Origin of the sequence: Chryseobacterium sp. VAUSW3, assembly GCF_002205795.1 — a bacterium.
GTDB lineage: Bacteria > Bacteroidota > Bacteroidia > Flavobacteriales > Weeksellaceae > Kaistella > Kaistella yananensis.
In genome coordinates this window covers 634,268-748,831 of record NZ_NIUY01000001.1, presented here as the reverse complement: position 1 = coordinate 748,831, position 114,564 = coordinate 634,268, and the positions used below count along the sequence as shown (strand labels likewise).

General features: G+C 39.4%; 117 protein-coding genes and 1 tRNA gene (1 of these 118 running past the window's edge). 56 read left to right on the top strand and 62 right to left on the bottom strand.

Going from position 1 to position 114,564, the window contains the following annotated elements:
* On the top strand, nt 1-461 hold the 3' portion of the coding sequence (gene sufD / locus CDW55_RS03365) for a Fe-S cluster assembly protein SufD (RefSeq protein WP_088468299.1). Its footprint begins 847 nt before the window's first position; only the last 461 of its 1,308 coding nucleotides appear in the window; its start codon lies beyond the left edge, outside the window; the stop codon is at nt 459-461.
* A 172-nt stretch (nt 462-633) separates the two neighbouring features.
* On the top strand, nt 634-1,146 hold the full coding sequence (locus tag CDW55_RS03360) for a hypothetical protein (RefSeq protein WP_088468298.1): 513 nt from the start codon (nt 634-636) through the stop codon (nt 1,144-1,146).
* 11 nt (nt 1,147-1,157) lie between these two features.
* Here the strand turns inward: CDW55_RS03360 and CDW55_RS03355 are convergent, their stop codons facing one another.
* The 9 genes from CDW55_RS03355 to CDW55_RS03315 all read right to left on the bottom strand — a co-directional run bounded on the left by CDW55_RS03355 (nt 1,158) and on the right by CDW55_RS03315 (nt 11,495).
* Nucleotides 1,158-1,667, bottom strand: a complete 510-nt coding sequence (locus tag CDW55_RS03355; RefSeq protein ID WP_088468297.1) for a tetratricopeptide repeat protein — start codon at nt 1,665-1,667, stop codon at nt 1,158-1,160.
* Complete coding sequence (gene prfH / locus CDW55_RS03350; protein WP_088468296.1) at nt 1,654-2,352, bottom strand: peptide chain release factor H; 699 nt, start codon at nt 2,350-2,352, stop codon at nt 1,654-1,656. The genes CDW55_RS03355 and prfH overlap by 14 nt, the downstream gene beginning before the upstream one ends.
* Nucleotides 2,353-2,447: 95 nt before the next feature.
* Nucleotides 2,448-3,839, bottom strand: coding sequence for an RtcB family protein (locus CDW55_RS03345; protein ID WP_088468295.1), 1,392 nt, complete (start codon nt 3,837-3,839; stop codon nt 2,448-2,450).
* 492 nt (nt 3,840-4,331) lie between these two features.
* Nucleotides 4,332-6,449: a methylmalonyl-CoA mutase gene (scpA, locus tag CDW55_RS03340; RefSeq protein ID WP_088468693.1), complete on the bottom strand. Its 2,118-nt coding sequence runs from the start codon at nt 6,447-6,449 to the stop codon at nt 4,332-4,334.
* Between the two features lie 117 nt (nt 6,450-6,566).
* Nucleotides 6,567-6,857, bottom strand: coding sequence for a hypothetical protein (locus CDW55_RS03335; protein ID WP_088468294.1), 291 nt, complete (start codon nt 6,855-6,857; stop codon nt 6,567-6,569).
* Between the two features lie 49 nt (nt 6,858-6,906).
* The gene (prfA, locus tag CDW55_RS03330) at nt 6,907-7,992 is read right to left on the bottom strand and encodes a peptide chain release factor 1 (protein ID WP_088468293.1); all 1,086 of its coding nucleotides are present in this window, start codon (nt 7,990-7,992) and stop codon (nt 6,907-6,909) included.
* A 283-nt stretch (nt 7,993-8,275) separates the two neighbouring features.
* Complete coding sequence (locus tag CDW55_RS03325) at nt 8,276-8,560, bottom strand: hypothetical protein (RefSeq protein ID WP_179285908.1); 285 nt, start codon at nt 8,558-8,560, stop codon at nt 8,276-8,278.
* Nucleotides 8,561-8,654: 94 nt separating this feature from the next.
* A complete protein-coding gene (locus tag CDW55_RS03320) occupies nt 8,655-10,262 on the bottom strand; it encodes a fumarate hydratase (protein ID WP_088468291.1) in 1,608 nt (535 codons plus the stop codon).
* Nucleotides 10,263-10,418: 156 nt separating this feature from the next.
* The gene (locus tag CDW55_RS03315; protein WP_088468290.1) at nt 10,419-11,495 is read right to left on the bottom strand and encodes a helix-turn-helix transcriptional regulator; all 1,077 of its coding nucleotides are present in this window, start codon (nt 11,493-11,495) and stop codon (nt 10,419-10,421) included.
* Nucleotides 11,496-11,616: 121 nt separating this feature from the next.
* Between CDW55_RS03315 and fumC the strand changes: the two genes are divergently transcribed.
* Complete coding sequence (gene fumC / locus CDW55_RS03310) at nt 11,617-13,011, top strand: class II fumarate hydratase (protein ID WP_088468289.1); 1,395 nt, start codon at nt 11,617-11,619, stop codon at nt 13,009-13,011.
* Nucleotides 13,012-13,064: 53 nt separating this feature from the next.
* Here fumC and CDW55_RS03305 read toward each other — a convergent pair whose 3' ends face one another.
* From CDW55_RS03305 to CDW55_RS03270, 8 genes are all read right to left on the bottom strand, one after another.
* Nucleotides 13,065-13,775 carry an ABC transporter ATP-binding protein gene (locus CDW55_RS03305; protein WP_088468288.1) on the bottom strand — a complete coding sequence of 237 codons (711 nt, stop codon included), beginning with the start codon at nt 13,773-13,775 and terminating at the stop codon, nt 13,065-13,067.
* Between the two features lie 14 nt (nt 13,776-13,789).
* The gene (locus CDW55_RS03300) at nt 13,790-15,262 is read right to left on the bottom strand and encodes a DUF5687 family protein (protein WP_088468287.1); all 1,473 of its coding nucleotides are present in this window, start codon (nt 15,260-15,262) and stop codon (nt 13,790-13,792) included.
* 107 nt (nt 15,263-15,369) lie between these two features.
* Nucleotides 15,370-17,019 (bottom strand): DNA repair protein RecN, encoded by a 1,650-nt coding sequence (locus CDW55_RS03295; protein ID WP_088468286.1) that lies wholly within the window; start codon nt 17,017-17,019, stop codon nt 15,370-15,372.
* 113 nt (nt 17,020-17,132) lie between these two features.
* Nucleotides 17,133-18,038, bottom strand: coding sequence for a DUF4835 family protein (locus tag CDW55_RS03290; protein WP_088468285.1), 906 nt, complete (start codon nt 18,036-18,038; stop codon nt 17,133-17,135).
* 37 nt (nt 18,039-18,075) lie between these two features.
* Nucleotides 18,076-19,281, bottom strand: coding sequence for a bifunctional phosphopantothenoylcysteine decarboxylase/phosphopantothenate--cysteine ligase CoaBC (gene coaBC / locus CDW55_RS03285; protein ID WP_088468284.1), 1,206 nt, complete (start codon nt 19,279-19,281; stop codon nt 18,076-18,078).
* Between the two features lie 144 nt (nt 19,282-19,425).
* Complete coding sequence (locus tag CDW55_RS03280) at nt 19,426-19,749, bottom strand: DNA-directed RNA polymerase subunit omega (RefSeq protein ID WP_088468283.1); 324 nt, start codon at nt 19,747-19,749, stop codon at nt 19,426-19,428.
* 41 nt (nt 19,750-19,790) lie between these two features.
* On the bottom strand, nt 19,791-20,765 hold the full coding sequence (gene bamD / locus CDW55_RS03275) for an outer membrane protein assembly factor BamD (RefSeq protein WP_088468282.1): 975 nt from the start codon (nt 20,763-20,765) through the stop codon (nt 19,791-19,793).
* A gap of 147 nt (nt 20,766-20,912) precedes the next feature.
* Entirely contained in the window at nt 20,913-21,539 is a 627-nt protein-coding gene (locus CDW55_RS03270; protein WP_088468281.1) for a TetR/AcrR family transcriptional regulator, read from the bottom strand.
* A gap of 88 nt (nt 21,540-21,627) precedes the next feature.
* On the opposite strand from CDW55_RS03270, the gene CDW55_RS03265 reads away from it, so the two are divergent.
* The 4 genes from CDW55_RS03265 (at nt 21,628) to CDW55_RS03250 (ending at nt 24,074) form a co-directional block, all read left to right on the top strand.
* Nucleotides 21,628-22,257, top strand: a complete 630-nt coding sequence (locus CDW55_RS03265) for a TatD family hydrolase (RefSeq protein WP_088468280.1) — start codon at nt 21,628-21,630, stop codon at nt 22,255-22,257.
* Nucleotides 22,258-22,259: 2 nt separating this feature from the next.
* Nucleotides 22,260-22,991, top strand: a complete 732-nt coding sequence (locus tag CDW55_RS03260) for a ThiF family adenylyltransferase (RefSeq protein ID WP_088468279.1) — start codon at nt 22,260-22,262, stop codon at nt 22,989-22,991.
* Nucleotides 22,984-23,364: a ribonuclease P protein component gene (gene rnpA / locus CDW55_RS03255; protein WP_088468278.1), complete on the top strand. Its 381-nt coding sequence runs from the start codon at nt 22,984-22,986 to the stop codon at nt 23,362-23,364. The genes CDW55_RS03260 and rnpA overlap by 8 nt, the downstream gene beginning before the upstream one ends.
* A 62-nt stretch (nt 23,365-23,426) precedes the next feature.
* Nucleotides 23,427-24,074: a DUF4126 domain-containing protein gene (locus tag CDW55_RS03250; protein WP_088468277.1), complete on the top strand. Its 648-nt coding sequence runs from the start codon at nt 23,427-23,429 to the stop codon at nt 24,072-24,074.
* Nucleotides 24,075-24,082: 8 nt separating this feature from the next.
* Here the strand turns inward: CDW55_RS03250 and CDW55_RS03245 are convergent, their stop codons facing one another.
* From CDW55_RS03245 to CDW55_RS03195, 11 genes are all read right to left on the bottom strand, one after another.
* On the bottom strand, nt 24,083-24,451 hold the full coding sequence (locus CDW55_RS03245) for a sulfite exporter TauE/SafE family protein (protein ID WP_228399596.1): 369 nt from the start codon (nt 24,449-24,451) through the stop codon (nt 24,083-24,085).
* 16 nt (nt 24,452-24,467) lie between these two features.
* Complete coding sequence (locus tag CDW55_RS03240; RefSeq protein ID WP_088468275.1) at nt 24,468-26,210, bottom strand: hypothetical protein; 1,743 nt, start codon at nt 26,208-26,210, stop codon at nt 24,468-24,470.
* Nucleotides 26,210-26,734 (bottom strand): LptE family protein, encoded by a 525-nt coding sequence (locus CDW55_RS03235; RefSeq protein ID WP_088468692.1) that lies wholly within the window; start codon nt 26,732-26,734, stop codon nt 26,210-26,212. The genes CDW55_RS03240 and CDW55_RS03235 overlap by 1 nt, the downstream gene beginning before the upstream one ends.
* 20 nt (nt 26,735-26,754) lie before the next feature.
* Nucleotides 26,755-28,038: a sigma-54 interaction domain-containing protein gene (locus CDW55_RS03230; RefSeq protein WP_088468274.1), complete on the bottom strand. Its 1,284-nt coding sequence runs from the start codon at nt 28,036-28,038 to the stop codon at nt 26,755-26,757.
* A 52-nt stretch (nt 28,039-28,090) separates the two neighbouring features.
* Complete coding sequence (gene miaB, locus CDW55_RS03225; protein WP_088468691.1) at nt 28,091-29,539, bottom strand: tRNA (N6-isopentenyl adenosine(37)-C2)-methylthiotransferase MiaB; 1,449 nt, start codon at nt 29,537-29,539, stop codon at nt 28,091-28,093.
* Nucleotides 29,540-29,645: 106 nt separating this feature from the next.
* Nucleotides 29,646-30,368 (bottom strand): energy transducer TonB, encoded by a 723-nt coding sequence (locus tag CDW55_RS03220; protein WP_088468273.1) that lies wholly within the window; start codon nt 30,366-30,368, stop codon nt 29,646-29,648.
* A gap of 59 nt (nt 30,369-30,427) precedes the next feature.
* Nucleotides 30,428-31,150: an energy transducer TonB gene (locus tag CDW55_RS03215; protein ID WP_088468272.1), complete on the bottom strand. Its 723-nt coding sequence runs from the start codon at nt 31,148-31,150 to the stop codon at nt 30,428-30,430.
* A gap of 60 nt (nt 31,151-31,210) precedes the next feature.
* Nucleotides 31,211-31,693: a hypothetical protein gene (locus CDW55_RS03210; protein WP_088468271.1), complete on the bottom strand. Its 483-nt coding sequence runs from the start codon at nt 31,691-31,693 to the stop codon at nt 31,211-31,213.
* Between the two features lie 62 nt (nt 31,694-31,755).
* Complete coding sequence (lysA, locus tag CDW55_RS03205) at nt 31,756-32,955, bottom strand: diaminopimelate decarboxylase (protein ID WP_088468270.1); 1,200 nt, start codon at nt 32,953-32,955, stop codon at nt 31,756-31,758.
* A gap of 121 nt (nt 32,956-33,076) precedes the next feature.
* On the bottom strand, nt 33,077-34,300 hold the full coding sequence (locus CDW55_RS03200; RefSeq protein ID WP_088468690.1) for a PolC-type DNA polymerase III: 1,224 nt from the start codon (nt 34,298-34,300) through the stop codon (nt 33,077-33,079).
* Between the two features lie 51 nt (nt 34,301-34,351).
* Nucleotides 34,352-35,878, bottom strand: a complete 1,527-nt coding sequence (locus tag CDW55_RS03195) for a helicase HerA-like domain-containing protein (RefSeq protein WP_088468269.1) — start codon at nt 35,876-35,878, stop codon at nt 34,352-34,354.
* A gap of 135 nt (nt 35,879-36,013) precedes the next feature.
* Between CDW55_RS03195 and CDW55_RS03190 the strand changes: the two genes are divergently transcribed.
* The 9 genes from CDW55_RS03190 (at nt 36,014) to CDW55_RS03150 (ending at nt 43,398) form a co-directional block, all read left to right on the top strand.
* Nucleotides 36,014-36,376, top strand: coding sequence for a hypothetical protein (locus CDW55_RS03190; RefSeq protein ID WP_088468268.1), 363 nt, complete (start codon nt 36,014-36,016; stop codon nt 36,374-36,376).
* A gap of 98 nt (nt 36,377-36,474) precedes the next feature.
* Entirely contained in the window at nt 36,475-37,332 is an 858-nt protein-coding gene (locus tag CDW55_RS03185; protein WP_088468267.1) for a hypothetical protein, read from the top strand.
* Nucleotides 37,333-37,460: 128 nt separating this feature from the next.
* A complete protein-coding gene (locus tag CDW55_RS03180) occupies nt 37,461-39,449 on the top strand; it encodes a TonB-dependent receptor plug domain-containing protein (protein ID WP_088468266.1) in 1,989 nt (662 codons plus the stop codon).
* Between the two features lie 84 nt (nt 39,450-39,533).
* Nucleotides 39,534-39,977, top strand: coding sequence for a hypothetical protein (locus tag CDW55_RS03175; RefSeq protein ID WP_088468689.1), 444 nt, complete (start codon nt 39,534-39,536; stop codon nt 39,975-39,977).
* Nucleotides 39,978-40,054: 77 nt separating this feature from the next.
* Nucleotides 40,055-40,855: a sulfite exporter TauE/SafE family protein gene (locus CDW55_RS03170; RefSeq protein ID WP_088468265.1), complete on the top strand. Its 801-nt coding sequence runs from the start codon at nt 40,055-40,057 to the stop codon at nt 40,853-40,855.
* 2 nt (nt 40,856-40,857) lie between these two features.
* Nucleotides 40,858-41,217 (top strand): hypothetical protein, encoded by a 360-nt coding sequence (locus CDW55_RS03165; protein ID WP_088468264.1) that lies wholly within the window; start codon nt 40,858-40,860, stop codon nt 41,215-41,217.
* Nucleotides 41,218-41,308: 91 nt separating this feature from the next.
* Nucleotides 41,309-42,715 carry an MBL fold metallo-hydrolase gene (locus CDW55_RS03160; RefSeq protein ID WP_088468263.1) on the top strand — a complete coding sequence of 469 codons (1,407 nt, stop codon included), beginning with the start codon at nt 41,309-41,311 and terminating at the stop codon, nt 42,713-42,715.
* 21 nt (nt 42,716-42,736) lie between these two features.
* On the top strand, nt 42,737-43,042 hold the full coding sequence (locus CDW55_RS03155) for a rhodanese-like domain-containing protein (RefSeq protein WP_088468262.1): 306 nt from the start codon (nt 42,737-42,739) through the stop codon (nt 43,040-43,042).
* A gap of 50 nt (nt 43,043-43,092) precedes the next feature.
* A complete protein-coding gene (locus CDW55_RS03150) occupies nt 43,093-43,398 on the top strand; it encodes a thioredoxin family protein (RefSeq protein ID WP_088468261.1) in 306 nt (101 codons plus the stop codon).
* A gap of 4 nt (nt 43,399-43,402) precedes the next feature.
* Here CDW55_RS03150 and CDW55_RS03145 read toward each other — a convergent pair whose 3' ends face one another.
* Nucleotides 43,403-44,164, bottom strand: coding sequence for an amidohydrolase (locus CDW55_RS03145; RefSeq protein ID WP_088468260.1), 762 nt, complete (start codon nt 44,162-44,164; stop codon nt 43,403-43,405).
* Between the two features lie 124 nt (nt 44,165-44,288).
* Between CDW55_RS03145 and CDW55_RS03140 the strand changes: the two genes are divergently transcribed.
* From CDW55_RS03140 to CDW55_RS03130, 3 genes are all read left to right on the top strand, one after another.
* The gene (locus tag CDW55_RS03140) at nt 44,289-44,729 is read left to right on the top strand and encodes a DUF6646 family protein (RefSeq protein WP_088468688.1); all 441 of its coding nucleotides are present in this window, start codon (nt 44,289-44,291) and stop codon (nt 44,727-44,729) included.
* A gap of 112 nt (nt 44,730-44,841) precedes the next feature.
* Nucleotides 44,842-46,179, top strand: a complete 1,338-nt coding sequence (rseP, locus tag CDW55_RS03135) for an RIP metalloprotease RseP (protein ID WP_088468259.1) — start codon at nt 44,842-44,844, stop codon at nt 46,177-46,179.
* A 77-nt stretch (nt 46,180-46,256) separates the two neighbouring features.
* A tRNA-Asn gene (locus tag CDW55_RS03130) sits at nt 46,257-46,330 on the top strand.
* A 103-nt stretch (nt 46,331-46,433) separates the two neighbouring features.
* Here CDW55_RS03130 and pepT read toward each other — a convergent pair.
* Nucleotides 46,434-47,693, bottom strand: coding sequence for a peptidase T (gene pepT, locus CDW55_RS03125; RefSeq protein ID WP_088468258.1), 1,260 nt, complete (start codon nt 47,691-47,693; stop codon nt 46,434-46,436).
* 140 nt (nt 47,694-47,833) lie between these two features.
* On the opposite strand from pepT, the gene CDW55_RS03120 reads away from it, so the two are divergent.
* From CDW55_RS03120 to CDW55_RS03110, 3 genes are all read left to right on the top strand, one after another.
* Nucleotides 47,834-48,682, top strand: coding sequence for a hydroxymethylglutaryl-CoA lyase (locus tag CDW55_RS03120; RefSeq protein WP_088468257.1), 849 nt, complete (start codon nt 47,834-47,836; stop codon nt 48,680-48,682).
* 9 nt (nt 48,683-48,691) lie between these two features.
* Entirely contained in the window at nt 48,692-49,105 is a 414-nt protein-coding gene (locus tag CDW55_RS03115; protein ID WP_088468256.1) for an OsmC family protein, read from the top strand.
* Between the two features lie 119 nt (nt 49,106-49,224).
* Nucleotides 49,225-49,629, top strand: a complete 405-nt coding sequence (locus CDW55_RS03110) for an OsmC family protein (RefSeq protein ID WP_088468255.1) — start codon at nt 49,225-49,227, stop codon at nt 49,627-49,629.
* A gap of 39 nt (nt 49,630-49,668) precedes the next feature.
* Here CDW55_RS03110 and CDW55_RS03105 read toward each other — a convergent pair whose 3' ends face one another.
* Genes CDW55_RS03105 through CDW55_RS03090 form a run of 4 tightly spaced genes read right to left on the bottom strand, consistent with a single transcriptional unit; the run spans nt 49,669 to nt 51,444 of the window.
* The gene (locus tag CDW55_RS03105) at nt 49,669-49,995 is read right to left on the bottom strand and encodes an SUF system Fe-S cluster assembly protein (RefSeq protein ID WP_088468254.1); all 327 of its coding nucleotides are present in this window, start codon (nt 49,993-49,995) and stop codon (nt 49,669-49,671) included.
* 57 nt (nt 49,996-50,052) lie between these two features.
* Nucleotides 50,053-50,751 carry a 3'-5' exonuclease gene (locus tag CDW55_RS03100; protein ID WP_088468687.1) on the bottom strand — a complete coding sequence of 233 codons (699 nt, stop codon included), beginning with the start codon at nt 50,749-50,751 and terminating at the stop codon, nt 50,053-50,055.
* A gap of 38 nt (nt 50,752-50,789) precedes the next feature.
* The gene (locus tag CDW55_RS03095) at nt 50,790-51,134 is read right to left on the bottom strand and encodes a tRNA-binding protein (protein WP_088468253.1); all 345 of its coding nucleotides are present in this window, start codon (nt 51,132-51,134) and stop codon (nt 50,790-50,792) included.
* A 1-nt stretch (nt 51,135) separates the two neighbouring features.
* Nucleotides 51,136-51,444, bottom strand: coding sequence for a cytochrome C (locus CDW55_RS03090; protein WP_088468252.1), 309 nt, complete (start codon nt 51,442-51,444; stop codon nt 51,136-51,138).
* Between the two features lie 137 nt (nt 51,445-51,581).
* Between CDW55_RS03090 and meaB the strand changes: the two genes are divergently transcribed.
* Nucleotides 51,582-52,565 carry a methylmalonyl Co-A mutase-associated GTPase MeaB gene (gene meaB / locus CDW55_RS03085; protein WP_088468251.1) on the top strand — a complete coding sequence of 328 codons (984 nt, stop codon included), beginning with the start codon at nt 51,582-51,584 and terminating at the stop codon, nt 52,563-52,565.
* Here the strand turns inward: meaB and CDW55_RS03080 are convergent, their stop codons facing one another.
* Nucleotides 52,566-53,099, bottom strand: coding sequence for a DUF4251 domain-containing protein (locus tag CDW55_RS03080; protein ID WP_088468250.1), 534 nt, complete (start codon nt 53,097-53,099; stop codon nt 52,566-52,568). It lies immediately after the preceding gene.
* Between the two features lie 105 nt (nt 53,100-53,204).
* Between CDW55_RS03080 and CDW55_RS03075 the strand changes: the two genes are divergently transcribed.
* Both CDW55_RS03075 and CDW55_RS03070 read left to right on the top strand, forming a co-directional pair.
* Nucleotides 53,205-54,011 (top strand): M48 family metallopeptidase, encoded by an 807-nt coding sequence (locus CDW55_RS03075; protein WP_088468249.1) that lies wholly within the window; start codon nt 53,205-53,207, stop codon nt 54,009-54,011.
* A gap of 70 nt (nt 54,012-54,081) precedes the next feature.
* A complete protein-coding gene (locus CDW55_RS03070; protein WP_088468248.1) occupies nt 54,082-54,399 on the top strand; it encodes a DUF1049 domain-containing protein in 318 nt (105 codons plus the stop codon).
* A gap of 33 nt (nt 54,400-54,432) precedes the next feature.
* Here the strand turns inward: CDW55_RS03070 and CDW55_RS03065 are convergent, their stop codons facing one another.
* The 8 genes from CDW55_RS03065 to lon all read right to left on the bottom strand — a co-directional run bounded on the left by CDW55_RS03065 (nt 54,433) and on the right by lon (nt 63,740).
* The gene (locus CDW55_RS03065; protein WP_088468247.1) at nt 54,433-55,056 is read right to left on the bottom strand and encodes an outer membrane beta-barrel protein; all 624 of its coding nucleotides are present in this window, start codon (nt 55,054-55,056) and stop codon (nt 54,433-54,435) included.
* Nucleotides 55,043-55,852 (bottom strand): ABC transporter ATP-binding protein, encoded by an 810-nt coding sequence (locus CDW55_RS03060; RefSeq protein WP_088468246.1) that lies wholly within the window; start codon nt 55,850-55,852, stop codon nt 55,043-55,045. Before CDW55_RS03060 ends, CDW55_RS03065 begins: the two co-directional genes overlap by 14 nt.
* Nucleotides 55,852-56,604: an MlaE family ABC transporter permease gene (locus CDW55_RS03055; protein WP_088468245.1), complete on the bottom strand. Its 753-nt coding sequence runs from the start codon at nt 56,602-56,604 to the stop codon at nt 55,852-55,854. The genes CDW55_RS03060 and CDW55_RS03055 overlap by 1 nt, the downstream gene beginning before the upstream one ends.
* Before the next feature lie 36 nt (nt 56,605-56,640).
* Entirely contained in the window at nt 56,641-57,993 is a 1,353-nt protein-coding gene (locus CDW55_RS03050) for an exopolysaccharide biosynthesis polyprenyl glycosylphosphotransferase (protein ID WP_088468244.1), read from the bottom strand.
* Nucleotides 57,994-58,029: 36 nt separating this feature from the next.
* Nucleotides 58,030-58,662 (bottom strand): 7-carboxy-7-deazaguanine synthase QueE, encoded by a 633-nt coding sequence (locus tag CDW55_RS03045; RefSeq protein ID WP_088468243.1) that lies wholly within the window; start codon nt 58,660-58,662, stop codon nt 58,030-58,032.
* Entirely contained in the window at nt 58,655-59,539 is an 885-nt protein-coding gene (locus CDW55_RS03040) for a bifunctional 5,10-methylenetetrahydrofolate dehydrogenase/5,10-methenyltetrahydrofolate cyclohydrolase (protein ID WP_088468242.1), read from the bottom strand. The genes CDW55_RS03045 and CDW55_RS03040 overlap by 8 nt, the downstream gene beginning before the upstream one ends.
* Before the next feature lie 24 nt (nt 59,540-59,563).
* Complete coding sequence (gene pgi / locus CDW55_RS03035) at nt 59,564-61,204, bottom strand: glucose-6-phosphate isomerase (protein ID WP_088468241.1); 1,641 nt, start codon at nt 61,202-61,204, stop codon at nt 59,564-59,566.
* A gap of 130 nt (nt 61,205-61,334) precedes the next feature.
* Nucleotides 61,335-63,740 carry an endopeptidase La gene (lon, locus tag CDW55_RS03030; RefSeq protein ID WP_088468240.1) on the bottom strand — a complete coding sequence of 802 codons (2,406 nt, stop codon included), beginning with the start codon at nt 63,738-63,740 and terminating at the stop codon, nt 61,335-61,337.
* A 236-nt stretch (nt 63,741-63,976) separates the two neighbouring features.
* On the opposite strand from lon, the gene CDW55_RS03025 reads away from it, so the two are divergent.
* The 5 genes from CDW55_RS03025 to CDW55_RS03005 all read left to right on the top strand — a co-directional run bounded on the left by CDW55_RS03025 (nt 63,977) and on the right by CDW55_RS03005 (nt 69,982).
* Nucleotides 63,977-66,127: a peptidylprolyl isomerase gene (locus tag CDW55_RS03025; protein WP_088468239.1), complete on the top strand. Its 2,151-nt coding sequence runs from the start codon at nt 63,977-63,979 to the stop codon at nt 66,125-66,127.
* 121 nt (nt 66,128-66,248) lie between these two features.
* Entirely contained in the window at nt 66,249-67,205 is a 957-nt protein-coding gene (locus CDW55_RS03020; protein ID WP_088468238.1) for an MlaD family protein, read from the top strand.
* A 14-nt stretch (nt 67,206-67,219) separates the two neighbouring features.
* Nucleotides 67,220-68,548: a 4Fe-4S dicluster domain-containing protein gene (locus CDW55_RS03015; protein ID WP_088468237.1), complete on the top strand. Its 1,329-nt coding sequence runs from the start codon at nt 67,220-67,222 to the stop codon at nt 68,546-68,548.
* Between the two features lie 83 nt (nt 68,549-68,631).
* Nucleotides 68,632-69,417 (top strand): (Fe-S)-binding protein, encoded by a 786-nt coding sequence (locus CDW55_RS03010; RefSeq protein ID WP_088468236.1) that lies wholly within the window; start codon nt 68,632-68,634, stop codon nt 69,415-69,417.
* Between the two features lie 73 nt (nt 69,418-69,490).
* Complete coding sequence (locus CDW55_RS03005) at nt 69,491-69,982, top strand: hypothetical protein (RefSeq protein WP_088468235.1); 492 nt, start codon at nt 69,491-69,493, stop codon at nt 69,980-69,982.
* A 69-nt stretch (nt 69,983-70,051) separates the two neighbouring features.
* On the opposite strand, the gene CDW55_RS03000 is transcribed toward CDW55_RS03005, so the two are convergent.
* Nucleotides 70,052-72,328 (bottom strand): aconitate hydratase, encoded by a 2,277-nt coding sequence (locus CDW55_RS03000; RefSeq protein WP_088468234.1) that lies wholly within the window; start codon nt 72,326-72,328, stop codon nt 70,052-70,054.
* Between the two features lie 768 nt (nt 72,329-73,096).
* On the opposite strand from CDW55_RS03000, the gene CDW55_RS02990 reads away from it, so the two are divergent.
* The 11 genes from CDW55_RS02990 (at nt 73,097) to CDW55_RS02940 (ending at nt 84,004) form a co-directional block, all read left to right on the top strand.
* A complete protein-coding gene (locus tag CDW55_RS02990; protein ID WP_143332915.1) occupies nt 73,097-73,807 on the top strand; it encodes a hypothetical protein in 711 nt (236 codons plus the stop codon).
* Nucleotides 73,808-74,056: 249 nt separating this feature from the next.
* Nucleotides 74,057-74,320 carry a DUF2752 domain-containing protein gene (locus CDW55_RS02985; RefSeq protein WP_228399595.1) on the top strand — a complete coding sequence of 88 codons (264 nt, stop codon included), beginning with the start codon at nt 74,057-74,059 and terminating at the stop codon, nt 74,318-74,320.
* A 38-nt stretch (nt 74,321-74,358) separates the two neighbouring features.
* Nucleotides 74,359-75,102, top strand: coding sequence for a WG repeat-containing protein (locus CDW55_RS02980; RefSeq protein WP_088468230.1), 744 nt, complete (start codon nt 74,359-74,361; stop codon nt 75,100-75,102).
* Between the two features lie 170 nt (nt 75,103-75,272).
* On the top strand, nt 75,273-77,384 hold the full coding sequence (locus tag CDW55_RS02975) for a TonB-dependent receptor (protein ID WP_088468229.1): 2,112 nt from the start codon (nt 75,273-75,275) through the stop codon (nt 77,382-77,384).
* Nucleotides 77,385-77,486: 102 nt separating this feature from the next.
* Nucleotides 77,487-78,173: a T9SS type A sorting domain-containing protein gene (locus CDW55_RS02970; protein WP_088468228.1), complete on the top strand. Its 687-nt coding sequence runs from the start codon at nt 77,487-77,489 to the stop codon at nt 78,171-78,173.
* A 91-nt stretch (nt 78,174-78,264) separates the two neighbouring features.
* Nucleotides 78,265-79,056, top strand: coding sequence for a hypothetical protein (locus CDW55_RS02965; RefSeq protein WP_088468227.1), 792 nt, complete (start codon nt 78,265-78,267; stop codon nt 79,054-79,056).
* The gene (locus CDW55_RS02960; protein ID WP_088468226.1) at nt 79,023-79,538 is read left to right on the top strand and encodes an acyl-CoA thioesterase; all 516 of its coding nucleotides are present in this window, start codon (nt 79,023-79,025) and stop codon (nt 79,536-79,538) included. The genes CDW55_RS02965 and CDW55_RS02960 overlap by 34 nt, the downstream gene beginning before the upstream one ends.
* Before the next feature lie 3 nt (nt 79,539-79,541).
* Nucleotides 79,542-80,471 carry a 2-hydroxyacid dehydrogenase gene (locus CDW55_RS02955; protein WP_088468686.1) on the top strand — a complete coding sequence of 310 codons (930 nt, stop codon included), beginning with the start codon at nt 79,542-79,544 and terminating at the stop codon, nt 80,469-80,471.
* 87 nt (nt 80,472-80,558) lie between these two features.
* Nucleotides 80,559-81,830, top strand: a complete 1,272-nt coding sequence (locus CDW55_RS02950; protein WP_088468225.1) for a serine hydrolase domain-containing protein — start codon at nt 80,559-80,561, stop codon at nt 81,828-81,830.
* Nucleotides 81,831-81,858: 28 nt separating this feature from the next.
* Nucleotides 81,859-83,559, top strand: coding sequence for an Ig-like domain-containing domain (locus tag CDW55_RS02945; protein WP_088468224.1), 1,701 nt, complete (start codon nt 81,859-81,861; stop codon nt 83,557-83,559).
* A complete protein-coding gene (locus CDW55_RS02940; RefSeq protein ID WP_088468223.1) occupies nt 83,546-84,004 on the top strand; it encodes a heme-binding domain-containing protein in 459 nt (152 codons plus the stop codon). The genes CDW55_RS02945 and CDW55_RS02940 overlap by 14 nt, the downstream gene beginning before the upstream one ends.
* Here CDW55_RS02940 and CDW55_RS02935 read toward each other — a convergent pair whose 3' ends face one another.
* From CDW55_RS02935 to CDW55_RS02925, 3 genes are all read right to left on the bottom strand, one after another.
* On the bottom strand, nt 84,005-84,334 hold the full coding sequence (locus tag CDW55_RS02935) for a hypothetical protein (protein WP_088468222.1): 330 nt from the start codon (nt 84,332-84,334) through the stop codon (nt 84,005-84,007). It abuts the gene before it with no gap.
* Entirely contained in the window at nt 84,334-85,149 is an 816-nt protein-coding gene (panB, locus tag CDW55_RS02930) for a 3-methyl-2-oxobutanoate hydroxymethyltransferase (protein WP_088468221.1), read from the bottom strand. Before panB ends, CDW55_RS02935 begins: the two co-directional genes overlap by 1 nt.
* A 75-nt stretch (nt 85,150-85,224) precedes the next feature.
* Nucleotides 85,225-85,938, bottom strand: coding sequence for a Crp/Fnr family transcriptional regulator (locus CDW55_RS02925; protein ID WP_088468220.1), 714 nt, complete (start codon nt 85,936-85,938; stop codon nt 85,225-85,227).
* 91 nt (nt 85,939-86,029) lie between these two features.
* On the opposite strand from CDW55_RS02925, the gene CDW55_RS02920 reads away from it, so the two are divergent.
* The 10 genes from CDW55_RS02920 (at nt 86,030) to CDW55_RS02875 (ending at nt 96,501) form a co-directional block, all read left to right on the top strand.
* Nucleotides 86,030-88,417 carry a heavy metal translocating P-type ATPase gene (locus CDW55_RS02920; RefSeq protein ID WP_088468219.1) on the top strand — a complete coding sequence of 796 codons (2,388 nt, stop codon included), beginning with the start codon at nt 86,030-86,032 and terminating at the stop codon, nt 88,415-88,417.
* 171 nt (nt 88,418-88,588) lie between these two features.
* Nucleotides 88,589-88,804, top strand: coding sequence for a cbb3-type cytochrome oxidase assembly protein CcoS (gene ccoS / locus CDW55_RS02915; RefSeq protein WP_088468218.1), 216 nt, complete (start codon nt 88,589-88,591; stop codon nt 88,802-88,804).
* A gap of 5 nt (nt 88,805-88,809) precedes the next feature.
* Entirely contained in the window at nt 88,810-91,089 is a 2,280-nt protein-coding gene (gene ccoN, locus CDW55_RS02910; protein ID WP_088468217.1) for a cytochrome-c oxidase, cbb3-type subunit I, read from the top strand.
* Between the two features lie 23 nt (nt 91,090-91,112).
* A complete protein-coding gene (locus CDW55_RS02905) occupies nt 91,113-91,304 on the top strand; it encodes a cbb3-type cytochrome oxidase subunit 3 (protein ID WP_088468216.1) in 192 nt (63 codons plus the stop codon).
* A gap of 18 nt (nt 91,305-91,322) precedes the next feature.
* A complete protein-coding gene (locus tag CDW55_RS02900) occupies nt 91,323-92,201 on the top strand; it encodes a c-type cytochrome (protein WP_088468215.1) in 879 nt (292 codons plus the stop codon).
* A 100-nt stretch (nt 92,202-92,301) separates the two neighbouring features.
* Nucleotides 92,302-93,750 (top strand): cytochrome c oxidase accessory protein CcoG, encoded by a 1,449-nt coding sequence (gene ccoG, locus CDW55_RS02895; RefSeq protein ID WP_088468214.1) that lies wholly within the window; start codon nt 92,302-92,304, stop codon nt 93,748-93,750.
* Between the two features lie 2 nt (nt 93,751-93,752).
* On the top strand, nt 93,753-94,208 hold the full coding sequence (locus tag CDW55_RS02890; RefSeq protein ID WP_088468213.1) for a FixH family protein: 456 nt from the start codon (nt 93,753-93,755) through the stop codon (nt 94,206-94,208).
* Nucleotides 94,199-94,942, top strand: coding sequence for a sulfite exporter TauE/SafE family protein (locus CDW55_RS02885; protein WP_088468212.1), 744 nt, complete (start codon nt 94,199-94,201; stop codon nt 94,940-94,942). The genes CDW55_RS02890 and CDW55_RS02885 overlap by 10 nt, the downstream gene beginning before the upstream one ends.
* A 30-nt stretch (nt 94,943-94,972) precedes the next feature.
* Complete coding sequence (locus CDW55_RS02880; RefSeq protein ID WP_088468211.1) at nt 94,973-95,602, top strand: hypothetical protein; 630 nt, start codon at nt 94,973-94,975, stop codon at nt 95,600-95,602.
* A gap of 107 nt (nt 95,603-95,709) precedes the next feature.
* On the top strand, nt 95,710-96,501 hold the full coding sequence (locus CDW55_RS02875; RefSeq protein ID WP_088468210.1) for a hypothetical protein: 792 nt from the start codon (nt 95,710-95,712) through the stop codon (nt 96,499-96,501).
* A 49-nt stretch (nt 96,502-96,550) separates the two neighbouring features.
* Here CDW55_RS02875 and serS read toward each other — a convergent pair whose 3' ends face one another.
* From serS to CDW55_RS02820, 11 genes are all read right to left on the bottom strand, one after another.
* Nucleotides 96,551-97,819: a serine--tRNA ligase gene (gene serS, locus CDW55_RS02870; protein WP_088468209.1), complete on the bottom strand. Its 1,269-nt coding sequence runs from the start codon at nt 97,817-97,819 to the stop codon at nt 96,551-96,553.
* An 88-nt stretch (nt 97,820-97,907) separates the two neighbouring features.
* Nucleotides 97,908-98,405, bottom strand: coding sequence for a hypothetical protein (locus CDW55_RS02865; RefSeq protein ID WP_088468208.1), 498 nt, complete (start codon nt 98,403-98,405; stop codon nt 97,908-97,910).
* Nucleotides 98,406-98,420: 15 nt separating this feature from the next.
* Nucleotides 98,421-99,668, bottom strand: a complete 1,248-nt coding sequence (locus tag CDW55_RS02860) for an oligosaccharide flippase family protein (protein WP_179285900.1) — start codon at nt 99,666-99,668, stop codon at nt 98,421-98,423.
* A gap of 2 nt (nt 99,669-99,670) precedes the next feature.
* Nucleotides 99,671-101,317, bottom strand: a complete 1,647-nt coding sequence (locus CDW55_RS02855; protein WP_088468206.1) for an asparagine synthase-related protein — start codon at nt 101,315-101,317, stop codon at nt 99,671-99,673.
* Nucleotides 101,318-101,392: 75 nt separating this feature from the next.
* Nucleotides 101,393-102,514, bottom strand: coding sequence for a glycosyltransferase (locus tag CDW55_RS02850; RefSeq protein ID WP_088468205.1), 1,122 nt, complete (start codon nt 102,512-102,514; stop codon nt 101,393-101,395).
* A gap of 65 nt (nt 102,515-102,579) precedes the next feature.
* The gene (locus CDW55_RS02845) at nt 102,580-103,284 is read right to left on the bottom strand and encodes an RluA family pseudouridine synthase (protein WP_088468204.1); all 705 of its coding nucleotides are present in this window, start codon (nt 103,282-103,284) and stop codon (nt 102,580-102,582) included.
* A 49-nt stretch (nt 103,285-103,333) separates the two neighbouring features.
* The gene (locus CDW55_RS02840; protein WP_088468203.1) at nt 103,334-103,846 is read right to left on the bottom strand and encodes an NUDIX hydrolase; all 513 of its coding nucleotides are present in this window, start codon (nt 103,844-103,846) and stop codon (nt 103,334-103,336) included.
* Nucleotides 103,847-104,752, bottom strand: coding sequence for a site-specific tyrosine recombinase XerD (gene xerD, locus CDW55_RS02835; RefSeq protein ID WP_088468202.1), 906 nt, complete (start codon nt 104,750-104,752; stop codon nt 103,847-103,849).
* 13 nt (nt 104,753-104,765) lie between these two features.
* Nucleotides 104,766-105,191 (bottom strand): deoxycytidylate deaminase, encoded by a 426-nt coding sequence (locus tag CDW55_RS02830; RefSeq protein ID WP_088468201.1) that lies wholly within the window; start codon nt 105,189-105,191, stop codon nt 104,766-104,768.
* A gap of 29 nt (nt 105,192-105,220) precedes the next feature.
* Nucleotides 105,221-105,988 (bottom strand): enoyl-CoA hydratase/isomerase family protein, encoded by a 768-nt coding sequence (locus CDW55_RS02825; protein WP_088468200.1) that lies wholly within the window; start codon nt 105,986-105,988, stop codon nt 105,221-105,223.
* A gap of 82 nt (nt 105,989-106,070) precedes the next feature.
* Entirely contained in the window at nt 106,071-107,567 is a 1,497-nt protein-coding gene (locus tag CDW55_RS02820) for a catalase (RefSeq protein ID WP_088468199.1), read from the bottom strand.
* A gap of 109 nt (nt 107,568-107,676) precedes the next feature.
* Here CDW55_RS02820 and CDW55_RS02815 point away from each other — a divergent pair, with 109 nt between their 5' ends.
* The 5 genes from CDW55_RS02815 (at nt 107,677) to CDW55_RS02795 (ending at nt 112,336) form a co-directional block, all read left to right on the top strand.
* Entirely contained in the window at nt 107,677-108,624 is a 948-nt protein-coding gene (locus CDW55_RS02815; protein WP_088468198.1) for a LysR substrate-binding domain-containing protein, read from the top strand.
* A gap of 189 nt (nt 108,625-108,813) precedes the next feature.
* Nucleotides 108,814-110,094, top strand: coding sequence for a methionine adenosyltransferase (metK, locus tag CDW55_RS02810; protein ID WP_088468197.1), 1,281 nt, complete (start codon nt 108,814-108,816; stop codon nt 110,092-110,094).
* 84 nt (nt 110,095-110,178) lie between these two features.
* Entirely contained in the window at nt 110,179-110,670 is a 492-nt protein-coding gene (locus CDW55_RS02805) for a hypothetical protein (protein WP_088468196.1), read from the top strand.
* 172 nt (nt 110,671-110,842) lie between these two features.
* The gene (locus CDW55_RS02800) at nt 110,843-111,433 is read left to right on the top strand and encodes a sigma-70 family RNA polymerase sigma factor (protein ID WP_088468195.1); all 591 of its coding nucleotides are present in this window, start codon (nt 110,843-110,845) and stop codon (nt 111,431-111,433) included.
* 207 nt (nt 111,434-111,640) lie between these two features.
* Complete coding sequence (locus tag CDW55_RS02795) at nt 111,641-112,336, top strand: YjjG family noncanonical pyrimidine nucleotidase (RefSeq protein WP_088468194.1); 696 nt, start codon at nt 111,641-111,643, stop codon at nt 112,334-112,336.
* 53 nt (nt 112,337-112,389) lie between these two features.
* Here CDW55_RS02795 and trpS read toward each other — a convergent pair whose 3' ends face one another.
* The 4 genes from trpS to CDW55_RS02775 all read right to left on the bottom strand — a co-directional run bounded on the left by trpS (nt 112,390) and on the right by CDW55_RS02775 (nt 114,558).
* Complete coding sequence (gene trpS / locus CDW55_RS02790) at nt 112,390-113,358, bottom strand: tryptophan--tRNA ligase (protein ID WP_088468193.1); 969 nt, start codon at nt 113,356-113,358, stop codon at nt 112,390-112,392.
* A gap of 113 nt (nt 113,359-113,471) precedes the next feature.
* Nucleotides 113,472-114,113 carry a lipoprotein signal peptidase gene (locus CDW55_RS02785; protein WP_088468192.1) on the bottom strand — a complete coding sequence of 214 codons (642 nt, stop codon included), beginning with the start codon at nt 114,111-114,113 and terminating at the stop codon, nt 113,472-113,474.
* On the bottom strand, nt 114,113-114,310 hold the full coding sequence (locus tag CDW55_RS02780) for a DUF2683 family protein (protein WP_088468191.1): 198 nt from the start codon (nt 114,308-114,310) through the stop codon (nt 114,113-114,115). Before CDW55_RS02780 ends, CDW55_RS02785 begins: the two co-directional genes overlap by 1 nt.
* Before the next feature lie 8 nt (nt 114,311-114,318).
* Nucleotides 114,319-114,558, bottom strand: a complete 240-nt coding sequence (locus CDW55_RS02775) for a DUF6576 domain-containing protein (protein WP_088468190.1) — start codon at nt 114,556-114,558, stop codon at nt 114,319-114,321.
* Between the last annotated feature and the right edge of the window lie 6 nt (nt 114,559-114,564).

Here is a 114,564-nt window from a genome sequence, read left to right as displayed (position 1 = left end):
GAATTACGATTATCGGAGGCGAGCAGACGGTAGATCATCACACCGCCGTTCACCACAAAAAACCGAACTGCGAGAGTTACCAGAATTACAAAGGAATTTACAAAGATAAATCTCATGGTGTTTTCAACGGGAAGGTGTTTGTAGATAAAATTGCACAGAAAACCAATGCCTATCAGCAGAACAACAATATTTTGCTCAACGAAGGTGCCATGATTGATACCAAACCGCAGCTTGAAATTTTTGCTGATGATGTGAAGTGTTCGCACGGCTGTACCGTTGGTCAGCTCAATGAAGATGCGCTTTTCTACCTGCGTGCCCGCGGAATTTCGAAAAAAGAAGCCCAGGCTTTACTGTTATATGCTTTTGCAAATGATGCGATGCAGAATATTGATATTGAGCCGCTTAAGGTGAAAATTTCGAAACTGCTCGCCGAGAAGCTAGAAGTGGATATCGAATTCTAAAAAATTAAAACGTGTTTCTGACACGTTTTTTTTATTATTTTTAGGGCGGACAATTCGCGCTCTCCGCTCATACTCCTCAGTCGGCGGCTCCACTTCGTTCCGCCGCATCCTTGTGGGGTAACCGCTGCGATCACGGCCGCAGAGTCGGTTTCCAAACAAAACCAGTAATCAAATGAATTTAGAAAATATTACGGATCATCTTAAAGCTTACAAACAGCACGACCAGATTATCGATGCGGCCAATTTCGTCATCAGCAGCTTCGGTTTGGAACATGAAAACTTTGCAGGTTTCGGTTTCCGGCCCGAACTGGAACCCAACAAAATGCTTCTAACGGCAGAAGGCGAAATCGGCGGAATGCAGATGGTGATGATTCCTAGAAACCTCTTCGATTTCGACTTGAACTTAGTAGTTAACATGCTGGCTCACGAAATGCTGCACGTCCGGCAGAAAGATCCCCAAACATTGGTCGAGGATAAGAATGAGCGCGAGTTTCAGGCGTATTACGAAATGCTTTTTCATAAAATTTTCCCGCAAGTTCCTGAAGTGTCGGATTTTCACAAGAAATTCTTTGGTGAAAAAGCGTTGGAATATTACAGAAGAATGGGAGAGCATTCGGAATTGCAGCAAAAATATGTACAAGAAAAACTGGAGATTGAAGAGTTAATTTCCTCAGTCACTCAATAAAAAAAGGAGACTTATTTCGTCTCCTTCACTTTTTTAGATTTCTTCGGCATTTTTGATTTTATGAATTTCTTTCGCTCTTTCACTGATTCCAAACTTTGTGAATTGAAGCAATATTTTTCCGTTTCTTTCAAAAAATGTAATGCATTTGTGAAACTTCCTCTCATCTCGGAAAGTAAGGCTCTGTAATACAAGATCGAGTACTTATCAATTCCTTTTATTTTTAAAGAATAATTAATGAGTTTTTCTGCTTCCTGAAAATCTTCATTATCTAGAAGACATTTAATGTAATATTTTGGAGTATTTAAATTGGTCACATCGCATTGCATCGCTTCTTCAAAATAGAGTTTTGCTTTTTCATAATCCAGAAGCATTTCGCTGTAGATTCTTCCCATCAGACAAAGCGAATCCGCGTCTTCCGGGTCGTAGGAAAGCGCATAATTCAAGGCTTCCAGGCAATCCGGCAAGCTGTACGGATAATTATCCAACGCTTCGAAGTAATATTTGTTTTTAGTTAAGTTCATTTCTGTAATTTTTTAATTCGTTTTTCAGGCGATTTCTATCTTTTTTGAAAGATCTGTCCTGATGATTCTTTTTAAAATCGGTTCCGGAAAATGTCCGAATCGGATTTCCTCTCTGAACATTTAAATGATTGTTCCACGTTTCCTGCACTCTCCTTTCCAACTGCTGAATATGAAGTGCCATTACTTTTTCTTTCAATCGGATAACAGAAAGCTTCTTATTCTCCAATTGTGAACGGGAATCCTGCACGAAAACGCTTTGTCCGGTTTTCAGATCCGTTGCCCGAACTGCAGTTTCCACTTTATTCACGTTTTGTCCGCCACTTCCCTGGCTTCTCGCGGTTTGAAACTGAATTTGTTTTTCACTAAATTCAGTTTTCTCCAAACCTTCGAGTTCAAAAATTCCGATAAACCAATTGCTTCGTTTATGTAGTTTTCTGAAAGTGCTTTTGCCAACCCAAAGAATGCTTCCGATCCAGGTTTCCAAAAACCCGTTCACTTCTTTTCCTTTTAAAAGTAAGGTTGCGGATTTCAACGTCAGGTTTTCATCGCCATTTTCACGGTGAATGATCTCGTAATCGATTTTATTATTTTTTGCTTCCTCAAGAAAGACCTTCAGAACTTTGGCAACTACCCACTGACATTCCAAAGGTCCTCTTCCCGAGGTTATTTGTATTATTTTGTCCATTGTTTTTAATTTATTAACTGTTATTCCGACGAAGGAGGAATCACAACTGAATTTTTGAGATTCTTCACTTCGTTCAGAATGACAAACTGTAAAGTTTACTTATCCATTCTCACAATTCGGGGTTGAAAAGTTCCCAGAATATCGACCAGTTCGCTTTGCGCATTCATCACTTCATTGATGTCTTTGTAAGCCAGCGGTGCTTCTTCCGCATTTCCGCCTATTAAGGTGACATTTTTAAGTTTTAATTCTTTTTTAATGTCATTTTGGCTGAAACGGTTTCTGCATTCTCCTCTAGAAAAAGCCCGTCCTGCGCCGTGCGAAGCTGAGTTCAGAGAATCCGGATTTCCTTTTCCACGAACGATAAATCCTTTTGCTGTCATCGAACCGGGAATCATTCCCAACTCATTTTCGTTGGCGGGAGTTGCACCTTTTCTGTGAACAATCACTTCTTTTCCGTTATGGATTTCTTTCCACGCGAAATTGTGATGGTTTTCGATTCTGGCTCTCACTCTTCCACCAACTGCTTTTACCAATCTTCTGTGAATATCGTCGTGGCAGGCCGATGCGTAATCTCCCGCGAGATTCATCGCTGTCCAGTATTCTATTCCAAGATGCGTGTTCAAATCCAGCCAGGCGAAGTTTTGCGCTTCTTTTGGCAACGGACACTGATCTGTCGCTACTCTTGAATAATACTGGGCGATTTCGGCTCCCAAGCCACGGGAACCGCTGTGTGAAAGAATTCCGAGGTATTTTCCTTTTGGAAGATTGATTTGTTCGTTCTCTTCCGTAATCTCCACTTCTCCAAATTCCACAAAGTGGTTTCCGCCGCCGGAACTTCCCATTTGCTTGATGGCTTTTCCTTTTAATCTTCTCAAAACCGGAATTAAATTAAACGTATCTCTTTCGAAAATTTCGTGATCGACATGAGATTTGTGCGTTTCGTACATTCCGAATTTGGTGTGTTCGGCAAGCGCTTTTTCGTATTTGTCTCTTGCTCCGTCGAGATATGAAATCGGGGTATCCAAAATACTGAGCGACATTCTGCAGCCAATATCCATGCCGACTCCGTAAGGAATTACCGCATTTTCAACCGCCAAAACTCCACCGATTGGAAGTCCGTAACCGCTGTGAGCATCGGGCATTAAAGCACCTTGCGTTGCAATTGGTAGTTTCAAAGCAGTGTACAATTGGTTTTTTGCTTCATCCGAAATGTTATTTCCGAAAATTTGGAAAGTTGCTCTATTGGTGTTGAGCATTCTTTTTTCTGTTTTCTTTGATGAAAGCAAAGCTTCTGCGATTTGTCCGAATGTTAAATCTTTCTCGAAGTTATCCGGATTCTGCTGGATTTCTTTTAATAAAGATTTCACGTGGTGAATATTTTTGGTTGCGAAGTTTCTTTTCATAACTTCTAAAGCGATGTTAACGCTCTGATTATTTGGATAACCTAATTTTAGTATATCTTTTCCTTTAAGTTTTAAATTTCCCATCTTTTTAGATTTTAGATAATAGATGTGAGATGTTAGACACTCTCGCATCAAATATTTGTACCAACTAGATTTTTTGTTGATTGTTTTTTTTGTCAAAGTTTTCAATTTTCTGACAAAGTTTGTTTGGAGTTGTAATCCTTAGCCCCGATTGCAGTGGAAATCCTTTTTTTTGCGTAGGCTTGAAAAAAGCGAGGGCAAAAAAAGATTGCAACGGAAAGCGGGATTAAGCTCCTGATAAAAATCTGATTTCGGGGAAAGTTATTTTGAGTTTGAAATATTGCGCAATAAAAAACCCGAAATCTTACGACTTCGGGTTTTGATATTTCATTATACTGTTGTTCTAAGAATGTACCAAACCGCGAAGCCCTGCCTTTGCAAAAGGCAATCCTACTGATGAATGTTGATTAAATTTGAACATTGCTTCGTTGTTTTTTTGTTGGTTGAACTTGATTTTCAGGTGCAAATATAGAATAAATTCTGGAACTGCGAATTTTAGCTTAACATTTTCTCCAAAATTTCACAAGCCGATTTGGGTAAATTGGTTCCCGGACCGAAAATATGATCGGCTCCGTTTTGGTAAAGGAATTCATAATCCTGTTGCGGAATTACTCCACCAACAACGATGGTAATATCATCTGCACCGAGTTTTTTCAATTCTTCCACTACTTGCGGAACGAGCGTTTTATGTCCGGCAGCCAAAGAAGAAACTCCCAAAATGTGAATATCGTTTTCCACTGCCTGTCTGGCAACTTCTTCCGGTGTCTGGAATAAAGGTGCAACATCCACATCAAATCCCATGTCCGCGAAAGCGGTAGCAACAACCTTTGCACCGCGGTCGTGGCCGTCCTGACCCATTTTCACGACCATGATTCTTGGTCTTCTGCCTTCCTCATCCTCAAATTTCTGTGCTAAGGAAATGGCTTTTTCAAAATATTCGTTTTTGCTGGCATTCATGGCGTAAACTCCCTGTATGGTTCTGATATTGGCTTTGTATCTTCCGAAACTTTCTTCCATCGCATCGCTCATTTCACCTAAAGTTACTCTTCTTCTTGCGGCTTCGATGCAGATTTCAAGAAGATTTCCGTTTCCTGTTCTGGCGGCTTCTTTAAGTTTGATGATAATTTCTGAAACATGTTCAGCATCCCTGGTTGTTTTTATCTGTTGGAGTCTTTCGATCTGTTTTCTCCGAACTTCAGAATTATCGATATCCAGAATCTCGAGTTCCATCTGTTTTTGGGTGGATTTAAATGAATTTACACCAATGATAAATTCTTCTCCGCTGTCGATCTTTGCCTGTTTTTTGGCTGCGGCTTCTTCAATTCGCATTTTCGGAATTCCTGCTTCGATGGCTTTGGTCATTCCGCCTTCTTTTTCCACTTCATTAATGAATTTCATTGCCTCATCAATCATTTGCTGCGTCAGGCTTTCCACCAAATGGCTTCCACCCATGGGATCTACAACATCGCAAATTCCGCTTTCCTGCTGAAGAATGATTTGGGTGTTTCTTGCGATTTTCGCGGAATAATCAGTGGGCAAAGCGATAGCTTCATCAAGGGCATTCGTATGCAAAGACTGGGTTCCTCCCAAAGCAGATGACAAGGCTTCAATGGCGGTTCTGGTGATATTGTTGAATGGTTCCTGTTCAGTTAAGCTCCAACCAGACGTTTGTGAATGCGTTCTTAAAGCTAAAGATTTCTGATTTTGTGGGTTGAACTGGGTTAAAAGATTTGCCCAAATATATCTTGCAGCGCGCATTTTTGCGATCTCCATGAAATGGTTCATGCCGATGGCCCAGAAAAATGATAATCTCGGCGCGAAATCGTCGATTTTCATGCCTGCTTTAATTCCTGTTCTCACGTATTCTAAACCGTCGGCTAAAGTATAGGCCATTTCCAGAACCGGTGTAGCGCCGGCCTCCTGCATATGATAGCCTGAAATGGAAATCGAATTGAACTTCGGAATATGTTTAGAAGTATATTCAAAAATATCTGCGATAATTTTCATGGAAGGTGTTGGCGGATAAATGTAGGTATTCCGAACCATGAATTCTTTCAGGATATCATTCTGAATCGTTCCTGAAAGTTTTTCCTGAGCAACACCCTGCTCTTCGGCTGCAACAATATAAAATGCCAGGATTGGAAGCACCGCACCATTCATCGTCATCGAGACTGAAATTTCATCCAAAGGAATTTCGTTGAAAAGAATCTTCATATCTTCCACAGAATCAATGGCTACACCGGCTTTCCCGACATCGCCAACCACTCTTGGGTGGTCGGAATCATACCCACGGTGCGTTGCCAAATCGAACGCAACCGACAATCCTTTTTGTCCGGCAGCAAGATTTCTTCTGTAAAAAGCATTGGATTCTTCAGCGGTTGAAAATCCCGCATACTGCCTGATCGTCCAGGGTTTCTGAACATACATTGTGGAGTATGGACCTCTCAAAAAAGGCGCAATTCCCGCAGAATATCCTTTTTCAGTTAACTGTTCCGAATCTTTTTCGGTGTAGGAAGATTTCATTTCCAGACCGTCTTTTTCAAAAAAATAAGGCAGTTTATTATTGGAATTTGTATTGAAGTCCGGAGTTTGATTTTTAATCGGGTGGCGCATTCTCATTGAATTTACAGATGGGTAAAGTTAAGAATTTTTCATCGAAAGTTTTTTGAATCTGTCACTAAACAAAAAACTCACGGAAAGACCGTGAGTTTAATTTTTTTTACAGGAGGTTTATTTGGTGATATCTCCGTCGCCATCAGTAGCATCTTTTGCAGCATCTTTTACTGCGTTAGCGCCGTCTTTTACGGCATCTCCAGTCGCCTTCGCTGCACCTTCAACTGCGCTTGCAGCTGAATCAGTAACCGGCATTGCATCGTCATCTACAATAACTGCAGCAGAGTCACCAACGATTACTGCTGAGGAATCTACAGTGGTAGCATCAGAAACTGTAGCTTCTGTTTTTTTACATGATACTAAAGCGATTGTGGCGAAAACGCCTGCTAACAAAATTGATTTTTTCATATGATAATATTTTAAGTGTGCGCTAATATATAAAAAATCAGTTTACTGCTTAATAATTTTCTTCCTCGCCTTTCATTTTTTCGGCGTTCTCGGCCATAATTACAGCATCGATCATTTCCTGCAGGTCGCCGTTCATATAAGCATCCAGATTGTACATTGACTTATTGATTCTGTGATCGGTTACTCTTCCTTGCGGATAATTGTACGTTTTAATTTTCGCAGAACGGTCTCCCGTGGAAACCATCGTTTTTCTCTGGGCCGCAATATCGCCCTGTACCTTCTGAAGTTCGATATCGTAGAGTTTTGTGCGGAGCATTTCCATCGCCAATTCGCGGTTAGCCAGCTGCGAACGCGCCTGCTGACAAACCACGACCAAACCTGAAGGCTTATGCGTAAGCTGTACCTTAGTTTCAACTTTATTTACGTTTTGTCCGCCGGCTCCACCAGAACGCGATGTCTGCATTTCGATGTCTGCAGGATTCAGTTCGAAATCCACTTCTTCTGCTTCCGGAAGTACGGCTACTGTGATGGCAGAAGTATGAACTCTCCCCTGAGACTCGGTTTCGGGAACGCGCTGAACACGGTGAACACCGGATTCGAATTTCATGATTCCGTAAACGCCGTCGCCTTCTACCTTCAGAATGAGTTCTTTATATCCTTTAGAAGCTTCGCTGGAATCGGTTATTTCGTGTTTCCAGCCTTTTGTTTTAAAATACATCGCATAAGCTCTGTACACGTCTTCTACAAATATCGCTGCTTCGTCGCCACCGGTTCCTGCCCGTAATTCGATGATGACGTTTTTATCATCTGCGGGATCTTTTGGAATCAGAAGAACTTTCAGCTGTTCTTCAAGACCGGGAATTCTCTGAATGGCTTCATTTTTTTCTATTTTGGCCATTTCTACAAATTCTTTATCTGATCCGTCGGCAATAATTTCGTCGGATTCCTCAATGGTATTCAAAGTCTGTTTGTACTGATCGAAAACCGCCACGATTTTTCCGAGGTCGCTGTATTCTTTGTTCAGCGAGGAGTATTTTTTCTGGTCGGAAATTACATCGGGCTGAATAATGAGGTCGGCAACTTCATTATAACGCTGTTTAATGGCTTCGAGTTTTGGGATAAGAGACTTTGACATTTGTAGAAATTTGTGGGTGCAAAGATAGGAAAAAAGCAGAAAACAATATTTCTTACCTTAGAACAACCATCCTGTTTTATAGCCCGGATTGAAACGGCATCCTTTTGCGGAGGGCGGCGGAGCAAAAGATAGAGTGGAAAGCCGGTATCTGTATGTAAAGAAAAACGTAAAGCGTTGCTCCCAAAAAAAATCAGTCTCTAAAAAATTAGAAACTGACTGTATATATGATTTTGCTTTGTGACTGCTTTTCCCGGAAATTAAAGTGGGAGAGCAGTGACATCAACTAGTGATGACCGTGGCTGTCGTGGCTGTGTAAAAACGGCCCGTGACCTTTTGGGTTGCTGTAAACCAGTTCTACACCTTCCTGCTCTGTAAGCGTTTTTCTTCTGATGTCTTCAGGATCGAAAGGTTTGGTTTTACCGAAATATTCCATTAATCCGGAAGTTAACCAAATCGGGATTACATAACCGAAAAACATAAAGATACACCAGAAACCGATAAGGAACATGATTAGGAAATATACGGTCCAAAGGAACTGGTAGAACGGGAAAAATGCTGATAACATCATCATTGGAATAGATTTTAGGCAAAAGTAGGATAATTTTTGTTTTCAGACAAAAGATTTCCGGTGATTTTTCGCTATTTAAAATGATTAAAAAATATTAATGCGCGATGGATTCGAAGAAATCGTTCCCTTTATCATCGGAGATGATGAATGCCGGGAAATTTTCGATTTCGATTTTACGTACGGCTTCCATTCCAAGTTCTTCAAAATCAACAACCTCTACGGACTTGATGTTTTCTTTGGCTAAAATTGCCGCAGGTCCACCTATAGAGCCGAGGTAAAAACCGCCATATTTTGCGCAGGCGTTGGTGACATCCTTGCTTCGGTTTCCTTTCGCGAGCATAATCATACTTCCGCCGTACGACTGGAATTCGTCTACATAAACGTCCATTCTGCCGGCAGTTGTAGGTCCAAAACTTCCGGAAGCCATTCCGTCCGGCGTTTTTGCGGGACCGGCGTAATAAATTGGATGGTTTTTGAAATATTCGGGCATTGGTTTTCCGCTGTCGAGAAGTTCTTTAATCTTTGCGTGTGCGATATCGCGCGCTACGATTAAAGTTCCGTTCAGACTTAAGCGGGTTTTAATCGGATATTTGGAAAGTTCTTCCAGAATATCCGGCATTGGCTGATTCAGGTCGATAGAAACTGCTTCTTCCAAATGCGGAGGAATTTCCGGCAGGTATTTTTTTGGATTGGTCTCTAACTGCTCGAGGAAAATTCCTTCACGGTTGATCAAACCTTTAATGTTTCTGTCGGCAGAACAGGAAACACCCATTCCCACAGGACAGGAAGCTGCGTGACGCGGCAAACGGATTACCCGAACATCGTGTGTGAGATATTTACCGCCAAATTGGGCTCCTATGGAGGATTCCTGGCAGATTTGCTGAACTCTTTTCTCCCATTCCAGATCACGGAACGCCTGTCCGCCCATGTTTCCTTCGGTGGGAAGGTGATCGTAATATCCGGCGCTGGCTTTTTTCACGGCTGCTAAATTGGCTTCCGCGGAAGTTCCGCCAATAACGAGCGCGAGGTGATAAGGCGGGCAAGCTGCAGTTCCCAAATCCATAATTCTTTCGCGAATGAAAGCTTCAAGTGAGGCATCATTCAAGAGGGATTTTGTTTTTTGGTAGAGGAAGGTTTTGTTTGCAGAGCCACCACCTTTCGCGAGGAAAAGAAATTTGTATTCTTCGCCTTTTGTAGCATAAATATCAATCTGTGCCGGGAGGTTCGAGCCGGAATTTTTCTCCTCAAACATCGTTAAAGGCACGATCTGCGAATATCTGAGATTGCGGGTTTGGTAGGTATTATAAATTCCTCTGGAAATCCATTCAGCATCATTTGCTCCAGTGTATACGTTTTCGCCCTTTTTAGCAACGCAAATTGCTGTTCCGGTATCCTGGCAGGAAGGAAGCGCGCCTTCCACTGCAACTGCAGCGTTCTGCAGGAGATTATAAGCTACGAAACGGTCGTTGTCGGTCGCTTCCGGATCATCTATAATATTACGGAGTTTCTGAAGATGCGAAGGCCGAAGCATGAAAGACACATCTGCCAAAGCCTGTTCTGCAAGAAGTTCCAGTGCACGGGGATCTATGGTTAAGATTTCTCTGCCGCCGAGGTATTCTACTTTTAAATATTCTGAACTGAGTTTTCTGTATTGGGTGTCGTCTTTAAGAATAGGAAAGGGATCCTGATAGTGAAATTCCATATTTAATTTTTACGCTGCAAAAATAATGAAATTAAAGGGATATTAAAGAAAAGGCGGGAAGGACTTTTGTCACAAAAAAAAGGCAAAGGAAGTATTACTTCGTATGCCTTTTTCATCATTTGTGATTTGATGCTTCAAAGATAAACCTTGATTATGTCAATTTTTGTCAAGCGCTTCAGTATTCATAAAAGAATTATTTGAAGAAAGCGGCATATCGGATTCGTAATTATCTAATATCTCGAGGTATTTTTCTTTCACGAGGCTTTGCAGGATTTGCGGTTTGATCACTCTGGCGTTACTCATCCACTGGAAAATCCAGCCTACCAGTTCGCGGTTAATACCGCAGCGCAGAGTCATAACATAATTTCCGTTGCTGAGTTTTGAAAAATTCTGCGAATGGTGCCAAAAATGATGTTTAACAAATTCGCCAGTGAGTTCAGAAAATTCTATTTCGATATCGTAAATTTCATTGTTCATATTATCGGTAATCCCAAACCGGTTATCCATTTCGCGGCGCAGGGCGGCTAAAAGATCCCGGTTATCAAACATATTGTTGGTAAGGGAATATTTTTTAAGCTGATTCAGAGCGATTGCCAGGATTTTATTCTTCCCTTTTACAACTCCGGAAAGGTGAATAACGCCCCGGTGATAAAGGATCTGCAGCGGGAGGAAGTCTATCGGGTAAGCGACGGTCTGTGGAATACAAGTGTAATCGTAACCAACTTCTACAAGTCTCATTTCCCGTTTATTCTGAATGCTCCATATGGCATCATTCAGGATCTTCTGGTAGCCGTCTAAGGAAAGAAGGTCATAGAAATAACTGTTAGATATCTGCCTGTCGGCGAAAATCGAAAAGTCTTCGAAATTACTCTTGCTATAACTTTTATAGAATAGATTTTCGATACGGACGAAGGTTTCTTTGCGGGATTTTACCAATGGCAGTGGCATGAGGTTTTTGAAAAGCAGATAGCTTTGAATGTCGAACCCATTAAGCTTAGCTGAACTTTCATCATATTCAATCTTCCAGGTTTTTTTGTTTTTTTCACCCTCTGTAATGATGAGTTTTTCATTGTGCTGCACAATATCTTCAAGTTCGTCCAGATAACGGTATAATGTTCTTTCAGAGATATTGAGGTCGTGAGACTTAGCCCACTGCTTAATAACTTCGATGTTTACAGGACCTCGTTTCAGGCGATTGTAAATCCTCAGCAAATTTTTAGATTTCTTTGACATAAATTTTCTTCTTCTTACCAAATTTAGTTAATAAAATGTATAATCTGTAATTAATCTCTTAATTTTTAATTCTGCATCAAATAGGAAAATTGTAACTTTAATTTTTAAAAATTTACTTGCGATGAATTACAGAACAGAATATGATACGATGGGCGAAGTGCAGGTTCCTGCTGATAAATTCTGGGGTGCACAAACCGAACGTTCCAGAAACAACTTCAAAATAGGACCGGAGGCAAGCATGCCTCACGAAATTATTGAGGCTTTTGCCGTCCTCAAGAAAGCTGCAGCATATGCTAACGCAGAATTAGGTGTGCTTTCCGCTGATAAAAGGGATCAAATTGCCCAGGTTTGCGATGAAATCCTGGAGGGGAAATTAAACGACCAGTTTCCTTTGGTTATTTGGCAAACGGGCTCAGGAACCCAAAGCAATATGAATATGAATGAAGTGATTTCCAATAAAGCACACGTAAACAATGGCGGAATTTTGGGAGCGAAATCTGAAATCCACCCGAACGACGATGTCAACAAATCGCAGAGCTCAAACGATACATATCCCACAGCGATGCATATTGCTGCTTATAAGAAAGTGGTAGAGCATACACTGCCGGCTGTTGAAAAACTCAGAAATACACTCCAGGAAAAAGCCGAAGCTTTCAAAAATATTGTGAAAATCGGGCGAACACATCTGATGGACGCAACACCCTTAACCCTCGGGCAGGAATTTTCTGGATATGTTGCCCAAATCGATTATGCGATGAAAGCCATTGCCAATACTTTAGATCATCTGCAGGAAATCGCTCTGGGCGGAACAGCGGTGGGAACGGGCCTTAATACCCCGAAAGGTTACGACGTTTTGGTGGCAAAATATATTTCAGAATTTACCGGACTGCCTTTTGTTACGGCACCCAATAAGTTTGAAGCGCTTGCTGCCCATGATGCAATTGTCGAAAGTCACGGTGCTTTGAAGCAGCTGGCTGTTTCTCTCTACAAAATCGCACAGGATATCCGTTTTCTGGCTTCGGGGCCGCGTTCCGGTATCGGGGAAATTTTAATTCCTGAAAACGAACCCGGATCATCCATCATGCCCGGAAAAGTAAATCCTACACAAAATGAAGCAATGACGATGGTTTGCGCACAGGTTTTGGGGAACGACACCACCATTTCATTTGCAGGAACGCAGGGAAATTATGAACTGAATGTTTTCAAACCGGTAATTGCCTATAATTTTCTGCAGTCTGCACAGCTTTTAGGCGATGCCTGTATTTCTTTTAATGATCACTGCGCAATAGGTATTGAAGCTAACGAGCCTAGAATTAAAGAGCTCGTAGATAAATCGTTAATGTTGGTAACCGCTCTGAACACTCATATAGGTTACGAAAATGCCGCGAAAATTGCAAAAACTGCCCATAAAAACGGAACCACTTTAAAGGAAGAAGCAGTTAATCTGGGACTTTTAACCGCCGAACAATTTGATGAATGGGTAAAACCGGAAGATATGGTCGGAGGTTTAGCATAATTCAACTTATCGTAAATTAAAAATCCCCGGAAATTTTCCGGGGATTTTGTTTATTAATCTACAGAGACGGAACTGGCGAAAAAATCTTCGAGTTCGCGCAAGGTTTCGGGATTTGTTCTGATGTCTTTCACGAGTTCCCCTTTGTTTAAGACAACAATTCGGTCGCTCACTTCGGTAGTATGAGCAAGGTCGTGACTGGAAATAAGAAAAGTAACTGACTCATTCTGAGACCATGTTCTGATGAGTTTTTTAAGCTTTATCTGTGTAGAGGGATCCAGATTTGCAAATGGTTCATCGAGAATAATGATTGCCGGAGTGCCGATAAGCGCTCCAACAATTCCTACTTTTTTTTGGTTGCCTTTCGATAGGTCTCGTACATATTTTTTAGCATTCAGAATTTCATCGTTGAAGAAATCGTCAAACTGTTTCAGGAACTCATTAACCGTCGTCTTATCCTGCCCGCGTAGCTCGCCGATAAAATAAAAATACTCTTCGGGCGTCAGATAACCAATTAGAAATGATTCATCAATAAAGGCGGAAACTTTATTTTTCCAGTTTTCGTTTTCATTTACTTTATCACCGCCAATTTCAACAAAGCCGGATGATGGCTCTATTAAATCCAGCAAAAGCGAAAAAAGAGTAGTTTTACCGGCGCCGTTATTCCCCACCAATCCAAAACTTTCGCCTTTAGGGATTTGGAGAGATTCAATATGAAGAACTTTTTTGCTGCCGTAAATTTTAGAAATATTTTGAATGTTTATCATGTTTATAGCTTAAATTATGCTGTTTTTTTAAATGCTTCTATTGTTGAATATTTTTCGGATCTGTAAATTTTCACGATATAATCGAAAATTTTATCACGCAGTAAAAATCCGATAAGACCTAAAGCTCCCAGACTTGCAACCGCAATTTCGATTCCCGCGAAAAATTTCACGAGTGCAAAAACGCCCATTGGCAGTACCATTTGCGGAATCATTATCAGCATTACTTTCATGTTAAAGTTATTTCCTCCGCCGCCAAATGATTTGGAGCTGGAATTGAGGTCAATAGGTTTTTTGTTAAATGCTCCAGCCAAAAGAGTGAGGTAAGAGTTCACCCCAAGATTATAAAGTCCGGCGGCAAAAATAGTAAGATAAAATTCCCAGCTGATGAGCAGGTAACCCAGCGCCAAAACCATAGAAACAGCGGTAGCGAGCACCACGAGCGCCCATTTCGCTTTCAGATAGTCTTTATAGGGAACTTTCTGCGTCATCATCAGCGGATAATAGGAGCTGTCCCAGGAGGGTACTCTTTGGCCAAACATGAGCATAAAACCACCGGTCACAAAGATTCCGAGAAAGACCCGCATAAAATCTGTAGCATAAGCTTTGCCTGAAAAATATAGAAGTCCGTAGAATAAAAACATAATTCCCGCAAACAACGCAGACTTTGCAGCTTTGCTTCTTTTCAGAAGTCGGATATCATTATTGATGAAAGTGCCAAGTGTTCCGAAACGGTTAAGGAAATCGATATTTTCGGTTTTACCTACTGCCTGTTCAAGTTCCAGTCCTTTGTCGAGATAAAAGTTGCTGTAAATATTGCGGTAAGCCCAGTATCCGGCAGCAGCGGCTAGCAATACAGGAATCAAAAAGGCACCAGGAAATTCATAAAAAGCTTTAAAAATTTTTTCGGAAAAAGAAGAAAGATGAACGTAGCCGTAATATTCCAGAAAACCGAAAATAATCATTATCGCCGCTACAGTATAAAGAACCAGATTCTGTTTGTTCAATACAATATTTACGAAATTACTGAAATAGAACACTGCCATTATCCCTGTGAGGAACATTAAAACCCCCGGGATAGAATAACTTCCGTGGAAAATAAGCAAACCGCAAAACGGCAACAGAAAAAGCAGATAACCCCAATTAAAAAAATTAAAAATAATTTTCAGGATGGTATAGTTCACCAGTTTTTTCTTGGTGATATTTTGCGTGAGAAATGGTTTGATGTTTTGCGTTGGCATTTGCTGAATAAAATACCTTAGAACCAAATCCAGTGCTGCATAGTAAAGGAAATACCGAGAAAAAAGTGCTATAGGATCAGTCTTTAACTCTTCGACTGAAATAAAATAAAGACCCACCGCCATCATAACAAAAGTAAAACTCATTCCGGCATACGCGAAAGCCATCAGGATTTTCATGGCAAGCTGTGCCCCGAATTGTGGATTCCTGATAAAACTCTTGAATTCTAACTTCAGTAATTTTGTATACATTTCATGGTTTTAAACATTAGTTAAGAACCAACAAGATTTGTTACAAAATAGATGAGATTAAAGCCCTTTTATTATGTTAAGAGATTTGTTTTGAAGCAGAAAAATGATTATTTCATCAATTCCTGCGCTTGAGAAATGGCAGCATCTGTAATTTTACTGCCGGAAAGAAGTTGCGCAATTTCCTGAAGCTTCTCCTCCTCGCTAAGCGGAATAATGTTGGAGCGCGTTCTACCTGAAATGTCTTCTTTAATAACTTTATAGTTATTGTTTCCTTTTGCCGCAACCTGTGCGAGATGGGTAATTACGATAAGCTGCATGTTCGTTGACATTTCCTTCATTACATTTCCCATTTCTTCCGCTACTTTCCCGGAAACTCCTGTGTCGATTTCATCGAGGATTAAGGTCGGCAGTTCCGCATTTTCAGCGATCAGTTTTTTAATAGAAAGCATAACCCGGGAGCGTTCACCACCGGAAATTGCGGACTGTATAGGCTTTAAAGGAAAACCCGAATTCGCCTGAAATAAGATCTGTATACTTTCTTTCCCGAAACTGTTATAGTTAATACCGTCCTTCAGTTCTGCCATAATTTTTGCTTTTTCAAGACCCAATTGTTTCAGTAGAGATTCAATTTTATTGGTGAAATCTGGGATGTGCTTTTTACGGTTTGCCGACAAATCCGCGGCCATTTTTGCGAGACGGATTTCCGAATCCTTCTTCTTCTTTTCGAGTTCGATAATTAAATTTTCAAGATCGGCAAAACCGCTTTGTTCATTTAAAAGTTGATCGCGAATTTCAATTAATTCCGGAATGCCGTGTACGCCGTGTTTCAGAAGCAGTGCGTTTACGGTATTTAAAGTTTGGTTCAGTGTGAGAAGCATTTCCGGACTGGTTTCCATCTTTTCGGCAGCGTCCTGAAGTTCAAAAATGATGTCTTTAAATTCAATAAAATTTTCCTGAAGTCTTTGGTTCAGTAACGTGAATTCGTGTGAAAGATCGGCTACTTTCCCCAGTTTGCCTTTGATCTCGGTCATCGAATCGAGAACGCCGATTTCTTCTGCATCAAGTTTTGCAAAAATTTGTGAAAGATTATCGGTAATTGCTTCAGCGTTTTCCTGTTTTTTTACCTGATTCTGAAGTTCTTCCAGGTCCAGGTCATCCAGATTTATATTCTGAAGTTCTTCCAGAAGAAAGTTTTTGTAATCGCTTTCTTTATTGCTTTCCTCCAACTGATTTTTAAAATTATCCAGTTCCTTCAGCACTTTTTTGTATTCTGAAAACTCCGTTTGGTATTTTAAAATCAGGATTTTATTTTTCGAAAGACCGTCGATGATCTGGAACTGGTATTCTTCATCGAAAAGGTTTGAAGTCTCAAACTGCGAATGAATATCAATGAGTTTTTTTGACAGCATTTTCAGTAAATCCAATGTTACAGGAACATCGTTTACAAAAGCTCTGGATTTTCCGTTGGGAAGAATTTCGCGGCGGATGACGGTTTGATGTTCAAAATCCAAATCGTTTTCCTCAAAAAAAAACTGAAGATTATCGTTGATGGCAAATTCAGCTTCTACAATACTTTTAGTTTCCGAATTCTGTATGGATTTCGCGTCTGCTCTTTCGCCCAAAATTAAACGCAAAGCTCCCAGAATAATCGATTTTCCTGCACCGGTTTCACCCGTAATTACCTGCAAACCTTTGTTTAAAGTAATTTCGAGGGTATCGATAAGAGCAAAATTCTGGATGAAAATTCTTGAAAGCATGTTTTAAATGGCGAATTACAATGTTTTTTGGAAACTCAATTAAACGCAAATTTAATGTTTTGCTTTTTAAGTCGGAAATTAAATGATTGTCAATAATTTCCCCGTCATCCGGTTTATTTCCACTTATTCCACTTGCTGTCGATATCTTTTGGTGAAAGCGTAACGAATAATGACTTTAGGTCGGCCATATTAATATTTGTATTGCTTCCGTTACTGAAAATATCAAAGATTTCCTGTTTTTTTGTGTCGATAAAAATATTGATAGGATAATTCATCTGAAAATTATTTTCATAAGTTTTCAGCTGCATCAGCGCATCAGCAATGATTTTTTTTCCGGAAGTCTGGTCCTGTTTTCCCAGATTATCCAAACCGGCGCGGTGATAGGTGTAATAAATGTTGCGCAGCGTATTTTGCTCCGGTTTCATGATGTTGTCGATCAGTGCGGCTCTGGTTCTGGTTCCTTCAATTAGCGACCATCCGGCAAAATTCTGATTCTGACTATTGTTGGAGATTTTCTGCGCTTTTTCAAACCACGGCTGGCCGCCACGCACCTTGAAGCTGTCGCCGTCGTACCCTAAAATCGTGTACACATAAAAACTTACCACATCGATTAAGTTTTTCCCGGAAAACTGTCTTTCGTTAAAAACAAGATTTTCATTCTCCGTATAATCGAAACCGAAATTGGTGTCATTAATATTGACTAAAGGAGTTTCGTAAGTCGTGTTGAAAACCGGGCGAACGGCCTGTACCACAATACTTCCTTTGAAATTGCTGCTTCCCGCGCGTTCGGTAATTACAATCGCAAAATTACATTTTATCTTTTCGAAGTTCTGAAGTTTTTTCCCTGTCCAACTCGTGTTGTTGATGAAATCGCGAAGATTTTTTTCTAAAGTTTTGTACACCTGATTGTTGCTGCCACCCAGTTGCTGCGCATTTACCTGAACGGTAGCCAGAAGTTCCTGAGAAAAACTGTAATTAAAACTGAAAATAAGGATGAATATGGTAAAAAGTTTCTTCATGTTGGTGATAAAAGTTGAAAACGGAAATTTAGTTATATTATTTCAGAATTTCCTGTTCTACGACATTTAAAATATCTTTTGCTACTTCATTTTTAGCTTTCAGAGCAAATTCCTTTCTGTCGTTTTCAGTGAAAATCTTGATTTTATTGGTGTCATTTTTAAATCCGGCGCCTTCATCACGAAGCGAATTCAGAACAATCATGTCGAGATTTTTTTTCTGGAGTTTTCCCAACGCATTTTCTTCCTCGTTTTGGGTTTCGAGCGCAAAACCGACTAAAAACTGTTTCGATTTTCTTTCGCCCATTGTTTTAAGGATGTCAGGATTTTTAACGAGTTCAATCGTTAAAGAATCATCATTTTTCTTGATTTTTTCGCTGGCGATTTCCTTTGGAGCGTAATCGGCTACCGCAGCACTTGCGATGGCAATGTCCGAAATTTCATAGTATTTAAAAACTTCATTAAACATTTCTTTCGCGGAGGTTACGCGGTGAATTTCGATATTAGGATGAGAAATACCCAAAGAGCTAGGTCCTGAAATCAAAATTACTTTTGCGCCGCGTCTTGCCGCTTCTTCCGCCAAAGAAAATCCCATTTTGCCTGAAGAATGATTTCCAATAAAACGTACAGGATCGATGGATTCATAAGTGGGGCCCGCCGTAATGAGCACTGTTTTCCCTTCTAAGCTTTTCGAAATTGTATTTGAAGTAAAAAAATCTTCAATGGTTTTAGAGATTTTTTCCGGTTCGGCCATTCTTCCCTGCCCAACCAGTCCGCTCGCCAGTTCACCCGTTTCAGCAGGAATAATGATGTGCCCGAAATCTTCAGCCAATTCTAAATTCTGTTTGGTTGAGGGATGTTCATACATGTCGAGATCCATAGCCGGCGCGATCATCACCGGACATTTTGCTGACATATAGGTTGCGATCACCAAATTATTGCAAATACCATGAACCATTTTAGCCAAAGTATTGGTGGTGCAGGGCGCAATTAAAATTAAGTCTGCCCAAAGTGCAAATTCCACGTGATTGTTCCAGGTACCGTTTTCTGAATAGAAATCTGAAAAAACCGGTTTCTTAGAAAGTGTGGAAAGCGTGAGTTTAGAAACGAAATTTTCCGCTGAGGGTGTCATCAAAACCTGCAGTTCCGCTCCCTTTTTTACAAGGTCGCGAATGAGGTAATTGATTTTGTATGCGGCAATTCCGCCGGTAACACAGATGAGGATTTTTTTTTCCTGAATTGCCATTTCGAGTGTTTTAAAGTCGAACGAATTTACTTAAATTTTTAGATATACCATTTCTAAAGGTTCAGTATAAGTTTTGCAAAAAAGAAAATCGCAGAAGCAGTAGTGCTTGTGCGATTTTTTTATATTGTCTGTAAAACGCTGCGATTAGTTTCTTTCGTCCGTATTTCTGAAATAAATTTCATCATCAAGCCATTCCTGGATTGCGATAGAAGTAGGTTTCGGAAGTTTTTCGTAGTGTTTTGAGATTTCGATCTGTTCTCTGTTTTCGAATACTTCTTCCAGAGTAGAATTATGAACAGCGAATTCATCTAATTTATTATGAAGTTCTGAGCGGATTTCAGCATTAATCTGCTCTGCTCTTTTCCCCATAATTACAATGGCTTCGTAGATAGAACCCACTTTTTCTTCAATTTTATCTTTGTCGTAAGTTATAGTACTTAATTCGGCTTTAGAATCTTTAACGCTCATTTTCAGTGAATTATTTTATTTAGAGTCTGCAAATATACAGCTTATTTTTGAATATTGAAAGTTGCTGCAGGAGCAGGGGTATTAAGCGCCGCGCTGTCTCTTTTGATCTGTCTGGCTTTCTTCTCGGCTTCTCTCTGGTCTTTTTCCAGGTTCAGTCTGGCTTCTTCCTCTTTCTGTTTATCCTGAAGTTCCTTTTTTCTAAGTTCTACTTTCTTCTCCAATTCCAGGAAGCTCTCTTTTTCTTTCTGAAGTTTAGCTCTTAGATCAACTGCGGTTTTCGCATTTTCGGTGTTCGGCATATCGCGTTCTACCTGTTTTGTGAAGGCCAAAGCATTTTCAATACGGTCTTTTTTGAGATCATAAACTGAATTTACAGCAAGTTCGTATTTCGAGTTTAAAATGTATTCGTAGATTTTCGGAGCCAGTTTAGTACTTGGGAAATCATTCAGAACATTTTCAAAAGCGACATTCGCTGCTTTATAATCTGCCATTTTATAGTACTGTCTGGCGTTTTCGTAAGCCTTGAATTCCAGTTTATAACTCAACTCATCGATGAGTTCGTTAATGTTTTTAGATTTCTCTGTATTCGGATAATTGTTCAGGAAGTTCTGGAGTTCATTAATTGCCAGTTCAGTACTCGTCTGATCAAGATTATAATCCATTGATCCTTCGTAATAACAAAGTGCCGACATGTAAGCCGCGTCTTCAGCGCGTGGATCCTGCGGGAAAGTCACCGAGAAATTTTTGAATTGGTGGCCTGCGAGTTTGTAATTTTTATCGTAGTAGTTGGCGTAGGCTGAGTTGTAAACAACATTTGGCGCATCGTCGGTACCGGCAACAAGGTTCGAAAGTCTTTCGTAAAGCGCAAGCGCGTCAGTCCATTTTTTCTTTTCGAAGTTCTCGTTGGCAACTTTCAGGATATAATCTTTGTCTGCGCTTTTCATCGCCATTTCCTGCTGTTTGTTACAGGCCGATAAAGCAAAAAAAGCAAGCAGTACTATCAAATATTTTTTCATAAATCTATTAAAGCGAAAATGATGGATTTTCATCTTCTGCGGTTCAGTCTGCAAAAATATAATTTTTTTATCAATAGATTTTTTTTTATGATAATTTAACTAATAATTTATCTGCATTTGATGTTTTACTACAAAATTGCGGTGAAATCAGTACGCGTTATAACCCAAAACGGAAAAAACAGTCACCAAAAGATTAGCCAGGACTTTCTGTTCAGCATCACGCAGATAATTTTCTTCTTTTCCTGCGACATATAATTCGTAGAAATTTTTGTTTCTGATGACGAAAAGCGATGAGCCCAAAATCAAGGTCAGAATATCTTCAGGTTTTGGTGCGTGGTGAAATACACCCGAAGCCACTCCTTTTTTTATAACATCATCAAGTTTCGACGTAAAAGTGGTGTAAAATTCGAGTAAATCATCTTTAAGATGCTCGGTATGGCGAAGTTCCTGGGTCACAAAACCATGGAAATAATTGAATTTAAAAAGCTGGTTCACTACATATTTCACCAGTTCTTTCATCTGCATTTCGGGTTTACCGTCTTTAATAACTTCCGCAAATTCGGCAAAACTCTCTCTGGTTTTCATCACGCGGTATCGGTAGAGATACGACATCATTTTCTCCTTCGAGCCAAAATAGTAAGAAATCATGGCTACGTTAATATTCGCCTGAGAAGAAATATCGCGGATCGAGGTTCCTTCAAATCCTTTTTTGGCGATTAATTTTTCGGCAACATCCAAAATATGAATCTGCTTTTCGGTAAATTTCTTCTTCATTTTTGTTATTTTACGTAAAGTTAAGAAATTATAAAGAATTTCAAACGAATGTTTAATGTTTTAAGGCCTTTTTTTAATAATTTTGAAGATGGGTTTTTTCGATTTCCATCACCACGATGCAGGTAAAAATTTGGGGATTTATAATTTGAAATTCAATGAAATTCCGCCAGAAAATTACTTTTCTGCGGGCATTCATCCTGATGCTGTTGCTGATGATTTTGAAGAAAAGTTAAATTGGTTGCTGAAGATTTCTGCCCATAAAAACTGTGTAGCAATCGGCGAGTGCGGACTTGATGGATTAATTGATGTTGACGAAAAACTTCAGCAAAAAGCTTTTTTAGCCCAGATCGAGATCGCCAATTCGCTTCAGAAACCTTTAATTATTCACTGTGTGAAAAGATTTTCGCAACTTCTTCAGTTCCGAAAAATGGCTAAAGTTCCCATGATTGTCCACGGTTTCAATAAAAGGAAAACGATTGGTGACGATCTCCTGAAAAATGGTTTCTGTTTAAGTTTTGGAAAATCAGTTTTGTATAATGTAAATTTGCAGGATTTTTTAAAAGACTTTCCGACTGAAGAATTATTTCTGGAAACTGATTCTTCAGATTTTGAAATCAAGGAGCTCTATCAAAAAGTTGCAGACCTCAAAAAGATCAGTTTAGAAGATTTAACACAGAAAATCAAAGAAAATCTCAAAAATTTACAAATTCCGATATAAAAATGCAGAAAAAATGGCTGGAGCGAACAGAGCTTCTTATCAAAGAACAGGGAATTAAAAAACTTCAGAACGCCAATCTCCTCGTGGTAGGTTTGGGTGGGGTAGGTTCTTTCGCTGCTGAATTTCTGGCACGTTCGGGAATCGGTAAAATGACCATAGTTGACGGTGACACTGTAGATATTACGAATATTAACCGTCAGCTGCCCGCGCTTCATTCAACTGTTGGGAAATCTAAAGTTGAGGTGGTTTCAGAAAGACTTCTCGATATTAATCCTGAACTTCAGCTGACTAAAATCAACGAATTCCTGAATCCAGAAAGAATGGAGGAGGTGATTGGCAGTGAAAAATTCGACTATATTCTCGACTGTATCGACAGTGTGACGCCAAAACTTGCACTTATCATCACCGCGAAACGAAAAAAAATAAAAATTGTTAGCTGTATGGGAGCTGGCGGAAAAATGGATCCTTCGAAGGTTATGGTTCGCGATATCAGCAAAACTTATAATTGTTTTTTGGCAAAAAATGTTCGCAAACGCCTGAAAAAAGAACAGATAAACAAAGGAATCCGCTGTGTTTTCTCCAACGAAATTCAGAATGAAGAAAGTTTGAAAATGACCGACGGCGCGAATTTTAAAAGGTCTTTTTACGGAACAAGCAGCTTTATGCCCGCAATTTTTGGGTTGTATGCCGCAGCCGAAGTTATTAACCACTTGCTCAAGAAAACAGATGACTGATTTCAAATTTCCTAAAGAGGAAAAACTTAAACATAAAAGGGAAATCGATCTTCTTTTCGCAAAAGGAAAATGGCAGACCTGCGGAAATTTGCGGATCATTTCTATTGATCTCGAGAAAAAACCTCAGGAAGGTTTTCTTATTTCAAACCAAAAATTTGGCGTCTCTGTTTCAAAAAGGTATTTTAAGAAAGCCGTTGACCGGAACCGGATCAAAAGATTGCTTCGCGAAACTTACCGACTGAACAAAGAAATTTTTACCGACGCTTTTGGGAAAAACTCAATTTCGATGATTTTCTGGGTTTCAAGTGAAAAACCAGTCAGTTATCGATCTCTGGAAGAAAATTTCATAACACTTTGTAAATCAAAAAAATAAAATTCCAGCTCGGAATACATTATTTTGTAAATTTGGTTTGTTAAATCTAAATTCAACAAATAATGTCAGATCAAATTCCTTTTCTTCCTTATATCATCAGCGCGTTCATCGGCATCGGTCTTGCCGCAGCTACAGGTTTCAGGGTTTTTATGCCCATGTTTGCGGTGAGTCTGGCTTCTTATTTAGGCTGGATTCCTATGAATGAAAGTTTTGAGTGGCTAGCCGGTTTGCCTACACTTATTACCACAGGAATTGCAATGATTGCTGAAATTCTTGCCTATTACATTCCTTTTATCGATCACCTTTTAGATACGATTTCAGTGCCTTTGGCTACAATCGCCGGTTCTGTAATGTTTGCCAGCCAGTTCGCCGATATCGGAACTTTTCCGCAATGGGCTTTAGCTTTAATTGCAGGCGGCGGAACTGCAGCAGCAATAAGTTCGGGATTTGCGGGAACGCGAGCTGCATCTACCGCCACAACTGGTGGTTTGGGGAATTCAGTTGTGGCAACTACCGAAACAGCCGGTGCAGGAATTATGTCGTTTCTGGCATTAGCAGCACCTGTAATTGCATTTATCGCTGCTGTTGCACTGATTATTACCGTTCTTGTTTTAGGAAAAAAACTTTGGCGGAAATTTCGGAATTTTAATTCAGACCGAAACGCAAAAGTCATTAATGTAGATGCGGTTGACCGAAAAAATTTAGAATAGCTGAAATTTTACTTCTGGAAAAACATCTTCACAGCGACGACCAGCATGAGAATTGCAAAAACTTTACGAAGCATTTCCTGTGAAAGTGTAATCGCAGTTTTACTGCCCAGATAACTTCCCAAAACAAAACCTGCACAGAGCAGAAGCGTTGTTTTAATATCGACATTTCCTGTTTTGTAATAGTTCATCACGCCCAGAATGCCGACAGGAAGAATTAGAAGTGCCAAGGTAGTTCCCTGCGCTTTATGTTGCGTAAATCCGAAGAGTAAAACCAAGACCGGAACCATCACAATGCCTCCGCCAATGCCCACCAAACCGCTTAAATAGCCGGCTAATAATCCCAACAATATAAGTCCGATAATAAGTGTCGCATCCATTTTCATGAGGTTTAGGTTATTTGTTTTGTCTTAAATCTTTAACGTAATTGATCTGTTCGGCGAAATGTGCTTCTTTTTCCGGATGTTTTTCCGATAAGATCTGGTACGCTTTGATGGCCTTGGAATACAGTTTCTGTTCAACGTAAAGTTTCGCAAGCGTTTCGGTCATCAGGTGCGAAATATTATCGCTTTTTTCCTTCACCACAAAATCAGATTCTTCTTTAAGTTTTGAAATTTTCGGTTCTTTTACGATGAAATTTTCAATGACGGTATTTTTTATTTCTGCTTTTGATATCGGTTTTTTGGCTGACTCGATTTTGCTTCTGTCGATTTTTAGCCAGTTTTGCCAGGTGTTGATGAAGGTTGGAACGTTGCTTTCTTCCGGTGTTGTTTTTTCTTCTGCAACTTGTTTTTCAGTTTCAGATTCAATCGGAGCTAAATTCTGCGAGAAAAATGAAACATTGAAGACAGGTCTTTCTTCTCGAATTTCAGTTTTTTCAGATGAGGTTTTTGGTTGGTCATTTGTGGTGTTTGCCTGTTCAGGAACTGGTTTTTGCTCTGCTTTATTTGCTGTATTACCAATTAACGCGTCAGGAGTGTTGCCTGAAAAAGACATTGGTTTCCATCCTCTTTCTTGTGTTGAACTCGTGTTTTCAATGGTATTATGCGCTTTTTCCTCTGCCTGGATTTCAATTTTTTCTTCCGAAATTTCTGTGTTTTTGGTTTCTGAAACAGATGGTTCAGGCTTGGCAATATTGAAATTCTGAGTTTCAGAGAAGTTAACGTCAGTGTTTGAAATTTCTTCCTCCTTTTCCTTAGGTTTTACCTTTTTTCCCGCTTTCATTTTTGCTTCCACTTCAGCAATAAGACGCTGCATCTCGATCTCATGTTTGTTTGGTTGAGGTTCAGGAGCTTTGTAAGATATTGGTTCTGAGTGTTTAGGTGCAATTTTTATATCAGCAAAAAATTCTTCCGTAGCGTGAAAACTGATTTCAGCCGGATTTTCTACCGTATCGGTTTTCTCCGAAATTTTTTCTTCTTCTTCTTCAATAATTGTTTCTACTGATAAATTCTCTGTTTGTTGGATTTCGGTTTCTCCAGAAATACTTGGTTGAGTTGACGGTAAGAACTCATCAGTTTCCTGAAAATTAACTTCTGCAGCATCAACCGCAATTTGTTCATTAGTATCAACGGTTTCGGAAATTGGATCTTCCTGTGTTTCTGATTGAATTTCATCAATAATTTCCGTTTCTTCAGGAGTTGTTTCTACTTCAACAGTTTCAATTACTTTATTTTGGGTAACGATTTGCCCTGATTCCAATGTAGATTCAAGATCAATGACTTCGCTTTTTTCATCCAGAAAATTATCTTCCCCTTCAAATAAAATTCTGTTCAACTCACCGTTTACATATACAGGTTTGGGAAGTTCGGTGGGTTCAGATTTAATTTTACCGAAGACTTCTTTATGTTTTTCTTCCTTTTTAATGTATTGATAATCAGTTTTTAATGCACTGGTTGTTGTTTCTGCTGAATTCCTGTTAATAAACTGATAAAGTATTTTTTTATCGGTGGTATAAGCAGCGGTAGTCGAAAGTGTATGCTGGTATACTTCCGGGTCGAATTTGTGGATGCCGAACAGGTGCAACGCTCTTATACTCTGTATATAAGGGTGTTTTTTTATTTCAGAATTCAGGATTTCCAAATCTTGAGACTGAAATAATTCGGGATTTTTTATTAATTCTAAAATTCTTGCGTTCATTACCAGTTGGCTACAATATCGTTAAAAATTTTATTGATGATTCTCTCGTTCACTACTTTTACCTGTGAAGCTTCAATTGCGTTGATATCAAGGTCGCTGCTGAAAACTGCTTCATCAGAGTATGTTCTGTCGAAACTTTTATCTGGCTCTATTTTGTTCTCGTAATGTACTTTTACAGTGATTGTTAACTTGTTTTGTGCTGCCTGAATGTTTCCGCCCGGAGCGTTTACTGCAGAAGAAATTGTAGTGGGAGTAATCGAATAATCGGTGATTTCACCCTCAATTAAAATATCAGGATTTTCTGCGGCGCCCTTTAAAGTGGTTCTCTGTAAAAAGCGGTTCTGTATATCGGTAGAAAACTGCTGTGCCAAATTTGGATTCATGAGTGCCGCATTGTTCGGGAAATCTTTTATCTGAATCGTTTTAGTTTCAGGGCTCAGAGATGAACCGGTAAAACTGTAGCAGCTCTGAAGAAAAAAGAAAAAAGAGAACAAACAAAAACTTAAAGATCGTCTTAATTTCATATGAATTCTGATGGTATGCATTAATCTTCTAAATTATATTGTTTGATTTTTCTGTAAAGTGTTCTCTGAGAAATCCCCAATTCGTCAGCAGCCTTGTTTCTTCTGCCTTTGTGTTTCTCTAAAGCCTTGACAATCAGTTCACGCTCATTATTTTGAAGCGAGAGAGAATCTGGTTTTGTTTCCTCGATCTCAATATCTTCCACATCATCGTACTCATTATTTCCTTCTGAAATAATCGTTGGATTTTGAAACTGATTTGCATTATGGTTTTCAAAATAAAGCAGCGATCCGGAATTCTGAACCTGCGTTTCCGGCGTAAAAACCCGGTTGATGAGATTTTTTTCCTGACTGCTGAAATCGCTGTTTCCCCGATTTTTTATGAGTTCCGAAGTTAGCGATTTTAAATCATTCAAATCATTCCGCATGTCGAAAAGTATTTTGTACATGATTTCTCTTTCAGAATTAAATTCTGAATTCGATATTCCGCCGCCGTTTTTCTGTACTACTGCCGGAAGATTTGTAGAAGTAGGAATGTATTCTGCAAGTTTTACAGAATTTACCGTTCTGTTCTGCTCAACCACCGTCATCTGTTCCACCAGATTCCGCAACTGCCGAACATTTCCGGGGAAAGGATATTTTTCGAGGTAATTCACTGCATCTTCGGTCAGAACAAGTTCGGGCATGCGGTATTTTTCAGCAAAATCGATTGCAAATTTCCTGTATAGTAAATGAATATCTCCTTTTCTTTCTCTCAACGGCGGCATGTCGATTTGCACAGTGTTCAAACGGTAATACAAATCTTCGCGGAATCTGCCGTCATTAATGGCATTCAGCATGTTTACATTCGTGGCAGCCACAATTCTTACATCGGTTTTCTGGATTTGTGAAGAACCCACTTTCATAAATTCGCCGCTTTCCAGCACACGAAGTAAACGAACCTGGGTTTGGAGAGGTAATTCACCCACTTCATCAAGGAAAATTGTTCCGCCGTTCGCAACCTCAAAATATCCTTTTCTGGTAGAAGTTGCTCCGGTAAACGCACCTTTTTCATGCCCGAAAAGTTCAGAATCAATTGTTCCTTCAGGGATTGCGCCACAGTTGACCACAATATAAGGCTGGTGCTTCCGTCTGGATTCGCTATGGATAATCTTCGGAATAAATTCTTTCCCCACACCGGATTCACCCATCACCAATACCGAAATGTCGGTTGGCGCGACCTGTATTGCTTTTTCAAGAGCCCGGTTAAGAGCCGGATAGTTTCCGATAATACCGAAACGGGTTTTTATGGATTGTAAATCTGTCATTTTTTTAATTTCAAAGTTTTCAAAACGGTTAAAGAGATTTACGTCAATAATCTTATACCGTAATCTCAGCTGCGGTTGTCCCCAAAAGCGTTCCCTGGGTGTTTCCGTGAACAAAAACAGACACAATGTCGCCTAACTTCTGGCCTTCGATTTTATCGAAAACACAAACAGCGTTCTGCGAGTTGCGACCTTTCCACTGGTTTTCGTTTTTTCGGGAAGTGCCTTCAATCAGTACTTCGTGAATTCTTCCGACATAACTCTGCATTCTTTTTCTAGAAAGTTCCCCCTGAAGCGCGATCACTTCTGCTAATCGTCTTTGTTTTACATCAGCAGGTACATCGTCTTCCATTTTTTTATGGGCTGGCGTTCCCGGTCTTTCGGAATAAGCGAACATGTAGCCATAATCGTACTCCACTTCTCGCATAAGGGAAAGGGTAAGTTGATGATCTTCTTCAGTTTCGCCGCAGAAACCAATAATCATATCCTGAGAAAAAGAGATATCGGGAACGATTTCTTTTCCTTTCTTAATTAAATCCAAATATTCCTGGCGGGTGTGTTGGCGGTTCATTTTCTCTAAAATCCTGTCGCTTCCGCTTTGTACCGGAAGGTGAACATATTTGCAGATATTATGGTGGTTCGCTATCACTCTGAAAACCTCTTCCGTCATTTCATGCGGATTGGAGGTAGAGAATCGGATTCTCATTTCAGGAACAGCAACCGCAACCATATCAAGAAGCTGTGCGAAATTTACTGCAGTAAGTTTTTGCATTTCCGATGCGTTTTTGAAATCTTTTTTCGGTCCGCCTCCGTACCAAAGATAGGAATCCACATTCTGGCCGAGAAGCGTAATTTCTTTATATCCGTTATTCCACAACTCTTTACATTCGTTGATGATCGAATGAGGATCGCGGCTTCTTTCGCGCCCGCGGGTAAACGGAACCACGCAGAACGTACACATATTATCGCAACCCCGCGTAATCGTTACAAAAGCGGTAACACCGTTCCCGCCTAAACGGACTGGGTTGATGTCGGCATATGTTTCTTCTTTCGAGAGGATTACGTTGATGGCATCGCGGCCGCCATCGGTCTCTTTTAAAAGATTTGGCAGATCTCTGTAAGCATCAGGTCCTACAACTAAATCAACCAGTTGCTCTTCTTCCAGGAATTTTGTTTTCAGTCTTTCGGCCATGCAGCCCAATACGCCAACTGTGAGATTGGGTTTTGCTTTCTTTAAATTTTTGAACTGAGACAGACGCATTCTCACTGTTTGCTCAGCTTTTTCACGGATAGAGCATGTGTTTAATAAAATTAAATCTGCTTCTTCCTGATTTAGTGTCGTGTTGTATCCCTGTTCGCTGAGAATGGAGGCAACGATCTCAGAATCAGAGAAATTCATCTGGCATCCGTAACTTTCCAGAAAAAGTTTTTTGGAATTCTGTGGCTTCTCTGCAATAGCAAATGCTTCACCCTGTTTGGTTTCGTCTATATATTTTTCCTGCACAATTAATGATTTGAAATACGAATTTAAGATTTGAGGTTTCAAACTTTAATTCAAATTTGTTAAGGGTGCAAAGATAAGAATTTTAGTGACAGAATGGCAGAAAAATTTAATCCATTGTAAAGGCTAAAGGTAATTTGAAATGGTATCTCACCGGAATCCCGTGGATGTTTCCCGGAGTCCATTTGTTACGGATTTGAGATATGCTTTTTACCACCATATCGTCGAACGCCTTTAATCCAGAAGATTCGGCGAGTTTCACATTGCTTATTTTACCGTCGGTTTCTACGACAAACGTTACGGTAAGTCTGAATGTTCCGGTGAAAGTGAACCGGGAAAGATCGATACTTTGGAATACTTTTTTGCGAAAATTGTTGATGCCGCCTTCGTAAGTGGCCATTTCCATATCATTTACAGGATCGTAACCTTCTTTTAAATCCTGAAAAAGTTCATGAGGAATAATCCAGAAGCTGGTGAGAGCTGCGACTTTGTTTCCGTCTACCACAGCGGGATTCCAGCCGGTTAAGTATTTGGCAACTTCTTTGGTAAGTGCAAAGGCACATTTGTTTTTCTCTAAACTTTCAGCGTCTTCGCTTTTAACATACTTTATTTTTTTGTCGGGATACACTACGATCCGGAAACTGAAAGCTTCATTTTTGTTTTCGCAAGGCTGCATCTTCTTATCAATTAAAACCTGATGGAAATCTTTGTAAAACTGAACATTTCCGCCAACATAATCGGTTTGTCCGGTAGGATATTTATCGTATATGTCCTGTGAAAAAGCAGTTGAATAGAGAAAAAGCGAAAGAAAGAGTAAAAATTTAGGGTTCATAGAAAAATATTAGCGCAATGTTAAATCAAGAGTCGGACGGAATCTTTTTGGCCAAGTTCTTAAATTGTCTTAGTGGTAAATGACAATGGCATTCTGAATAAAAATTTTATTGGAACTCCGTGTAAAGTTGCTGGTTTCCACTTGTTTTTTATCTTTTTAATAGTACGCAGAATCATTTCATCGTATTCTTTGAGACCAGATGAATTTTCTAATTTTAATTCCTCCATTTCTCCTTGCTCATTCAGTACAAATAAAACAATGACGGTAACTTTGCCCTTGCCCTTTACGTAAAAATCCTGCGGATCTGCTCTCTTCATCACTTCTTTTCTGAATGCATCAATTCCACCTTCATAAGTGGGATTTACTATGATGTCATCCGCATTATAATCGTTTTTAAAATTATCAAAAAAAGCATCCGGATAAATATAATAGTGCGCTACAGCTGCTTTGTTATTACCATTAATTTTTGCCGAAACCCAGCCAGGCATATTTTTTACAACTTCTTTTGTAAGCTCCCGGGCACATTTGTTTTCAGGTTTATGTAATTTTTCGGGATCATAAAGCACCGCTGTGTCATTTTCCAGCACTACAACGTCTGCGGACAGAAATTCATTTTTGTTTTCGCAGGGTTTAAGTTTTTTTTCAAGCAACACTTTCTGAAAATCTTTATAAAAATTTGTTCTGCCTCCGAGGTAGCTGTGCTGATCTTTGGGAAAATATATCAGTTGAGTTTGGCCGCTTAAAAAACTGCTGATAAAGAGAAATAAATAGAATAACTTCATTCAATAATATTTTCATAAATATAAAAAAAAACTTTGCACCGAATGCAAAGTTTAATTTTTTTAGAGATCGAAACTTTCTGTCCTGAAATTTATTTTCTGTCTCAGCTTAGAATCAACCGGCGAACCGTTGCAGGTTGCGGGCGTAAATTTCGGATTCATCTTCCTCAGTGCGAGTTCAATATCGCGGTAAAGCAGGTTGCTGTTAGGCACTTCGGGTTTTAATTCCAAACGCTGCAGATTCCCATTTTTACTGATGTTAATGATCAGCTCGAAAGTGCCGTTTACGGAGTAAAATCCTGTATCCAAATAGCCACGCATATTTTTTAAAAGCGTCTGCTTGAAGGCATTTTCGCCACCGGGGAACTGGGCGTAAACCGCATTTTCGCATTTGAGACGATAAAATTCAAGAGGATTATTCAGGTCATAAGAAATCGCAAGTTTTCCGGCTTCTGTAGTGTTTTCGGAGATGTCATTGTCTTCTACAAGGTATTGCGCCTGCAACAATGTGGCTGAAAAGAGTAAAAGTATTAAGAAATTTTTCATTGTTTTAAAATTTTATTAAAGTTACCTCTTTTTAAGCAAACACCCGATTTTACAAGTGTTTTTTACAGTACCTCGATCTGATTTTTCAGTAAATCTTCGAACTCATCGCGTTTTCTGATAAGGTGCGCTTTACCGTCAAGAAATAAAACTTCTGCAGGTTTAAGTCTTGAGTTAAAGTTGGAACTCATTTCAAAGCCATAAGCTCCGGCATTTCTAAAAACCAGAATGTCGCCTTCGCGAACTTCGTTCAGTTTTCTGTCCCATGCGAAAGTGTCGGTTTCGCAGATGTTTCCGACCACAGTGTAAATTCTTTCAGCACCTTTTGGGTTCGAAAGGTTTTCAATAATGTGATACGAATCGTAAAACATCGGACGGATCAGGTGGTTGAAACCAGAGTTAATTCCTGCGAAAACCGTAGCAGTAGTCTGTTTGATGACATTCGTTTTTACGATAAGATGCCCGCTTTTACTCACGAGATATTTCCCAGGTTCGAACCAAAGTTCGAATTTCTTTCCGGAGTTTTTTGAGAATTCAGCAACGGCTTTCTCTACTTTTTTGCCCAATTCTTTCACGTCGGTTTCCATATCGCCTTCCTGGTAAGGAACTTTGAAGCCACTTCCCATGTCCAGATATTTCAGATTCGGGAAATGTTCCGCTAATTCAAACATAATTTCCAAACCTTGGAGGAAAACATCAGGATCTTTTATTTCGCTTCCGGTATGCATGTGAAGTCCTTCTACATTGATATTGGTGGTTTTCATCACCCTTTCAATATGCCGGAGTTGATGAATGGAAATACCAAATTTAGAATCGATATGGCCTGTAGAAATCTTATAATTTCCACCGGCAAAAATGTGTGGATTAATTCTTACGAAAATTGGGTAGGCATCGCCATATTTGTTTCCGAACTGCTCCAAAATCGAAATATTATCGATGTTGATATGTACTTTCAGCGTCATGGCTTCCTCAATCTCTGCAAGATCAACGCAGTTCGGCGTAAAAAGAATTTTCTTTGGTTCGAAACCAGCTTTTAAACCCAGTTTTACCTCGTTAATGGAAACACAATCCAGGCTTCCGCCAAGATTTTTCACATATTTTAAGATGTTGATGTTCGAAAGTGCTTTACAAGCGTAGAAAAACCGTGTGCTCTTGTGGAATGAAGACGTGAGTTTTTCGTATTGAATTTTAATGGATTCTGCATCATAGACATACGTAGGTGTGCCATATTCAGCGGCTATTTTCAATAAATCCTGGTTGGTCATTGTAGTAAATTGTTAAGTGTTACAGTCGAAACCTGAGGCTAATTTCTGGTTTGGAAACAGAGCCTAAACATCAGATTAAAATCTTAAGAAGTTGCAAATGTAGAAATTTTGCAGAAAAAAATTATTTAGGAAGAGGCTGAATTTCAAAATCTTCTCGCAAAAGGGCCAATTTTAAATCATTTTGCAGATCTGCGGTGGTCGTATTAAGGTCGATTTTCAGTGCTGTAATTTTTTTCCAGGAATTGATTTGCGTGTGAAGTTCGTAGAAACCATACGCTGTAAGTTTGCCTTTTTCAAAAATAACAAATGATTTTTCGCCCAGGGTTCTGCCTCCGGAAAGCCACATTTCGTTGCGGTTTTTCAGACTTAATGTTTTAATCAATTCTTGTGGGTCGACATATTTTTCCTGAGTGTTGATGAAGCTTACCGCTTTTAAACCCTGGGTAAAAGAACTGAATTTCAGGATTGGTTTTTCGGTTTTCTCACTGGCGACTTTTTCCACAAAATATTTTCCGCTTTTATGATAAAGTCCAAACGGAAGATTTTCGCGTTTGCGCAATCCTTTGGTTTTCATCATCAGTTTTGCAAGAATATCGTTTCCTGTGAGTTCGTACTGAATATGCTCTACCTCATCCTGCAGTTGTTTCCAGCGTTTGGACTTAGAATTGAACATCATTTTCGCGAATTTGCTCAGATCATCTACAAAGTCGAAGAAGATAATTTTTCCTTCGGCATTCTGCAGGTAAATTATCCCTCTTTCAAACGGTAAATCCTGAGTTAAATCCCTGATTTTGTTGAGATAAGACTTTGAATTTAATTCTTCATGGTGTTGCTGAATAATTTCGGAATCTTTATCCTTAATCATCAAAAGCTTAAAAAGATCTAGGGTCGCACGCGCATCGCCGGAAGCGCGATGGGCATCTACCAAAGGAATTCCCAAGGATTTTACGAGTTTTCCTAAAGAATAACTTTCTGCTTCGGGAATGAGCTTCTTAGCCAGCGGAATGGTGTCTAATGTATTGATTTTGAAATCATAACCTAATCTTTTAAATTCCTGGCGAAGCATTCGGTAATCAAACTCAATATTATGTCCGACTAAAGTGGTATTGGCAGTAATTTCGACAACTCTTTTTGCGATTTCATGAAATTTTGGTGCAGTTTTCACCATTTTGGGTGAAATATTGGTTAATTTCTGAACAAACGGCGTAATATCGCTCTCTGGATTCACCAATGAGATAAATTGGTCTACGATTTCGTGACCATCATATCTGTACACTGCAATTTCAATAATGCTTTCTTTCCTGAAACCTGCTCCGTTACTTTCTATATCAATTACTGAATACATTTTTTCTTTTTCTGGCATCAGTTTTTGGATTCCCAAAAAACAGGTGCAATTTTACCTTTTTCTTCCGCCCAAACCAAACATTCCCAGTACAAATTTTGCGCCTTCGCGCGCAAGGGTAGTCGTGAAGGTTCGTCCGGCGCGTGATTTCATCACTGATTCGAACATTCCGGGCTCTTCTTTTACAGGCTTTGATTTTTGAGTAGGTGCTGCATTCTGAACGGCCTGTTCCATTCTGCTGGTGAGCATTTCGTAAGCAGAGTCCTTATCGAGATTTTCTTCGTATTTTGCTACAAGTGCCGAGCGGCTGGTTAAATCTGTAACTTCGGATTCATCCAGAATATCCATTCTTGATTCTGGAGAAATGAGATACGTATGAACCAATGGCGTAGGAATTCCTTTTTCATCGAGCGCCGTAATAAAAGCTTCCCCAATCCCGAGATTCTGAATCAGTTCATCGGCCTTGTAATATTCTGTAATCGGGTAATTATCAACTGCTTTCGAAATCTCTTTTCTGTCTTTCGCGGTAAATCCGCGCAATGCGTGCTGAATTTTCAGACCAAGTTGGGAAAGTACATTTTCGGGAACATCACCGGGGATTTGAGTGATGAAATAAATCCCGACGCCTTTAGACCTGATCAGTTTCACCATGGTTTCAATCTGGTTGAGCAGTGTTTTTGAAGCTTCCTTGAAAATCAGATGTGCTTCATCAATGAAAAGCACCAGCTTGGGTTTACCGGAATCGCCTTCTTCCGGAAAAGTCATATAAATTTCAGCAAAAAGAGAAAGCATGAAAGTTGAAAACAGCTGAGGTTTGCTCTGGATATTTCCTACTCTCAGTATATTTACCACGCCTTTTCCGTCTCTTTGGTGCAGTAAATCCTCCACATCGAAACTTGGCTCTCCGAAAAACTGGGCTGCTCCCTGTTGTTCCAAAGCTACAATTGACCGAAGAATTGCACCCAAAGATGCGGGAGAAATAGATCCATAATTATTGGCTAAATCTGCTTTTCCCTGCGGATTATCAGTGACATACTGCAGGACTTTTTTCAGATCTTCGAGGTCGATAAGCGGCAAACCTTTGTCATCGCAATATTTGAAAACGATAGAAATAATGCTTTGTTGGGTATCATTCAGTTCCAGAATTTTCGAAAGTAAAATGGGTCCGAACTCCGTTACTGTTGCGCGGAGTTTAACACCTTTTTCACCGGAAATCGACATCAGTTCCACCGGAAAAGCCTGTGGCTGATAGGTAAGTTTTGTTTTTGCATAACGCTCGCTGATGTTCTTATTTTCTTCACCGGGTTCAGCAATTCCCGAAAAGTCACCTTTAATATCTAAAACTAAAGACGGAATTCCTTTGTGGGAAAGCTGTTCTGCAAAAGCCTGCAAAGTTTTTGTTTTTCCTGTTCCGGTAGCGCCGGCGATAAGGCCGTGTCTGTTAATGGTTTTCAGGGGAAGGGTAACATTTACTTCAGGTATAACTTCACCATCGAGCATCCCCTTTCCCAATATTATGAAATCTCCTTTTGGAGAATATCTTGCCGAAAGCTCTTCAATAAATTTCGCTTTATCTGCCATGTTGAATTAAGTTTTATTTTATAAAGATAAAAAATATTGAAAGACTTCAGAATTTTTCCTACAGATTAGTAGTTAAGGTGCTGATGAAAATCATTTTTAATCCGGATGAAAAAGTCTTAAATTTGGATTGTCAAAATGAAACGGTTTTTTCTTACCATATTATCCGCATTAATTTTTCTGGCAAGTTTTCAGAATTCACTGATTTTGGTCGATTATCAGATCAACAGAGATTTCTATGAAATCCATTGCGTGAACAAGGCAAAGCCCGAGCTAAACTGCCATGGTAAATGTGAGATGCAGAAAGAAAGCAGCAAAAACGAATCTTTGTTAAAAGTCGTTAAATACAGTTTCGAATTTAATATTTTACCTTCTCACCAACCAGAATTGGCATCCTCCAAGAATCCAGATTTCAAAACCATTCAGCAGATCAATACATATAAAAATTTAGGTATGCTGAAAGTTTATCTGAATATTCTTCCGCATCCGCCACAAGTATAAATTTCATTTATCGGGCTGTTCACTTTTGGGCAGCAAATTTTAATTTTTTTAAGACTTTGTCCTTAAAAGCATTTCCTCCATTCTAAAATTTATAAAAAATGAAATTTTCACTAAAAATATTCGTGGCATTCGTTGCGCTTTCAATCTTCCTTATTTCCTGCAGAACATCAGATGATCCTGTTACACCGCCATCAGTTAACGAACTTGAAGGGTTGGTTAAGGTTAAAGAATTTTCAAATGACACCCACACCATCGAACTTTATACCGTTACCGGAACGACACAATTAGGTTATAACGACCTGAAATTCAGGATTAAAAGCAAATCCAGCAATCAGTACGAAAAAAACGCGTCAGTAAACTGGAGTCCCGTGATGCACATGACTTCAATGAGCCATTCCGGGCCGAAGTCTTCAATTACCAAAGTAACCCCAGATGGCACTTTGTATACCGGCTATCTTGTCTTCCAAATGCCACAAAACGCGACGGAATACTGGGATTTGAAATTTGATTATTCCATTAACGGAACGGCTTATACTGCAACCACTGTTGTTGATGTTCCTGATTCAGCAAAAAGAAGGGTAAACTCGTTTTTAGGTAGTGATAACACGAAATATATTGTTGCGTATATCGAACCCAGAACACCAAAAGTTGCTGTAAATGACATGACTCTTGGAGTTTGGAAAATGCAGGATATGATGACTTTTCCTGTGGTTGACGGTTACACCGTGAAAATCGATCCCAGAATGCCGGGAATGGGAAATCACGGCTCGCCAAATAACGTGAACGCTACCCAAACTTCACCCGGAAAACTGTATAACGGAAAACTTTCGCTTACCATGACCGGTTATTGGAAGATTAATCTGCAACTCGCAAACGCAGCCGGAACAGTGTTGAAAGGTGAAGAAGTTACAGACCAAAATCCTGCATCGTCACTGTTTTTCGAAATCGAGTTCTAAGATCAATACCTGTTTTCGTAGTCTTTTAGCAAAATCTGAATGTCCGTTTTTGAAGGATTGGTTTCCTGAAGTTGGTTATTTTATCCAGCCTGAACGGACATTTCTTTCATTTTTGAATACAAATTATAATGAAAAAGAATTTCGTCCTGATTTCAATACTTATTTCTGTGGCAGCCGCTGCTCAAAACATCAATCCGGATTCTCTGCAGCACCACAGCATTCAGGAAGTTGTGGTTATCGGTACCAACCGAATTTCTGCGAAGGATTCCAAACCCCTGAGTTCCATTGACGAATATCTGCAGAAATCAGCAAAAATAGAAATGATCAAGCGCGGAGCCTACGCCTGGGAACCGCTGCTGAACAATATGCCAACCGAAAGAACGGTAATTACCATTGACGGTATGAGGATTTTCGGGGCATGTACAGATAAAATGGACCCTGTAACTTCTTATGTGGAAATATCGAATCTTTCAGAAGCGGAAATCAGTTCAGGACAGGCTGGAACAGCGCATGGCAACACGATTGGCGGAGCAATTGATCTGAAAAGAAACCGGACAGGATTTGGTGAAAAAAAATGGAGTTTCGGTGTAAATTCAGGCTTTGAAAGCGTTAACAGACAGAAGATTTTCGGCGGTTCAGCGGCCTATAAAGCGCCAAAGTTCTTTGCAGATTTTAATGTGATGTCCAGAGATGCTGATAATTATAAGGCTGGCGGTGGTACAGATGTTCCATATTCACAATTCCGAAAAATTAATTTTTCAGGAAATTCCGGAGTTAAATTAGGCGACAATAAAATGCTCGAAGCCTCCGTGATTTACGATAAAGCTACCGATGTAGGTTATCCGGCTTTGCCTATGGACATTTCACTGGCTGAAGCGCTGATCAGTTCAGTAAAATTCCAGCTCGTTCCCGTTTCAGATTTCTTCACCAACTGGGAAACTAAGGTTTATTTTAATAACATCACGCACAGAATGGATGATACCAAACGTCCCGCAGTTCCCATACATATGGATATGCCGGGTTGGAGCAAGACTTTTGGTTATTTTACCAACCTTTATGCGGAGTTGCCCGACCATCACTTTACCGTAAACCTTAACGGTTTTTCGAATTTGTCAACGGCTGAAATGACCATGTATCCAGCCAATTCCAACGAAAAACTGATGTTTATGTACACGTGGCCTCAGGTGAGAACATTATTTCAGGGGATCTATCTTGATGATCATTTTAATCTGAACGGAAATTCTTCGCTTCAGATTTCAGGATCGCTGGGTTTCCATTCAAATAGAGTGGAAAGTGAATTTGGACTGAACAGTCTACAGATTTTTTACCCAGAAATGGATGGCCAGAAAAACCGTCTGCTGAAAAGCATTTCTGCAAAATATAAGTATTCAGTAAATATGTTTGAATTCGGTTTTGGTGGTGGTTACGGCGACCGCGCTCCTTCGGTATCGGAAGGATATGGTTTTTACCTTTTCAACAGTGCCGAAAAGTACGATTATGTCGGGAATCCCAACCTTAATAATGAATCGTCGCTGGAAGCCAATGCTTTTGCCGCCTTTAAAAATGAAAAATTTTCAGTAAAACTTTCTTCCAGTTATTTCCATATTTCAGATTATATCGTTGGAAAAGTTATTGGAGGACTCGTACCGATGACGATTGGTGGAAAGGGTGTAAAACAATATGGCTCTCTGGATTATGCCACAATTTTTAATGCAGATCTCAATACGCAGGTTCAGCTTTTTTCTTTTCTAAAATGGAATTCGCAGTTTACCTATGCCCGCGGAAAGGATTACCGCAAAGAAAATCTTCCGTTTATGAGTCCGTTGAGTTACCGTTCGGCATTACAATTTTACAAAAACAAATTCTCCGCAGAATTTTCAGTTTTCGGCAATTCCAGATACCGTGATTTTGCAGCTGTTTACGGTGAAACAGAAACGCCGGACTACACAATCTTTAATGTTAATGCAGGTTATCAGTTCAGCTTTAACGGGGTGAAAGTTTTAACTAAAATTGGCGTTGAAAATATATTCGACCGACTTTACACAACGTATGCTGACTGGAACAAAATTCCGCGTCCCGGAAGAAATTTTTACCTTAATCTGAATCTGAATTTTTAAAATCTTTAATTCAAAAATCACATATCGACCCCGAAAAAGGCAGATATTTTTAGTAAATTTGTTAACCATCAAAAAATGAAAATCATGAAAAGGGATTTAATTATTGGGCAGCTTATCGCAGAACAGCGTAAGGTTATTGAAAGTTTACAGCAATCTGTAAATCAATATAGAACCGCTTCGGATATGGATGAAGAAAGCACGCACGATCCGGAAGATTTTTCTCATCAGACCCAGGCTAAAGATATGCAACTGCGGTTCGAAAAGATGTTGAGCGAGGCCGAAGAAAATCTTAGTTTTTTGATGAACGAGAAAGAATCAAGTCACCATATGATCGAAAAGGGAAGTGTAATCGAAACCGATAAAAACTTTTTATTCGTCGGAATTTCGGTGCCGGTTTTCGACATTGATGGCAAACAGGTGATTTCTTTTTCCGATAACGCGCCAATATATGAAGGATTCAAAGGAAAAAAAATTGGCGACCGAGTTAAGATTGGTGATAATTCATATGAAATACAGTCCATTGGGTAAAATTGAATACAGTTGGGCTGTAACAAAGGTTACGCTGGTTTTTAATTTAATAAGTTAGTTTTGCCAAAAAATAATTGATGGAGTTTTTAGGATATTTTTCGGCAATCGTAATAGGCCTGGTAATGGGTCTCATTGGTGGTGGTGGAAGTATTTTGAGCGTGCCGGTTTTCGTGTATGTATTTGGTTTCGATGCAGTTACTGCTACCGCGCTGTCGTTATTTGTTGTAGGAATTACGAGTTTGGTAGGCTCGGCAGGTTTCATCAGACAGAAACAGATTGATTTTAAAACAGCATTTACGTTCGGGATTCCATCGATTTTGGGCGTTTTGTTTTCACGCAGGCTGATTCTGCCACATTTACCAGAATATATCATTAACCGGTGGGGAATAACACTCACCAAAGATATGTTTCTGCTTTTGCTTTTTGCAATTTTAATGCTGATTGCCTCGTATAAAATGATCAGAAAAAATGAAAGGCCAAGATTGCAGAGTTTCGAAGATACCAACTATACCATTTTAATTTCGCAAGGACTTTTGGTAGGAATTATCACAGGATTAATTGGTGCCGGTGGAGGATTTTTAATTGTTCCCGCACTGGTTATGCTGCTGGGTCTGCACATGAAAAAAGCGGTAGCTACTTCACTTTTTATCATTTCAATGAATTCTATTCTGGGATTCATCAGCACCATGGAGATGGTGAGCCATGACTGGGGATTTCTACTTGGCTTCACAGGTTTATCCGTAGTGGGCATCTTCGTGGGTATTGCCGTTTCCAAAAAAATGGATGGCCGAAAACTAAAACCGCTGTTTGGATGGATCATTTTGGGAATGGGCATTTTTATTATCATCAAAGAAGTATTTTTAAAACAACAATTTTAGATATGAAAAATATACTCGTCGCAGGTTTCGCATTGTTTTTAATGAATTCCTGTACCAAAACAGAAACCAATTCAGCTTCAACAGAAAATGAAAAATCTCCTGAAATAGGACTTGTACAAAAACCTTTAACACTGAAAAGCGCTACAGGTGAAGAAATTTCGGTAACCTATTTCTCTGAAGGTGATGCAGTTGCTGTAAAAATTCAGAAAGCTGGAGAGGAAGAACAGAAGCTATCTGCCAAAACAGTGAACCCAAGCGGTAATCCTATTTTTACAAATGAGGAATTTATGTGGGAGCTCACACAGGAAGGCCAGGCCGGTAAGTTGTCTGACAAAGACGGTAATGTTACCGAATATAACTAATTCAAAATGCTATAATCAATTATTTCGATTGATCGGTTGGTGTATATTGTGAGCAATTTCACCAAATTTGCATGGGTTAAAAAAAATTACCATGAAAATAGAACAAATATATACAGGATGTCTCGCACAGGGTGCATATTATATCGTTTCTGAAAATGAAGCAGCCATCATCGATCCGTTGCGGGAAACAAAACCTTACCTCGAAAGGCTTGAGAAAGATGGGGTAAAACTCAAATATATTTTTGAAACACATTTTCATGCAGATTTTGTATCGGGACACTTGGATCTTTCAAAAAAAACTGGTGCACCAATTGTGTACGGGCCAACAGCAGAACCGGATTTTGATGCGATAATTGCAGAAGATAATCAGATTTTTACCATAGGAAAAATTAAAATTAAAGTGCTGCACACGCCAGGACATACTATGGAAAGTTCAACTTTTCTCCTGATTGATGAATCTGGAAAAGAAACCGCAATTTTCTCTGGCGATACCTTGTTTTTAGGGGATGTAGGCCGCCCGGATCTCGCACAGAAAGCTGCGCACATGACTCAGGAAGAGTTGGCCGGCTTACTTTACGACAGTCTTCAGAACAAAATTGTTCCGCTTGCTGATGACATCACGGTTTATCCGGCACACGGAGCAGGTTCAGCGTGCGGAAAAAATATGCAGAAAGAAACTGTGGACACTTTGGGGAATCAAAAAAAGACCAATTATGCACTGAAACAGCCCAATAAAGAATCTTTTGTAAAAGAAGTTTTAGACGGACTTTCGGCGCCGCCCCAGTATTTTGGGATGAATGTCGCCATGAATAAAGGTGGCTACGATGATTTCGAAAATGTACTCGAAAAAGGTAAAAATCCATTGAACGCAGAAGATTTTGAAAAAACAGCCGAAGATTCTGGCGCATTGATTCTCGATACCCGAGCTGCGGCCGATTTTCACAAAGGATTTATTCCAAACTCCATCAATATCGGGCTGAAAGGAGATTTCGCACCGTGGGTTGGGGCCATGATTGTAGATGTAAGGCAGCCCATTCTTTTGGTATGCGAAAATGATACGGAAGAAGAGGTGATTACAAGGCTGTCAAGAGTTGGTTTTGATCATGTTTTGGGATATCTGGAAGGTGGTTTTGAATCCTGGAAAAATTCAGGTAAGGAAATTGACACGATTCAAAGAATTTCTGCCGAAGAATTTGCTGAAAAATACAATGAAAATTCAAAAGTAATTGATGTAAGAAAAGAATCCGAATATGAAGCAGAACATGTAAATGAAGCCTTCCGAAGACCGCTTTCCGAAATTAACGATTGGGCTGGAACTCTGGATAATGACGAGCATTTATTCATTCACTGTGCCGGCGGATACCGCAGTATGATTGCCGCCAGTATTTTAAATTCAAGAGGAATTAGGAATTTCACAGAAATAGAGGGTGGTTTCAATAAAATAAATGAGACGAGTGTGCCAAAAAGTAATTTTGTTTGCCAAAGCAAAACTTTGTAAGCGATTCCAAAAACAACAAAAATGATCGATTTTATCAAGAAATTATTCGTTAAAAACAAGGTTGATTATAAGGCTCTTGTAGAAAATGGGGCACAAATTATTGATGTAAGAACTCCCGCCGAATACAGTAGCGGAAGCATCCGCAATTCTAAAAACATCCCTTTGCAGCAGCTTGTATCGGAGGTGGAAAAATTAGATCTTAAGAAACCAATTATAACCTGCTGCGCAAGTGGGATGAGAAGTGCATCTGCCAAAGCTATTCTTAAACAGAACGGTTTTGAAGTGTATAACGGCGGAGGCTGGAATGCTCTACAGAAAAAACTTTAGCAGAAAAAACTGCTCTCCTAAATCTTTAGTTTAATTTTAAAAATAGTACTATGTCACAAAAATTTCAGGAACTGATCAACTCTGAACGTCCTGTTTTAATCGACTTTTTTGCTACCTGGTGCGGGCCATGCAAAGTTCAGTCTTCGGTGCTTACCACCGTTAAAGAAAATATCGGTGATCTGGCAAGAATCGTAAAAATAGACGTAGATCAGTATCCTGCGATTGCTGCAGAATATGGTGTAAGAGGCGTTCCTACTTTAGCGGTTTTCCGTAACGGCAATTTGCTTTGGAAAGAAAGCGGGGTTCACGATGTGAATACTTTAACCAAACTTCTTACGGATTTTTCTAACAGTTAGATTTTTAAAAAATTTCAAAAGAATCCCGGTCATCTAAAAACTGAAATCGCCCGCGGTATTTCTTAAGTTCATCTGAATTAAATTCTGCGGAAACAAAATGGTTTTCGGTTTCAGAAATAATGCTTCCATCCGCAAAAAAACAGTAAGAACTTTCCGGATAATTCAGATTATTTCCGTCTGTTCCGATTCTGTTTAAGCCAAATACATAACTTTGATTTTCTATGGCGCGGGCTTTCAGCAGCGTAGTCCATGCATCGATTCGGGTTTCCGGCCAGTTTGCGACGTAAATCACCGCGTCATAATCATCATTGTTTCTTGAAAACACCGGAAAGCGAAGATCATAACAAACCTGCAGCAGAATTCTCCAGCCTTTGTACTCCACAATTACCCTTTCTTTTCCTTTTGAGTAAGATTGATCTTCGCCGGAATAGGTAAAAAGATGTCTTTTATCGTAAAATTGATAACTTCCGTCGGGCTTTACGAAATAGAAACGGTTTAGAAAACTGCCGTCATCAAAAACTGACGCGCTTCCGCACACCGCTGAATTTCTTCTTGCGGCAAAACTTTTCATCCACTTCAGGGTTTCTTCATTACGGTCAGCAATTTCTGCGGCGTTCATATAAAAACCCGTGGAAAACATTTCCGGCAACATCAGTAGGTCTGCAGATCTGTCCTGAAACTGTTGCTCGATGTTGTGAAAATTTCGCTCTTTGTCTTTCCAAGTGATATCGAAATTTAAACCGCTGATTTTTAAATTAGTTCTCATAAAATATCATAAAAATGTAGTTAATATATAGATGGCAGAACAAAGTCGGTGATACTGGACTTTTTCTTTGGTCTCATTTTTGATTATTCAAAATTATAACATTAAAACTATAAATTATAACATTATGAAAAAGTTACTATTAGTATGCTCCATGTTCTTTTTAGGACAAACAGCATTCGCACAGGCCTGGAACGGCAAAGGAGATCAAAAACTTCAGGTAGGTTTTAACGGTTGGGGTTATGGAAACGGTATTACTGCAACTTACGATTATGGATTAGGAAACATTGTGTCACTTGGTGCCGGTGCTAACTTCTATTTCGATGGTTACAAAGACGACAACAAAGATAACAACGTATTTCTTTTTGGTAGATTAGGTTTTCATTTACAGGAGCCATTGGGATTACCTGAAAAATGGGACATTTATCCAGGTGTTAATTTAGGCCTTTTAGGTAAAGATTTCGGATTCGGTGCACATTTAGGTGTTAGATATTTCTTCAATAACAATGTTGGTATCTATGGTGAATTCGGTAATAATGGTAGCTTAGGGGTATCATTCAATTTCTAACATCACTTAATTTCATATATCAAAGGTTTCCAGAATATTGGGAGCCTTTTTTATTTGGCATGCTTTTGATAATTCGTATCTTCGCAAATCTTAAAAAATTTAATTAAAATCAATGACATTAATACAGTTATTTCAGTTCATACTCAGTATTTCTATTTTAGTGATATTGCACGAATTAGGACATTTTATCCCCGCAAAATATTTTAAAACAAAAGTTGAAAAATTTTATCTCTTTTTTGATCCCTGGTTTTCGCTGGCAAAAATAAATTTCCGAGGTACCGAATACGGAATCGGTTGGCTTCCATTTGGCGGTTATGTGAAAATTGCCGGAATGGTGGATGAAAGTATGGATACAGAACAGCTGAAAAAACCGGCCGAACCCTGGGAATTCCGGAGTAAACCCGCATGGCAGCGCCTGATTATTATGATGGGTGGTGTAACGGTTAACTTCTTTTTAGCCTGGCTCATTTATTCGAGCCTTAGTTACTTTAAAGGCGAAACCTATCACGACAATTCAAAATTCGAGAACGGAATTGCGGTATCTGATGCCGGTAAAAAAATGGGTCTGGAAACTGGAGACAAAATTCTAAAGATCGACGGAAAGCACGCCGAGCGTATGGAACCTTCAACCGTAAACATGCTTTTCGCAGATGAGGTAACGGTGGAAAGAAACGGTAAAGAAGTTACATTCCCTGTCAACGAGCAAGGTGTAGCTGATGTGTTGAAACAAAATGAGGCTAAAGCTTACTTCAGCCCACGTTTTCCTGTGGTTATCGACAGTCTTCTGCCAAATGGTCCTGCGAAAGCTTCCGGCTTGCAGAAAGGTGATAAAATTGTAGCAGTAAACGGAAATCCTGTAAAGTATTTCGATGAGTTGGCAACTGAACTTGCAAAATACAAAAACACCAATGTAAAGTTGGATGTTGAAAGAAATTCTGCGCTACAGCAAATCGATATTAAAGTTGATCCGCAAGGAAAATTAGGATTTTCCACAGACATCAATGTAGCACAGGCCGAACTTGAAAAAGCCAAAATCACCAAAAAATATTCTTTCTTAGAAGCTATCCCAAGAGGTTTTACAAGAACCATCGACGTTTTGACGATGCAGATTAAGCAGTTTAAAATTGTTTTCAATACCACTACAGAAGGTTATAAGAAAGTTTCGGGACCTATCGGAATCATCAAACAAATGCCAGAGACGATTAACTGGGAGTTTTTCTGGAGTTTTACAGCAATGTTCTCGGTATGGTTAGCATTCCTGAATTTAATCCCGATTCCTGGGTTAGACGGGGGTCATGTAGTGTTTACCCTGTGGGAAATGATCACCGGAAAGCCTGTTCCGCAGAAAGTTTTAGAAAATGCTCAAATGATTGGTGTAATTTTCTTACTTGGGCTAATGGTCTTAATCTTTGGAAACGACATAGTTAAGTGGATTACAGGAAAATTTTAGTAAAAACTTTGCAAAAATATTTTGCAAGAATTAAAAAAGTTTTTATATTTGCACACGCTTAACGCAAAAGGATACACTCCTCTTTAGCTCAGTTGGTTAGAGCATCTGACTGTTAATCAGAGGGTCGCTGGTTCGAGCCCAGCAAGAGGAGCAAGCCATCACAGAAATGTGATGGTTTTTTTTGTTTTTTGATGGGTAAAGAATAAAAAAATAACCCTCAATATTATTGAAGGTTATTCAGGTACAATATTTCTTTAAATCTTCTTCACCATCTTCGCGATATTAATAATCACTTTTACTGCTTTTTCCATCGATTCCAAAGCTACGTATTCATAAGGCCCATGGAAGTTGATTCCGCCCGCAAAAATATTCGGACAAGGTAAACCCATGTAGGAAAGCTGTGCCCCGTCTGTTCCACCCCGGATGGCCTTGATTTTAGGCTCGATGTTGGCGTCTTTCATCGCCTGTTCCGCGATGTCGATAATATGCATTTTGCCTTCAAACTGCTGCTTCATGTTTCGGTACTGTTCTTTAATTTCGATTTCAGCAGTTCCTTCACCGAATCTTTTGTTGAATTCTGCTACCTTTTGTGTCATAAATTCTTTTCTGGCTTCAAATTTATCGGCATCGTGATCACGGATGATGTAGTGAATTTTTGCCTCAGAAACATCAGATTTCAAATCTGTTAAATGATAAAAACCCTCAAAACCTTTTGTAGTGGATGGTGTTTCGTTTTCAGGGAGCATTTTAATGAATTCGGCGGCCAAAAGCGAGGCGTTCACCATTTTTCCGAAAGCATAACCCGGGTGCACACTCAAACCGTGAATTTTCACCACCGCGCCAGCTGCGTTGAAGTTTTCATACTCTAGTTCTCCAACTTCACCGCCATCCATGGTGTAAGCCCACTCGGCACCGAATTTTTTAACATCGAATTTATGTGCTCCTCTTCCGATTTCTTCATCCGGAGTAAATCCGATCGCAATTTTCCCGTGTTTAATGTCTGGATGAGCCAACAAATATTCAGCAGCAGTTACAATTTCGGCAACCCCCGCTTTGTCATCTGCGCCAAGAAGGGTTGTACCGTCTGTGGTAATTAAAGTTTTGCCGACATAATCTTTCAGACTTTCAAATTTTGAAGGAGAAAGTACGAAGCCAGTTTCTTTATTCAGAAGCAAATCTTTGCCATCGTAATCGTCCCAGATCTGAGGCTTCACATTTTCTCCATTAAAATCCGGAGAAGTATCGTAATGTGAAATAAAACCTACCACCGGTTCGTCATCATTTTCAAGGTTCGAAGGAACGTAAGCATAGATGTAGCCGTTCTCGTCCAGAGAAACATCGCTTAAACCCAAGGTTTTCAGTTCTTCGAAAATATAGTTGGCCATGTTCCACTGTCTTTCGGTTGAAGGTGTTGTTTCGCTTTCCGGATCACTGGTCGAAAAGATTTTTACGTAGTTGATAAATCGGTTTTGCAGTTTCAGTTTCCAGTCGAGGTTGAAATCTATGGTAGTCATCTTTAATAAAATTTGATTTAAACAAAGATAGCGAATTTGTATGACGGTAATGGCTGCAAATTGCCAGTTTTTTATGCCTGCAAAACTCAAATTCTGTCATTCAAAAAAAATATTATCTTTGAGAAAATTAAAAATCAACAATGTTTTTAACCGAATGTCCGCGAGATGCTATGCAAGGTTGGGGCGAATTTATCCCGACTCAAAAGAAAATCGATTACATTAATGCCTTGATGGATGTTCGTTTTGATGTGTTGGATTGCGGTAGTTTTGTTTCACCAAAATCGATTCCCCAAATGGCGGATTCCGGAACGGTGCTCGATGAGATTGATAAATCGATTTCAAATACAAAACTTTCTGTGATTGTTGCCAATTACCGCGGGGCAGAGAAAGCTCTGGCTCACGAGCAGGTTGATATTCTGGGGTTTCCTTTTTCGATTTCGGAGACTTTTCAGCACCGGAATACGAATAAAAATCAGGAAGAAGCTTTTAATGATATTCTGAAAATCACAGAAATTCTGAAAACCGATGGCCGTACACTGAATGTGTATTTTTCCATGGCTTTCGGAAATCCTTATGGTGAGATGTGGAAATGGGAAGACGTGGATTTCTGGGCAAACCGTTTTAATGAAATCGGGATTAAAAACATTCTGCTTTCCGATACCACCGGAACCGGAACTGTAGAACAGATTGCACTTCTGTTTGATAAAATTCCGGCAAAATATCCTGGGATTGATTTCGGTGCGCATTTCCATAACCGCTATGAGGATTCTTACAGTAAACTGAAAGCCGCTTATGATAACGGCTGCAGAAGGTTCGATTCGGCAATTAAAGGAATCGGCGGTTGTCCGATGGCCAAAGACGACCTGGTCGGAAATATGCCTACCGAGCAGGTCATTAATTTTATGGCTTCCGAAAAAATTGAGCATTCACTGAACTTACTTAATTTCGAAAGTGCTTATAATAAAGCCAAAGATATTTTTCATTTTTAAATTACGCTCATGACCTCAAAAATAACATACCTCGGCGATTTGCGGTGCGAATCTGAACATTTACAGTCTGGAACCAGAGTTTTTACCGATGCTCCTACAGATAATCACGGTAAGGGCGAAGTGTTTTCGCCAACCGATTTGTGCGCAACTTCCCTTGCACAATGCATGCTCACTACCATTGCGATTTTAGGAAAAGATAAAGGAATTAATATTGAAGGATCTTATGCTGAACTCCAGAAAATAATGAATCCGAAACCAAGAAAGATCGCAGAAATTGTTTGTGATTTATATTTTCACGGTAGCTTTTCCGACGAAGAAAAGGCCTTTATTGAAAATACTGCAATGAATTGCCCTGTAGCACTTACCTTAAGCCCTGAAGTGAAAAAATCTGTCACTTTTAACTATCCGGATCAGCCGTTATAAAAAGATACGGAGTGTAGATATGTTTGTTTTATATTTTTAATTTACAGTGACTTATATCATTTTTGCGTAAAATACCAAAAAGATTTTGCTATCTTTATTGTAATAAAAAACGCAATGCTATGACTTCAACAATTACTTATTCGGGAGATTTTACAATCGTATCCCAACATGCTAAATCCGGTGCTGAAATTACTACCTGTGCACCATTGAGGGAAGGGGGAACTTCAGAATATTTTTCACCTTCAGATATTTTCGGTATTTCCTATGGCCAGTCGATGTTAATGGCAGTAGCAGTTTTAGGAAAGAACAGAGGAATTGATATTACCGGTGCAACTTGCGAACTAAAAAAATCTACCCATCCTGAACCGAAAAGAATCGGAACTATATTTTGTATCGTGAGAATTCCCGGAACATTTACTGAGGAACAGAAGAAATTTATTGAACATACCGCTCTTAACTGTCCGGTTTCTTTGTCTATTCATCCAAATGTGCAGCGTACGGTACTTTTTGAGTACGGAGTGTAGAATGAAATTAAAATGCCGGAGATTTCCGGCATTTATTTTTTAAAACATTCCAAGTTCGAAGCGTGCTTCTTCACTCATCATGTCTTTGTTCCAGGCAGGTTCGAAGGTAAGTTCCAGATCTACCTCTGTTACGCCTTCAACTTCGGTAACCTTTTCGCGTACTTCCGCTGGTAAACTTTCAGCCACCGGACAGTTGGGTGTTGTTAATGTCATAATTACCTTCACCGCACCCTGGTCCGAAATCTGTACATCGTAAATAAGACCGAGTTCATAGATGTCTACGGGAATTTCGGGGTCATAAACGGTTTTTAAATTTTTAATAATATTTTCGCCAATATCGGCGATCTGATCGTCTGTTAAAGCCATTTTACTATTGTTCAACCGTGGCTGCAAACCGCAGCAAAGGTCATTTTATTTTAAAAGTTAGTCTGTTTTACGTTCCAGCAATTCTTCCTGTCGCATGCGCCGGAAAATATTTGCCAAAGTTAAGACATCTTTTTCACAATATTGAACAATTCTAAATAAGTCTTTTTCTATATAGTAAATTGACGAAACCATAGAGCCGTCGATATCATCTTTTGGAGTTGGAATACCGAATACATGAGCCAACAATTCCAGTGAAATAAAAGATTTGTAATCGCCGAACTTCCACAGCTCCATAGTATCGAGGTGCGGGATTTCCCACGGTTTTTTCCCAAACATCTGGAAGGGTTTCGGTGGCTGCATTCCGTTGATCAGGAATCGTCTTGCAATCCACGGAAAATCGAATTCTTTTCCGTTGTGCGCACAGAGAATTACATCGTGAAGTTTTGGATGATTGAAGATTTCGCCGAATTCTTCGAGCAGTTTTCTCTCATCATCACCTGAAAAACTTTTAATCATCAGTTTTTCACTTTTTTCCAAAATACCAACAGAAATGCAGATGATTTTGCCAAACTCAGCCATGATTCCGCCTCTTTCATTATAAAATTCCTGCGCAGTGAAATCTTCTTTCCGCTGCATTCTGGTTTTTTTGTCCCATAGATACTGGTCGGTTTCATTCAATTCTTCCCAGTTTCCGGCTTGTGGAACGGTTTCAATATCCAGGAATAGGATTTTTTCTAAAGGAATATGCTGAATCATCATGAAGATTTTTAAAATTTAAGAAAAGTGCAATAGGTTTAACCTAGAATAGAACCGTTTTTAACCGGTAGCGAAGGTGTTATAAGTGTAACATCCTTGTTTTCTCCATATAGTCCCAAAACCAGACATTCGCTGAAAAAATTGGCAATTTGTTTTTTTGGGAAATTCACTACAGCCAAAATCTGCTTGCCAACAAGTTCTTCTTTTTGGTAAAGTGAAGTAATTTGAGCAGAAGATTTCTTAATTCCAAGCGTCCCAAAATCTATTTCTAGTCTGTACGATGGTTTTTTGGCTTCCGGAAAATCGGCAACAGAAATTACCGTTCCGCAGCGTATATCGAGTTTTTCGAAATCCCGCCAGGTTATTTCAGGTTTTAAATCCATTTTATTTTTTCACGGATACAATGTAATCGTAAACCAGCTGGTGTTGCTGATCATTCAGTTTTGCCTTTGGTGCCATAGCGTTCATAATTCCAACCCAATCCTGAGCGGAATGAGAAGTAGGACTCGGCAAATCATGGCATCTGCCGCATGAATTGTCGAAAAGTGTTTTTCCTAAAGCCAGATTTTCTGCAGTCATGGTTTTTGTTCCTTCGGTAACGGCGGGTTTTGTCGTACAGGAAGTTAAAAAGCCGATTATTGCAATTGCTGAAAAAATGGTAGTAATCCGTGTAAAGTTTTGAGGTCTTTTCATATTTAAATACTTTGTTTCTTTCAAAAATAAACAAAATTCTCTTTACAATGGCTTCAGACCAAAAAATTCAAAAATAATGACGCTGTCGGATTCCCCACTTAAGTTATTATCCTGAAAGAATTTGTATTTTTGGTTAAATGAAAACGTTTTCTGTAGAACAACTTATTGAGGGAATAAAATCGGGCGATAAAAGATTGCTCGGAAAAGCCATCACTTTGATAGAAAGTAAAAAGCCTGAACACCGTGAATTGGCCGAACAGCTTTTGAAAGAAATTTTGCCTTTCACAGGAAATTCTGTAAGAATTGGTGTTACCGGTGTACCGGGCGCAGGAAAATCTACTTTTATTGAAAACTTCGGAAGGCTGCTTTTAAAAAAGGGGAAAAAAGTTGCAGTTCTGGCTATCGATCCAAGTTCGTCACTCAATAAAGGCTCTATTTTAGGAGACAAAACCCGAATGGAAGAACTGGCCAGAGAAGAAAATGCTTTTATACGACCTTCGCCCAGCTCTGGATTTCTAGGCGGAGTAGCCAATACAACATTTGAAACTATGATGCTTTGTGAGGCTGCAGGATACGATACCATATTAATTGAAACCGTGGGCGTAGGCCAAAGTGAAGTGTTGGTTTCGGATATTACTGATGTTTTTTTGTTCTTAAAGATTATCGGCGGTGGCGACGAACTGCAGGGAATTAAACGCGGAATTATGGAAATGGTAGATATCATCTTCATTAATAAAGTGGAAGAAGGTAACCGACAGAAAGCCAAAAACACCAAACTGGAATTGTTACGCGCGCTTCATTTTTTACCTTCAAAAGAAAAAAACTGGAAAGTGCCGGTTCTACTCGGTTCGGCACTTCATAATACTGGGTTGAATGAAGTGGATGAGAAGATTGATCAATTCATCCGGATGAAGCGGGAAAGTGGAAGTTTTGATAAAACCCGCCAGCTTCAGGCAGAAAAACGTTTTGATTACTGGGTTCAGGAATATATTCTTCAGAAGGCAAAAGAAGAACAATCGACAGGAGATTCTTACGAGCTGCATAAAAAAAATGCTTCCGACCTGAAATCCAATCCAAGTTCGGAAGCGAAAAGATTTGTTGAGAAGCTGCTGAAGAAATAATTACTTTTTAGGCAACTCGCTTTCCATAAGATAGCCGTTGTACGAAATTGGTGTGCGGTCATTCGAATCGATCGACACATAAGTTTTTCCGTTGCTGAAAACTTCCATTATGATTCTTCGGACCGTCGGCTGATCTTTGGTAAGAAAAGTGTAAACTGTACTTCCTTTTTTACCTGTTTGCTGACTTACAGTAAAATCTTTAGAAGTGAACCGGTAAGAATTATTTGCAGTGTCGTAGCTTGGGCTGTACATCCTGCCAAAATAAGGCAATTCAACACGGAGTTCAGATTTTTTAAGAACAATGGTGTAGCCATAATCCAGATCTAACATTCGGGAAGAACTGGATCTTGGCAAAGAATTCATTACATTTACCACATCATAGTTACTGGGTTGCGCCTGTTCGGCCATAAAGGTAAATTCACCGTTCCTTAATAACGCTGCCACTTTTTCGGAGGGCATATTTGGTGTTGCTGCGCAAGCGTACATCAGGATGAATAAAACTGCTGCACATAAAATATTAATTAATTTTTTCATTTTGATTTTTCTAAGTTCATAGCAAAAATAATGCGAACTGTAAAGTTGAAAAAAAATTGTGGAATAAAAATTGTTAATAGGAATTTATATCGAAATATTAAAGCTATGAAAAAAGTAAATAAGTTTTTAGGAATTGGCGCTTTATCATTAATGATGATGGCGTGTACAACAAATCCGATTACAGGGAGAAAATCCCTTCAGTTAGCCAACGATCAGGAAATTAGCGCGATGGCAGTGCAGCAGTACAGGGAAGTTATTTCTAAAGCAAAAGTTGTTAAAGGTACAACTGCGGCAAAAAGTGTTCAGAATGTGGGCTTGCGCATAAAAAATGCTGCGAACAACTATTACAGAGGGATTGGTAGAGAAGCTGACATTACAAATTACCAATGGGAATTTAATCTGATTGATGATAAGCAAGTCAATGCGTGGGCAATGCCGGGCGGTAAAGTGGCAGTGTATACAGGAATTATTCCAATCACTCAAAATGATACAGGTTTAGCTGTGGTTTTGGGTCACGAAATTTCTCACGCACTTGCCGGGCATGGTAACGAAAGGATTTCTCAGGCTATGGTTGCGCAGTACGGCGGTGCAATTTTAGGAAGTGCTACAAGCGGGCAGATGGCTGCGATCTTCCAGCAGGTTTACCCAATCGGTGCACAGGTTGCGCTTTTGAAATACGGAAGAGGGCAGGAGCTTGAAGCCGATGAAATGGGATTATACTTAATGGCGATGGCAGGTTACGATCCGAGACAGGCACAGCCGTTCTGGGAAAGAATGGAAGCCTCTTCAACCGGAAACCGCCCGCCGGAATTTCTTTCAACACACCCAAGTCCGGAAAGCAGACGTGCAGATTTGCAAAAACATTTGCCAAAAGCTTTGGAATATTACAAAGTATCGGGCGGAAAAATTTAAAATCTTACCAATAAAAATGAAACCTTCCCTAAAAATTATTAATTTTGGGAAGGTTTGTTAATTTAACACTATGAAAAATTTACACTTTATTGGGTTTTTACTCCTCGGTCTGGCGTTTCTGCTGTATTATATGCTCCCCGAATTTTCATTCGTGAAGCTGTTTGAACCGATCAGTTTGATGGGAATTCTTGCAGGAATCGGAATCGGCCTCATCATCGGTGGGATTGTTGGATATGTAAGCAAAGGTTCTGCGCTTAAGGAAGAGCAAAAAAGAAAAGAACTTCAGCAGCTGCGGAGAGAAAAAGAAGATCTTGAAAAACAGGCTGCAGAATTGGCTAGACAACAGACAATACAGAATACATCAAATGAAAATCCTCAGAATTACTGATTCTGAGGATTTTTTTATTTTGAAATTTTAAGCTTAGAACTGATATCCTAAACCGAAGATTAGCATGCTGGGTCGGCTGTCGTAGCGAATCGTCTGATTGGTGTTATTATTAATGAAATCTCTCTGGTCATCGGTAAACGCACCCTCGTATCTTCCGTTAATAATAAATTTCTGCAACTGAACCTGAGCTCCGAACTGGTAACCTACCGTAAAATCATTCTTTGCATTTTCTTTGAAATCATTAAACTGATTATCGGTAGAAAGGTTGTAGGATGCTACAGGACCAGCAAATACACCGAACGTGTCACCAAGCACATTATAGCCTAAAAGTACAGGTACGTCAACACGGTTGCTTTTAACCTCAAGCGTAGTGTTAGATATAGGTTCGATAAATTCAGATTTTAAAGTTGTGTAATAGATTTCCGGCATTAAAAAAAGCGAAAGTGGCAAATTTACTTTAGCTGAAAGACCAAAGTTAAATCCTGCATTGTTTTTACCGGAATCATTATAAGCGCCGGTTGCAGTGTTGCTGATGTTTTCCCACGTTGGTTTATCAGTCTTAAAAAGTAAGTTAGCGCGTCCCGATAATTTTACCTGCGCAGAGGCGAATACAGTAGCTCCCAATAGAGCGATACTAAGAATTTTATTCGTTTTCATTAGATTTTGTTACAATATTATCGATTGAGGTTTTGTTGGTTTCAAGGAAGTACTCGCGCAGCTCCTTGAATAATTCTGAGGAATAAACGAAGTCGATCAGGTTTTTATTGCCTGCATTAATCAGGATGTCTTTGTTTCCTTCCCACTCTTTAATTCCTAGACGTAGGTATACAATTTTCTCGCCAATCGTCATCACCGAGTTCATGTCGTGGCTGTTGATGATGGTTGTGGTATTGTATTCCTTGGTAATCTCCATAAGAAGATCATCGATAATATTGGAGGTATAAGGATCGAGTCCCGAATTCGGCTCATCGCAAAACAGATATTTAGGGTTGTTTACAATTGCACGTGCAATAGCAACCCTTTTTTGCATACCTCCTGAAATTTCAGAAGGATATTTTCTGTTAGCCTTTTCGAGGTGAACTCTTCCTATTACTTCAAAAACTCTTCTTTTCTTTTCTCGGAATGACAGATTGGTGAACATATCCAGCGGAAATGTTATATTTTCTTCCACCGTCATCGAATCAAACAGCGCGCTTCCCTGAAATACCGTTCCGATTTCTGAACGGAGAATTTGTTTTTCGTCACGGGACATTTTATTGATGTCTCTGCCATCAAATAGAATTTCTCCCGATGTAGGCTGAAAAACATTGAGTAGACTCTTGAGAAATACAGTTTTTCCAGAACCACTCTGCCCAATGATGAGGTTTACTTTCCCGGTATCGAATGTTGTGGTGATGCCTTTTAAAACTTCAACCTCCTCGAATTTCTTCTTTAAATCTTTTACTTCAATCATCAGCTGAGGAACATTTGGGTTAAAATTAAATTGGTAATAATAATGGAAACAATGGTCCACACTACAGCTTGTGTACTGGCGCGGCCAACTTCAAGCGAACCTCCTTTTACATTATACCCAAAAAATGCCGGTATCGTTGCAATTAAAAATGCAAATACCGCAGTTTTGAAGAGTGCATACCAAATAAAATGCTGTGGCATGTACATTTGTATTCCGGTAATATAATCGGCTTTACTCCAGTTTCCGGTGGCAATTCCTGCCAAATATCCTCCCCAAACTCCAAATACGATACTGATTGCGATAAGCAAAGGATTGAAAATAACGCTCGCCAGAATCTTAGGTAAAATCAGGAAGTTTGGTGAATTTACGCCCATAATGTCTAACGCGTCAATTTGCTCTGTAACTCTCATAGTACCAATGCTTGAGGCAATATAAGAGCCTACTTTTCCTGCAAGTATTACAGAAATAATGGTGGGTGCAAATTCTAAGATCAAAACTACTTTGGTCGCATACCCAATAAACGAGTTCGGAATGGGGAAGGTAGACGCCTTAAAGTTGTTGAACATCTGTATGGCGACTACCGCTCCTACAAATATGGAGGTAAAGAGAACTAGCCCGAAGGAATTAACCCCAAGATCGTGAATTTCTCTCATAAAGAGTTTGCCGAAAACCGAGGTTTTCTGTGGTCTTTTTATTGTTTTGGACAGCAGGAGAAAGTAAGCTCCGATCTGGCTCAAAAATTTCTTTAACATTCGGCTAAATTAGTGTTTTATTTTTTTCTATATTTTTTAATTGGCATTTTTATCGCCGCAAATAACCAGAAAAACTGTTTTTAAAATGATCACAAGATCTAAGCTGAAACTCCAGTTTTTAACATAAAAAGCGTCGGCCAGAATTCTTTTCTGCATTTTTATATCCATATTTCCACTGTCACCACGCAAACCATTCACTTGCGCAAGACCGGTAACACCAGGCTTAACCAAACTCCGTACCGAATAGCGACCGATTTTAAGTTTGTAAAAATCATCTACCAACAGCATGTGGGGTCTTGGCCCTACTACCGACATTTCTCCTTTCAGCACATTGATGAACTGCGGCATCTCATCTAAACTTGTTTTGCGCAGAAACCTGCCAATCCGGGTTACTCTTTTATCTGTTGGCAGCGAATCTGCATTCATATACATCGTTCGGAATTTTATACACCGAAAAACATCGTCATGGAAGCCATATCTTTTTTGGAGAAAAAATACAGGTCCTTTGCTGTCCCTTTTGATCAAGATTGCAATAACAGGAAAGAGCCAGCTACAGATAAAAATGAGGATTATAACCGAAAATATAATATCGAAGACCCTCTTGAGCAGGATATTGGTAAGATAATCCAGGGGGAATTTAGAGCGCTCCAGCACCGGCTGCATTTCAATGTATCCAAGGTCATACTGGAAAAAATTGTTTTTTACAATGCTGGGAATCAGCGATATTTTTACTTTGTGCAGTGCTGCCAGTCTGTAGATTTCCTGTTCGTCATTTTTCTCGAAACCATTTGAAGGCATATACATCGTGTGGATGCCTTTTTCTTTCCAAAAAGTAATGAGTTTATCCAAATCAAACTGCTCTTCTTCAGGATAATCGAAGATTTTAAAACCGTAATCCTTTCTATCTGTTAAAATATTCTTCAGAATTTCTGATGAGGAATCATTGCTAAAAAACATAATATTTCTGTAATTGATTCCCAATGTCCGAATGTACTTCAGCGTGAAAAAAACTATGGATTTAATGAAGAAGAGAAGGAAAAAGAGGTTGATGGCGATGAGAAACCGATCCTGTTTCAGAAAATCATTATTGCTTACTTTTGCCAATAAAATTACCCCAAATATAAAAAGGAAAATATGCGTAACCAGCCGTTCTAGATAAATGGTGTAGGTAAGATTTCGGGCGACAGAATAGAGTTTGGTTCTCCCGCTGAGCAAAATCCAAAATAGCGTAAGAAGAATAATGGACAGCAGATTCTGCTCCCAAATGTCTTTTTCGTAGCGTGCATCGTTATTCCTGATGAAAAAGAACAAAAATACACCGGTAATAACCAACACGTCCAGGAGTATAAATGTAATTTTAAAATATCGAGAATATCGAATTTTTTGCATAAAACCGAATTATATAAAAAGTAAATTTAACTTAATTTACGGAATATTCAAATATTTATGCGTCTGCACGGATGCCTGCCATTTCGGATTTAAAAGAATATAGTCTGTTATTTTTGGGTACATTTCATTTCTCTTGCTCCACTCACTCTGCAGATAAAGTTTGCAGTTTTCTGAAACTTTTGCAGCCTGTTCTTCAGCAAATTTAAAATCACTGTGGTTGAAAACGATCATTTTCAGTTCGCTGGCTTTCGCGTAGATTTCTTCTTTTGGCAGACCGGTTTTTTTAGGAGAAAGGGTGATCCAGTCAAGTATTCCGCTCATTTCATAGGCGCCGGAAGTTTCGATATGAATTTCGCAGCCCAGTTCTTTCAGGCGCGAGGTTAAAACCTCCAGATTCCACATCAGCGGTTCGCCACCTGTAAGTACAATCGTTTTGCAGTGGCTTGCAGCAATTTCGGCAATCTGTAAAGCATCCATCACGGGATGAAGGTTGGGGTCCCAACTTTCTTTTACATCGCACCAATGGCAACCTACATCGCAGCCACCAAGACGGATGAAATATGCGGCTTTTCCGGTGTGTGCACCTTCGCCCTGCAAAGTATAAAAATGCTCCATCACCGGGAGCATTTTACCTTGGTTCAATAAAATATTTTCTTCTTCTTTAGTCATTATATACTGAAGTTTTGTAAGCTAAAAGAGTGTTTTTCATCAGCATCGCTCTGGTCATAGGCCCCACACCACCAGGTACAGGCGTAATCCAGCTTGCTTTTGTTTTACAACTTTCGAAATCTACGTCACCTACCAGTTCGTAACCTTTTTCAGAGTCGTTTGTAATTCTTGTAATTCCCACATCAATAATTACGGCTCCTTTTTTAATCATATCGGCTTTCAGGAAATTAGGATCTCCCAGGGCGGTAATTACAATATCCGCGTGGTGGGTGAATTTCTCGATGTGCGGGGTGTAGGAATGGGTTAAAGTCACGGTGGAATTCCCCGGAAAATGTTTTCTTCCCATCAAAATACTCATTGGTTTGCCCACAATGCGGCTTCTTCCGATGATTACACAGTGTTTCCCTTCGGTCTGGATACCGTAACGTTCGAGCAAAGTGAGTATTCCGAAAGGAGTGGCGGGTAAAAATGTGTCCATTTCCAAAGCCATTTTTCCGAAATTTTCCGGATGAAATCCATCAACATCTTTCCGCGGATCTATTGCCATGATGATTTTTTCCTGATCAATCTGTTTAGGTAGCGGCAACTGCACGATGAAACCATCAACATCTTTCGACTTATTAAGTTCCTCGATTTTCTCTAAAAGTTCTGCTTCCGAAACCGTGCTTGGGAATTTAACCAAAGAGGATTTAAAGCCTACCTCCCTGCAGTCTTTGATTTTGTTGTTTACGTAGGTCATACTTGCGCCATTGCTGCCTACCAAAATTGCGACCAAGTGTGGTGCACGTCTTTTTCCTGCAACAATTTTTTCAACATCAGATCTAATTTCCTGCTTGATTTCTTTCGAAATCTTAAGCCCATCGAGAATTTTTGCCATTTTACTTTTACTTTAGATTATGATTTATTTCTTCGCTTTATAGTAATTCATCAAACCGTTGGTTGAAGAATCATGGGAATTTACCGGCTCCTGACTTTCGAGTTCTGACAAAATTTTTCCGGCCAGCACTTTACCGAGTTCCACACCAAACTGGTCGAAACTGAAGATGTTCCAAATCACCCCCTGAACGAATATTTTATGTTCGTAAAGCGCAATTAACTGCCCGAGAGAGAACGGGGTAAGTTCATTAAAAATGAATGAATTGGTAGGCGAATCTCCGGCGAATACCTTGTAATTCAATAGTTTTTCAATCTCCTCGTCAGATTTTCCTGATGCTTTTAATTCTGCGTGTACCTCCTCTGCGTTTTTTCCGAAAGCCAAAGCTTCTGTTTGTGCAAAAAAGTTGGCCAATAATTTATCCTGATGGTCGGAAACTTCATTGCATGACTTCGCGTAAGCCAGGAAATCAGCAGGAATCAATTCCGTGCCTTGGTGAATCAGCTGATAGAACGCGTGCTGACCGTTGGTTCCCGGTTCTCCCCAAATAATTGGGCCTGTTTCGTACTCAACATATTCGCCGTTTCTGTCGACCGATTTTCCGTTACTTTCCATATCTCCCTGTTGAAGATAGGCCGGGAAACGATCCAAATACTGGGAATACGGAAGAATGGCATAAGTTCCGGCGCCGTAAAAATTACGGTACCAGATTCCTAAAAGTGCCATGAGGACAGGAATGTTTTCCTCAAAATCTGCGGTTTTAAAATGAGTGTCGGTTTCGTTTGCGCCTTTCAGTAACTGTTCGAAATTGTCATAACCTACAGCAAGACAAATACTTAATCCGATAGCGCTCCAAAGTGAATAACGGCCACCAACCCAGTCCCAGAATTCAAAAATATTTTCTTCTGCGATGCCGAATTCTTTTACCGATTTGGTATTTGTAGAAAGTGCAACGAAATGTTTTGCCACATCCTCCTGAGCACCTTTTTTCAGGAACCAGTCTTTTGCTGATTCAGCATTAGTCATGGTTTCCTGGGTGGTGAATGTTTTCGACGCAACAATGAAAAGTGTAGTTTCGGGATTTAGATTTTTAAGGGTTTCTGCAATGTGATTTCCGTCAACATTGGAAACAAAATGAACATTTAAACGCGTTTTAAAATGTTTCAATGCCGAGCAAACCATTACGGGACCCAAATCTGAACCACCGATACCTATATTTACTACATCTGTAATTTCTTTGCCTGAAAAGCCTTTGTGTTCCCCGGAAATTACTTTCGCGGAAAAGGATTTCATCTGATCGAGAACTTTTTTAATTCCTGGCTTTATGTTTTCGCCATCCACTATAATTTCCTCTTCTGAAAAGTCCCGCAATGCGGTATGAAGCACAGCTCGTCCTTCGGTTTCATTTATTTTTTCGCCCGAAAACATGGCTGAAATCGCTTCTTTCAAATGAGTTTCTTCAGCTAATCTAATCAGTAAATTAAAAGTGTCCCGATCGATTAAGTTTTTAGAAAAATCGAAAAGATAACCGTCTCTTTTTACAGAAAATTCTGCGAAACGGTTGGGATTCTCTTTAAAGAGTGAACGTAAATCAAAATCATTTTGTGCAAAATGCATTTCGAGATCCTGCCAGGATTGTGTGTGTTCGGGATTTATCTTTGGTAACATTTTCAGAAGGTTTTAAGTAAGGAGTTATGCTCCATTGGTTAAGACGCTGCAAATTTACAGAAAAATAAAACCTCCGAAAAATTCCGGAGGTTTAAGTTTTTATAAAAATCAAAACGATGTATTCTGAAAATTATTTTTCAATTGCCAGGTCGATTACTTCGCTCATTCTGCTCACATAACTGATTTTTAATGTCTTTAAATAATCTTTTTTAATTTCTTCGACATCTTTTCTGTTAGCTTCACAAAGAATAATGTGGGTGATTCCTGCGCGAGCTGCGGCCAGAAGTTTTTCTTTAATTCCGCCTACAGGAAGCACTTTTCCGCGCAAGGTTATTTCGCCGGTCATGGCGAGATGAGCTTTCACTTTTTTATTCTTGAAGCTCGACACAATGGACGTAAGCATTGCAATTCCGGCGGAAGGCCCGTCTTTAGGTGTTGCACCTTCCGGAACGTGAACGTGAATGTTCTTCTTCTGAATATCTTCTGAAGAAATACCCATTTCATCATGTTTTGCCTTAATGTATTCTAGAGCAATTGTTGCAGATTCCTTCATCACCGTTCCGAGATTTCCGGTCATTGTGAGATTTCCTTTTCCTTCGCTTAGAATACTTTCGATAAAAAGAATGTCGCCGCCAACCTGCGTCCAGGCTAAGCCTGTTACAACACCAGGAACTCCAGTAATTTCAGAAAGGCTTTTAGGTCTTGGAACTCCCAGAATTTCATCCACTTTTTCAATTGAAATCTTGGGATCATATTCCTTCTCCATCGCGGTCTGCAACGCTACCCATCTGGCAATGGCTGCAATTTTTTTCTCGAGACTACGAACGCCGCTTTCAGAAGTGTGGGCATCGATAATGTGTTTAAGTTCGGGATTTCCGAGTTTGAATGATTTAGCGGTCAGTCCATTTTCGTCCTGCTGTTTTTTGATTAAGTGTCGTTTTGCAATCTCTACTTTTTCTTCCAAAGTGTAGCCGGCGATTTCGATGATTTCCATTCGGTCCAAAAGCGGACGCTGAACGGTAGACAAAGAGTTTGCGGTTGCGATAAACATTACTTTCGAAAGATCATAACCCATCTCCAAAAAGTTATCGTAAAAAGCACTGTTCTGTTCTGGATCAAGAACTTCCAGCAACGCTGAACTTGGATCGCCATGAATTCCCTGACCGATTTTGTCGATTTCATCCAAAACAATCACCGGATTAGAGGTTCCTGCCTTTTTGATTGACTGAAGAATTCTTCCTGCCATTGCTCCGATATAGGTTTTTCGGTGGCCACGGATTTCAGATTCATCATGAAGTCCGCCTAATGAAACGCGAACATATTTTCTGCCAAGAGAATCAGCTACCGACTTGCCAAGCGATGTTTTACCCACGCCCGGAGGGCCTACCAGACACAAAATCGGAGATTTCATGTTGTTTTTCAGTTTCAGAACTGCCATGTGTTCCAGAATTCTTTTCTTGATATCTTCTAACCCGAAATGTGCTTTATCTAAAACTTTTTGCGCTTTGGTGATGTCGAAAACGTCTTTAGAATAGTTTTCCCAAGGCAGATCTGTGAAGAAATCGAGATAATTTCTCTGCACGTTATAATCCGGTGAATTTGGATTTTGGCGCTGCAGTCGGTTGATTTCTTTCTGGAAATGATTTTCAACCTCGTCATTCCATTTTATTTTTTTTGCTTTCAGAAGAAGCTCTTCCACATCAGATTCCGGGCCGCCGCCCAATTCTTCCTGGATCGCACGGATCTGTTGGTTCAGGAAGTATTCGCGCTGGCTTTTATCCAGTTCGCGGTTTGTTTTAAGATGGATTTGGTTCCTAAGTTCAAGTTTTCTGAACTCATCATGCATCAGTTCATAACATTTCTGGGCACGGATCATTAAACTTTTTTCCTCCAGCAGTTTCTGTTTCTGCGCCGACGTGAAATTGGCGTTCGTGCAAATGAAATTGAGCAAATCTTCGTTATCATTCATGTTTTTGATCGCGAAATTTGCAGCCGATGGAATGTTTGGATCCAGTTCAACAATTTTCAGGGCCAAATCTTTAATGTTCTCTAATAACGCAGCGTATTCTTCTGTTTTCTTAGAAGTGACATCTTTCAGTTTGGTAATTTCTGCTTTGAAATAGGGCTGGCTTTGCGTGAAATTTTTAACCGTAAACCTTTGAAAACCTCTGGTGATGGCGGTAATGTTGCCTTCTGGAAGTTTTATGATTTTAATGATTTTCGCAAGGGTGCCGGTTTTGTAAAGATCATTTTCCGTAGGATTTTCGATGCTGGAATTGTTCTGGCTGATGATTCCGATAAATTCGTTGTTTTTCTGTGCCTCTTCCAACAATTTTATCGACATTTCGCGTCCGGCGGTAATAGGAATTACCACTTTTGGAAACATCACCATATTTCTTACCGGCAAAATCGGGAAAACCGTTTGTTCGTTATTTGTAGGTTCGTTCATGAGATCGGAAAGATTAATTTCTTCTGCTACGATACTGAAGCCGTCGTTTATAATTTCATCAAAATTAAGATCATCAAATTCTGCCATAATATTTATGCGTGACAAATTGTCATTTTATTGTAGGGTTATTGAACTGTTGTTAAAGATTTTCCTTTAAAACAGCCTTAAATAAATAGGTAGCCTTAATTTCACAAGCATTATGCCAACGCTATATTTAGACAGAATTTCCATCTTTATGAAAAAAAAAGTTTAAAATGTTTAAAATTTTTCTTAATCTCTTAAAAATGTGTATTTTCGCAAACTGATAAAATTATACAAAAAAGATGGCAGTTTTAGGAGAGATTAGAAACAGACCTTGGCTTTTAATGGGGATTATCGCAGTTGCGATGTTAGCTTTCGTTGTAAATCCTGACAGTTTGGAGAAATTATTCGGTGCAAAACCGGGTGTTTACGGAAAAGTAAATGGTGATGAAATTACAAAAGAAGATTTCGATGATCAGCTTTTCATACTTCAGCAGCAGGCACAGCAGCAAGGCCAGCCCACAAAAGGTCTGGAGGAACAGGCTTGGCAAATGGTAGTACAGTCGAAACTGATTAAGCAGCAATTCGAAAAAATGGGACTTACCTTAACCGATGAAATGTTCTATAACCAATTGCAGTTTGATCCTATGTTTGCGCAGAATCCAGAAAATTTTGATGCAAAAGGAAATTTCAAAGTGCAGGAAATTAAAAAACAGATCGAAGAACTTCGCAACAGCGGAAACGTAGAAATGTACAACAACTGGTTGAAAACAAAAAAAGCCATCGAATACAGAATGATGGCCCGACAGCTTTTCGCCAACGTTTCAACAGGGATTACCGTAAGCAAAAAAGAGGCTGAGGAAATGATGAAGCAGAGAGACCAGGTTGCTGACATCGATTTTGTGAAAGTTGATTATGCAACATACGCTCAGAAAAATCCTGTGAAAGTTACAACAAAAGATTTAGAAGATTATATCAAGAAACATCCGATTCTGTTTAAAAGAGATGCCAGCAGAAATATTGGATTGGTTTATTTCCCAGCGGCAGCTAGCCCTCAGGACGAAGCTGTAACCCAGGCCGAAATCAATAAACTGTTCTCGAAAGGAACGGATATGAGTGATGGAAAAGAAAATTTCCAGAACACTACAAACGATTCAATGTTTGTTTCACTTAATTCCGACCTACCTTATAACCCAACTTACTTTTCAGCGGAACAGCTGCCGGCTGCCATTAAAGATAAAGTGGCAGGTGCGGCAGTAGGAACAACTTTTGGTCCTTACAAAGAGCAGAACTTTTATGTTGTATCTAAACTTTTAGATAAAAAACCTTCAGACTCTACACTGTCCAGACATATTCTCGTTTCTTATAAAGGAAATCAGGCTGGTGCAAATGAGACTAGAACAAAAGAAGAAGCGAAAAAATTAGCAGATTCCATCGGTGCTGTTTTGAAAGCAACGCCTGCTAAATTTGCAGAATTCCTGAAATATTCTTCTGATCCGGGATCTGCAGGACAGGGTGGAAGCGTAGGCTGGACAACTCCTGCAACGCCATTCGTTCCGGAATATTTAAGTTTCCTTGCGAATAATGGAAAAGGAGCCACTGGAGTTGTGGAAACACAGTTTGGTTATCATATCATCAATATCGAGGACAAGAAATCCGGTGCGATGACTTATAAAGTTGCCAACCTCGTAAAAGCAATAAAACCTTCAGACAAAACTGAAAGCGAGGTTTATACGAAGGCGACAAGATTTATTCAGCAGATTCAGGGTAAAACATTTAATGATTTTGCCAATATAGCGAAGAAAAACAATTACCAGTTCTTCAATCCAAAAGAAGTTGGCCGTTTCCAGGGTCAGTTACCAGGATTGGGTACGGATAAAGACGAAGAAATTATTGCGTGGGCATTTAATAAGAAACGTGAAAAAAGCGATGCTGATATCTTCACGGTTGATGGTACAGGAGACAGAATCGTAGCTTACCTCAATGGAATTCAGGATCCGGGGACTGCCGATCCGGAAGCTGTTCGTGATCAAATTGAGCCAATTGTTAAAAACAGAATTTTAGCAAAACAGATTTCAGATAAAATTACCGCTGCCAAAGCAACAAGCTTAGATCAGATCGCTAAAATGTTCGGGTCTGCGAAGCAAACTGCACAGGTGAATATGTTGAGCCCTCAGATTGCCGGAGCTATGGAGCCTAAAGTAGCCGGTGCAGCATTTGGTGTTGCAAAGGGTAAAGTTTCAAATCCGGTAGAAGGAATGACGGGAGTTTATGTTTTAGTAAAAAAATCTGAAACACTTAACAAACAACCGGGAGACATCAAGCAGGTAACCCAGGCATTAGCCAGCCAGAATTCACAGCAGTTCGGTCAGGCATTGCTGAAGAGCCTTCAGGACAATGCTAAAATCGAAGATTACAGGATTGAGGTTTATAACCAGGCTGCACAGCAATAAGTCGAAAAGTAATTTAATAATATCAAAGCGATCCTTATGGGTCGCTTTTTGCATTGCTGACCGGAGATTTAAAAATTTCGTTGAAAATGTATTATATTTGTCCATTAAAAATTAAGAAAAAGTGAAGTTCACAAAAGAAATAAAAGCAGGGTTAATCGCAATTTTAGCAATTGTAGGATTTATAATTCTGTTCCAATTCATGAAAGGCAAAAGCCTTTTCACAACCGACAATATTTTTTACGCAAAATTTGATAATGTAGAAGGTTTAGAGGCTTCTAATCCGGTGTCAATCAATGGATTAAAGGTGGGGCAGGTTGATCAGATCATTCCGATCACAGAACCCGACGGGAAGATTCATTTCGTAGTAAAAGTTACGGTAGACGATAATTTCGAGTTCTCCAAACGCTCTACTTTAGAAATTTTCGAACCAGGATTAATGTCAGGAAAAGAAATGAGGGTAAACCTTGCCTACGGAAGTCCTATGGCAAAGGACGGGGATACATTGAAGGGCGCTTTCAAGCTTTCGATGATGAATAATATCTCATCGCAGGTGGGGCCGGTGAAAGACCAGCTGCAAATCGTATTGAAAAGAGTTGACAGCTTGATGATGAATGCTAACGCAATGACCGATGCGCAGAATCAGCAGGCAATACGTGCACTGCTTTCGAGTCTTAACCGTACAGTAACTTCATTTGAATCGACCTCACAACAAACCAATGCGCTGCTTGCCAATAATGATCCGCGCATTCAAAAAATGCTCGATAATGCAAATCTTGCTACGGTAAGCGCAAAAACCACCATCGATAAATATGGACGGGTTGCCGATGAAGTTGATGTGCAGAAACTCAACAATACCATTGATAAATTAAGTTTAACGGCAGATAAGCTCAACGGTATTATTTCCGGCATACAAAATGGTGAAGGATCGCTTGGTAAACTCACAAAAGATGCGCAACTTTACAATAATCTTAATGAATCCTCGGCGAACTTAAATAATCTTATTCTGGACCTGAAAGCCAATCCGAAAAGATATCTTAATTTCTCCGTATTCGGAAAGAACAGCACGCCTAAAGACTAAAAACCCCCTTCAATATGCAATATATTGACAATATTATTTTCATCATTGCCCTTATTGCGGGCTTTGGACTCTTCTTTAAAAGCTTAAAGGAAATTTACCGAAACATACAGCTCGGAAAGAAAATCGATCGCACCGATCATCCGGATCTACGCTGGAAAACAATGGCAAGAGTCGCCTTAGGGCAAAGCAAAATGGGCAAAAGACCAATTGCCGGGATTCTGCATATGTTCGTGTATGTAGGATTTGTTATTATCAATATTGAATTGATTGAGATTATTGTCGACGGAATTTTCGGGACTCACCGTTTCCTTGCAGGAATTCTTGGTGATTCTTTTTATGCAGCCTTTACAGCGACACTTGAAATTTTAGCACTTTTAGTCATAATCGCAGTCGTAATATTCTTTATCAGAAGAAATTTCTACGGTGTAAGAAGACTAACTATGAAAGAACTTTTCGGCTGGCCAAAACAGGATGCCAACTGGATTCTGATTATTGAATTTGCTTTAATGACAGCATTTTTCACGATGAATTCTGCAGACTGGGTTCTTCAGCAGAGAGGAGTGCTTGCCGAACACGGCAGCTTCCCTGTTTCATCTGGGTTGATTGCACCTCTTTTCAGCAATTTAGGCGACAGCACTTTGGTCTTCCTTGAAAGAGGAGCCTGGTGGTTTCATTTTGTTGGAATTCTGTTCTTCATGAATTACCTTTATTACTCAAAACACCTCCATATCATTCTTGCGTTTCCTAACACCTGGTTTGCTAATCTGCAGCCGAAAGGGAAATTCAATAATTTAGATTCTGTTACCAAAGAGATAAAGCTGATGATGGATCCAAATGCAGATCCTTACGCCGCAGCGCCGGATACAGATCCTAATGCTGTTCCCGATAAATTTGGGGCGAACGATATCTTTGATCTTAATCAGGTTCAGTTGCTCAATGCGTATTCATGTACTGAATGTGGCCGTTGTACTGCCGTTTGTCCTGCCAATCTTACAGGCAAGAAACTTTCTCCACGTAAGATCATGATGGATACAAGAGACCGCATCGATGAAGTGGCAAGAAACATCAACAAAAACGGCAAATTTGTCGACGACGGCAAAAAACTGCTCGATGATCATATCCAGAGAGAAGAACTTTGGGCGTGTACCACGTGTAACGCCTGCGTAGAAGCCTGTCCTGTATTGATTGACCCACTGTCGATTATTTTCGAAATGCGTAGATTTTTGGTCATGGAACAGTCTTCCGCGCCAAGCGAATTGAACGTGATGATGACCAATGTGGAGAACAACGCAGCTCCATGGGCTTATAATCAGGCCGATCGCTTAAACTGGGCAAAAGAATAATTAGATAAAATCAATTTCAAAATTTGGAAGTTATTTAATTACATTTTCAAATTCTCAAATTCTCACATTTTCAAATTGAAAAAATGGATTTCACAATAAAAACAATGGCAGAATATGCTGCCGAAGGAAAGTCACCTGAAGTTTTATTTTTTGTTGGCTGCGCCGGAAGTTTCGACGACAGAGCGAAGAAAATCACCAAAGCGTTCTGTAAGATTCTACACAAAGTAGGCGTTGAATTTGCTGTGCTGGGCCAGGAAGAAAGCTGCAACGGCGATCCTGCAAAACGTGCCGGAAACGAATTCATCTTCCAGATGATGGCCCTTACGAACATCGAAATCATGAATGCTTACGAAGTAAAAAAAATCGTAACGGCATGTCCACATTGTTTCAATATCATTAAAAACGAGTATCCTGGATTGGGCGGAAACTATGAAGTTATGCATCACACCCAGTTCCTCAGAAAACTGATGGAAGAAGGCCGTTTGAAGGTAGAAGGCGGAAGTTTTAAAGGAAAGAAAATCACCTTCCACGATCCGTGTTATCTTGGCAGAGCTAACGGCGAATACGAAGCGCCAAGGATGCTTCTTGAGAAACTCGATGCGGAATTGGTAGAAATGAAGCGATGCAAATCCAATGGTTTATGTTGTGGAGCGGGAGGTGCACAGATGTTCAAAGAGCCCGAAAAAGGCGACAAAGACATCAATGTGGAGCGTACAGAAGAAGCGCTCTCTGAAACTCCGAATATCATCGCTACCGGATGCCCGTTCTGCAATACGATGATGACCGACGGGGTGAAACATTTCAATAAAAATGAAGAAGTTGCCGTTAAGGATATTGTGGAACTTTTAGCAGAAGCGGAGGATTTATAAAATGACAACAGATTTCAGGACTTTACTGTTCTTGTCTTGAATCTTGAATCGAGTATCTAAACTCTTTGTAAATATGAAAATAGAAGAATCAAATATTGTAGAAACCAGTGATTACAGAGTGATTATTTACCCTGCTTCGCGCCCTTTTGCACCTAAAGAAAGTAAAATAATTACTGAAAAATTATACGACTTTCTGGCCACCTGGGCAGCACACGGAAAACCACTTTCATCTTCATTCAAGATCGAGAAGAATCAGTTTATCGTGATTTGTGTTGATGAGGAGAAAGAAGCCGCTTCAGGCTGTTCTATCGATGCTTTAGGAAAGGTGATGAGAGAAATTGATGCTGAATTTCAGCTGGGATTATTCGACAGAATGAAAGCCAGTTTCATAGAAAACGGCGAACTTAAAACCATGAAGCTGCAGGACTTCCGGAAAGGTTTAAAGGAAGGCGAAATTTCCCATGATATTGAAGTTTTCGACTTTTCGAAGAATACATATGTTGCTTTTCTGAGCGATTTCCTTTTGCCGCTGAAAGAAAGCTGGGCTGGGATTTATGTAGATTAACTGCCTTTTAAGTGATATAAAAAAAACCGTTCAAATTGTTGAACGGTTTTTTTATGATATTTGAAGATATTAAGCGTTGTTACGCGCCTCCTCAGCGATTAAGTTCAATGCAGAACCTGCTTTAAACCAACCGATCTGTTGCTCATTATACGTGTGGTTTGCGAGAATAATATCCTTCGTTCCGTCGGAATGTACAAACTCCAGTTGAAGCGGACGGTTTGGTGCAAACTGATCCAAATCTAAGAAGTTTACGGTGTCATCTTCACGGATTTTGTCGTATTCTTCAGGATCCACAAATGTAAGGCCTAGCATTCCTTGCTTTTTAAGATTCGTTTCGTGAATTCTCGCAAAAGATTTTACCAAAACTGCGCGAACGCCCAAATGTCTTGGTTCCATGGCTGCGTGTTCTCTGGAAGAACCTTCACCATAGTTTTGGTCACCTACAACAATGGTAGGAACTCCGGCAGCTTTGTAAGCTCTTGCCACCGCAGGAACTTCGCCGTATTCTCCAGTCAGCGCGTTTTTAACTTTATTGGTTTCCATGTTATAAGCGTTCACTGCACCAATTAACATGTTGTTCGAGATATTATCCAAATGACCTCTGTATTTCAACCATGGGCCTGCCATAGAAATGTGATCGGTGGTACATTTACCGAACGCTTTAATTAACACTTTAGCACCGGTAATGTTTTGTCCGTCCCAAGGCTGGAAAGGCTCCAGCAACTGAAGTCTGTCGGAATCGGGGTTCACTACAACCTTTACCGAAGAACCGTCTTCTGAAGGCGCCTGATAACCGTTATCGTCTACCGCAAAACCTTTTTCCGGAAGTTCAAAACCTTTAGGCTCATCAAGCATAATCTGCTCGCCGTTTTGGTTGGTTAAGGTATCGGTAATCGGGTTGAAATCAAGTCTACCTGAAATTGCTACTGCAGCTACCATTTCCGGGGAGGCTACGAACGCGTGGGTATTTGGGTTACCATCGGCTCTTTTTGCAAAGTTTCTGTTGAAAGAGTGAATGATGGAGTTTTTCTCGCCTTTTTCAGCACCTTCACGATCCCACTGACCGATACAAGGTCCGCATGCATTGGTAAAGATTCTTGCTGAATCAAACTTTCTAAATGAGTTAAGGAAACCATCTCTTTCTGCGGTGAATTTCACCTGCTCAGAACCTGGGTTAATCCCGAGAATTGCTTTTGGTTTCACTCCTTTAGCCACTGCGTCTTCAACAATTGAAGCGGCTCTTGATAAATCTTCGTAAGATGAGTTGGTACATGAACCGATCAGTGCCCATTCAACGTCAAGCGGCCATCCGTTAGCTTCAGCTTTTGCTCTGAATTCTGAAACCGGTGTTGCCAAATCCGGTGTGAACGGTCCGTTTAAGTGTGGCGCCAATTCATCAAGATTAATTTCAATCACCTGATCGAAATACTGCTCAGGGTTTGCATAAACTTCAGCATCACCTGTCAAGTGTTCTGCAATAGTATCGGCAGCATCTACCACATCCTGTCTTCCGGTTGCAGCTAAATATCTTCTCATCGAATCGTCATAACCGAAAGTAGAAGTGGTAGCACCGATTTCAGCACCCATGTTACAGATGGTACCTTTACCAGTAGCAGAAAGGTTTTCCGCACCTTCACCGAAATATTCTACGATGCAACCTGTACCGCCTTTTACGGTTAAAATTCCGGCAACCTTTAAGATAACATCTTTTGCAGAAGTCCATCCGTTGAGTTTACCTGTTAATTTTACACCAATTAATTTAGGCATCTTCAGTTCCCAGGCCATTCCGGCCATTACATCTACTGCATCGGCACCACCAACACCAATGGCAACCATTCCTAAACCACCTGCATTCACTGTGTGAGAATCGGTACCGATCATCATTCCGCCTGGAAATGCGTAATTTTCAAGCACCACCTGGTGAATAATTCCTGCGCCTGGTTTCCAGAAACCGATGCCGTATTTATCGCAAACTGAACTTAAGAAATTGAAAACTTCTGAGTTTTTATTGATTCCTTCCTGCAAATCTGCTTCAGCACCCACTCTTGCCTGAATAAGGTGATCGGCATGCGCTGTCGATGGAACTGCCACTTTGGATTTACCTGCCTGCATGAACTGTAAAAGTGCCATCTGCGCGGTAGCATCCTGCATCGCAACACGGTCCGGAGCGAAATCTACATAAGAATTCCCTCTTTCGTAAGCCTGGGTTGCATTGCCTTCCCAAAGGTGTGTATAAAGGATTTTTTCAGAAAGTGTCAACGGTTTTCCCACGACTGCTCTTGCTGCAGCAACCCTTTCAGGATAACGCTCATACACTTTTTTGATCATGTCAATGTCGAAAGTCATATCTGTTATTTTTTGTTAAAATTAAAGAAGTTCAAAATTACAAAATTTTAACCTTAAAACTGATGAATATCATTTAGATTAAATATAAATACTATGCTGAGAATCTATTTTCGGTGATTCGTAAAAAAAAACTGAGGTGAAGGTTTAAAGTAATACTTTTCTTATATAAGTATGGGCAGCCTTTGCGGTTGTTTTTCAGGAAGAGTAAAGACTGGAGAGCCTTTAGAACCGGAAGTTTCGTTAGATTGCCATAGTCCGTTGGGTGTCTTAACCTCTTATTGAAAATCATGTGCTGAAGTTCAGTCTTCGTTTGACCTTCATTGGGTTTACTTCGCTCATGATCCCTTAATGAAACATTGTAAAGCCATTGTTGATCCAGTAGTTTATTGGATCTGTATTGGACCTGTAATGGATTTGTATTGGATTTATACCGGAGAAAGATTGGACCAGGTGAGAGCCACAGAAGAAGGTAACCCGTTCTGAAATAACAATACAGTTTAATCATTAAATCCTTATATCTGTATTCAGACCTGAGGTATTCCTGAAGATATTTAGATATAAAGACATCAGCGCTAAAGAAACCTAGCATGCCCGGCTCATGGCATTACAAAAATTCTTCAGCAAATCAGAAATGCGTTTGATAATTTATAAAGAAAAAAATATATCTTAGAGAACGGAAATAAGCCATAGAATTTTCAGGCCAATCCCCACAAAACAGGTGGTTTTGTCTGACGAAGTAGAACATATATGCTAATTAGCCGCAATTTTATGAAAGACTCGACTAAACTAAATTTTGGGTTCTGGAATTTTAATTTAGATTTCTGGAAAGGAAATTCTTTTCGACATGATGACGCGAATATTTTCGATACAAATGTCCTCATAGTTGATACTTCAGCCATGAATCCTGAATTTTATTATTTGTCTACAAAACAAAAAAAGACAATAAGAAATCATTGGATAAATGCATTATCACATTTAAGAAATGTTGAATATCTAATGACAACTCACCAAATTGATCAAGAGTTTTTCGATACTGTATGTCAAATGCCGCAATTAAAAGGCTTATATATTAAGTGGGGAAAAATTGAATCAATTCAAAATCTTCAAAATCTTCAAAATTTAAAACATTTATATTTCGGGAGCAATCCCAGGATAGAATCACTGCATGGAATTGAACATTTAAAGAACATTGAACATCTTGAACTTGAAAACTTTAAATCAATTAATGATTTTTCAAAATTGGGTAAGTTACATTCTTTAAAAACACTGACTATAGCGGGTTCAGTTAATAGTCCTGCAACTAAAATGAATGATTTATATTTCTTAGAGAATCTGAATAATCTGGAAGAACTAGTACTTGGAATTTCTTTGATTAATAAAGATACAACTCCACTACACAAATATGCAAAGCTCGAAAGATTATTCTTACCAACTTTGATTGAAAAGAAATTATTTAAAGAAATCGACGAAAACAAATAAAAACTAAGGCTAATAAATATATTGAGCCTCATTCCTTTAGTCTCTGCCCCGGGTTGTTTTATGAAAGATAGTTAAACAAAAGTTCGCCTGCGGCAAATAAATTTAGCAGTCACCTATTTCATTCAAAAACGTATAATCACCATCAAAAAACAATTTAATTTACTGCTAGCAGGTTCCGGCATTCTTATACTGGGAATTATTTACTTTTCCTACAGCCCGGCGAACAGTGGTTTTTTTCCGCAGTGTCCGGTGAAATACCTTTCCGGATACAGCTGCCCCGGCTGTGGCTCTCAACGCGCCATTCATGAACTTCTTCATCTCAATTTCAAAGAAGCTTTCGCATACAATCCTTTATTGGTCGCCTCCATTCCCTATATCACTTTAGGCATTGCTTTTAGTACTGAAAGTTTAAAAACCCGCTATCCAAAAACGAGAAAATTCCTGTATGGGCAAAACGCATTGTATGTTATTATGGCCATATTGGTTTTGTTCTTTATTTTCAGAAACATTTAAAACGTTATTTTTGGACCTAAGTTTGCAAAAAGAAAGTCATGAAGAACGTTTTAAGTTTGATTTTAATCAGCTTCGCCCTGATCTTATCTGGTCAGAAACACAATGTCGCTAAAAAGAAAACGGTTACAAAAACAGTTTCTGCAAAGGTCAATACCGATCTCGTTAAAATCAATGATTCGATTCCTGCCCTGATTCCACATAAGATCAACGGGAAATTCGGATTTGTTAATCAAAAAGGCAAAACCATTATTAAACCTGAGTACAGCAATGTCGGATTTTTTACAGAAGACTGCAATCTGCTGAATTCTCCCAATCCAAAGGTGAAGAAATTCGGCTCTTCCAAATATGCCTCTGTTCGTTTAAACGGTCAGGATTTCCGTATCAATCAGGCCGGAATCCGTGTCTATCAGTTCAAAAAAACTGATCTCGGACAATGTACGCCTGAATTTAAAGCACAGCTTTTTCATGCCTACGTTATGAATCACGCCTATGGAATTATCGAAGATTCTAAATTTGAAAATCCCGGGGATTACCGACAGTTTACAATCTATCCTCAATACGATTATCTGCATATTCTGGAAGGTGATGATCTCAAAAATCCAATGATTATTGCGTCGCACAAAAATAAATTTGGGGTAATCGACATCAATAATAAAGTGGTGATCCCTTTCGAATACAGCGACATCAAAAGAAATTTCAGCTGGAAGCTTGCGCGGCTTTTTGAAGTGACCAAAGACGGGAAAAATTATTATTACGTAGATTCCAATAATATTCGTTATTAATTAAAAATTTTGTACTTTCGCCGCTGAAATTAAAGGGGTGCTGTAAAAAGCTGAGATTATACCCAATGAACCTGGAACAGGTAATGCTGTTTAGGGAGCGGTCTGCGGACCTATTTATTGTATAATTTTTTTCGACCCCTTTTATTCAATTAATCTTAAAAATTAAAAGAATGAAAGGATTTGTTATTTTAGGGCTGTTCGCAGGCCCGTTTTATCTTGCACAATCGACGCAAGACACTTTGAAAATTCACGAAATCGAAAGTGTGAATTTCACAAAAAGATTACCTGTTTCCAAAGAAATTATCAACGTTGAAAAGGATTTGGGGATTAAAAATCTCGGTCAGGATCTACCGATCTTGCTGAAAAACCAAACTTCGGTTATTTCCACTTCGGATGCCGGAAACGGCGTTGGATACACCGGTTTCAGAATTCGTGGGGTCGGCGGCAATGGAATTAATGTTATGCTGAACGGCGTGCCTTATAACGATTCCGAATCTCAGGGAACCTTTTTTGTGAATGTTCCGGACTTAACAAGTTCTGCATCGCAAATTGTGATCCAACGAGGCGTGGGAACTTCCACCAACGGAGTTTCGGCGTTCGGAGCAAGCGTCAACGTGATTTCTAAAAATCCGGATGAAAAATTTTATGTGAAATCGGATAACAGTTACGGCTCTTTCAATACCTATAAATATTCTGCAGAAGTAGGTTCCGGTGAATTCTGGAATGACAGACTTTCTCTGATGGGGCGTTACACCAATATTCATTCGGATGGGTATATCGACAGGGCTTTTTCTGATCTTAATTCTTACAACTTTACCGGGCTTTTTGAAGAAAACAGAACGAAAATCCGGCTCATGGCTTTTGGTGGAAAGGAAAAAACCTATCAGGCCTGGAACGGCGTTGATAAAACAACCTGGGAAACCAATCCTAAATTCAATTATTCCGGAGCGATCTATGATCAAAACTGGGAAAATATCGTAGGATTTTACGATAACGAAACCGACAATTACCGCCAAAATCATTATCAGCTGTTGTGGGAGCAGAACCTTAGTGACCGCTGGAATCTGGAAACTACTTTCCATTATACCATTGGCAAGGGGTATTACGAAAATTACAAACAGGATGCGAAATTTTCAAAATACAACCTTCCCAATATTTTAGAAAACGGTGCTGAAATCAAACGCAGCGATTTCATCCGTAAAAAATGGCTCGATAACGATTTTTACGGAGCCGTTTCTACGCTTTACGGAAAGTTTGAAAATTTGGATCTGAATTTCGGAATCGTTGGAAACCAATATTACGGCAGGCATTTTGGGAATGTTTCTGATGTGTTCCGCCCACAGATTTTTGAACACGAATATTACAGAAACAACTCGCTGAAAAACGAAATCGCAGGTTTTGCCAAGTTTATTGTTTCTAAAAACAGATTTGAGTTTTTCGGAGATCTACAGCTGAGAAACATCAGTTACGACACCAAAATTGTACAACAAGGAGATGATGAAGGAGTGAATCTCGATAAGAAATGGACCTTCTTTAACCCAAAAGCAGGAATCAATTATAAAATCCCGGCAGGAAAAATTTTCCTTTCCGCGGCCGTTGCGCACCGCGAGCCGAACCGGGATGATCTTTTCGCCAATCCTGAAACCGAAGCAGAAAAACTTTATGATTTCGAAGCCGGAATTGAAAAGACGCTGGGAAATGTTTCGTTCACAGGAAACCTTTATTACATGAATTATGTAAATCAGTTGGTACTGAACGGACAGATTAACAATGTGGGAGAATTCATCCGCGTAAATTCTGGCCAAAGTTATCGAATGGGAATTGAACTTGGCGCGATTGCAAAACTTTCGGAAAAGTTGAACGCCTCAGGAAATTTAACGTTGAGCAAAAACCAAAACAAGGATTTTAAAAACGAGACTTCTTCCGGCATTGAAATGCTTGGAAATACGCCAATCTCATTTTCTCCGGAGGTAATTGCGAACGTGTTACTTCAGTTTAATCCGACTGAAAAATTCAGCTTAGGAATTCAGAACCAATATGTTGGAAGTCAGTTTTTAGATAACACCAACAATGAAAGCCTGAAACTCGACGATTATTTCCTTAGCGATTTCAATGCAAAATATACTTTAAATCTAAAGAAAACCGATGTTGATTTTAAATTTTTGCTCAACAATATCTTCAATAAAAAATACGTAAACAACGGCTATGTGTACGACGGACCGGTTTATTTTTCTCAGGCAGGTGTTAATTTTATGTTTGGTGTAAGCCTGAAGTTTCAATAGCCTAATGTTAAACTGACAGTTGTATTATAAATAAATGAGAAAAATGTTCTTGTTTTTCTAAAATTGCGTAATTTAGATTCTACAATTTTAAAAACAAGAAATATGAAAAAACTTTCCTCTTTATTTTTAGCAGTATGCGCTGCGGCTGCATTTTCTGCGCAACTAACAGTGCAGACTGTTTCCCAGGGTGTTGTAAAACTGACTTACGGTGCTACCAACGACTATTCGATTTATGAGCCGGGTTTCGAAGTTCCAACTTTTTGGGTTCATGTGTGGAGTAATGCCGCAGACAACAGTACGGGAACTGTGTATGATGATGCGTGGACCAATTCTACAGTCTCGATGAATTGGGACAGCAGTGCCGGTGCCTATGTAGGGACAATTAACCTGAACACCAAAGTTTTTACCAATGGAAACAAAACTTTCCCTTCCGGAACTATGGTTAATAATTTAGGTTTTGTTTTTAAAGACCAGCAGAATGGCGCAACGAAACAGTCTGGAGACCTTGCAGCAACCACTTATGGGTTTACCAGTACAACTACAGATGCTACTTTGGCGGTTTCTAATCCTGTGACGGGTAAAAAATCCAGTGTTATCGCAGGTAAACTTTATCCGTCCAGTAAAGGTAATCTTGAAATTTCTGTTTACGAAATGTCGGGGAAACTTGTAAGATCATTCAAAGCAGTGGCCAACGGAACTCCAATTGAACTGAATGTGTCACGAAACGGATTGTATTTGGTGAAAATCACAAACGGTTCTGAAAGCGAAGTAGTGAAATTTGCCGAATAATTGATTTATCAACTGATTCAGAGATCGCTTTTTAGGAGCGGTCTTTTTTATTTTTGATTAAATGGTACAAAAAACATAAATTTGCGGCCATATGAATTTCTCTTTTCTCATTCTCGAATTTCTGAAGCAACAGGGCCAGGTTTTGGTGCCGGGTTTTGGGACTTTTTATCTGAAAAACACCAATGCTTTGGTGGATGAAGGCGGGAAAAGTATTTTGCCTCCCGGAAAAGAAGTCGCCTTTCAGATTGGGAATTCAGCGGCAGATGATTCGTTTGTACGTTTTGTCGCGCAGCAAAAAAATATTCCGGTGATCGATGCTGAAATTGAGGTGAAAAAGCAAACCAATTTCTGGTATTCGATTCTGGAGAAAGAAGGGAAGTTTGTACTCGAAAATATTGGGACTTTTATTCTAGACGACAGCCAGATTCACTTTACCGGAAACCGGACCGAAAACCTTTCGCCTGATTTTTACGGTTTGGAAGAAATTCACCTTTCTGAAATAAAAAATTCCGTAGCGTTAAGTAAACCTGAGGATCATCAGACTTCTTACCGTTTCAGTAAAACGCTTTACTGGCTCGTTCCGTTGCTTTTAGGGGTTTCAGGACTGGCTTATTTTGGAATTACCCAGCCGGAAATTATTTTAGGAAAAAAATCTTTCGGAAACGGTCTGGAACCTGCACCTGCAACTAAAATTGTAAAGGCTTCCATTAAAAAAGATTCAGTTAAACAGGATTCTGCCACGCTGATGAATCCGGTGATGGATTCTGCAAAAACAGATTCTTTAAAATCTAAAGCCATTGCACCCGTTCCGGGAAAAAAATGGAGTTCCCAAAAATACTCAAAATCAAAATGGAAAAAATCAAAAAAGCGTCAGAATCATTAACGGTGATGACGAATATCGTTTTGCCCAACGAAACCAATTCTCTTAGAAATCTTTTCGGTGGCGAACTGCTCGCAAAAATGGACCGTTGCGCATCAATATCTGCAGCGCGTCATTGTGAAAGGCGTGTGGTAACGGCTTCTGTAAATCACGTGTCATTCAATCATCCGATTCCGGAAGGCGGAATTGTAGTGCTGGAATCCAAAGTTTCGCGCGCATTTTCAACCTCAATGGAAATTTATGTGGATGTGTGGCTCGATGATCCGATCAATCAGAAAAAAATTCATACCAACGAAGGAATTTATACGTTTGTTGCGGTAGATGAATTTAACCGTCCGATTCCGATCCCCAAAATGGAGCCCGAAACTGATATGGAAAAACTCAGATTTGATGCCGCTTTACGAAGAAAAGAACTTTCGCTTATTCTTTCCGGAAGAATGAAGGCGGCAGATTCCACCGAACTGAAAAAACTGTTCTCGGTGTAAATGATGAAAATCCTTCAGCTCGATACCAACCATCGTTTAATTACAGAACAGCTTTCTGCAAAAGGTTTTATGCTGGATGAAGACACCACGTCCACTTATGATGAAGTGCTGGAAAAGATTGCAGATTATGAAGGCATTATTATACGAAGCAGAATTCCTGTTGATCAAAATTTTCTCGAGCACGCCAAAAACCTGAAGTTTATTGCAAGAGTAGGCGCCGGGATGGAAAATATCGATGTGCGTTTTGCGGAAGAACGGGGAATAAAACTCATCAGTTCTCCGGAGGGAAACCGCGATTCTGTAGCGGAGCACGTGGTGGGAATGTTGCTTATTCTGATGCACAGACTCTTCATCGCTTCAGCTGAAGTAAAAAACGGAATCTGGAAGCGTGAAGAAAACCGCGGGGACGAACTTCTGGGAAAAACTTTCGGAATCATCGGCTACGGAAACATGGGAAAAGCCGTTGCCAGAAGACTTTCAGGCTTCGGCGTTAAAGTGATTTTTCATGATATCCTGCCCAATCTTTCCGATGAATTCGCAACGCAGGTTTCACTGGAAACTTTAAAGAATGAAGCTGATATTTTAAGTCTTCACATCCCGATTACCGACGAAACCTATCATTTAATTGATGCGCAGTTTATTTCCGGGATGAAAAAAGATTTTTATTTCATCAATACTGCTAGAGGAAAAAATGTGAAAACGAGTGATTTAGTTGAAGCAGTACGTTCCGGAAAAGTAAAAGGTGCCTGCCTCGATGTTTTGGAATATGAAAAGGCTTCATTTGAAAATCTGGAAATAGAAAATACTGATTCCGCATTTCTGCTGCAGTCCGAAAAAGTGATTGTAACGCCTCATATTGCGGGATGGACTGTACAGAGTAAAGAAAAACTTGCGCAGGTTATTGTAGACAAAATCCTGGCCGGGTTTGCTTAGGATTAACAAATTTTTATGATTTGAGTCTTATAAAACTGATGCGAAATCCCTTATCTTGCGGGCATTTTTCAGGTTAAAAACTCTTCAATGAAATTATTCCGAATTATTTTTTTTCTTGCCATTTTTAGTCTGGTCTTGTTTTCGTGCAAAAAGGAAAATACAGACAGCGAAGAAACCAAAACAACTTTACCGAATTTCGGAAATGTAGAACTCGACGAAGTTTTTAAAGAAAACAAACTTAAGAACAGAGATTCTATTGTTTCTGTCATCGACAGTTACTACAAAAATGTCTGGGAAAAAGGTGATCTCTGGGGCGGTTTTTTAGTAGCGATAGGCGATGAAATTCTTTATGAGGGTTACCGAGGTTTTACCCAGGACAATAAACAGGGCCCGGTGAACGATACGGTTGCGCTGCACGTAGCTTCCATTTCAAAATCGATTACGGCAATGGCTGTCATGAAACTGATTGAAGCCGGAAAACTGGAGCTGCATGCTCCCTTAACCCAGTATTTTCCCAAATTTCCTTATCCTAAGGTTACTGTGTTCACACTGCTTTCCCAACGGAGCGGTTTGCCGAAATACGAATATTTTATTGAGAAAATAGAGCCTGAACCTGCCGAACTTTCCAAAGAATATATTTCCAATCAGGATATCCTCAATCTGTTGATCCGTTATAAACCCGATCTGGCGCGGGAAACCAACACCGGATTTATGTACTGCAATACGAATTATGCGTTACTGGCCCTGTTGGTAGAGCATGCTACCAAAATCCCTTTTCCGGAAGCGATGCAGCAGATTGTCTTTCGCCCTCTGAAGATGAAACATACCTATATTCTTCAGGAAAAAGATATGGAAAGCGCAGCAAAATCTTTTTACCAGCGCGGCCCACGCGTTTATCCATATGACAGGCTGGATCTGATTTATGGTGACAAAAATGTTTACACTACACCGAGGGATCTTCTTAATTTTTCAAAAGCCATGTTTGCCAAAAACTTTCTGCGTGAAGATCTGTACAAAATGGTTTTCGAGCCTTACAGCAACGAACGGCCGGGAATTAACAATTACGGTCTTGGTTTCAGGATGAAGGTCTTTAATGAAAATGAAAAACTCACGTACCACAACGGCTGGTGGCATGGTACCAACTCGGTTTTCGGCCATTTATTGAAATCGAATGTCACCATTATCGCAATAGGCAATAAATATTCGAGCAGGGTTTATACCTCGTTGGCGCTTTCAGGTTTATTTGAAGATTTCCCGTACGAAACCGAGAAATTAGTGAAGACATTAAACCAGAACGATACGATAAAAAATAGTTCCGCAGCAGATTCTCTGAATGGTAACGATTCCTACAGCGAATAATTTTAGTAATTTTGCGTAAAACTTTTTCATGAAGAAACTGTGTTTTCTTTTCCTGCTTAGTCTCATTTTACTTTCCTGTGCAAGGGTGGGTTCGCCTGTAGGCGGCGCCAAAGATTCAATTCCGCCCAAAGTGGTGGGTACGAATATCGATTCGTCGCGGGTGAATGTTCCGAGAGATATCAAGGAGCTGCGCATCGATTTTGATGAATATATTACGCTGAAAGAAATCAATAAGCACCTGATTATTTCGCCGCCGCTCCGCAAAATGACCAAAATTCTTCCCTCAGGAATGGCCAATAAATACCTGCTGATTAAATGGGAAGACACTTTGCAGGCCAACACTACTTATAATTTCAATTTCGGGAATGCGATTGTAGACAATAACGAGGGAAATGCGCTTCAGTATTATAATTTCGCGTTTTCTACCGGTGATAAAATCGATGATCTCTACATCAGCGGAGACCTGAAAAGTCTGATCAGCGATAAAGATCAGAAATCATCCGAACCGAATTTGGTGGTAGGGCTTTATCAGGATAAAGATTCCATGGATTACCGCCAGAAACCTTATTATATCGCCAAAGCTGATCCAGACGGTTATTTTGAACTGAATTATCTTTCACCCGGAACATACAGGATTCTGGCTTTTGAAGACAGTAATTCGAATTCAGTTTACGACCCTGGAAAAGAAAAAGTAGGTTTCCTGAAAGACAAAATTGTTTTAGATAAAAATATATCAGGACTTAAACTCAATTTATATCCTTCCCGAAAAGCCCAGAAATATGTAGAAATGAAGGAAATGCCGGGAGGAATTTTAATGACGTTTGAAGGGAATCCCCAGAATGTAAAGGTTCTTTCCTTGAATGAAAAACTGCAGGATTATAAAGTGACGCATACGCCAAAATCGGATTCTGTAACTGTTTGGTTTGATGCTAAAAAACAAAATGTAGGAATCGCAACCAGTGAAAACCTGAAATTCAGTTATGATGATGGCGTGAAGCAGGATACTGTATCGGTTTTTTACCGTCTGAATACGAAGAACGAAATGGCACTTTCCAATTCAAAGGGTAATATTTTGCCTCCAAACCAGGATTTTGTGATCACTTCAAATTATTTTATCGACAGGATTCAGCCGGAAAAATGGACTTTGGTTTCCGACAGTATTCAGCAGGATTTCACGGCGCAGATTTCTGAAAAAAATCCATTTGAAGTCCGTATTCAGTCGCAGTTTAAAGAAGGTAAAAAGTATTCTTTAACCGTCCCGAAAGAAACAGTTTCGTCTTTCTATGAAACCATTCAGAAGTCTTACCGATTTGATTTTGAATCTGATAAAACCGAAAATTACGGAACATTGGTCTTAACATTAGAAAATGCACCTGAGCAAATATTCTGGCTGCAGTTGTTGAGCGAAAACGGAAATGTTTCCTATTCAAAATACGGAAAAGAATCCAATCTAACCTTCAGATCGGTGAAACCGGGCAAATATCAGATAAGAATTCTGGTTGATAATAATGAGAACGGAATCTGGGATTCTGCCGATTTCCTTGCCGGAGAATTTGCTGAAGACGTCTATATCTTCGAAAAAAATGTGGAAATAAGGCCGCTTTGGGAGATCCGTGAAAAATGGAACCTTCAGCCGGTTGCTGAAACAACAATATCTGCAGATCCAGCCAGTGAAATAAAACCGACAATTCCTGTGGAACAGCCTAAACCGTCAGATGAAAACTTTTAAAAATATTGTTTACTGGTCGCTTATTGTGATCGCTTTAATTCAGTTTATTCCGGTAGATAGAACGAACAAACCGGTGGATCAGAAAGTAAATTTCGTTGCGGTTTTCAATACGCCGCCGAATGTAAAAAGTATTCTGAAAAATGCCTGTTACGATTGCCACTCCAACGAAACGGTGTATCCGGATTATGCTTATGTAGCCCCGATTTCGTGGTCGATAAAAAACCATGTCAGTGAAGGGAGAGAACATCTTAATTTCTCGGAATGGGGGAATTTTAACCGTGATCTGAAGAAAAGCATGCTGCAGAATTCGGTACGTTCAATAAAGGACTATACCATGCCTTCGCCAGGCTACATTGCGCAACATCCTGAAGCCAATCTTACCACGGCAGAAAGAACTTTACTTATAAATTATTTCGAAGATATTCTGAAATCAGAGCGCTACTGATTATCTTCTTACAGGTCTCGGTCTGTTGAAGATGGAAAGAATAACGCCTGCAAAAAGACCAATGGTCTTAATGGAAGTAAACTTGGAATCCGGCGGTAAAAAAGCACCGATAATACAAAGCGCAGCTGCGGCATACATCGGATAAAGAAAGTTTTTATTCGTTAAAGTAGGAGCCTGGAAAAAGAAACTTGCTCCGATTAAAACGTAGAAAACTCTGTGGTAAAGGAAATCATTGATTTCCGGAGAAAAAAGGTTAAAAAATCCTACAATTAAGCACAAAAGTGCTGCAATTGATAAAATTCCCTGGATGGTCTGTGTATTGGTATTCATTAATAACTTTCTGATTTGTTAGGGAAATCTGCGGATTTCACATCTTTTACATAGTGAGAAACTGCTCCGGTGATTTCGGTATATAAGTCTAAATATCTTCTTAAAAATTTTGGTGAAAAGCCCTGATTCATGCCCACCATATCGTGGTAAACAAGAACCTGTCCGTCGCAGTCAGGTCCGGCACCGATTCCAATGGTAGGAATGGAAATACTTTCTGAAACCTTCTTCGCCAAATCTGCAGGAATTTTTTCGAGAACCAGCGCGAAACAGCCCAGTTCTTCCAGAAGTTTCGCGTCACTCATCAGTTTTTCAGCTTCTGCATCCTCTTTCGCGCGCACTTTATACGTTCCGAATTTGTAAATTGATTGAGGCGTTAATCCCAAATGTCCCATTACCGGAATTCCAGCGTTCACAATTTTTCTGATAGACTCTTCAATCTCTGCTCCTCCTTCAATTTTAATGGAATGTGCACCGCCTTCCTTCATCATTCTTACGGCTGATTCCAGTGCTTTTTCCGGGTTGCTCTGGTAAGTTCCGAAAGGTAAATCTGCCACAACCAAAGCTCTTTCAACACCGCGCACCACACACTGGGTATGGTAAATCATCTGATCCAGCGTAATCGGAAGCGTAGTTTCGAAACCTGCCATTACGTTGGCTGCAGAATCGCCGATCAGGATAGAGTCTACACCGCCTGCATCCACCATTTTAGCAGTTGTGAAATCATATGCGGTAAGCATGGTGATTTTTTCTTTGTCGAATTTCATTTTTCGCAAAGTCTCGGTGGTGATTTTTTTAATTTCAGAATGTACAGACATGATCGATGGTTGTTTTTGGTTACTGAGAATCACAGGTGAAAGAATATTCATTCACCTGCGATCTTCAATAATTATTTACAGCGTAACGTGACCCAGTTTTATGAGTTTTTCGTGATTTAAAATCTTAATGGTTCTGCCTTCAACTTCGATGAGTTCATCCTGTTTGAATTCAGAAATTAAGCGGATTGCACTTTCGGTTGCCGTTCCGATAATATTGGCAATTTCTTCGCGGGTTAAGGAGATTTTAATGAAACCTTCAGGATCGGTTCCTAATTTTTGTTCCAGCAGAAGCAAAATTTCTGCAAGTCTTTCGCGCACGGTTTTTTGTGCTAAAAAAGTGACGGTATTTGAAGATTCGCCCAGTTCGAAAGCGATTTTCTGTAACATTACAAAAGAAAGCTTCGGACCTACTTCCAAAAGGTGAAGAAAAATATCGGAAGGCAGAAACGTGGCTTCCACATCAGTCATTGCTTCAGCTTTTGCCTGAAACTGCTCACCGCAAAGCAATGAACGGTAACCGATTAAATCGCCTTCTTTGATGAAACGCAGAATTTGCTCTTTGCCGTAAACGCCCTGTTTAGAAAGTTTTGCTGTTCCTTTTTTAAGGAAATAAACTCCGTTGGGAGTCCCACCATCCTCGAAGATGGTTTCACCTTTATGAAATTTAAGATTCTGTTTTACAGAAAGATATTTTTTATAATCTTCGGGTGAAAGCATTTCCTGGAAGGACTCATCGCTGAACACTTTCAAGAGGTTTTCCTCAATTAGGGTTTGTTTTTCTAACGACATTTTTTTATGACATTTATCAGCAAAAATAGGGTATTTATAAGCCAGCCACAAATTTATTTATTATAATTTTGCATGAAATTTTTTATATAAAATGCCTGAAAACTGTTTTCATTGCGGACAAAACATAGAGAAAGAGCGAATTTCATTCGATGAAAAGATCTTTTGCTGCAATGGATGCAAATCCGTTTACGAAATCCTGAATCTGAATAATCTTAGCGATTTTTATGAACTCAATAAAAAATCCGGAATCCGGCCAAATGACGACAATACGTCCCAGTTCGATTATCTCGACACGCCGGAAATCTTCGAGAAAGTAACCGATTTTTCTGAGGGAAATACCAGTCTTGTGAATTTTAAGATTCCTGTTATTCACTGTTCATCATGTATCTGGCTTTTAGAAAGCCTGCAGTCGCTAAATCCCAATATCAATTATTCTCAGGTCAATTTTACCCGCAAAACGGTACAGATTTCCTTCAATCATAATGAACTGAAACTAAGCGAACTGGCGAAATTCCTTACAAGTTTAGGTTACAAACCTGTGGTGAACCTTGAAACTGCAGAGAAAAAAGAAGAATCTTTAGACAAATCCCTGGTGATTAAACTTGCAGTTGCAGGTTTTGCTTTCGGGAACGGCATGTTTTTCAGCTATCCGGAATATGCTGAACACGTAATGGGAACAACCGATTTCTGGATGGCGAAGTACAAGCATCTTTTCCGGTTTATCATGTTCTTGCTGGCTACCCCGGTGGTTTTTTATTCCGCTTCAGATTATTTTAAATCCGCATGGTTTGGGCTGAAGAACAAGATTGTAAATATTGATGTCCCGATTGTTCTTGGAATTATCATGCTTTATGGCAGAAGTATTTATGAGGTGTTGACGGATTACGGCCCAGGATATTTCGATACGCTTTGCGGACTGCTTTTTTTCATGCTTTTAGGGAAACTTTTTCAGAAAAGAACTTACAGCGCGCTTTCCTACGACAGAGATTACAAATCTTTTTATCCGATTGCCGTTACCAAAGTTGATTTCAACGGGAAACAGGAAAATATTTTGCTTTCGGATCTGAAAGTGGGGTACCGGATTATGGTCCGTAATCAGGAGATTATCCCGGTGGATGCTATTTTGATTAACGGTGAAGGCAATATCGACAATAGTTTTATTACAGGTGAAAGTGCTTCGGTACCTAAAAAACCTGGTGACAAGATTTTTGCCGGCGGGAAACAGGTGGGATCAGCGCTGGAACTTGAAGTGATTAAGACTGTGAACCAGAGTTACTTAACTCAGTTATGGAATAAGGAAGCGTTCAGAAAGCACGAAACAGGTTTAGATACATTAACCAACCATATTTCCAAATATTTCACTTTTATAATTTTGGGAATTACCCTGATTGCCGGAATTTATTGGGGAAGAATTGATTTTGAAAAAATGTTTCAGGTCGTTGCTGCGATTCTTATTATTGCCTGCCCGTGCGCGCTGGCCCTTTCGGCACCGTTTACTTTTGGGCACGTGATGCGGATTTTGGGAAGGAATAAATTCTATGTAAAAGACACTTTAACCATCGAAAAAATTTCGAAAATCAGCACTTTGGTGTTCGATAAAACCGGTACAATCACTCACAATAAGGAAGCAAATATTCATTTTGAAGGCAATGAGATTGAAGATTTTGATCTGAAAAATATAAAGTCGCTCGTCAAAAATTCAAACCATCCATTATCAAAAGCGCTATATGATTTTCTGAAAGTTGAGGACGAATATTTTCCTGTTGAAAAATTTGCGGAAACTCCCGGAAAGGGCTACGAAGCAGAAGTCCGCGGGACACTTTATAAGATAGGTTCTGCAAAACTGATTGGTGAAGAAGCTAAAAATCTGGAAACCGCGGTTTATATCAGTAAAAACAATGTCTTTATTGGGAAGTTTGTCTTCAAGAATGAATACCGGAAAAATCTAAGTACTTTATTTAAAAATCTTGCAGGTTACCGTGTTCATGTGTTGAGCGGCGACAATGCATCTGAGGAAACGCAGCTCAAGAAAATTATTCCTGATTTTGATGGAATGGCATTTAACCAAAATCCTGAAGATAAACTAAATTACATTAAGAAACTGCAGGACCGCGGCGAAAAAGTGGCCATGTTGGGTGATGGGCTTAATGATGCAGGCGCACTGAAGCAAAGTAACGTGGGAATTGCGGTTGCAGATGATACCAATTCTTTCACCCCCTCCTCCGATGTGATTATGTCCGGCGAAAAACTGGAGAAACTGAATGATTATCTTAGTTTTTCCAAAGACGCGATGGTGATTGTAAAGATTACTTTTGCGATCAGTTTTTTCTACAATATTATCGGTTTGAGTTTTGCGGTTACGGGACACATGTCGCCATTGTTTGCGGCGATCTTAATGCCGATTAGTTCGATAAGTGTGGTGGCGTTTACGTCAATTTCCACTTGGTGGCGAAGTACGAAATATTTTAAAATCAAATAAAAAAGAAGGTTTAACCGTGCGAATTTCTCTACGTAATTCAGAATCAAAAACTTAAACCGAGAAATTTGATTATTTAGAGAGATTTTAAATTAACAAACTTTAACGTTTGTTGAGGAATATCATATTTTTTAAGTAAATTTGAACCGGTTTATCCCTAAATTTGCACCGCACATGGATATATTATATTTAATGATTCTTTGCAGCGTGTCGCTGGCTGTGGTCTTTTTAATCGTTTTTATTGTAAACGTAAAAAAAGGACAGTTCGAGGATGATGAATCTCCCGCGGTCCGGATACTTCTCGACTCAGAAATTATCAAAGACGAGCCGGGATCTGAAGAAGAAAATAAACCAGAATTAAAAAAAATAACAGAAGCAAAAAGTGATTAGTTAATATGGAAACACAAAAGTTTAGTTATGACAACAGTATTGTGCGTGCGTTTCTTTATGCAACCGTAGTCTTCGGGCTTGTCGGTTTTTTATTAGGACTTACCGCCGCATGGATGCTATTCTATCCGGAACTTCCTGAGTATTTTCTTGGGACAGACGACCCAACCATCGTAAGTTTACGAAGCGGTGATCTGCAGGGATTAATCAATTCCCAGGGGGCATTTGGTTTTGGGCGGATCAGGATGCTGCACACCAGCGCAGTAATTTTTGCATTCGTATGTAATGGTTTCTTCGCGGGTGCCTATTACTCTATGCAGCGCTTGCTTAAAACAAGAATGTTCAGTGATACCCTTTCCTGGATTCACTTCTGGGGATGGCAGCTGATGATTGTTGCTGTTGTTATTACCTTCTTAATGGGAATCAATACTTCCAAAGAATATGCAGAACACGAATGGCCGATTGATATTTTGATTACCATTATTTGGGTGATCTTCGGTATCAACATGTTCGGTACCATTGCAAGAAGAAGAGTGCGTCACCTGTACGTTGCAATTTGGTTCTATTTGGGAACATGGGTTGCGATTGCGATGCTTCACATTTTCAATAACTTAGAAGTTCCACTTTCCTTTACCGGCTGGAAATCTTATTCTGCATACGCAGGGGTGAAAGATGCATTGGTTCAGTGGTGGTACGGGCATAATGCGGTAGCGTTTGTACTTACAACACCGGTTCTTGGTTTGATGTATTACTTCTTGCCTAAAGCAGCAAACAGACCAGTATTTTCCTATAAATTATCAATCATTCACTTCTGGTCACTTATATTTGTTTATATCTGGGCGGGGCCACACCACTTACAATACACTGCTGTACCGGGATGGGCGCAAGCTTTGGCTACAGGTTTCTCTATTATGCTTATCGCACCGTCTTGGGGAGGTATGCTGAACGGGCTTCTTACTTTAAGAGGTGCCTGGGATAAAGTCCGTGAAGATCCTGTTCTTAAATTCTTTGTCGTTGCAGTAACTTGTTATGGTATGGCAACTTTCGAAGGACCGCTTTTAGCAACTAAAACTTTAAATAAAATCGGTCACTATACAGACTGGGTTATTGGTCACGTTCACGTAGGCGCACTTGGCTGGAACGGATTTATGACATTCGGTATGGTTTACTTCCTCTTACCAATCCTTTGGAGGACAAAACTATGGTCTGTAAAATTAGCTAACTGGCATTTCTGGTTAGGAACTTTAGGAATTATTTTCTACGCGGTTCCTTTATATATCTCAGGATTTACTCAAGGGTTAATGTGGAAACAGTTCAATCCAGACGGAACATTAGTGTATAAAAACTGGTTGGATACTGTAACTGCCATTATTCCTTACTATCAAATGAGATTTGTTGGTGGTTTGCTTTATATCGCCGGAGCTATTTTAATGGTGGTGAATGTCGTTGCTACGGTAAGACAGGGATCATTCCAGAAAGAAGTTCCTGCTGAAGCACCAGCACTTGCTAATGTTACCAAGCAAAGAAAAGAAGGAGAAGGTCTTCACCTTTGGTTAGAAAGAACACCTGTGTTACTAACAATACTTTCTTTTGTTGCTGTAGCCATTGGGGGATTTGTAGAAATTGTACCTACGCTTGCAATTAAAGATAACGTTCCTACCATTGCGGCAGTGAAACCTTATTCACCACTTGAATTGGAAGGTAGGGATTTATACATCAGAGAAGGCTGTAATTCTTGTCACTCCCAAATGATCAGACCCTTCAGAGATGAGGTGGTAAGATTCAACGGGAAAAACGGACAGTACTCTAAAGCAGGTGAATTTGTTTATGACAGACCGTTCCTTTGGGGTTCTAAGAGAACCGGTCCGGATTTGCACCGTCAGGGTGGTAAAAACCCAAGTTCATGGCATTACAAACACATGCTGAATCCACGGGTTACTTCCGCAGGATCTATTATGCCCCGTTATCCATGGTTAATTGCTAATGACCTCGACAGAAGTAAAATGGTAGATAAGGTAAAACTGATGAAGAATACTTTTGATGTTCCTTATACCCAGGCACAGATTGATTCGGCAGACCAGTGGGCAGATAACCAGGCGGCATTCATTGTGAAGCAGATTTATTCTGAAGCAGCAGACGTAAAACTGGCCTACGAGCAAAGAAAAGCAGCAGAAGGCGCTAACTTTACTCCGCTGGAAAAGAAAGAAATCGTTGCTTTAATCGCTTACCTGCAGAGATTAGGTACAGATATTAAAACTACCGAAATCAAAACTGCAAGTTCAAATTAATCACTAATAAATAAAGTGCATCCATGATACCGCAAAATGTAAAAGATATTCTTTCCAACGGCGAAAATGTGGGTTTTTACCAGACATTGGCAATGTTGCTCTTTCTTTTCTTTTTTCTGGGGATTGTATATTATGTTTTTTCCCGTCCGAAAAAACACTATGATGAAGAAGCAAATGCACCTTTAGATGATGATATTGAAGATAAAAACTTATAATTTTTTAAATTAACTACAATGAAACAAAGAACGCCGGTTTACATAACCATTCTCATTATAGTGTGCCTATTATTTATCGTGCTCTATATGTTTGTTCAGAATACTTCTTTCCTTGCGTCGCCGTATTTTTGGGGAACTGTAATTATTGCTTCCATTATTGCGATGATACAGCATTCAATAGGTGATTTGGTAGAAAATGCTAAATTTAAAGCACTCTCTGATGAAGAAAAGAAATTGTATCTCGAGTCTAAAAAAGTTCCTTACTTTAAAAGTCTTTATAACAGTGCATTCAAAAAACAATCGGCTACAGAAGAAAAGGATATTCTTATAGACCACGGTTTCGACGGAATTATGGAGCTTGATAACCAGTTGCCGAAATGGTGGCTTGGCTTATTCTGGTTCGGTGTTGCATACTGCGCGGTTTATATGGTATCTTATTTCGTGTCAGATTTTGCTGATCAAGGCATTGAGTATGATGAGGAATACAAGGCACAAACGGCGAGCATTGCTAAATGGATGGAAGAAACCCCGCCACCAACCATTGAAGACGCGGTTTATTCACCAGACAATATTGCTGCAGGTGAGGAGGTATTTAAAACCAACTGTGTTTCTTGTCACGGTGACGGAGGTAAAGGTGGAATTGGACCTAACTTAACAGATAATACCTGGATCAACCAGCCTGAAAAAACTTTATTCAAAAACGTATTCCACATGGTTGAAAACGGAAGTCCGAACAACCCTACCATGCAGGCATTTGGGAAAAACGGCGTTCTTACAGGTTTTGATATCCAGAATGTAGCGGCATATATTTATCATATAAACCAGGAACAGACCCCAATAACTCCAGATAAAGGCGGTGCTGCTCCACAAGGAACACCAGCAAACTGGGAGAAATAAAGTTTAACATAAACTGTATAATTTGAAAAAACATAATTCGTTATCTTTGTAAAATCAGATAACGGATTATGTTTTTTGATTTAAAAAAAGTTAAGAAAAAATGTCGGATGATCAGAATTTCAAAGGTGGACAAGGACAAGTAGTAGAAGCAGAAACTTTCAGGGATTCTGTTGGCACCATGGATCAGGCTGGGAAGCGAAAGTGGGTATTCCCTAGAAAACCCAGTGGCAGATATACCAATTACCGCACACTTGTAGCCTGGTTTCTTCTCGCAGTTTTTTTTGCACTACCATTTGTTAAAATTAACGGGAATCCTTTCCTTTTAATTAATGTAATCGACAGGCAGTTCTTTATCGCAGGTCAGCCATTTTATCTGCAGGATTTTTTCATTCTGGCGTTAGGTGCAATTACTTCCATTGTTTTCATTATTTTATTTACTGTTGTTTTCGGAAGAATTTTCTGTGGATGGATTTGTCCCCAAACCATTTTCCTTGAAATGATTTTCCGTAAAATTGATTATCTTATTGAAGGTGACCGGAACAAGCAGATGAAACTCGACCGTCAGGAATGGAATACCGAGAAAATCTGGAAACGGTCTTTAAAATGGTCAATATTCATCATTATCTCCCTGATCATTACCCACTGGATGTTTATGTACATCGTAGGTTATCAGGAAGTTTTTGATATGATTCAGGAAGGCCCGTTCACCAACTTTACAAGTTTTCTGGTGATGATTATCTTTACCGCTGCGTTTTATTTTACTTTCGCATGGTTCCGTGAGCAGGTTTGTACGCTTGTATGCCCATACGGAAGATTACAGGGCGTACTCATTGATAAGCAGACCATTAACGTTTACTACGATTTTAAGAGAGGCGAGAACCGCGCAAAATGGAGAAAAGGTGAAGACCGAAAAGCAGCTGGAAAAGGCGACTGTATCGACTGTAACCAATGTGTTGTAGTGTGTCCCACCGGAATCGATATCAGAGACGGCCAACAGCTCGAATGTGTAAACTGTACGGCGTGTATCGATGCCTGTGATGAAGTGATGGTAAAAGTGGGACTTCCGAAAGGCCTTATCAGATACGCAACAGAAGACGAAATCGAAAAAGAAACGAAATTCAAATTCACCGGAAGAATGAAGGCATATACCGCCATATTGCTTCTTTTGATAGGTTTCTTAGGATTTCTCCTGAATAACCGGGGTGCCATGGAAGCTAAATTTATCAAACCTGCCGGCTCATCCTTCTTCGTGAGAGATGGAAAAATTAATAACACGTATAATTATACTTTCCTTAACAAATCGAATCAGGATCAGGTCGTTACGATTAAGGTTATCGAACCGCAGCATGGAGAAATTACCGTAAGTGCTTCCGACAAGATTCTTGTGAAGAGAGATCAAATGACCAAAGGTACGGTGAATATAAGTTTCCCTGAGAAAGAAGTAAAACTCTCTAAACAGAATGTGAAAATCGGAGTTTACGATCAAAAAGGCGAACTGCTCGACACCTTCGAAACTTATTTTGAAGGACCATTTAAATTACAATTTTAATTATGTTCAAAAATTTCAGCTGGGGACACGGTGTTGCTGTAGCACTCGGCTTATTTATGTCCTTTATACTTTTTCTGATTTTTGTATTCTCCAGCGGAATGCAAAATTCTGAACTTATTTCAGACAGTTATTATGAAGATGAGCTGGCTTATCAGGAAATCATTAATGCAAAAAACAATGCTGATCTGCTGACCGAAAAGCCCGTTTATCATCAAAACAAAGAAGGAATTACAATTACTTTTCCTCAAAGTGTAAAGCCCGAAAATGCCAATATACACTTTGAACTTTTCAGAACCGATGACTCGAATCTTGATGTGAAAAAAGACATCCCGCTTGATGGTAAAAATCAGTTCCAGATTCCCGCAAAAGTAATTTTTCCGGGCTCCTATACTTTGAAAGTGAAGTGGGAAAACAATAAAAAACCTTATCAGGTCGATTACGACATCCAATGGAAATAGCACTTATCTTTTCGGCACTAGCGTTGGGATTTGCGTCAGGGTTTCATTGCATCGGAATGTGTGGACCTATAGCACTGTCATTGGGTTTAACTAAAAAGCAGGCGGCGAATTATTATCTTCAGAATCTTACTTATCAGTTCGGGCGCATTGTGACCTATTCGTTACTGGGCGCTTTGCTGGGAATTTTGGGTCAGGGGTTTGAAATGGCTGGATTCCAGAAATACCTTACAATTGGAGCGGGCATACTGCTTATCATCATGGCCGTATTTTCTTTCGGTGGAAAAGATTTCGCTTCTAAAATTCCATTTTTATCCCAGTTTCTTTTCAAAGTGAAAATTAATTTAGGGAAGTTTATGCAGAAAGCGGATTACAGATCCCGCTTCAGCACTGGAATTCTTAATGGTTTTTTACCGTGCGGAATGGTGTATATGGCACTTACCGCAAGTCTGGCGGCAGGCGGAATCTGGCAGGGGGCTACTTTCATGGCTTTATTTGGACTTGGAACTTTGCCTTTTATGTTTTTCGTCGTTTTGCTTGGAAACCTGATGACAACAGCATTCAGAATTAAAATTTTAAAGTTTGTACCGGTAATGATGCTTGTTTTAGGCGGGCTTTTCATTCTTCGCGGTCTGGAACTCGGTATTCCTTATATTTCTCCAAAAGAAGAGGCATTACACATCATTCACAACAATTCTACTGAACATCAGCAGGGCAACCACGAGACCTGTCATTAAATTCGCTATATTTGAGTCTAAACGATGGTTATGGATTCAAAATTAATTCTCTTTCTGATCCTATTAAATTCTTTGATGTTTTCTCAGGAAAAAAGTGACAAATTATCCAATGAAAGTGTTTCATTTAAATATGAAAAAATACAAACTTCGGATGATGGGATTGGAGTTATTGGAAGCAACGAGAGGCGGGCGTACGCAACTTTTGTTGAAAGCAATATAACTGAAAAAAGTCAGACATTTTTTCATCAGATCAGATTCAAAAGCATTAATTTCAGCAAGAAACCTTCGGAAATTTACCTTTGCATTTATGAAAACGACAATGGTTTCCCTGGGAAACTACTTGATGAAGCAAAATATCTTGTCTACATTCCAACCCGTAAGACTTTGATTACTGCGGATTTATCAAAACTCAATATTAAAGTTCCGGAAAATGGATATTTCATCGGTTTTGAATGGGTGCTTTCCAAAGAAAATGAAATAAAGGGTAATGTCAAGACGCCGAACTTGCCTTTTAATCCTACCATTTCAGGCTATACAGGAAAAACTGCGAATCTGTATACAAAACGCAAAAAATGGAGGAAGGAACCGGATGCCAGTCTGGTAGCAGGTTTAGCACTGGATATTTCTTATCTTCAAGATCTTTTAGTTCAAACTCAGTAATTTTTAAGGGAGTTTTAAATAGATAAAACATCCAACTCCCTCGTTCACGTATTTTTAACTTAGGTACAAAATTTGAATCGAATTGCAGTACTTAAAAAGAAAAAATTATGGTTAATCAGATGAGAATTTGGGTATCAGCATTTGCCTTTGCAGTCTTAAATTCGTGTTCTGTGAATACAGAAACTACGTATTATAAAGATTCTGCTACGAGCATGGAATCTAATATTATAGTGGATCAAAGCATGCTCGGAATGATGAGCATGATGGGCGAAAACAAAGATCTAATCGAGAATTCCAAAGAATTAAGGGCTCTTTCCACCGAATGGAAAAGTTTGTACGATATCCAAAAAAACGGTAAAATTACGCTGAACAAAGACTCCGCGAAAGTCCTGCAAAAACTTTTCCTGAAGATTAATAAAGACCAGGGGCAGGTGTATGGACTTTCACTTAAATATGATAAACTGTTGCCGGGAGAAATCGCCAGTCTTCTGTCGCAAAGCAAACAACTTAAAAATCTGCCTTTACAGAATGTGGCAAGCTGGAATGGGAAGGTTTTAACCATCGACACCGAAAAATTCAATTCAACTGAATTCCTGAATGAAATTGCTAAGAACACGCCGGATTCAGAGAACACCAAGCCTAAAACGAAAAGTGATTCCCTTGAAGTTTATGGTAAGCAGATGGCAAAAGGAATGGTTGGAATGATGAAAATGTTTAATATGAATCTGAACAGCACAATGAAGTTTCAGAAACCCATAAAATCCATCGTAGGGAAGCATGATTTTGTAAAACAGATTGATAACAAAACGATACAGATTAACGTAAGGACAAACGATCTTTTGGACAACGGAAAAGTCCTTACCAATAAAGACAAAAAGATTATTATCACCACAGAATAACAAAAAAACCACCGAAATCCGGTGGTTTTTTATGTGATTTATATTTTTTCTAATCGATAACATCAAATCGGGTATAAGCAGCAATTTTCGACGGAATTTTAATGCCGTCTTCGGTTTGATTGTTCTCGAGAAGAGCGGCCATAATTCGCGGCAAAGCCATTGCAGAACCGTTTAACGTGTGAACCAACTGTGTTTTCCCTCCGTTTTTAAATCTGCATTTCAAGCGGTTTGCCTGAAAGGTTTCAAAATTGGAAACCGAAGAAACTTCAAGCCATTTTTCCTGTGCTGCACTCCAAACTTCGAAGTCATAAGTCATCGCGGAAGTGAAACCCATATCACCACCGCAAAGTCTTAAAATCCTGAAAGGAAGTTCAAGATCAACAAGAATCGATTTTACATGTTCCACCATTTCTTCCAATGCAGCGTATGAATTTTCAGGTTTTTCCAGACGTACAATTTCTACTTTTTCGAACTGGTGAAGTCGGTTCAAGCCACGTACGTGCGCGCCATAACTTCCGGCTTCACGTCGGTAACACTGCGAAAATGCCGTATTTTTTATCGGTAAATCCTTTTCGTCCAACAAAACATCACGGTATAGATTCGTTACCGGTACTTCTGCGGTTGGGATGAGATATAAATTATCTTCGTTCACGAAATACATCTGTCCTTCTTTATCAGGTAGCTGCCCGGTTCCGTAGCCAGAAGCCTCGTTCACCACATGTGGCGGATTTACTTCCACATAACCGGCATCTGTATTTTTATCAAGGAAATACTGCACCAGAGCTCTCTGAAGTCTCGCACCCTTCCCGAAATACACCGGAAAACCTGCGCCGGCGATTTTCACCCCAAGTTCGAAATCAATAAGATTGTATTTTTTTGCAAGTTCCCAATGCGGAATTGCGCCTTCGCCCAAACCTTCAACATCGTGCGACTGGTAAACGATTTCGTTATCGTCTGCAGAAGTTCCTGCAACTACCTTTTCGTAAGGAATATTGGGAATTAGATAAAGAATTTCTGCAAGTCTGGCTTCTGCATCCTTTAATTTCTGCTGAAGAATCTGTGAGTTTTCTTTGTATTCAGCGGTTTTTGATTTGGCAGTTTCAGCTTCTTCTTTTTTACCTTCTTTCATCAAAATCCCAATTTCTTTCGAGATTTTATTCATCTCAGTCAGGTTCTGATCGAGTTCGAACTGAAGTTTTTTCCTTTCATCATCGGTAGAAATGGCTTCGTCAACCAACTCAATCTGTTTGAAGTTTCTTTTATTTAAACCTGCCGTAACGCGTTCTTTATTTTCGCGCAAAAAATTAACCTGTAACATTAAATCTAATTTTAAATGGGGATTTTAGATGGTCTAAAATCAAAGTTCCCGCAAATTTACAATTTTTAAAGAGGATTTGGGTAGTGATTTACTTTCGAATCTTCACAATATTAGGTTCGTCTGCAACCTTTGTGAACTGTAAAACATTGTTGTACCAAATTTTCGAAACCTGGAAGACTTCCGGAGTTAACCGATATTGCACCGTCATGGTGTCATTAATGGTCGCTGTGGTGGAATCGGTAATGCTTTTGGTAAAGGATAATGCGATCTTCGATTCGTATGTTTTTAAACTTCCGGAGGAGTCGATTCCGATTCTTCGGGCACCTGCGATATATTCGATATAGCTTGCCGTATCGTTGTCTTTTTTTGGACTGAAATTTACCGGAGCTGTATCGGTAAGGCCGTACACATCGTTCATTCTTGCATTGGTATAGCCGCCTTTAATATTGGTATTCAGCATGTCCTGATCCGCAGAATCGATGTAGAGCTGGATTATCTGATCGATTTTCTGCACGGTATCTTCGTCATTTCTACAGGAAAGAAATGCAAAAAAAGCAATCACGGAAAAGAAAAACAGGTTTTTCATTAAGACAAAGATAATTTATTTTAAATTTTTGAGGTAGATATAAAACGAAATCATCAGCATAAATCCGTTCAGAAGCATGCTTAAGCTTAAACTTACGGCCATTCCTGTCACGCCATATTGCCCAACAAGAAAAAGAGCGAAGATCGGAAGCATGACTAATGTAAATAACGAAATTAAAGTGTTGGCTTTCATTTTTCCCACGGCTGAGAGCAGATTTCCGTACAGATTTCTTAACAACATATTCCCACAAAATGCGGCTAATAGAATGATAAAAGGCAGCGTACTTTCCTCATATTTGGAAGTGAAAAAGAGTTGAATGACTTCGCTTTTAAAAATGAAACCGATTCCAAATATCAATGCTGTAACAGGTAAGAATATTTTGTAATAATTGAAGATATAATTCTTTAGAAAAGCTTTATTCTGATAGTTTTTTGCCAAAACAGGAAAATCACTCTGCATGAAAGTGAGCGCAAGGAAAGTAATGTTGGCGGGAATAAGGATGGCGACTTTATAATCAGCTACGGCAGTTTCATTCATTAAAAAACTCAGTAATAAAACATCAGCAGAGAAAAGTGTGTCCGAAAGCAAAGCGGTTCCGGAGGCATGCAGGCCATAATTCCATATTTCTTTTTTATTGAAACTAAATGTTTCGGTGATGTTTGTGAGATGATCCCGCTTAAACCAAAAAAAAGCTAAAAACGGTGTTGCTGCTAAAGCGGTGAGATATCCCTGAAGTCCCCAGAAATAAGACAAAGCCAGCAATAAAATTACTCCTGAAATATTTACAGTATTGTTCAGCCTCGCGAACTCCGCGTTTTTACCGAATATTCTGAGCTCGGACTGAAGGTGGTTGAAAAAATAAAAACCGATTAAACGTACCGAAAAAAACAGAAAAATATACAGAATGTCCTCGTACCGGTTTACATAAAACAGACTCACCAGAAAAAAAACTGCCGTTAACAGCACCTGGCGTCCAAATCCTTTAAGTAAAAGGTAGCTTGAAAGCCATTTTTTGTCAGCCGTTTCATCAGTCAAAGAGCCGAAACGCAAGAGGCTTTGCTGGCTGCCAAACCCGCTGAACGGAGCAAAAACAGCAAAAACAGAGGCCACAATACTTACGGTACCGAACTCGCTTTCCGGTAAAATCCTGATAATAAAAAGTGAGCCTAAAAACGCGCATACTTTCGCAACTAGAAGCGACAGAAAGACATGTTGTCCTTTGTTACTGAGGAAATGCTGCAAAAATTCCTGAAGGCTCTTCACAATTAAAAATAGAGTTTAAAAACAGATAAAATATTTACTGCCTGGGACTTCGAATGAAAATCTTCAGAGACGAAAAGTTTTTTAACGTCGTTGTAGAGCTCAGGATAACTTTCGATCCGGTGTAGGTTTTCATCAAAATATTGCTGGTAATATCGTTGGATTTCAGTGTTATTATCGAAGTAAAAGTGGTACGGATACATACTGGAATGCTGTGGGGTTTTAAGAATCTTTTCATTAAGAATTTTAAAACCTCTTTTCATGAACTGATCTCCGAAAACAGTTTTCCAGTGTGCATTAGGTTTCATTAAAGTTCTTTCCCAACGGTAATTGGTCGCTTCTTTACAGTGGGTGTTGATCCAGTCGATGTAAAACCGGTGGCTAAACTTCCATTCTTCAGGTAAAGAAATGGCCAGCTTCAGAAAATCTCTGGTCATAAACGGCGAAGTCTGGTATCTTTTTTCCTGAAAAACATGTGCTCCCAAAACGGTTCGGTTGTATGCTACGTTTCTTAAAAGGAAAAGCTCTTCCGTTTCGTAATTTTTTAAAATATCATCTAAACTTTTCTCAACTTCAGGAAGAAAATGGTGATTAACCACCATCTTAAAATTACTGGGCTTTTTCCTTTTCGGTTCGGTATTAAATCCTCCTAAAACCCCATCGCCAATCTGCCCACTGTGGAAGAGTGCAAAATATTCATACTGCATTTTTTCTACAGCGTATTTCACATGAATGCCTCCCGTGTAGAAAACCATCCCTTCCGAAATTTCAGTAAGTTCATCTATCTTTTTAAGAAAATTTCCGCCATCCAACGGTATAAATTCATAGTGAATTCCGAAGTCCTCGGCTATTTTTTCCGAAATAGTATGGTCGAAATAACCAGACTGTGAGAAGCAAAGAGCGTTTCCCGGTACCTCATTGTTTTTAATCGCATATAACATCGCAACACGGCTGTCTAAACCGCCGCTCAGCAGCGCGAGATGGTTTTTTCCCAACTCGGTATCTTTCTGGTATTCCATGATCACTGATTGGGCAAAAATCTCGTGAATTTGATCGACAGCAGCTGCTTTAGTTCCTTTGAATACCGGAATTTCCGAAAGATTAAAATATTCTTTTTCACTGAAACTTAAATCGCGGAAATTGACTTCCAGGTAGTGTCCGTCGAGCAATTTTGCTATATTTTCAATCGGGGTTTTTCTTTCAGGCAGATTACTGAAACACAGCAACTGGTAGATGGATTCCAAATTCGGAGTCGTTGTAATCCCCGAACTTAATAAAGTTTTATTGAGCCGTACCAAGCTGGTATCAATAAAAATTTCATTTCTAAATTTAGAATAAAAAACCCGTTGGGTAGACGTTGGATTCGTAAAAACATACAGTTTTGCCTCTTTTCTGTTCCAGATAAAACCCCGGAATTCGCCTTCAAATTCCTGTATTAATCTCTGTTTTTTCTGTGTATAAATTTCCCGGATTAATGTTTCGAAATCTTTTAACGCATATTCTGTGAGTAATTTTTTTTTGTTGAGCAACACTCCTTCCAAAAGAAAATCAAAATGTTCGGTCTGAAGATATAAATTATCATATTCTCCTGAAATAAATGATTTTATATCTGTTTTTTTGTCCGAAATTTTTATAGAAAACCCTTTTCTCATAATGGGTATGTGTGAAAATAGTTTAGAGAAGTCAATTTACATAAAATTCTAAAGAAACTTTGGTTTTTCGGGAAATTAGTTCAAAACCTGACTATAAATATGCGAGTATTTTTGCGCAATTTTATTGATAGAAAAATTATTCTCTACATATTCATGCAGTTTGTTCGGCTCCTCAAAATGTATTTGTGCAGTAAGAACTTTTTTCATGGCGTGATATAGTTCATCTTCAGAATTTCCGATCAAAATCCCGTTTTTCTCATTTAAAATTTCAGGAATTCCACCTACTTTTGTTGCGATTGCAGGCGTTCCTGTCGAAAGCGACTCCAGAAGAACACAGGGAAAATTTTCATAATCGCTGAAGAGAATAAAACAGTTGCTGTTTCTCATTTTATCTGAAACTTCCTTTGAAGTTAGCATCGGAAAAGTTTTAATAAAACCTTCTGCATGCTGAGATTTAATCAGCTTATTCAAGGTATCCACATCACCGTCACCGCCAATCTGAAGTTCAAAATTCGAAAATTCTTTGGATAAACGAACTGCCGCAGCGATAATTTTATCAGGATTTTTGATGCAGATAAGATTTGAAATATGTAAAAACGTAAACTTTGCGGGCGTTGCTTTTTTTATATTAAACAAATCTGTATCTACTACATTTCCAATTACTTCTATTTTTGTTTGAATGCCTGCTGTTTTTAAATCCTTGGAGAGATATTGACTTACAGGTAAAAGGAATGACGCTTTTTCTGCAATTCTTTTTGCTGTAAAAAGCTGAAGTTTAGAAAGTCTGTGTCTGTTTATCTGTAAAAATCCTGACCAATGTTCGGTGACGACAAAAGGAATTTTATATTTGTTTTTTAAATAAACCGCAAAAAACATGTTGTTCTGAAGAACGTTTGCATGCACTAAATCGGGTTTGTTGAGTTTCGAAAACCCCTTTTTATAGGCCTGCATTCGCCTTACAAAATTTAGTGCAGGATTCTGGGTTTGCTTATAATAAACAATTAAAGTGCGCAGGCTGTTTATATTTTTGTCGTCGAAGATAAATTTTTCCTGCTGCGCCCGGTCACCGATTGCGTGAAGAACTTCTACCTCATGAAGTGTAGAAACCGCTTCGGCATGGCGCTGAACAAAATTACCGTTGGTAGGCTCTAATTTGTTCGGATACCACGAGGAAATAAAGAGGATTTTGTGCCGCATGCTTTTATAAACAAACAAAAATAGGGATTTATTTCTGCCAAAAAAAGCCTGAAAAGATTCAGACTTTAATTTTCGCTTTCACAAGCTGCCCAAACTGAGTCATTTTGCGGAACAGGTGCTACAACTACAAGATTCTCTTTGGTGACGGGATGAATAAACTCTAATCTCCTCGCGTGAAGATGAATGCCACCATCGGGATTGGATCTGGGTGAACCATATTTTAAGTCTCCTTTTATCGGAACACCAATTTTTGAAAGTTGCGCGCGGATTTGGTGATGCCGGCCTGTTTCTAAATCAACTTCAAGAAGCTGAAAGTTATCTAAAGTTTTTATTATCTGATAGTTGAGTATCGATTCTTTCGCGTTTTCTGTAGGTTTTATGAAAACGGTAGATTTGTTTGTTTTCTCGTTTTTGTGAAGATAATGAACCAGCCTTTGGCTTTGGGGAATCATTTCTTTGGCAACAACCGCCCAATACGTCTTTTTTATTTCCCGGTTTTTTACCATTTGCGTCAGTCGGGTAAGTGCTTTTGAGGTTTTTGCGTAAATGACAAGTCCCGAAGTTGGCCTGTCGATTCTGTGAACCAGCCCAAGGAAGACGTTGCCTGGTTTTTGGTCTCTTTTTTTGATGAAACCTTTAATTAAATACAACAGTGAGGCATCGCCCGTTTTGTCACCCTGCACGAGTTGACCGGTTTTTTTGTTGATGATCAGAAGATGGTTGTCTTCAAAAACAATCTGTGATTCGATGTTATTTGGGGATTCCTGCATGGATGAAATTTCGGGACTTCAAAATTACAAATAAAACTCCGCTTAAAAATTATAGGGTTTTATATTTTTCCAGAAAGATGCGTTGCGAATCGAAGGCAATATCATCTGGATTAATGTCTTGAATTTTCAGCCAAATTGTTTCAGAAATTTCAGAAATTTCCAGATTTACTTCAAATTTTTCATCTGATTCGTATTCGTAAAAAAGATCTAAAGTGTTGTAAATGATGTTTTTGTACTCATAAATGTTGGGTAGGCTGGTGAGATATTTCAGTTTTGAAATATCAATCCTCATCTTCATTTCTTCGAAAAGTTCCCGAGCACAGGTTTCTTCAGCACTTTCTTTTGGATCTACAAAACCACCGGCCAAATCGAGTTTACCTTTTTTAGGTTCCTGATTACGCCTCGTCAGCAGAATTTCATCGCCACACTTAATCACCACAGCAACCGCTCCTGCAACATTGTGAAAAAGTACATAATCGCAAACTTTACAGTTCCATTTTTTCTCTTGGTCCCATTTTAGGCTTTTATTGCCGCATTTCGGACAAAACTTAAGATAATCCATTTATTCTTTATTTCTCGGATGATAATTCAGAATGACATCCCGAAGTTCTTCGTTTTTCAAGTGGGTATAAATTTCGGTGGTCGTGATGCTCGAATGCCCCAGCATTTCCTGAATATATCTTAAATCCGCGCCGTTTTGCAGCAGATGTGTTGCAAAGGAATGGCGGAAGGTATGCGGTGAAATTTTCTTGTTGATGCCGGCTTTTTCAGTTAATTCTTTAATGATGATAAATACAATCACCCTCGACATAGAAGATCCGCGGCTGTTGAGGAAGAGGATGTCTTCACATTTTTTGTTGATTTTATATTTCGAACGGATTTCCTTAATATATTGTTTGATGAGTTCTGCAGTATAAGCTGCCAAAGGTACAAAACGGGCTTTGTCTCCTTTTCCCTCGACTTTTAGGTACGATTCTTTGAAGTTGATATTCGACATCTTCAGATCAATAAGTTCCGAAACCCGTAGTCCGCATCCGTAAAGTACTTCGATCATGCAGTGGTTTCTGCGCCCTAAATCAGTGGAAATATTAATGGCCTTAATGATTCTGTTTACATCATCAAAACTTAAAGTATCCGGAAGATAAAGTCCGAGTTTTGGCCCTTCGAGAAGGGTTGCCGGGTTATCCTCACGCGCTTCGTCTTCAACTAAATATTTAAAAAAAGCTTTTATGGAAGAGATCCATCTTGCTTGGGTTCGTTCGCTGAATTTTTTCTTGGAAAGGTGATAGAGAAATTCCTGAATGTTCTCGTAAGTTATAACCAGCGGCCCGGTATCATTCATGTCAAATTCTGCAAAATCACGTAGCTTTCTCACGTCGCGGAGATAGGCATCGAGTGTATTGTCGGAAAAGTTCCTTTCGAATCTTAGAAAATTTTCGAAATCTTTAATTTTTTCATCCCAGGTCATAGTATTTGTGTTTTTATAAAAGGTTTTCTTTCGAAATTTGGAGAATTTCTATTCCATGATTCCGAAGAAACTCGACCCCGGCATTATCTGAATAATCATCCATGTAAACTATTTTTTTTATCCCCGCCTGTACAACCAGTTTGCTGCACTCTTTGCAAGGCGATAAAGTAAGATAGAGGGTGGCATCTTTTGCCGACTGAGTAGAACCAGCTAATTTTAAAATAGCGTTGGCTTCTGCATGAAGCACGTACCAATGGGTTTTTCCTGCACCATCTTCGCAGCAGTTTTCAAATCCTGATGGGGTCCCGTTATAACCGTCGGAAATAATCATCCGGTCTTTTACGATAAGTGCGCCCACCTGTTTTCTTTTGCAGTAGGAGAGTTTTGCCCATTCCATCGCCATTTTCAGGTAGGCTTTGTCAAATTTAGTAGATTCCAAAAAAAGAATATTTTATTTAAATGTTTACCTTAAAAAGCCGGTTTTCTTTTTTCTAAAAATGCGGCAACTCCTTCTTTTTTATCTTCCATTTCGAAGAGTTCGCCGAAGGATTTTATCTCTCTTTCAAAACCTTCTTTGGTTCCGGCAAGGTTTACTGCTGCGATTGCTTTCGAGATTCCCATCGGTGAATTTCTCGCAATTAATGAAGCAAGTTCCTTTGTTTTTGGTAAAATTTCTTCAGAACTAAAAACTTCGTTTACCAGGCCAATTTCTTTCGCTCGTTCTGCGCTTATCATTTTTGCGGAAAAAATAAGTTCGTTTGCAATGCCTTTTCCTACCAGTTGAGGTAGTCTTTGGGTGCCTCCGTAACCTGGAATAAGTCCTAAAGTCACTTCCGGAAGTCCGAGTTTAGCATTTTGTGATGCGTAACGGATATGGCAGGCCATGGCAAGTTCTAATCCGCCACCCAGCGCAAATCCGTTTACAGCCGCAATTACGGGTTTACCGAGATTTTCAATTTTGTTGAAAAGTGTTTGCTGGCCGTTTCTTGCTAAGTTTTCTGCTTCATTTGTTCCGAAGTCTGCAAATTCTTTGATATCTGCACCCGCAACGAAAGATTTTTCGCCACTTCCGGTTAAAATTATAACACGAACGGAAGAATCATTATTTAGGTTTTCAAAAGCATTGCTTAATTCCTGTATAGTTTTATAATTCAGTGCATTAAGGCTTTCCGGACGGTTGATTGTGATGAGAGCGGTTTTGTCCTCATTTTCAAGGATAATATTTTCGAAATTCATCTTTATGTTGCTTTTATTCGGTTTTTCGCAAATTAGTTCTTTTTTTCGAGCTGTTCAAGCTTTGATGCTTTAAATGAGGAAATTAAAACTCAGTTTTCGAGTGATTCATCATATTTGCATCGATATTGATCTGCAATCCCATCGCAATTTTCATCCCCAATTCAATGTTTGCTCGGAAGAAATGGCAGAGCTGACGGTTAATGATTTCATCTCTCTTCGGTCCCGAAATTCCTCGCATGGAACTGATGATATTGTAAATAAGACGATCGCGGTCTTCCTGATTCATTGCTTTGGTGTAAAGCAAGCCGGGTTGGGTGTAATGGTCGTCGTCGTCTTCATTTCGGTTGAAATGTGCCACGTTGGTGCTGTCTAAATCGTACTCGAAATTTTTGTACTGCGGATCGGGCTTTATATCATCAAAACTGTTAGGGAAGTAATTTGGCATATCATTATATCTGCTGGAATCTGCCATTGCACCATCTCTCTGATAATTGTTAACCGCAAACGGACACCGGTTTACCTCAAGTTGATTTGCATTAACGCCCACACGGTAACGGTGCGCGTCGGGATAAGAAAATACTCTTCCCTGCAACATTTTATCAGGTGAAAAACTGATTCCGTTAATCAAATTGCTTGGCGAAAATGTTGCCTGTTCTACATGGGCAAAGAAGTTGGCAGGAATCTCGTTCAGTTCCATTTCACCGACTTCGATAAGTGGGAATTCGTTTTTCAGCCAAACTTTTGTAACATCAAACGGATTCCAGCGGAATTCTTTTGCCTGTTCCTCAGTCATTACCTGAATATAAAGTGTCCATTTCGGGAAATTTCCGTTTTCGATTGCCGTGACTAAATCTTCCTGCGCAAAATCAGGGTTTTCGCCTTTCATTTTTACCGCGTCGTCGTGACTGAAATTTTTAATACCCTGTTGTGTTTTAAAATGAAATTTCACCCAAACTCTTTCGTTATCGAGATTAATCATTGAAAAAGTGTGTGATCCGAAACCATGCATATGTCGGTAGCCATAAGGTGTCCCGCGATCCGACATTAAAATCAGTACCTGGTGAAGTGATTCTGGATTCAGACTCCAAAAATCCCACATCATGGTAGCGCTCTTCAAATTTGTTTTTGGAACTCTCTTTTGGGTATGAATAAAATCGGGAAATTTTTTGGCATCTTTAATGAAAAAAACAGGCGTGTTATTGCCCACTAAATCCCAGTTTCCGTCTTCAGTATAAAATTTCAATGCAAAACCTCTTGGGTCCCGTTCTGTATCTGCGCTGCCTTTTTCACCGCCTACGGTGGAGAATCTGGCAAACATCCTGCACTGGTTTCCAACTTTAGCGAAGAGTTTTGCTTTTGTGTATTTCGAAATATCATGTGTTACGGTAAACTTTCCGTAAGCGCCGCTGCCTTTGGCATGAACAACTCTTTCAGGAATACGTTCTCTTACGAAATGAGCTAAATTTTCCTGAAGCATAAAATCCTGCAGTAAAACGGGCCCTCTACTGCCAACAGTCTGGGAATCCTGATGTTCGAAGTAGGGCGCTCCTGAGCCGGAAGTAAGTTTTTTTGAGTCCATGATTAACTTTTTAAAGTAACAAATTTAAGGATTTTAGTGCTTTAGCAGGCTTTAATTTCGGGCAAAATGAAGAAAACAACGTATCTTTGTAATAGATAAACTTAATCAAATGAACATTCAGCAATTAGAATATCTTATCGCGGTAGATAAATACAAACATTTTGGTAAAGCGGCGCAGGCGTGTTTTATTACGCAGCCCACACTTAGCGCCATGATTCAGAAATTTGAGGATGAGTTGGATGTAAAAATTTTCGACCGAACCACGCATCCCATCCGCACGACTGATGTTGGAGTTCAAATTATTGAAGAAGCCAAAAGGGTGATCGATGCGGTAAATGAATTGCGCAACAAGGCAAGTCTACTGAATAATGTTTTGGCCGGTAAGCTTAATCTGGGGATTATTCCAACGGTTTCCAGTTATATACTTCCAAGCGAGATTTTTGATTTTTTACATGAAAATCCAAAAATAGAACTTAATGTAAAGGAAATGACGACGGACAGTATCATCAAAGCCCTAAAATCTGGCGAATTAGATGCAGGAATTATTTCCACACCGTATGATACTGCGAACGAATTTTACCAACATTTTCTCTTTAATGAAGAACTGATGATTTACTCTTCGGAAAGTACAACCAAAGATGATTCCTTTGTTGTTCCTGAAGAACTCGACAGCAATAAAGTCTGGCTTCTGGAAGAAGGAAACTGTCTTCGTACACAGTTTGAAAACATTTGTCCTCTGAAAGAAAACTCTTTAAAGCCTAAAAATCTCGATTTTCTTGCTTCAAACATCAACACATTAATTCAGATGGTGGATAAGGTTGGGGGAATTACTATTCTTCCCGAACTTGCGATTCCGCAGTTGTCTGATTTACAGAAAGAAAAAATTGCGCGCTTCAGAAAGCCGTTTCCGTATCGCGAAATCAGTTTAATTTATTATAAGCCAACGTATAAGCAGAAAATTTTAGACGAAATGGCGCTTTCGGTTAAGAATTCCCTGGCTGAAAAACTGAATTATAATAAAAATCCGGAGGAGTATGTAAGCATAAAACCACAATGATTTTAATTAGGTGAATAAGTTTTGTGTTTCAACAAATATCTTTAAATTTGCAGACGATAATTTCATGAGGAAAAATTTGAACTGATTGCAACCTCCATAAAAAATGCTAAAACAGAATTTCTATTTTAGTTTCTTTTGTAATCATTCTACCTTTTTTCTTAAATTTTAATTAAATAAAACAAAAGAAATATGTCCTATCTATTTACATCCGAATCTGTTTCAGAAGGCCATCCTGATAAAATTGCAGACCAAATTTCCGACGCTCTTATTGATAATTTTTTGGCGTATGACCCCAATTCAAAAGTGGCCTGCGAAACTTTGGTAACTACCGGACAGGTCGTTTTGGCCGGTGAAGTAAAGTCTGAGGCTTACCTTGATGTGCAGGATATTGCCCGAAAAGTAATTAACGAAATTGGTTATACAAAAGGCGAATATATGTTCAACGGAGATTCCTGTGGCGTAATTTCTGCAATTCACGAACAGTCGCCAGATATTAATCAGGGAGTTGAGCGTGCTCATGATAATGCAGATTTCGAGACAAAAGCAGATGCACAGGGAGCCGGAGACCAGGGAATGATGTTCGGGTATGCTACCAACGAAACTGAAAACTACATGCCGCTTGCTTTGGATTTAGCGCACACCATTCTACGTGAACTATCAAAATTGCGGCGGGAAAGCGACGCGATTCCATATCTGCGTCCCGATGCCAAATCTCAGGTAACCATAGAATATTCTGATGATCACAAACCTGTACGAATCGACTCTATCGTTTTATCTACGCAGCACGACGAGTTCGGGAGTGATGATGCAATGCTTGCTAAAATCCGAAAAGATATCATCGAAATTCTTATCCCGAAAGTTAGATCTGCGCAAAAACCAGAAATTCAGGCGCTTTTCAATGATAAAATCAAATATCACATTAACCCTACCGGTAAATTTGTCATCGGCGGGCCTCACGGAGATACCGGATTAACAGGACGAAAAATTATCGTTGATACCTACGGTGGAAAAGGTGCCCACGGTGGTGGTGCATTCTCCGGAAAAGATCCTTCTAAAGTTGACAGAAGTGCTGCGTATGCGGTAAGACACATCGCAAAAAATCTTGTAGCAGCAGGTATTGCAGACGAAGTTCTTGTTCAGGTTTCTTATGCGATTGGTGTCGCAGAGCCTTGTGGACTTTATATCAATACGTACGGAACTTCAAAAGTAAACTTCCACGATGGGGAAATTGCCGAAAAAGTTCAGAAGATTTTCGATCTCAGACCTTATGCCATTGAGCAGAATCTGAAACTGAGAAACCCAATTTATCAGGAAACAGCTTCTTACGGGCATATGGGAAGAGATGCTTATGTTGGAAGCAAAACTTTTAATAAAGGAAAAAAGAATGAATTAACGATCGATAATCTGGAATTTTTCACCTGGGAAAAGTTAGACAAAGTAGACGAAATTAAAAAAGAGTTCGGCATTTAATTCCAGAGATAAATATTTTAAACTGCTTTATTCGAAAGGATAAAGCAGTTTTTTTTTACCTTTACCACCATCTAAAATCTTACAATGAAGAAAATTCTGGGATTTACAGCGCTGCTGATAATGCTTGCAAACCAATCTGCAAAGGCGCAGTTTACCATGCATAAACTCATTCATGTGGGCTATGTTTACCAGAACCAGAGTTTTGCAGAACTGGGCGGGAGGTTGCTTTTTTTAGAAAATGATGATACGATTTACCGTGTCGGCGCTGCCGCATTGCTCGGTTCGGCTAATGGTAAATTTGCTGTACTACCGAAAATACAGGGTGATATTTTAATCAATTTTGAAAGAAATGTCGATTTATATCATTCCTATTATTTTCTGGCAGGAGCAGAAGCTACAACAAAATATATCGCACCTAAAATTGGAGCTACCTTGTTCGGAATCATCGACTTAACCGGAGGGTACGCATTCCCAATCGATAATTCGGGAATTAACGGAAAAGAATTAAAAGGATTAAATATAAATTTTACCCTCAATCTTCCGCTTGTAATGTTAAATGATCTGTTAAAAAAATAAATTATCTTTAAATTCTCCTTAATTTTTAACAGAGTATTAACTTTTTTATTATTTTTACACACCAAATAAATCAATTGCTATCGATTAAACTTTACTTCTTACAATAAGCCTGTTAAACACAACCTGATTCAATAATCGGGATGATGTACGGGTTACAAAACAGAAGTAGGTTATGAAAACACATACAGATAGCTGGTTGATTTCCGAGTACCGTAATGGTAACGAAAAAACCCTTTCAATTCTTATAGAGCGGCATCAAAAAGATCTCTTTTCCTTCATTTTTTATAAATTGATGGATGAAGATCTGGCAAACGATATCTTTCAGGATACCTTTATGAAAATCATTGTCACGCTGAAAGAAGGGCGATACAACGAAGAAGGGAAATTCATTCTCTGGGCAAAAAGAATCGCCCACAACCTCATTATCGATCATTACCGTGTGAAATCAAAACATATTAAAGTTTCAGAAACTTCTTATGATAACGACGAATTTTCGATTTTTGATCTGATTTCCGGTAACGAAGAAAATATTGAAGAAAAACTCATCAGCGAGCAAATTCAGCACGATTTAACGCGGATGCTGGTGTTTTTGCCAGAGAATCAGCAGGAAGTTATCAAGCTGAGGTTTTTCGATGGGTTAAGTTTTAAAGAAATTGCAGATCAAACCGAGACCAGCATCAATACAACTTTGGGCCGCGTGCGTTATGCGCTCATCAACCTGAGAAAAATCATGGATCAACATCATATTATTTTAACCCGATAATAATATTTTAAAAAAACTTTCGTTTTTAGGGAAACAACTTTTTCGCCTATGAAAAAAATTGACACTTTAAACGAAAAACTTTTGAAACCAAAGAAACAAACAATTGATTTTCTCTTAAGTTATTCGAAAAGCATCGCAGTTTTGAAATCCAAAACTAAAAACCAAATTGTTTCCAAGAACTAATCTTAATCCTTAAATTTGTGCTGTATGAAAATTCAGCACATTTTTTTTGATCTCGATAATACGCTTTGGGATCACCGCCGCAACGCTTATCTTACCCTGAAAGATATTTTCATTAGAGAAAAAGTAAGCGAAAAATACAACCTAAATTTTGAAGATTTCCACCGAGAGTATTTCACCATTAATGAACGACTGTGGGAGCAAATTCGAGACGGTGAAATTGATAAAGATTACCTTAGAAAACATCGATTTTATGATTCATTCCTGTTTTTCGGAATTGATGATCTCGAGCTCGCTCAACTTTTTGAAGACAATTTTCTTGATGAAATTCTAAATTATAACGACCTGGTGGAAGGTGCATTCGATTTGTTGGAATATCTTTCCGGTAAAAATTACAAACTCCACATACTTTCCAATGGTTTCATGGAGGTAACGTACCGCAAATGCGAACTTTCCGGAATTAAGAATTATTTTAAAACCATTACCAGTGCAGACGAAATCAATATCAGAAAGCCACACCCAGAAATTTACGAATGTGCATTGAACAAAGCCGGTGCAGAAAAAGAAGAATCAATGATGATTGGCGACGACTGGATTGCCGATGTTGAAGGCGGTAAATCTTTCGGACTAAAAGTAATTTTCTTCGATGTATTCAACGATAATTATCAAGCGCCGGACGTTGCTGTTATTAAAAAACTGTCGGAAATAAAGACTTTGCTCTAACAAAAAAACCTTTCATCACTGAAAGGTTTTTATATTTTTATTGCGAAGTTTCTTTACATTCCTAAACTTTCACGCACTCTTTTCAGCGTTTCTGAAGCTACTTTTCGGGTTTTATCGGCGCCTTGTTGAAGTTTCTCGTCGAGTTCCTGCAAATTGTTCATGTAATAAGAGAAAAGTTCTCTTTCTTTTGCAAATTTGGTCAGAATAAGATTCAGAAGCTCTGTTTTAGCATGTCCGTAACCGAAATTACCTGCAAGATATTTTTGCTCCAGAGCTGCAGTTTCATCGGCTGTTGCAATAAGTTTATATATCGCAAAAACCTTGTCTGTCTCAGGATCTTTTGGTTCTTCCAGAGTTTTAGAATCGGTTTCAATTCCCATAACCTGTTTCTTCAGTTCTTTTTCCGGAAGAAAAATATTGATGATGTTTCCTCGGGATTTGCTCATCTTCTGTCCGTCGGTTCCGGGAACATATTTGGTGTCTTCCTGAAGTTCCGCATTCGGTAACACAAAAACTTCGCCCATTTGATGATTGAATCTTGCGCCCATGTCACGCGCCATTTCAAGATGCTGAAGCTGGTCTTTGCCGACAGGAACCACTTGTGCGTCATAAAGCAGAATATCTGCAGCCATTAAAACGGGATAGGTAAAAAGTCCGGCATTCACATCTTCCAAACGATCGGCTTTGTCTTTGAAAGAATGCGCCAAAGTAAGTCTCTGATATGGGAAAAAGCACGAAAGGTACCAGGAAAGTTCACATACTTCCGGAATGTCGCTTTGTCTGTAGAAAAAAGTCTTTTCGGTATCCAAACCGCATGCGAGCCAGGCAGCAGCAATTTCATAGGTATTTTTTTTCAGTTCAGCAGCATTTTTTATCTGGGTTAAAGAATGCATGTTGGCGATGAAGAGAAAAGATTCGTTTTCAGATTTTTTCGACAATTCGATTGCAGGAATAATTGCGCCCAAAAGGTTTCCCAAATGGGGTGTTCCTGTAGCCTGTATTCCGGTGAGGATTCGTGACATATATTGTAAAATTCTGGTTAAAAATAAGTGATAAACTGCTTTATCAAAAGCGTTTTGCAAAAATAGGGAAATAAAAAACTTGAGACAATTGCTGAAGTTTTTCTTTAATACTTTTAAAAATCCATTCCGTCTGGAAATGCTTTCTTTCTGAAAATGAGCAGTAAAATTCCACCAACGGTAATTGCAGAATCTGCAACATTAAAGATGTATTTGAAAAACTCAATATGCTTGCCGCCAATCAGTGGCCAGTTTTCCGGTACCCACCAGTCTACGAGCGGGAAATGCAGCATATCGACTACACAGCCTTTCATAAAATTCGAGTAACCTTCACCAAACGGTACCACTTTCGAAATTCCGCCGTAATCGATCCAGTGGTTCACGCTTTCGTCGTACACTGTGCCGCTGTCGAAAATCATTCCGTAGAACATTCCGTCAATTAAATTCCCAATCGCACCGGCAAAAATCATGGCCATTGGAACAAGGAGATAATTGCTGTGGATGCCTTCTTTCAACCATTTTCTGAAAAGATAAACCATGCCACCAATGAGGAAAACGCGGAGGATTACCAAAGCATATTTACCCAGTAGGCCGCCAAAATGAAAGCCGTACGCCATACCCGGATTTTCTACAAAAGTGAGCTTGAATCCCGGAAAAACATCAACACTCTCGCCAAGATGAAAGGTGGTTTTGATGTAAAATTTAGAAACCTGATCGATTAAAAGGATGATGAAGGTAATTAATGCTATTTTCTTCATTACAGATCGGTCTTTGGTTTATTTTTGAAATTGCCCGGTTTGGTGTCTTTTTTCGGAGCGGATTTGGTTTCAAATTTTGGGGAAGTTTTTGCGTTTCTGGTGTGAAACTTTTCATATCGGATTCCCATATCTTTCATCACACTTTTCAGTGCATTGAGTTCCATCTGGTTTTTTGGATGTACAATTAATGATTCCATTCTTAGATTTATTTTTTTGAAAGTTCTTCCAGGCGTTTTCGGTCTTTTTCCGAAAGATCCTGTATGCCGTTTTTGCCCATTTTGCTTAACAGACTGTCGATTTCAAGCTCGCGGTTTCTTCTTTCCTCATTGTATCTGTCGTCGATGCTCTGGTATTTTTCTTCCTTCGCAAGGAAAGGTTTTTTCACAGAATTTCTGAAAAAATAAATAATTACACCAACGGCCAAAATGATCAGCAGGACTTCCAAAAGACA

What these genes read in the sequence shown, in the direction of transcription:
- rseP (WP_088468259.1), top strand. Translation starts at nt 44,842, where the DNA reads ATGACATTAATACAGTTATTTCAGTTCATACTCAGTATTTCTATTTTA.
- CDW55_RS02905 (WP_088468216.1), top strand. Translation starts at nt 91,113, where the DNA reads ATGATACCGCAAAATGTAAAAGATATTCTTTCCAACGGCGAAAATGTG.
- CDW55_RS03185 (WP_088468267.1), top strand. Translation starts at nt 36,475, where the DNA reads ATGAAATTTTCACTAAAAATATTCGTGGCATTCGTTGCGCTTTCAATC.
- ccoN (WP_088468217.1), top strand. Translation starts at nt 88,810, where the DNA reads ATGGAAACACAAAAGTTTAGTTATGACAACAGTATTGTGCGTGCGTTT.
- CDW55_RS02875 (WP_088468210.1), top strand. Translation starts at nt 95,710, where the DNA reads ATGGTTAATCAGATGAGAATTTGGGTATCAGCATTTGCCTTTGCAGTC.
- CDW55_RS02900 (WP_088468215.1), top strand. Translation starts at nt 91,323, where the DNA reads ATGAAACAAAGAACGCCGGTTTACATAACCATTCTCATTATAGTGTGC.
- CDW55_RS02780 (WP_088468191.1), bottom strand. Translation starts at nt 114,310, where the DNA reads ATGGAATCATTAATTGTACATCCAAAAAACCAGATGGAACTCAATGCA.
- CDW55_RS03060 (WP_088468246.1), bottom strand. Translation starts at nt 55,852, where the DNA reads ATGATTGAAGTAAAAGATTTAAAGAAGAAATTCGAGGAGGTTGAAGTT.
- CDW55_RS02795 (WP_088468194.1), top strand. Translation starts at nt 111,641, where the DNA reads ATGAAAATTCAGCACATTTTTTTTGATCTCGATAATACGCTTTGGGAT.
- CDW55_RS02865 (WP_088468208.1), bottom strand. Translation starts at nt 98,405, where the DNA reads ATGAAAAACCTGTTTTTCTTTTCCGTGATTGCTTTTTTTGCATTTCTT.
- CDW55_RS03070 (WP_088468248.1), top strand. Translation starts at nt 54,082, where the DNA reads ATGAAAAATTTACACTTTATTGGGTTTTTACTCCTCGGTCTGGCGTTT.
- CDW55_RS03175 (WP_088468689.1), top strand. Translation starts at nt 39,534, where the DNA reads ATGAAAAGGGATTTAATTATTGGGCAGCTTATCGCAGAACAGCGTAAG.
- CDW55_RS03295 (WP_088468286.1), bottom strand. Translation starts at nt 17,019, where the DNA reads ATGCTTTCAAGAATTTTCATCCAGAATTTTGCTCTTATCGATACCCTC.
- serS (WP_088468209.1), bottom strand. Translation starts at nt 97,819, where the DNA reads ATGTTACAGGTTAATTTTTTGCGCGAAAATAAAGAACGCGTTACGGCA.
- CDW55_RS03305 (WP_088468288.1), bottom strand. Translation starts at nt 13,775, where the DNA reads ATGATAAACATTCAAAATATTTCTAAAATTTACGGCAGCAAAAAAGTT.
- CDW55_RS03005 (WP_088468235.1), top strand. Translation starts at nt 69,491, where the DNA reads ATGAAAATAGAAGAATCAAATATTGTAGAAACCAGTGATTACAGAGTG.
- CDW55_RS03265 (WP_088468280.1), top strand. Translation starts at nt 21,628, where the DNA reads ATGGGTTTTTTCGATTTCCATCACCACGATGCAGGTAAAAATTTGGGG.
- CDW55_RS03075 (WP_088468249.1), top strand. Translation starts at nt 53,205, where the DNA reads ATGAAAAAAGTAAATAAGTTTTTAGGAATTGGCGCTTTATCATTAATG.
- CDW55_RS02785 (WP_088468192.1), bottom strand. Translation starts at nt 114,113, where the DNA reads ATGAAGAAAATAGCATTAATTACCTTCATCATCCTTTTAATCGATCAG.
- pgi (WP_088468241.1), bottom strand. Translation starts at nt 61,204, where the DNA reads ATGTTACCAAAGATAAATCCCGAACACACACAATCCTGGCAGGATCTC.
- CDW55_RS03100 (WP_088468687.1), bottom strand. Translation starts at nt 50,751, where the DNA reads ATGATTCAGCATATTCCTTTAGAAAAAATCCTATTCCTGGATATTGAA.
- CDW55_RS02945 (WP_088468224.1), top strand. Translation starts at nt 81,859, where the DNA reads ATGAAGAAACTGTGTTTTCTTTTCCTGCTTAGTCTCATTTTACTTTCC.
- CDW55_RS02990 (WP_143332915.1), top strand. Translation starts at nt 73,097, where the DNA reads ATGAAAGACTCGACTAAACTAAATTTTGGGTTCTGGAATTTTAATTTA.
- CDW55_RS03110 (WP_088468255.1), top strand. Translation starts at nt 49,225, where the DNA reads ATGACTTCAACAATTACTTATTCGGGAGATTTTACAATCGTATCCCAA.
- CDW55_RS02850 (WP_088468205.1), bottom strand. Translation starts at nt 102,514, where the DNA reads ATGCGGCACAAAATCCTCTTTATTTCCTCGTGGTATCCGAACAAATTA.
- CDW55_RS02935 (WP_088468222.1), bottom strand. Translation starts at nt 84,334, where the DNA reads ATGAATACCAATACACAGACCATCCAGGGAATTTTATCAATTGCAGCA.
- CDW55_RS03080 (WP_088468250.1), bottom strand. Translation starts at nt 53,099, where the DNA reads ATGAAAAAATTAATTAATATTTTATGTGCAGCAGTTTTATTCATCCTG.
- meaB (WP_088468251.1), top strand. Translation starts at nt 51,582, where the DNA reads ATGAAAACGTTTTCTGTAGAACAACTTATTGAGGGAATAAAATCGGGC.
- CDW55_RS03105 (WP_088468254.1), bottom strand. Translation starts at nt 49,995, where the DNA reads ATGGCTTTAACAGACGATCAGATCGCCGATATTGGCGAAAATATTATT.
- CDW55_RS03095 (WP_088468253.1), bottom strand. Translation starts at nt 51,134, where the DNA reads ATGGATTTAAAACCTGAAATAACCTGGCGGGATTTCGAAAAACTCGAT.
- CDW55_RS02975 (WP_088468229.1), top strand. Translation starts at nt 75,273, where the DNA reads ATGAAAGGATTTGTTATTTTAGGGCTGTTCGCAGGCCCGTTTTATCTT.
- CDW55_RS03015 (WP_088468237.1), top strand. Translation starts at nt 67,220, where the DNA reads ATGCAATATATTGACAATATTATTTTCATCATTGCCCTTATTGCGGGC.
- CDW55_RS03140 (WP_088468688.1), top strand. Translation starts at nt 44,289, where the DNA reads ATGAAAAAGTTACTATTAGTATGCTCCATGTTCTTTTTAGGACAAACA.
- pepT (WP_088468258.1), bottom strand. Translation starts at nt 47,693, where the DNA reads ATGACTACCATAGATTTCAACCTCGACTGGAAACTGAAACTGCAAAAC.
- CDW55_RS03210 (WP_088468271.1), bottom strand. Translation starts at nt 31,693, where the DNA reads ATGAAAAATTTCTTAATACTTTTACTCTTTTCAGCCACATTGTTGCAG.
- CDW55_RS03290 (WP_088468285.1), bottom strand. Translation starts at nt 18,038, where the DNA reads ATGAAGAAACTTTTTACCATATTCATCCTTATTTTCAGTTTTAATTAC.
- CDW55_RS03170 (WP_088468265.1), top strand. Translation starts at nt 40,055, where the DNA reads ATGGAGTTTTTAGGATATTTTTCGGCAATCGTAATAGGCCTGGTAATG.
- coaBC (WP_088468284.1), bottom strand. Translation starts at nt 19,281, where the DNA reads ATGGCAATTCAGGAAAAAAAAATCCTCATCTGTGTTACCGGCGGAATT.
- CDW55_RS02805 (WP_088468196.1), top strand. Translation starts at nt 110,179, where the DNA reads ATGAAGAAAATTCTGGGATTTACAGCGCTGCTGATAATGCTTGCAAAC.
- CDW55_RS03280 (WP_088468283.1), bottom strand. Translation starts at nt 19,749, where the DNA reads ATGAGCGTTAAAGATTCTAAAGCCGAATTAAGTACTATAACTTACGAC.
- CDW55_RS03050 (WP_088468244.1), bottom strand. Translation starts at nt 57,993, where the DNA reads ATGCAAAAAATTCGATATTCTCGATATTTTAAAATTACATTTATACTC.
- CDW55_RS03315 (WP_088468290.1), bottom strand. Translation starts at nt 11,495, where the DNA reads ATGTCAAAGAAATCTAAAAATTTGCTGAGGATTTACAATCGCCTGAAA.
- CDW55_RS03065 (WP_088468247.1), bottom strand. Translation starts at nt 55,056, where the DNA reads ATGAAAACGAATAAAATTCTTAGTATCGCTCTATTGGGAGCTACTGTA.
- CDW55_RS02885 (WP_088468212.1), top strand. Translation starts at nt 94,199, where the DNA reads ATGGAAATAGCACTTATCTTTTCGGCACTAGCGTTGGGATTTGCGTCA.
- CDW55_RS03195 (WP_088468269.1), bottom strand. Translation starts at nt 35,878, where the DNA reads ATGGCAGATAAAGCGAAATTTATTGAAGAGCTTTCGGCAAGATATTCT.
- CDW55_RS03150 (WP_088468261.1), top strand. Translation starts at nt 43,093, where the DNA reads ATGTCACAAAAATTTCAGGAACTGATCAACTCTGAACGTCCTGTTTTA.
- CDW55_RS03165 (WP_088468264.1), top strand. Translation starts at nt 40,858, where the DNA reads ATGAAAAATATACTCGTCGCAGGTTTCGCATTGTTTTTAATGAATTCC.
- CDW55_RS02815 (WP_088468198.1), top strand. Translation starts at nt 107,677, where the DNA reads ATGAACATTCAGCAATTAGAATATCTTATCGCGGTAGATAAATACAAA.
- CDW55_RS03040 (WP_088468242.1), bottom strand. Translation starts at nt 59,539, where the DNA reads ATGGCAAAAATTCTCGATGGGCTTAAGATTTCGAAAGAAATCAAGCAG.
- lysA (WP_088468270.1), bottom strand. Translation starts at nt 32,955, where the DNA reads ATGACCAACCAGGATTTATTGAAAATAGCCGCTGAATATGGCACACCT.
- CDW55_RS03300 (WP_088468287.1), bottom strand. Translation starts at nt 15,262, where the DNA reads ATGTATACAAAATTACTGAAGTTAGAATTCAAGAGTTTTATCAGGAAT.
- CDW55_RS03355 (WP_088468297.1), bottom strand. Translation starts at nt 1,667, where the DNA reads ATGAACTTAACTAAAAACAAATATTACTTCGAAGCGTTGGATAATTAT.
- CDW55_RS03155 (WP_088468262.1), top strand. Translation starts at nt 42,737, where the DNA reads ATGATCGATTTTATCAAGAAATTATTCGTTAAAAACAAGGTTGATTAT.
- prfH (WP_088468296.1), bottom strand. Translation starts at nt 2,352, where the DNA reads ATGGACAAAATAATACAAATAACCTCGGGAAGAGGACCTTTGGAATGT.
- CDW55_RS03045 (WP_088468243.1), bottom strand. Translation starts at nt 58,662, where the DNA reads ATGACTAAAGAAGAAGAAAATATTTTATTGAACCAAGGTAAAATGCTC.
- CDW55_RS02845 (WP_088468204.1), bottom strand. Translation starts at nt 103,284, where the DNA reads ATGCAGGAATCCCCAAATAACATCGAATCACAGATTGTTTTTGAAGAC.
- CDW55_RS03360 (WP_088468298.1), top strand. Translation starts at nt 634, where the DNA reads ATGAATTTAGAAAATATTACGGATCATCTTAAAGCTTACAAACAGCAC.
- lon (WP_088468240.1), bottom strand. Translation starts at nt 63,740, where the DNA reads ATGGCAGAATTTGATGATCTTAATTTTGATGAAATTATAAACGACGGC.
- CDW55_RS03230 (WP_088468274.1), bottom strand. Translation starts at nt 28,038, where the DNA reads ATGACAGATTTACAATCCATAAAAACCCGTTTCGGTATTATCGGAAAC.
- prfA (WP_088468293.1), bottom strand. Translation starts at nt 7,992, where the DNA reads ATGTCAAAGTCTCTTATCCCAAAACTCGAAGCCATTAAACAGCGTTAT.
- panB (WP_088468221.1), bottom strand. Translation starts at nt 85,149, where the DNA reads ATGTCTGTACATTCTGAAATTAAAAAAATCACCACCGAGACTTTGCGA.
- CDW55_RS02920 (WP_088468219.1), top strand. Translation starts at nt 86,030, where the DNA reads ATGCCTGAAAACTGTTTTCATTGCGGACAAAACATAGAGAAAGAGCGA.
- CDW55_RS03145 (WP_088468260.1), bottom strand. Translation starts at nt 44,164, where the DNA reads ATGAGAACTAATTTAAAAATCAGCGGTTTAAATTTCGATATCACTTGG.
- CDW55_RS03160 (WP_088468263.1), top strand. Translation starts at nt 41,309, where the DNA reads ATGAAAATAGAACAAATATATACAGGATGTCTCGCACAGGGTGCATAT.
- CDW55_RS02970 (WP_088468228.1), top strand. Translation starts at nt 77,487, where the DNA reads ATGAAAAAACTTTCCTCTTTATTTTTAGCAGTATGCGCTGCGGCTGCA.
- CDW55_RS02880 (WP_088468211.1), top strand. Translation starts at nt 94,973, where the DNA reads ATGGATTCAAAATTAATTCTCTTTCTGATCCTATTAAATTCTTTGATG.
- CDW55_RS02925 (WP_088468220.1), bottom strand. Translation starts at nt 85,938, where the DNA reads ATGTCGTTAGAAAAACAAACCCTAATTGAGGAAAACCTCTTGAAAGTG.
- trpS (WP_088468193.1), bottom strand. Translation starts at nt 113,358, where the DNA reads ATGTCACGAATCCTCACCGGAATACAGGCTACAGGAACACCCCATTTG.
- CDW55_RS03245 (WP_228399596.1), bottom strand. Translation starts at nt 24,451, where the DNA reads ATGGATGCGACACTTATTATCGGACTTATATTGTTGGGATTATTAGCC.
- CDW55_RS03220 (WP_088468273.1), bottom strand. Translation starts at nt 30,368, where the DNA reads ATGAACCCTAAATTTTTACTCTTTCTTTCGCTTTTTCTCTATTCAACT.
- CDW55_RS03325 (WP_179285908.1), bottom strand. Translation starts at nt 8,560, where the DNA reads ATGATGTTATCAGCATTTTTCCCGTTCTACCAGTTCCTTTGGACCGTA.
- CDW55_RS02890 (WP_088468213.1), top strand. Translation starts at nt 93,753, where the DNA reads ATGTTCAAAAATTTCAGCTGGGGACACGGTGTTGCTGTAGCACTCGGC.
- bamD (WP_088468282.1), bottom strand. Translation starts at nt 20,765, where the DNA reads ATGAAAAAATATTTGATAGTACTGCTTGCTTTTTTTGCTTTATCGGCC.
- CDW55_RS02960 (WP_088468226.1), top strand. Translation starts at nt 79,023, where the DNA reads ATGGAAAAAATCAAAAAAGCGTCAGAATCATTAACGGTGATGACGAAT.
- CDW55_RS02965 (WP_088468227.1), top strand. Translation starts at nt 78,265, where the DNA reads ATGAATTTCTCTTTTCTCATTCTCGAATTTCTGAAGCAACAGGGCCAG.
- ccoS (WP_088468218.1), top strand. Translation starts at nt 88,589, where the DNA reads ATGGATATATTATATTTAATGATTCTTTGCAGCGTGTCGCTGGCTGTG.
- metK (WP_088468197.1), top strand. Translation starts at nt 108,814, where the DNA reads ATGTCCTATCTATTTACATCCGAATCTGTTTCAGAAGGCCATCCTGAT.
- CDW55_RS03090 (WP_088468252.1), bottom strand. Translation starts at nt 51,444, where the DNA reads ATGAAAAGACCTCAAAACTTTACACGGATTACTACCATTTTTTCAGCA.
- CDW55_RS03270 (WP_088468281.1), bottom strand. Translation starts at nt 21,539, where the DNA reads ATGAAGAAGAAATTTACCGAAAAGCAGATTCATATTTTGGATGTTGCC.
- CDW55_RS03240 (WP_088468275.1), bottom strand. Translation starts at nt 26,210, where the DNA reads ATGAACGCAAGAATTTTAGAATTAATAAAAAATCCCGAATTATTTCAG.
- CDW55_RS03000 (WP_088468234.1), bottom strand. Translation starts at nt 72,328, where the DNA reads ATGACTTTCGACATTGACATGATCAAAAAAGTGTATGAGCGTTATCCT.
- CDW55_RS02940 (WP_088468223.1), top strand. Translation starts at nt 83,546, where the DNA reads ATGAAAACTTTTAAAAATATTGTTTACTGGTCGCTTATTGTGATCGCT.
- scpA (WP_088468693.1), bottom strand. Translation starts at nt 6,449, where the DNA reads ATGCGCCACCCGATTAAAAATCAAACTCCGGACTTCAATACAAATTCC.
- CDW55_RS03335 (WP_088468294.1), bottom strand. Translation starts at nt 6,857, where the DNA reads ATGAAAAAATCAATTTTGTTAGCAGGCGTTTTCGCCACAATCGCTTTA.
- CDW55_RS02955 (WP_088468686.1), top strand. Translation starts at nt 79,542, where the DNA reads ATGAAAATCCTTCAGCTCGATACCAACCATCGTTTAATTACAGAACAG.
- rnpA (WP_088468278.1), top strand. Translation starts at nt 22,984, where the DNA reads ATGACTGATTTCAAATTTCCTAAAGAGGAAAAACTTAAACATAAAAGG.
- CDW55_RS02950 (WP_088468225.1), top strand. Translation starts at nt 80,559, where the DNA reads ATGAAATTATTCCGAATTATTTTTTTTCTTGCCATTTTTAGTCTGGTC.
- xerD (WP_088468202.1), bottom strand. Translation starts at nt 104,752, where the DNA reads ATGACCTGGGATGAAAAAATTAAAGATTTCGAAAATTTTCTAAGATTC.
- CDW55_RS02800 (WP_088468195.1), top strand. Translation starts at nt 110,843, where the DNA reads ATGAAAACACATACAGATAGCTGGTTGATTTCCGAGTACCGTAATGGT.
- CDW55_RS02825 (WP_088468200.1), bottom strand. Translation starts at nt 105,988, where the DNA reads ATGAATTTCGAAAATATTATCCTTGAAAATGAGGACAAAACCGCTCTC.
- fumC (WP_088468289.1), top strand. Translation starts at nt 11,617, where the DNA reads ATGAATTACAGAACAGAATATGATACGATGGGCGAAGTGCAGGTTCCT.
- CDW55_RS03120 (WP_088468257.1), top strand. Translation starts at nt 47,834, where the DNA reads ATGTTTTTAACCGAATGTCCGCGAGATGCTATGCAAGGTTGGGGCGAA.
- CDW55_RS02980 (WP_088468230.1), top strand. Translation starts at nt 74,359, where the DNA reads ATGAAGAACGTTTTAAGTTTGATTTTAATCAGCTTCGCCCTGATCTTA.
- CDW55_RS03320 (WP_088468291.1), bottom strand. Translation starts at nt 10,262, where the DNA reads ATGGAATTTCACTATCAGGATCCCTTTCCTATTCTTAAAGACGACACC.
- CDW55_RS03215 (WP_088468272.1), bottom strand. Translation starts at nt 31,150, where the DNA reads ATGAAGTTATTCTATTTATTTCTCTTTATCAGCAGTTTTTTAAGCGGC.
- CDW55_RS03190 (WP_088468268.1), top strand. Translation starts at nt 36,014, where the DNA reads ATGAAACGGTTTTTTCTTACCATATTATCCGCATTAATTTTTCTGGCA.
- ccoG (WP_088468214.1), top strand. Translation starts at nt 92,302, where the DNA reads ATGTCGGATGATCAGAATTTCAAAGGTGGACAAGGACAAGTAGTAGAA.
- CDW55_RS03055 (WP_088468245.1), bottom strand. Translation starts at nt 56,604, where the DNA reads ATGTTAAAGAAATTTTTGAGCCAGATCGGAGCTTACTTTCTCCTGCTG.
- CDW55_RS02820 (WP_088468199.1), bottom strand. Translation starts at nt 107,567, where the DNA reads ATGGACTCAAAAAAACTTACTTCCGGCTCAGGAGCGCCCTACTTCGAA.
- CDW55_RS03260 (WP_088468279.1), top strand. Translation starts at nt 22,260, where the DNA reads ATGCAGAAAAAATGGCTGGAGCGAACAGAGCTTCTTATCAAAGAACAG.
- CDW55_RS03200 (WP_088468690.1), bottom strand. Translation starts at nt 34,300, where the DNA reads ATGTATTCAGTAATTGATATAGAAAGTAACGGAGCAGGTTTCAGGAAA.
- CDW55_RS02840 (WP_088468203.1), bottom strand. Translation starts at nt 103,846, where the DNA reads ATGGATTATCTTAAGTTTTGTCCGAAATGCGGCAATAAAAGCCTAAAA.
- CDW55_RS02855 (WP_088468206.1), bottom strand. Translation starts at nt 101,317, where the DNA reads ATGAGAAAAGGGTTTTCTATAAAAATTTCGGACAAAAAAACAGATATA.
- CDW55_RS03235 (WP_088468692.1), bottom strand. Translation starts at nt 26,734, where the DNA reads ATGAAATTAAGACGATCTTTAAGTTTTTGTTTGTTCTCTTTTTTCTTT.
- CDW55_RS03115 (WP_088468256.1), top strand. Translation starts at nt 48,692, where the DNA reads ATGACCTCAAAAATAACATACCTCGGCGATTTGCGGTGCGAATCTGAA.
- CDW55_RS03180 (WP_088468266.1), top strand. Translation starts at nt 37,461, where the DNA reads ATGAAAAAGAATTTCGTCCTGATTTCAATACTTATTTCTGTGGCAGCC.
- CDW55_RS03345 (WP_088468295.1), bottom strand. Translation starts at nt 3,839, where the DNA reads ATGGGAAATTTAAAACTTAAAGGAAAAGATATACTAAAATTAGGTTAT.
- CDW55_RS03250 (WP_088468277.1), top strand. Translation starts at nt 23,427, where the DNA reads ATGTCAGATCAAATTCCTTTTCTTCCTTATATCATCAGCGCGTTCATC.
- CDW55_RS03010 (WP_088468236.1), top strand. Translation starts at nt 68,632, where the DNA reads ATGGATTTCACAATAAAAACAATGGCAGAATATGCTGCCGAAGGAAAG.
- CDW55_RS03025 (WP_088468239.1), top strand. Translation starts at nt 63,977, where the DNA reads ATGGCAGTTTTAGGAGAGATTAGAAACAGACCTTGGCTTTTAATGGGG.